At 69.5% G+C, this 112,863-nt stretch carries 104 protein-coding genes and 10 pseudogenes (2 of these 114 only partly in view); 38 read left to right on the top strand and 76 right to left on the bottom strand.

Going from position 1 to position 112,863, the window contains the following annotated elements:
• Both RGU41_RS08100 and RGU41_RS08105 read right to left on the bottom strand, forming a co-directional pair.
• Positions 1-271: the 5' portion of a cytochrome c oxidase assembly protein gene (locus RGU41_RS08100; protein ID WP_322135961.1), read on the bottom strand. It extends 167 nt beyond the left edge of the window; only the first 271 of its 438 coding nucleotides appear in the window; it begins with the start codon at positions 269-271; its stop codon lies beyond the left edge, outside the window.
• Positions 235-669: a cytochrome c oxidase assembly protein gene (locus RGU41_RS08105; RefSeq protein ID WP_322135962.1), complete on the bottom strand. Its 435-nt coding sequence runs from the start codon at positions 667-669 to the stop codon at positions 235-237. Before RGU41_RS08105 ends, RGU41_RS08100 begins: the two co-directional genes overlap by 37 nt.
• 214 nt (positions 670-883) lie before the next feature.
• Here RGU41_RS08105 and RGU41_RS08110 point away from each other — a divergent pair, with 214 nt between their 5' ends.
• The 5 genes from RGU41_RS08110 to RGU41_RS08130 all read left to right on the top strand — a co-directional run bounded on the left by RGU41_RS08110 (position 884) and on the right by RGU41_RS08130 (position 6,412).
• Positions 884-2,062 carry a LacI family DNA-binding transcriptional regulator gene (locus RGU41_RS08110; protein WP_322135963.1) on the top strand — a complete coding sequence of 393 codons (1,179 nt, stop codon included), beginning with the start codon at positions 884-886 and terminating at the stop codon, positions 2,060-2,062.
• A gap of 11 nt (positions 2,063-2,073) precedes the next feature.
• Positions 2,074-3,378, top strand: a complete 1,305-nt coding sequence (locus tag RGU41_RS08115) for an extracellular solute-binding protein (RefSeq protein ID WP_322135964.1) — start codon at positions 2,074-2,076, stop codon at positions 3,376-3,378.
• A gap of 48 nt (positions 3,379-3,426) precedes the next feature.
• Entirely contained in the window at positions 3,427-4,338 is a 912-nt protein-coding gene (locus RGU41_RS08120) for a carbohydrate ABC transporter permease (protein WP_241975471.1), read from the top strand.
• 71 nt (positions 4,339-4,409) lie between these two features.
• Complete coding sequence (locus RGU41_RS08125; RefSeq protein WP_134449008.1) at positions 4,410-5,243, top strand: carbohydrate ABC transporter permease; 834 nt, start codon at positions 4,410-4,412, stop codon at positions 5,241-5,243.
• An 86-nt stretch (positions 5,244-5,329) separates the two neighbouring features.
• Positions 5,330-6,412, top strand: coding sequence for a glycosidase (locus RGU41_RS08130; protein WP_322137319.1), 1,083 nt, complete (start codon positions 5,330-5,332; stop codon positions 6,410-6,412).
• A gap of 102 nt (positions 6,413-6,514) precedes the next feature.
• On the opposite strand, the gene RGU41_RS08135 is transcribed toward RGU41_RS08130, so the two are convergent.
• From RGU41_RS08135 to RGU41_RS08295, 32 genes and pseudogenes are all read right to left on the bottom strand, one after another.
• Entirely contained in the window at positions 6,515-6,901 is a 387-nt protein-coding gene (locus tag RGU41_RS08135) for a carbon storage regulator (RefSeq protein ID WP_322135965.1), read from the bottom strand.
• The gene (locus RGU41_RS08140) at positions 6,879-8,042 is read right to left on the bottom strand and encodes a hypothetical protein (protein ID WP_322135966.1); all 1,164 of its coding nucleotides are present in this window, start codon (positions 8,040-8,042) and stop codon (positions 6,879-6,881) included. The genes RGU41_RS08135 and RGU41_RS08140 overlap by 23 nt, the downstream gene beginning before the upstream one ends.
• Positions 8,017-10,068: a flagellar biosynthesis protein FlhA gene (locus RGU41_RS08145; RefSeq protein ID WP_322135967.1), complete on the bottom strand. Its 2,052-nt coding sequence runs from the start codon at positions 10,066-10,068 to the stop codon at positions 8,017-8,019. Before RGU41_RS08145 ends, RGU41_RS08140 begins: the two co-directional genes overlap by 26 nt.
• A pseudogene (locus RGU41_RS20800) lies at positions 10,065-11,275 on the bottom strand (flagellar biosynthesis protein FlhB). The gene RGU41_RS08145 and the pseudogene RGU41_RS20800 overlap by 4 nt, the downstream one beginning before the upstream one ends.
• Positions 11,276-12,034, bottom strand: a complete 759-nt coding sequence (locus tag RGU41_RS08160) for a flagellar biosynthetic protein FliR (protein WP_322135970.1) — start codon at positions 12,032-12,034, stop codon at positions 11,276-11,278. It lies immediately after the preceding pseudogene.
• A complete protein-coding gene (fliQ, locus tag RGU41_RS08165; protein WP_134448966.1) occupies positions 12,034-12,309 on the bottom strand; it encodes a flagellar biosynthesis protein FliQ in 276 nt (91 codons plus the stop codon). Before fliQ ends, RGU41_RS08160 begins: the two co-directional genes overlap by 1 nt.
• Positions 12,309-13,109, bottom strand: a complete 801-nt coding sequence (gene fliP / locus RGU41_RS08170) for a flagellar type III secretion system pore protein FliP (protein WP_322137320.1) — start codon at positions 13,107-13,109, stop codon at positions 12,309-12,311. The genes fliQ and fliP overlap by 1 nt, the downstream gene beginning before the upstream one ends.
• 98 nt (positions 13,110-13,207) lie before the next feature.
• The gene (gene fliO / locus RGU41_RS08175; protein WP_322135971.1) at positions 13,208-13,795 is read right to left on the bottom strand and encodes a flagellar biosynthetic protein FliO; all 588 of its coding nucleotides are present in this window, start codon (positions 13,793-13,795) and stop codon (positions 13,208-13,210) included.
• An 85-nt stretch (positions 13,796-13,880) separates the two neighbouring features.
• Positions 13,881-14,495: pseudogene (locus RGU41_RS08180) on the bottom strand (FliM/FliN family flagellar motor switch protein); the annotation flags it as partial.
• Positions 14,492-16,447 carry an OmpA family protein gene (locus tag RGU41_RS08185; RefSeq protein WP_322135972.1) on the bottom strand — a complete coding sequence of 652 codons (1,956 nt, stop codon included), beginning with the start codon at positions 16,445-16,447 and terminating at the stop codon, positions 14,492-14,494. The gene RGU41_RS08185 and the pseudogene RGU41_RS08180, both read right to left, overlap by 4 nt.
• Positions 16,444-17,256, bottom strand: a complete 813-nt coding sequence (locus RGU41_RS08190) for a motility protein A (RefSeq protein ID WP_322135973.1) — start codon at positions 17,254-17,256, stop codon at positions 16,444-16,446. The genes RGU41_RS08185 and RGU41_RS08190 overlap by 4 nt, the downstream gene beginning before the upstream one ends.
• Entirely contained in the window at positions 17,256-17,561 is a 306-nt protein-coding gene (locus tag RGU41_RS08195; protein ID WP_134448961.1) for a flagellar FlbD family protein, read from the bottom strand. The genes RGU41_RS08190 and RGU41_RS08195 overlap by 1 nt, the downstream gene beginning before the upstream one ends.
• Before the next feature lie 157 nt (positions 17,562-17,718).
• Entirely contained in the window at positions 17,719-18,909 is a 1,191-nt protein-coding gene (locus RGU41_RS08200; protein WP_134448960.1) for a flagellar hook protein FlgE, read from the bottom strand.
• 153 nt (positions 18,910-19,062) lie between these two features.
• Positions 19,063-19,470 carry a flagellar hook assembly protein FlgD gene (locus tag RGU41_RS08205; protein ID WP_322135974.1) on the bottom strand — a complete coding sequence of 136 codons (408 nt, stop codon included), beginning with the start codon at positions 19,468-19,470 and terminating at the stop codon, positions 19,063-19,065.
• 83 nt (positions 19,471-19,553) lie between these two features.
• A complete protein-coding gene (locus RGU41_RS08210) occupies positions 19,554-20,153 on the bottom strand; it encodes a flagellar hook-length control protein FliK (protein WP_322135975.1) in 600 nt (199 codons plus the stop codon).
• On the bottom strand, positions 20,150-21,631 hold the full coding sequence (locus tag RGU41_RS08215; RefSeq protein WP_322135976.1) for a hypothetical protein: 1,482 nt from the start codon (positions 21,629-21,631) through the stop codon (positions 20,150-20,152). Before RGU41_RS08215 ends, RGU41_RS08210 begins: the two co-directional genes overlap by 4 nt.
• Positions 21,631-22,347 carry a C40 family peptidase gene (locus RGU41_RS08220; RefSeq protein ID WP_134560265.1) on the bottom strand — a complete coding sequence of 239 codons (717 nt, stop codon included), beginning with the start codon at positions 22,345-22,347 and terminating at the stop codon, positions 21,631-21,633. Before RGU41_RS08220 ends, RGU41_RS08215 begins: the two co-directional genes overlap by 1 nt.
• On the bottom strand, positions 22,344-22,778 hold the full coding sequence (locus tag RGU41_RS08225) for a flagellar FliJ family protein (RefSeq protein ID WP_134448956.1): 435 nt from the start codon (positions 22,776-22,778) through the stop codon (positions 22,344-22,346). The genes RGU41_RS08220 and RGU41_RS08225 overlap by 4 nt, the downstream gene beginning before the upstream one ends.
• On the bottom strand, positions 22,778-24,103 hold the full coding sequence (locus RGU41_RS08230) for a FliI/YscN family ATPase (RefSeq protein WP_134448955.1): 1,326 nt from the start codon (positions 24,101-24,103) through the stop codon (positions 22,778-22,780). The genes RGU41_RS08225 and RGU41_RS08230 overlap by 1 nt, the downstream gene beginning before the upstream one ends.
• Before the next feature lie 88 nt (positions 24,104-24,191).
• Positions 24,192-24,836 (bottom strand): annotated as a pseudogene (locus tag RGU41_RS20805) (FliH/SctL family protein); the annotation flags it as partial.
• Positions 24,826-25,860, bottom strand: coding sequence for a flagellar motor switch protein FliG (gene fliG, locus RGU41_RS08240; RefSeq protein ID WP_322135978.1), 1,035 nt, complete (start codon positions 25,858-25,860; stop codon positions 24,826-24,828). The gene fliG and the pseudogene RGU41_RS20805, both read right to left, overlap by 11 nt.
• Positions 25,841-27,331: a flagellar basal-body MS-ring/collar protein FliF gene (gene fliF, locus RGU41_RS08245; protein WP_322135979.1), complete on the bottom strand. Its 1,491-nt coding sequence runs from the start codon at positions 27,329-27,331 to the stop codon at positions 25,841-25,843. The genes fliG and fliF overlap by 20 nt, the downstream gene beginning before the upstream one ends.
• A gap of 127 nt (positions 27,332-27,458) precedes the next feature.
• Positions 27,459-27,779 (bottom strand): flagellar hook-basal body complex protein FliE, encoded by a 321-nt coding sequence (fliE, locus tag RGU41_RS08250; RefSeq protein ID WP_134448951.1) that lies wholly within the window; start codon positions 27,777-27,779, stop codon positions 27,459-27,461.
• Complete coding sequence (locus tag RGU41_RS08255) at positions 27,779-28,171, bottom strand: flagellar basal body rod protein FlgC (RefSeq protein ID WP_134561248.1); 393 nt, start codon at positions 28,169-28,171, stop codon at positions 27,779-27,781. The genes fliE and RGU41_RS08255 overlap by 1 nt, the downstream gene beginning before the upstream one ends.
• Positions 28,171-28,512, bottom strand: coding sequence for a flagellar basal body rod protein FlgB (locus RGU41_RS08260; RefSeq protein ID WP_322135980.1), 342 nt, complete (start codon positions 28,510-28,512; stop codon positions 28,171-28,173). The genes RGU41_RS08255 and RGU41_RS08260 overlap by 1 nt, the downstream gene beginning before the upstream one ends.
• A gap of 182 nt (positions 28,513-28,694) precedes the next feature.
• Positions 28,695-30,362 (bottom strand): HNH endonuclease signature motif containing protein, encoded by a 1,668-nt coding sequence (locus tag RGU41_RS08265; protein WP_322135981.1) that lies wholly within the window; start codon positions 30,360-30,362, stop codon positions 28,695-28,697.
• A 109-nt stretch (positions 30,363-30,471) separates the two neighbouring features.
• A complete protein-coding gene (locus RGU41_RS08270; protein ID WP_322135982.1) occupies positions 30,472-30,675 on the bottom strand; it encodes a hypothetical protein in 204 nt (67 codons plus the stop codon).
• A 114-nt stretch (positions 30,676-30,789) separates the two neighbouring features.
• Positions 30,790-31,239 carry a flagellar export chaperone FliS gene (fliS, locus tag RGU41_RS08275; protein ID WP_322135983.1) on the bottom strand — a complete coding sequence of 150 codons (450 nt, stop codon included), beginning with the start codon at positions 31,237-31,239 and terminating at the stop codon, positions 30,790-30,792.
• Positions 31,236-32,627: a flagellar filament capping protein FliD gene (gene fliD, locus RGU41_RS08280; protein ID WP_322135984.1), complete on the bottom strand. Its 1,392-nt coding sequence runs from the start codon at positions 32,625-32,627 to the stop codon at positions 31,236-31,238. Before fliD ends, fliS begins: the two co-directional genes overlap by 4 nt.
• 159 nt (positions 32,628-32,786) lie before the next feature.
• The gene (locus RGU41_RS08285) at positions 32,787-33,926 is read right to left on the bottom strand and encodes a flagellin (RefSeq protein ID WP_134561251.1); all 1,140 of its coding nucleotides are present in this window, start codon (positions 33,924-33,926) and stop codon (positions 32,787-32,789) included.
• Positions 33,927-34,011: 85 nt separating this feature from the next.
• Positions 34,012-34,449: a sigma factor-like helix-turn-helix DNA-binding protein gene (locus tag RGU41_RS08290; RefSeq protein WP_322135985.1), complete on the bottom strand. Its 438-nt coding sequence runs from the start codon at positions 34,447-34,449 to the stop codon at positions 34,012-34,014.
• 323 nt (positions 34,450-34,772) lie between these two features.
• A pseudogene (locus RGU41_RS08295) lies at positions 34,773-34,952 on the bottom strand (flagellar biosynthesis protein FliA); the annotation flags it as partial.
• A 439-nt stretch (positions 34,953-35,391) separates the two neighbouring features.
• Here RGU41_RS08295 and RGU41_RS08300 point away from each other — a divergent pair.
• From RGU41_RS08300 to RGU41_RS08345, 10 genes and pseudogenes are all read left to right on the top strand, one after another.
• A complete protein-coding gene (locus RGU41_RS08300; protein WP_322135986.1) occupies positions 35,392-35,877 on the top strand; it encodes a flagellar protein FlgN in 486 nt (161 codons plus the stop codon).
• A 10-nt stretch (positions 35,878-35,887) separates the two neighbouring features.
• On the top strand, positions 35,888-37,420 hold the full coding sequence (flgK, locus tag RGU41_RS08305) for a flagellar hook-associated protein FlgK (RefSeq protein WP_322135987.1): 1,533 nt from the start codon (positions 35,888-35,890) through the stop codon (positions 37,418-37,420).
• 2 nt (positions 37,421-37,422) lie between these two features.
• Entirely contained in the window at positions 37,423-38,376 is a 954-nt protein-coding gene (flgL, locus tag RGU41_RS08310; RefSeq protein ID WP_134561253.1) for a flagellar hook-associated protein FlgL, read from the top strand.
• Positions 38,373-38,759, top strand: a complete 387-nt coding sequence (locus RGU41_RS08315) for a flagellar assembly protein FliW (RefSeq protein ID WP_134448940.1) — start codon at positions 38,373-38,375, stop codon at positions 38,757-38,759. Before flgL ends, RGU41_RS08315 begins: the two co-directional genes overlap by 4 nt.
• Positions 38,760-38,939: 180 nt before the next feature.
• A complete protein-coding gene (locus RGU41_RS08320; RefSeq protein ID WP_322135988.1) occupies positions 38,940-39,116 on the top strand; it encodes a hypothetical protein in 177 nt (58 codons plus the stop codon).
• The gene (locus tag RGU41_RS08325; protein ID WP_322135989.1) at positions 39,103-39,753 is read left to right on the top strand and encodes a cytochrome b N-terminal domain-containing protein; all 651 of its coding nucleotides are present in this window, start codon (positions 39,103-39,105) and stop codon (positions 39,751-39,753) included. The genes RGU41_RS08320 and RGU41_RS08325 overlap by 14 nt, the downstream gene beginning before the upstream one ends.
• A 28-nt stretch (positions 39,754-39,781) precedes the next feature.
• Entirely contained in the window at positions 39,782-40,747 is a 966-nt protein-coding gene (locus tag RGU41_RS08330) for a hypothetical protein (protein ID WP_322135990.1), read from the top strand.
• Between the two features lie 94 nt (positions 40,748-40,841).
• Positions 40,842-41,811 (top strand): annotated as a pseudogene (locus RGU41_RS08335) (acetylxylan esterase).
• Positions 41,812-42,718: 907 nt separating this feature from the next.
• Positions 42,719-43,264, top strand: coding sequence for a hypothetical protein (locus RGU41_RS08340; protein WP_322135991.1), 546 nt, complete (start codon positions 42,719-42,721; stop codon positions 43,262-43,264).
• 340 nt (positions 43,265-43,604) lie between these two features.
• Entirely contained in the window at positions 43,605-44,549 is a 945-nt protein-coding gene (locus RGU41_RS08345; RefSeq protein ID WP_134448935.1) for an N-acetylglucosamine kinase, read from the top strand.
• Positions 44,550-44,726: 177 nt separating this feature from the next.
• On the opposite strand, the gene sufU is transcribed toward RGU41_RS08345, so the two are convergent.
• The 6 genes and pseudogenes from sufU to RGU41_RS08375 all read right to left on the bottom strand — a co-directional run bounded on the left by sufU (position 44,727) and on the right by RGU41_RS08375 (position 49,473).
• Positions 44,727-45,284, bottom strand: a complete 558-nt coding sequence (gene sufU / locus RGU41_RS08350; RefSeq protein ID WP_322135992.1) for a Fe-S cluster assembly sulfur transfer protein SufU — start codon at positions 45,282-45,284, stop codon at positions 44,727-44,729.
• Positions 45,281-46,597 (bottom strand): SufS family cysteine desulfurase, encoded by a 1,317-nt coding sequence (locus RGU41_RS08355; RefSeq protein ID WP_134561257.1) that lies wholly within the window; start codon positions 46,595-46,597, stop codon positions 45,281-45,283. The genes sufU and RGU41_RS08355 overlap by 4 nt, the downstream gene beginning before the upstream one ends.
• Positions 46,598-46,607: 10 nt before the next feature.
• Positions 46,608-47,392: pseudogene (locus tag RGU41_RS08360) on the bottom strand (ATP-binding cassette domain-containing protein); the annotation flags it as partial.
• Positions 47,389-48,225, bottom strand: coding sequence for an ABC transporter permease (locus tag RGU41_RS08365; protein ID WP_134560237.1), 837 nt, complete (start codon positions 48,223-48,225; stop codon positions 47,389-47,391). The gene RGU41_RS08365 and the pseudogene RGU41_RS08360, both read right to left, overlap by 4 nt.
• A 7-nt stretch (positions 48,226-48,232) precedes the next feature.
• Positions 48,233-49,072, bottom strand: a complete 840-nt coding sequence (modA, locus tag RGU41_RS08370; RefSeq protein WP_322135993.1) for a molybdate ABC transporter substrate-binding protein — start codon at positions 49,070-49,072, stop codon at positions 48,233-48,235.
• Complete coding sequence (locus tag RGU41_RS08375) at positions 49,069-49,473, bottom strand: TOBE domain-containing protein (RefSeq protein WP_134536450.1); 405 nt, start codon at positions 49,471-49,473, stop codon at positions 49,069-49,071. Before RGU41_RS08375 ends, modA begins: the two co-directional genes overlap by 4 nt.
• Positions 49,474-49,552: 79 nt before the next feature.
• Between RGU41_RS08375 and RGU41_RS08380 the strand changes: the two genes are divergently transcribed.
• From RGU41_RS08380 to RGU41_RS08390, 3 genes are all read left to right on the top strand, one after another.
• Positions 49,553-50,056: a MogA/MoaB family molybdenum cofactor biosynthesis protein gene (locus RGU41_RS08380; protein WP_134560235.1), complete on the top strand. Its 504-nt coding sequence runs from the start codon at positions 49,553-49,555 to the stop codon at positions 50,054-50,056.
• A 112-nt stretch (positions 50,057-50,168) separates the two neighbouring features.
• Positions 50,169-51,038, top strand: coding sequence for an FAD binding domain-containing protein (locus RGU41_RS08385; protein ID WP_322135994.1), 870 nt, complete (start codon positions 50,169-50,171; stop codon positions 51,036-51,038).
• Positions 51,035-53,833: a molybdopterin-dependent oxidoreductase gene (locus tag RGU41_RS08390; RefSeq protein WP_322135995.1), complete on the top strand. Its 2,799-nt coding sequence runs from the start codon at positions 51,035-51,037 to the stop codon at positions 53,831-53,833. Before RGU41_RS08385 ends, RGU41_RS08390 begins: the two co-directional genes overlap by 4 nt.
• A gap of 65 nt (positions 53,834-53,898) precedes the next feature.
• Here RGU41_RS08390 and RGU41_RS08395 read toward each other — a convergent pair whose 3' ends face one another.
• The 5 genes from RGU41_RS08395 to RGU41_RS08415 all read right to left on the bottom strand — a co-directional run bounded on the left by RGU41_RS08395 (position 53,899) and on the right by RGU41_RS08415 (position 58,338).
• Positions 53,899-54,558, bottom strand: coding sequence for a class I SAM-dependent methyltransferase (locus RGU41_RS08395; protein WP_322135996.1), 660 nt, complete (start codon positions 54,556-54,558; stop codon positions 53,899-53,901).
• Between the two features lie 90 nt (positions 54,559-54,648).
• Complete coding sequence (locus RGU41_RS08400) at positions 54,649-55,500, bottom strand: ABC transporter permease (RefSeq protein WP_241975463.1); 852 nt, start codon at positions 55,498-55,500, stop codon at positions 54,649-54,651.
• A complete protein-coding gene (locus RGU41_RS08405; protein WP_322135997.1) occupies positions 55,500-56,312 on the bottom strand; it encodes an ABC transporter permease in 813 nt (270 codons plus the stop codon). Before RGU41_RS08405 ends, RGU41_RS08400 begins: the two co-directional genes overlap by 1 nt.
• The gene (locus tag RGU41_RS08410; RefSeq protein WP_134448926.1) at positions 56,312-57,133 is read right to left on the bottom strand and encodes an ABC transporter ATP-binding protein; all 822 of its coding nucleotides are present in this window, start codon (positions 57,131-57,133) and stop codon (positions 56,312-56,314) included. Before RGU41_RS08410 ends, RGU41_RS08405 begins: the two co-directional genes overlap by 1 nt.
• A gap of 104 nt (positions 57,134-57,237) precedes the next feature.
• The gene (locus RGU41_RS08415; protein WP_134448925.1) at positions 57,238-58,338 is read right to left on the bottom strand and encodes an ABC transporter substrate-binding protein; all 1,101 of its coding nucleotides are present in this window, start codon (positions 58,336-58,338) and stop codon (positions 57,238-57,240) included.
• 237 nt (positions 58,339-58,575) lie between these two features.
• On the opposite strand from RGU41_RS08415, the gene add reads away from it, so the two are divergent.
• The 4 genes from add to RGU41_RS08435 all read left to right on the top strand — a co-directional run bounded on the left by add (position 58,576) and on the right by RGU41_RS08435 (position 63,743).
• On the top strand, positions 58,576-59,604 hold the full coding sequence (gene add / locus RGU41_RS08420) for an adenosine deaminase (protein ID WP_134448924.1): 1,029 nt from the start codon (positions 58,576-58,578) through the stop codon (positions 59,602-59,604).
• 208 nt (positions 59,605-59,812) lie between these two features.
• The gene (allB, locus tag RGU41_RS08425; protein ID WP_322135998.1) at positions 59,813-61,291 is read left to right on the top strand and encodes an allantoinase AllB; all 1,479 of its coding nucleotides are present in this window, start codon (positions 59,813-59,815) and stop codon (positions 61,289-61,291) included.
• Positions 61,292-61,423: 132 nt separating this feature from the next.
• A complete protein-coding gene (gene pucL / locus RGU41_RS08430) occupies positions 61,424-62,161 on the top strand; it encodes a factor-independent urate hydroxylase (RefSeq protein ID WP_322137321.1) in 738 nt (245 codons plus the stop codon).
• Between the two features lie 115 nt (positions 62,162-62,276).
• The gene (locus RGU41_RS08435) at positions 62,277-63,743 is read left to right on the top strand and encodes an amidohydrolase family protein (RefSeq protein ID WP_322135999.1); all 1,467 of its coding nucleotides are present in this window, start codon (positions 62,277-62,279) and stop codon (positions 63,741-63,743) included.
• A 38-nt stretch (positions 63,744-63,781) separates the two neighbouring features.
• Here RGU41_RS08435 and RGU41_RS08440 read toward each other — a convergent pair whose 3' ends face one another.
• The 3 genes and pseudogenes from RGU41_RS08440 to uraD form a co-directional block, all read right to left on the bottom strand.
• Positions 63,782-64,195, bottom strand: coding sequence for a hypothetical protein (locus tag RGU41_RS08440; protein WP_134448920.1), 414 nt, complete (start codon positions 64,193-64,195; stop codon positions 63,782-63,784).
• Positions 64,196-64,353: 158 nt separating this feature from the next.
• Entirely contained in the window at positions 64,354-64,680 is a 327-nt protein-coding gene (gene uraH, locus RGU41_RS08445; RefSeq protein ID WP_322137322.1) for a hydroxyisourate hydrolase, read from the bottom strand.
• A gap of 201 nt (positions 64,681-64,881) precedes the next feature.
• Positions 64,882-65,415, bottom strand: a pseudogene (gene uraD, locus RGU41_RS08450) (2-oxo-4-hydroxy-4-carboxy-5-ureidoimidazoline decarboxylase); the annotation flags it as partial.
• Here uraD and RGU41_RS08455 point away from each other — a divergent pair.
• Positions 65,414-66,091 (top strand): nucleotidyltransferase family protein, encoded by a 678-nt coding sequence (locus tag RGU41_RS08455; RefSeq protein ID WP_241987340.1) that lies wholly within the window; start codon positions 65,414-65,416, stop codon positions 66,089-66,091. The pseudogene uraD and the gene RGU41_RS08455 sit on opposite strands and share 2 nt — an antisense overlap.
• A 14-nt stretch (positions 66,092-66,105) precedes the next feature.
• Here RGU41_RS08455 and RGU41_RS08460 read toward each other — a convergent pair whose 3' ends face one another.
• The 4 genes from RGU41_RS08460 to RGU41_RS08475 all read right to left on the bottom strand — a co-directional run bounded on the left by RGU41_RS08460 (position 66,106) and on the right by RGU41_RS08475 (position 71,436).
• The gene (locus RGU41_RS08460) at positions 66,106-67,386 is read right to left on the bottom strand and encodes an allantoate amidohydrolase (protein WP_322136000.1); all 1,281 of its coding nucleotides are present in this window, start codon (positions 67,384-67,386) and stop codon (positions 66,106-66,108) included.
• Complete coding sequence (locus tag RGU41_RS08465) at positions 67,383-68,621, bottom strand: alanine--glyoxylate aminotransferase family protein (RefSeq protein ID WP_322137323.1); 1,239 nt, start codon at positions 68,619-68,621, stop codon at positions 67,383-67,385. The genes RGU41_RS08460 and RGU41_RS08465 overlap by 4 nt, the downstream gene beginning before the upstream one ends.
• 75 nt (positions 68,622-68,696) lie before the next feature.
• Positions 68,697-70,343, bottom strand: coding sequence for an AtzH-like domain-containing protein (locus RGU41_RS08470; RefSeq protein ID WP_241975461.1), 1,647 nt, complete (start codon positions 70,341-70,343; stop codon positions 68,697-68,699).
• Positions 70,336-71,436, bottom strand: a complete 1,101-nt coding sequence (locus RGU41_RS08475; RefSeq protein ID WP_134561266.1) for an acetamidase/formamidase family protein — start codon at positions 71,434-71,436, stop codon at positions 70,336-70,338. Before RGU41_RS08475 ends, RGU41_RS08470 begins: the two co-directional genes overlap by 8 nt.
• Before the next feature lie 189 nt (positions 71,437-71,625).
• Here RGU41_RS08475 and RGU41_RS08480 point away from each other — a divergent pair, with 189 nt between their 5' ends.
• Genes RGU41_RS08480 through RGU41_RS08490 form a run of 3 tightly spaced genes read left to right on the top strand, consistent with a single transcriptional unit; the run spans position 71,626 to position 73,215 of the window.
• Positions 71,626-72,333: a YoaK family protein gene (locus tag RGU41_RS08480; RefSeq protein WP_241975460.1), complete on the top strand. Its 708-nt coding sequence runs from the start codon at positions 71,626-71,628 to the stop codon at positions 72,331-72,333.
• 49 nt (positions 72,334-72,382) lie between these two features.
• Positions 72,383-72,667, top strand: a complete 285-nt coding sequence (gene clpS, locus RGU41_RS08485) for an ATP-dependent Clp protease adapter ClpS (RefSeq protein WP_241975459.1) — start codon at positions 72,383-72,385, stop codon at positions 72,665-72,667.
• Positions 72,667-73,215, top strand: coding sequence for a DUF2017 family protein (locus RGU41_RS08490; RefSeq protein ID WP_134560217.1), 549 nt, complete (start codon positions 72,667-72,669; stop codon positions 73,213-73,215). Before clpS ends, RGU41_RS08490 begins: the two co-directional genes overlap by 1 nt.
• Here RGU41_RS08490 and RGU41_RS08495 read toward each other — a convergent pair.
• Together RGU41_RS08495 and RGU41_RS08500 are read right to left on the bottom strand one after the other, a co-directional pair.
• Entirely contained in the window at positions 73,212-74,552 is a 1,341-nt protein-coding gene (locus tag RGU41_RS08495; RefSeq protein ID WP_322136001.1) for a glycosyltransferase, read from the bottom strand. The two genes, RGU41_RS08490 and RGU41_RS08495, sit on opposite strands and share 4 nt — an antisense overlap.
• Positions 74,549-76,933: a glycosyltransferase gene (locus RGU41_RS08500; protein ID WP_322136002.1), complete on the bottom strand. Its 2,385-nt coding sequence runs from the start codon at positions 76,931-76,933 to the stop codon at positions 74,549-74,551. Before RGU41_RS08500 ends, RGU41_RS08495 begins: the two co-directional genes overlap by 4 nt.
• A gap of 224 nt (positions 76,934-77,157) precedes the next feature.
• On the opposite strand from RGU41_RS08500, the gene RGU41_RS08505 reads away from it, so the two are divergent.
• A complete protein-coding gene (locus RGU41_RS08505) occupies positions 77,158-79,473 on the top strand; it encodes an FdhF/YdeP family oxidoreductase (RefSeq protein WP_322137324.1) in 2,316 nt (771 codons plus the stop codon).
• On the opposite strand, the gene RGU41_RS08510 is transcribed toward RGU41_RS08505, so the two are convergent.
• The 5 genes and pseudogenes from RGU41_RS08510 to fdhA all read right to left on the bottom strand — a co-directional run bounded on the left by RGU41_RS08510 (position 79,470) and on the right by fdhA (position 83,777).
• A complete protein-coding gene (locus tag RGU41_RS08510) occupies positions 79,470-79,934 on the bottom strand; it encodes a MarR family winged helix-turn-helix transcriptional regulator (protein ID WP_322136003.1) in 465 nt (154 codons plus the stop codon). The two genes, RGU41_RS08505 and RGU41_RS08510, sit on opposite strands and share 4 nt — an antisense overlap.
• Positions 79,934-80,392: an SRPBCC family protein gene (locus RGU41_RS08515; protein WP_134560209.1), complete on the bottom strand. Its 459-nt coding sequence runs from the start codon at positions 80,390-80,392 to the stop codon at positions 79,934-79,936. The genes RGU41_RS08510 and RGU41_RS08515 overlap by 1 nt, the downstream gene beginning before the upstream one ends.
• A gap of 58 nt (positions 80,393-80,450) precedes the next feature.
• A complete protein-coding gene (gene fdhD / locus RGU41_RS08520; protein WP_134448911.1) occupies positions 80,451-81,398 on the bottom strand; it encodes a formate dehydrogenase accessory sulfurtransferase FdhD in 948 nt (315 codons plus the stop codon).
• Between the two features lie 9 nt (positions 81,399-81,407).
• A pseudogene (gene moaA, locus RGU41_RS08525) lies at positions 81,408-82,453 on the bottom strand (GTP 3',8-cyclase MoaA).
• A 109-nt stretch (positions 82,454-82,562) separates the two neighbouring features.
• On the bottom strand, positions 82,563-83,777 hold the full coding sequence (gene fdhA, locus RGU41_RS08535; protein WP_134448909.1) for a formaldehyde dehydrogenase, glutathione-independent: 1,215 nt from the start codon (positions 83,775-83,777) through the stop codon (positions 82,563-82,565).
• A gap of 216 nt (positions 83,778-83,993) precedes the next feature.
• Between fdhA and RGU41_RS08540 the strand changes: the two genes are divergently transcribed.
• The 7 genes from RGU41_RS08540 to RGU41_RS08570 all read left to right on the top strand — a co-directional run bounded on the left by RGU41_RS08540 (position 83,994) and on the right by RGU41_RS08570 (position 89,927).
• Positions 83,994-85,265, top strand: a complete 1,272-nt coding sequence (locus RGU41_RS08540; RefSeq protein WP_134561273.1) for a ThiF family adenylyltransferase — start codon at positions 83,994-83,996, stop codon at positions 85,263-85,265.
• A gap of 2 nt (positions 85,266-85,267) precedes the next feature.
• Positions 85,268-86,611 (top strand): gephyrin-like molybdotransferase Glp, encoded by a 1,344-nt coding sequence (gene glp, locus RGU41_RS08545; protein ID WP_322136006.1) that lies wholly within the window; start codon positions 85,268-85,270, stop codon positions 86,609-86,611.
• A gap of 14 nt (positions 86,612-86,625) precedes the next feature.
• Positions 86,626-87,171, top strand: coding sequence for a cyclic pyranopterin monophosphate synthase MoaC (moaC, locus tag RGU41_RS08550; protein WP_134448906.1), 546 nt, complete (start codon positions 86,626-86,628; stop codon positions 87,169-87,171).
• A gap of 8 nt (positions 87,172-87,179) precedes the next feature.
• Positions 87,180-87,914: a molybdenum cofactor guanylyltransferase gene (gene mobA / locus RGU41_RS08555; RefSeq protein ID WP_322136007.1), complete on the top strand. Its 735-nt coding sequence runs from the start codon at positions 87,180-87,182 to the stop codon at positions 87,912-87,914.
• Positions 87,838-88,197: a DUF6457 domain-containing protein gene (locus RGU41_RS08560; protein WP_322136008.1), complete on the top strand. Its 360-nt coding sequence runs from the start codon at positions 87,838-87,840 to the stop codon at positions 88,195-88,197. The genes mobA and RGU41_RS08560 overlap by 77 nt, the downstream gene beginning before the upstream one ends.
• Positions 88,197-88,463, top strand: a complete 267-nt coding sequence (locus RGU41_RS08565) for a MoaD/ThiS family protein (RefSeq protein WP_322136009.1) — start codon at positions 88,197-88,199, stop codon at positions 88,461-88,463. Before RGU41_RS08560 ends, RGU41_RS08565 begins: the two co-directional genes overlap by 1 nt.
• A gap of 141 nt (positions 88,464-88,604) precedes the next feature.
• Complete coding sequence (locus tag RGU41_RS08570; RefSeq protein ID WP_134448903.1) at positions 88,605-89,927, top strand: MFS transporter; 1,323 nt, start codon at positions 88,605-88,607, stop codon at positions 89,925-89,927.
• 206 nt (positions 89,928-90,133) lie between these two features.
• Here the strand turns inward: RGU41_RS08570 and narI are convergent, their stop codons facing one another.
• The 6 genes from narI to RGU41_RS08600 form a co-directional block, all read right to left on the bottom strand.
• Positions 90,134-90,907 (bottom strand): respiratory nitrate reductase subunit gamma, encoded by a 774-nt coding sequence (gene narI / locus RGU41_RS08575; RefSeq protein ID WP_134448902.1) that lies wholly within the window; start codon positions 90,905-90,907, stop codon positions 90,134-90,136.
• Positions 90,904-91,596, bottom strand: coding sequence for a nitrate reductase molybdenum cofactor assembly chaperone (gene narJ / locus RGU41_RS08580; protein ID WP_322136010.1), 693 nt, complete (start codon positions 91,594-91,596; stop codon positions 90,904-90,906). Before narJ ends, narI begins: the two co-directional genes overlap by 4 nt.
• On the bottom strand, positions 91,593-93,281 hold the full coding sequence (gene narH / locus RGU41_RS08585) for a nitrate reductase subunit beta (protein WP_134448900.1): 1,689 nt from the start codon (positions 93,279-93,281) through the stop codon (positions 91,593-91,595). The genes narJ and narH overlap by 4 nt, the downstream gene beginning before the upstream one ends.
• Positions 93,282-97,070 carry a nitrate reductase subunit alpha gene (locus tag RGU41_RS08590; RefSeq protein WP_416172937.1) on the bottom strand — a complete coding sequence of 1,263 codons (3,789 nt, stop codon included), beginning with the start codon at positions 97,068-97,070 and terminating at the stop codon, positions 93,282-93,284.
• Between the two features lie 245 nt (positions 97,071-97,315).
• Positions 97,316-97,858 carry a helix-turn-helix transcriptional regulator gene (locus tag RGU41_RS08595; RefSeq protein ID WP_322136011.1) on the bottom strand — a complete coding sequence of 181 codons (543 nt, stop codon included), beginning with the start codon at positions 97,856-97,858 and terminating at the stop codon, positions 97,316-97,318.
• A 21-nt stretch (positions 97,859-97,879) separates the two neighbouring features.
• Positions 97,880-98,629 carry a helix-turn-helix transcriptional regulator gene (locus tag RGU41_RS08600; protein WP_322136012.1) on the bottom strand — a complete coding sequence of 250 codons (750 nt, stop codon included), beginning with the start codon at positions 98,627-98,629 and terminating at the stop codon, positions 97,880-97,882.
• 73 nt (positions 98,630-98,702) lie between these two features.
• Here RGU41_RS08600 and RGU41_RS08605 point away from each other — a divergent pair, with 73 nt between their 5' ends.
• On the top strand, positions 98,703-99,866 hold the full coding sequence (locus RGU41_RS08605; RefSeq protein WP_241975458.1) for a TIGR04053 family radical SAM/SPASM domain-containing protein: 1,164 nt from the start codon (positions 98,703-98,705) through the stop codon (positions 99,864-99,866).
• Between the two features lie 87 nt (positions 99,867-99,953).
• Here the strand turns inward: RGU41_RS08605 and RGU41_RS08610 are convergent, their stop codons facing one another.
• The 5 genes from RGU41_RS08610 to RGU41_RS08630 all read right to left on the bottom strand — a co-directional run bounded on the left by RGU41_RS08610 (position 99,954) and on the right by RGU41_RS08630 (position 104,650).
• Positions 99,954-100,241: a hypothetical protein gene (locus tag RGU41_RS08610; protein WP_322136013.1), complete on the bottom strand. Its 288-nt coding sequence runs from the start codon at positions 100,239-100,241 to the stop codon at positions 99,954-99,956.
• Positions 100,234-101,064 (bottom strand): slipin family protein, encoded by an 831-nt coding sequence (locus RGU41_RS08615; protein WP_322136014.1) that lies wholly within the window; start codon positions 101,062-101,064, stop codon positions 100,234-100,236. Before RGU41_RS08615 ends, RGU41_RS08610 begins: the two co-directional genes overlap by 8 nt.
• The gene (locus RGU41_RS08620; RefSeq protein ID WP_322136015.1) at positions 101,061-101,720 is read right to left on the bottom strand and encodes a hypothetical protein; all 660 of its coding nucleotides are present in this window, start codon (positions 101,718-101,720) and stop codon (positions 101,061-101,063) included. Before RGU41_RS08620 ends, RGU41_RS08615 begins: the two co-directional genes overlap by 4 nt.
• Positions 101,720-104,146 (bottom strand): nitric-oxide reductase large subunit, encoded by a 2,427-nt coding sequence (locus RGU41_RS08625; RefSeq protein WP_134560190.1) that lies wholly within the window; start codon positions 104,144-104,146, stop codon positions 101,720-101,722. The genes RGU41_RS08620 and RGU41_RS08625 overlap by 1 nt, the downstream gene beginning before the upstream one ends.
• Positions 104,147-104,443: 297 nt before the next feature.
• Positions 104,444-104,650 (bottom strand): hypothetical protein, encoded by a 207-nt coding sequence (locus tag RGU41_RS08630; RefSeq protein ID WP_134448892.1) that lies wholly within the window; start codon positions 104,648-104,650, stop codon positions 104,444-104,446.
• A 51-nt stretch (positions 104,651-104,701) separates the two neighbouring features.
• Here RGU41_RS08630 and RGU41_RS08635 point away from each other — a divergent pair, with 51 nt between their 5' ends.
• The gene (locus tag RGU41_RS08635) at positions 104,702-106,249 is read left to right on the top strand and encodes an HNH endonuclease signature motif containing protein (protein WP_322136016.1); all 1,548 of its coding nucleotides are present in this window, start codon (positions 104,702-104,704) and stop codon (positions 106,247-106,249) included.
• A 145-nt stretch (positions 106,250-106,394) separates the two neighbouring features.
• Here the strand turns inward: RGU41_RS08635 and RGU41_RS08640 are convergent, their stop codons facing one another.
• Positions 106,395-106,835 carry a molybdenum cofactor biosynthesis protein MoaE gene (locus tag RGU41_RS08640; protein ID WP_241975370.1) on the bottom strand — a complete coding sequence of 147 codons (441 nt, stop codon included), beginning with the start codon at positions 106,833-106,835 and terminating at the stop codon, positions 106,395-106,397.
• A gap of 110 nt (positions 106,836-106,945) precedes the next feature.
• Here RGU41_RS08640 and RGU41_RS08645 point away from each other — a divergent pair, with 110 nt between their 5' ends.
• Positions 106,946-107,239: a hypothetical protein gene (locus tag RGU41_RS08645; protein ID WP_322136017.1), complete on the top strand. Its 294-nt coding sequence runs from the start codon at positions 106,946-106,948 to the stop codon at positions 107,237-107,239.
• Positions 107,218-108,453, top strand: a complete 1,236-nt coding sequence (locus RGU41_RS08650; protein WP_322136018.1) for a M17 family metallopeptidase — start codon at positions 107,218-107,220, stop codon at positions 108,451-108,453. The genes RGU41_RS08645 and RGU41_RS08650 overlap by 22 nt, the downstream gene beginning before the upstream one ends.
• Positions 108,454-108,674: 221 nt before the next feature.
• Here the strand turns inward: RGU41_RS08650 and RGU41_RS08655 are convergent.
• From RGU41_RS08655 to RGU41_RS08675, 5 genes and pseudogenes are all read right to left on the bottom strand, one after another.
• Positions 108,675-109,772, bottom strand: a pseudogene (locus RGU41_RS08655) (acetyl-CoA C-acetyltransferase); the annotation flags it as partial.
• Positions 109,769-110,445, bottom strand: a pseudogene (locus RGU41_RS08660) (3-oxoacid CoA-transferase subunit B). The pseudogenes RGU41_RS08655 and RGU41_RS08660, both read right to left, overlap by 4 nt.
• A 1-nt stretch (position 110,446) precedes the next feature.
• Positions 110,447-111,271 (bottom strand): CoA transferase subunit A, encoded by an 825-nt coding sequence (locus tag RGU41_RS08665; protein WP_322136019.1) that lies wholly within the window; start codon positions 111,269-111,271, stop codon positions 110,447-110,449.
• Between the two features lie 21 nt (positions 111,272-111,292).
• The gene (gene pcaC / locus RGU41_RS08670) at positions 111,293-112,609 is read right to left on the bottom strand and encodes a 4-carboxymuconolactone decarboxylase (protein WP_322136020.1); all 1,317 of its coding nucleotides are present in this window, start codon (positions 112,607-112,609) and stop codon (positions 111,293-111,295) included.
• A gap of 184 nt (positions 112,610-112,793) precedes the next feature.
• On the bottom strand, positions 112,794-112,863 hold the end of the coding sequence (locus tag RGU41_RS08675) for a lyase family protein (RefSeq protein WP_322136021.1). 1,256 nt of this gene lie beyond the right edge of the window; 70 of the gene's 1,326 nt are visible here — the last part of the coding sequence; its start codon lies beyond the right edge, outside the window — the gene reads right to left on this strand; the stop codon is at positions 112,794-112,796.

A 112,863-nucleotide genomic window follows, 5' to 3' on the forward strand; every position in this document is an offset into this window, starting at 1 on the left:
ACAGGTGCTGGTCCCAGAGCGGCGAGGGGAACCAGGCCGGGAACGACCCGACCAGGGCAGGGGCCCCGTCGAGCACCGTCTCGTTGAGGCGCAGCAGGATGCCGGGGATGGCATCCATCACGAGTTCGACGAAGGCGAGCATGAACTCTGCCGTGATGAAAAGGCTCGTGCGGACGAGGGCGTGGTCGGTGATCGGCAGCACCATCAGCAGTCCGACCAGCGGCACGAGCAGCGTCAGGCTCGCCTCCGCTGCGGGATTGCTCCGCAGCACGTAGGCGAGGGGGTCAGGAAGACCAGGAAGGCGGCGATCGCGAACAGCGGGGCGAAGACGGCGTTGCCGACGAGACGCACGAACCAGGACCCGAGCACGGCGTTGAACCCGAGCAGGGCCCGACCCTGGAGCGCGGCCCGCGCCAGCTCGACGGGGCGGCCGAGGCTCAGCAGCGCCGGGACCACGAAGAGCAGGAGGGCGATCCGGGTCGTGAACGCCCAGCGCAGGTCGGGGCTCCAGGCTCCGAGGAACCCGAACGACACCCACGCCCAGGACCCGAGCCCGAGCAGGAAGAAGCCGAGGGTCGGGAGAAGCGTCCAGGCGGTCCCCGTGCGGCCGGCGGCACGGATACCCAGGAGATACAGCGCGGCGGCGACAAGGATGCCCGCACCCGCCACCGGATCGAACCGGGCGGTGCCGAGGAAGTCGAGGAAGGAAGGCGTGAGCGGCCGTTCTGGCTGATGCGTGCCGGGAAGTCCGGCGCCCGTCCCATTATGCGTCTCCCCCGCAGGAATGTGCTCCGCGAGTGGTTGACGTGGGGGACTAAACCGGTATAGGTTTGCCTAAACCGGTTCAGAAGACTCGAGCAGGTGCTATCGATGAGGAGGCGCGATGAGTGAGCCCAAGGTGACCATTGCTGATGTGGCCCGCGAGGCCGGCGTCAGCAAAGGCCTCGTCTCCTTCGCCCTCAACGACCGGCCCGGTGTCTCCGCCGAGAGCCGCGTCCGTATCCTCGAGATCGCCGAACGACTCGGCTGGACCCCCTCCCTGCGAGCCAGGTCGCTGTCCACCCGGCGTTCCTTCGCGCTCGGCCTCGTGATCGCCCGCGACCCGGAGGTCCTCGGCTCCGACCCGTTCTTCCCGTCGTTCATCGCCGGCGTCGAGACCGTCCTCGCCCCGCAGGGCCTCGCCCTCGTGCTGAGCGTCGTGCCCGACGAGAAGACCGAAATGCGCACCTACCGGTCGCTCGTCTCCGACGGCCGCGTCGACGGGGTCTTCCTGAGCGACCTCCGGCACAACGACCCCCGCATCCCGCTGCTGCAGGAACTCGGCCTTCCCGCCGTCACCCTCGGCCGGCCGGACACCGAGAGCCCCTTCCCGTGCATCTCGGTCGACGACACCCCTGGCGTCGCCGAAACCGTGCGCTACCTCGTCTCCCTCGGCCACCGGCGCATCGCCCACGTCGCCGGCAGCCCGGCGCTCCTGCACGGCAGCCGCCGCCGGGCCGCCTTCGACACGGCCCTCAGGGAGGCCGGTCTCCCGGCCGGCCAGTCCATCGAGACCGACTTCTCCGTCGCAGCGGGGGCGGATGCCGCCCGCAGGCTCCTGACTCAGGACTCGCCGCCCACGGCGATCGTTTTCGCCAACGACCCGATGGCCATCGCCGGCCTCGGCGTCGCCCACGAACTCGGCCTGCGCGTACCGGACGACGTCTCGATCACGGGCTTCGACGACATCGACTTCACCCGGTACGTCTACCCGGCGCTCACCACGGTGCGCACCGCCCCGAGCGACTGGGGCCGGGCCGCCGGCCGGACCCTGCTCGACCTCATGGCGCTCGGCACGGCACCCGACGTCGATCTTCCGGCAGGCCGTCTCGTCATCCGCGGCTCCGCCGGTACCCCCTGCGGCCCTAGCTGCCGCACTGTCCCCCACTCCTCACCTCCGATCCGCCACCGAACCCTTCGCACACCGCACCGACCCCGCGTCGGCCGCGGTCCTCCCGCACGCCCTTCCCCGCGTGCCGCACCACCTGAAACACACCCGAGGCAGAGCTGCCGCGGGGACTGAATGGAGAAACCATGCACAGCACAGCACGAACCCGGCGAGTCCTCGCCGCGACCGCGGCATCGGCCGCCGTCATCCTCGCCCTCGGCGCCTGCTCATCGGGCGGCGGCGCGGCGGGAGCGGCGACCACAGCCCACGGCCCCATCACGATCTGGTACTCGAACAACGCGACCGAGATCGCCTGGGGCAAGCAGATGGTGACCGCTTGGAACGCCGACCACCCGAACGAAACCGTCACCGCGCAGGAGATCCCGGCCGGCAAGAGCAGCGAGGAAGTGATCGGCGCCGCCATCACGGCGGGAAACGCACCATGCCTCGTGTACAACACGGCCCCGGTCGCAGTTCCCCAGTTCCAGAAGCAGGGCGGCCTCGTCGACCTGAGCAGCTTCTCCGACGGTGACTCCTACATCAAGGCCCGCTCGGGCGATACCGCGAACCAGTACGAGTCGACAGACGGCAAGTTCTACCAGATGCCGTGGAAGTCCAACCCTGTGATGATCTTCTACAACAAGGACATGTTCGCCAAGGCCGGGCTCGACCCGGAGAACCCGAAGCTCGCCACCTATGACGAGTTCCTGACCGCCTCCCGCGCCCTGGTCTCCAGTGGGGCCGCGGCGAACGCGATCTACCCGTCCCCGACGAGTGAGTTCTACCAGAGCTGGTTCGACTTCTACCCGCTGTACGCCGCCGAGACCGGGGGCAAGCAGCTCGTCGAAGACGGCAAGGCCACGTTCACCGGGGACGAGGGCGCCAAGGTCGCCGACTTCTGGAAGACCATGTACACCGAGGGACTCGCGAACAAAGAGCTCTACCAGGGCGACTCGTTCGCCGACGGCAAGGCCGCGATGTCGATCGTGGGACCGTGGGCTGTTCCGGTGTACAAGGACAAGGTGAACTGGGGCGCCGTTCCGGTGCCGACGAGCGCCGGGACATCCGCTGACAAGACCTACACCTTCAGCGACGCCAAGAACGTCGGCATGTACACCGCGTGCAAGAACCAGGGCACCGCCTGGGACGTGCTGAAGTTCTCGACGAGCGAGGCGCAGGACGGCCAGCTCCTCAGCCTGACCGGCCAGATGCCGATCCGCTCCGACCTGACCACCACGTACCCGGACTACTTCGCCGCGAACCCGGCCTACGTCGCATTCGGCGACCAGGCCGCGCGCACCGTCGAGGTTCCGAACGTGTCGAACTCGGTCGAGGTGTGGCAGACGTTCCGGGACGCCTACTCCAAGTCGGTCATCTTCGGGCAGGGCGACATCGCCTCCACCCTGGGCGGCGCGGCAGACAAGATCAACACCCTGGTCTCGAGCAAGTAGCACCTCGTGACCGTCACCGAATCGCGGACCTCGTCCGCCGGGAGCCCCATCCGGGCTCCCGGCGGGCGGGCCACCCGGCGCCGCCCGTGGCTGGGCCGGAACCCGATCGGGCTCCTGCTCAGCGCCCCCTACCTCGTCTTCGTGATCGCCGTCTTCGCGTACCCGCTCGTCTTCGCGGTGTACATGGCCTTCCACGACTACTTCTTCGCCGCCCCCGGCGCCCAGGTCGACCGGCCGTTCGTGGGCCTCGACAACTTCCAGGAGGTGCTCTCCGACCCGGCCGTGATCCGCTCCTTCGGGAACGTCGGCATCTTCCTGCTGATCAACGTGCCGCTGACCGTCGTGCTCTCGCTCGTGCTCGCGACGGCACTCAACAAGGCCGTGCGCGGCCGCACCTTCCTGCGGGTCGCGTACTACGTGCCCTACGTCACCGCGAGCGTCGCGGTCGTCGGCGTCTGGCTCTTCCTCTTCAGCGGCGGCGGCCTCGTCAACCAGATCCTCGGCCCGCTCGCCCCCGACCCGTCCTGGCTGATCAGCCCGACCTGGGCGATGCCCACGATCGCCCTGTTCGTGACCTGGAAGCAGCTCGGCTTCTACATTCTGCTGTACCTCGCCGCGCTGCAGAGCGTGTCGACGGAGCTCTACGAGGCCGCTTCGACAGACGGCGCCGGTGCGATCCGCAAGTTCTTCTCCGTCACGATCCCCGGCGTGCGCCCGGCGACGGTGCTCGTGCTGCTGCTCTCCACAGTGACGGGAGCGAACCTCTTCACCGAGCCGTACCTCCTCACCGGCGGCGGCGGCCCGAACGGGGCATCGACCTCTCCCGTGCTGCTGATGTACCAGAAGGGTATCGAGCAGGGCAACCCGGACACCGCGTCCGCGATCGGAATCATCCTGGTGATCGGCGTGCTCATCATCGCCTTCATCCAGCGCAAGATCGCCGGAGGTGACGAATCATGAGCAAGCGCACATCAGACACGGGTACGGGCACAATCAGCACGCGCGCACCGGGAAGGCGCACGACCAGCGGCATGAGCCGCGGACAGAACATCCTCCGCGGCGTCGTGCTCACCATCGGAGCCGTGGCGTTCCTGTTCCCGTTCTACTACATGATCGTCGGCTCACTCCAGAAGTCGCCGGACACCTCCATCGCGGGAGCATTCCCGAACCCGGCCAACCTCACCCTCGAGAACTACGCGGACATCAACAGCCGCGTCAACCTGATGCAGACCCTGCTCAACTCCGGCATCTTCACCGGCGGTGTGATCGTCGGCACCCTCGTCTTCGGGGTCCTCGTCGGCTACGCGCTCGCCCAGCTGCAGTGGCGCGGCCGCGGAATCACCTTCGCGCTCGTTCTGCTCGTGCAGGTCGTTCCGTTCCAGCTGCTGATGATCCCGCTCTACGTGATGATCGCGAGGGACTACGGCCTTGCCGACAACTACCTCGGCATGATCCTGCCGTTCGCGATCAACTCGACGGCCGTGATCATCTTCCGGCAGTACTTCCTGCAGGTCCCCCGCGAGCTCTTCGACGCGGCCAGGATCGACGGTGCCGGCGAGGTCGTGCTGCTCTGGCGGATCGCCCTCCCGCTGGTGCGCCCCGCCCTGCTCACCGTCGTGCTGCTGACCTTCATCGGCCCGTGGAACGAATTCCTCTGGCCGTTCCTGGTCACCAAGCAGGCCTCGATGCAGCCGCTCGCTGTCGCCCTCGCCAACTACATCAGCACCGTCGCGGCCTCCGCGGCGAACCCCTTCGGAGCGGTCCTCGCCGGCGCCTGCGTGCTGGCCGGACCCGCCGTCATCCTCTTCATCCTCTTCCAACGACACTTCGTCTCGACCGACATCGGTTCAGGCGTGAAAGGCTAGTCATGCGCGAATCCACTGCAGCATCCCCCGTCCCTTCGTCCGCCCCCTCCCCGGCGAACGTGCCGCACGCCTCCGCCCCGAAACGGATGCCCGGCGCGGCATTCCCCTACCGCCTCACCCGGATGGGCGTCGTCATGACGCCGGAACCGGGCAACGACCTCGAGGCGGAGGGCGTGCTCAACCCCGGCTCCGGGCACACGCCAGACGGCACCCTGTACCTGCTTCCCCGCCTCGTCGCGACCGGGAACGTCTCCAGGGTCGGACTCGCCCGCGTGATCATCACCGACGGCGTGCCGACGGGCGTCGAGCGCGAGGGCGTCGTCCTCGAGCCCGACCAGGGCTGGGAACGCGGCGCCCACAACGCCGGCGTCGAAGACCCGCGCGTCACCTTCGTCCCGCGGCTCGGCCTGCACGTGATGACCTATGTCGCATACGGCCCGCTCGGCCCGCGCACGGCCCTCGCGGTCTCCGCCGACCTCCGCAGCTGGCGCAGGCTCGGCCCGGTGCTCTTCGCCTTCGACGAAGCACTGGACATGGACCTGAACCTGTTCCACAACAAGGACACCGTCTTCTTCCCGGAGCCCGTCACTGGTCCGAACGGCGTGGAGTCCTTCGCGGTGCTGCACCGGCCGATGTGGGACCTCGGCGAGGTCAAGCCGGGTGAAGGCATCCGGGTGCCCGCCGGGGTCACCGACACCAGGCAGAGCATCTGGATCAGCTACGTGCCGGTCGCGGATGTGCTCGCCGACGTGACGAAGCTCGCGTTCTGGAGCGGCCACCGATTCCTCGCCGGGCCGGAGTTCGCGTTCGAAGAACTCAAGATCGGCGGCGGACCCGCCCCGCTGCGGGTGCCGGAGGGCTGGCTGCTCCTGCACCACGGCGTCACGGGCGTGATCGACGGCGCGTTCTCGCAGCAGCAGAAGGTGAACTACGCGGCGGGGGCCATGATCCTCGACGCGGACGACCCGACGATCATCCTGCAGCGCACGACCGAACCGCTCCTGAAGGCCGAGACGCCCGACGAGCTCAGCGGCATCGTGCCGAACGTGGTCTTCCCGACCGCGATCGAGGAGATCGAGGGCCGGACCTACGTCTTCTACGGCATGGCCGACTCGAAGATCGGCGTCGCCCGCCTGGACCGCACCACCCTGGACCCGACTGCCGGATAGTTCCGGAACCCCCGTTCGGCACGTCCGCCCAGTTGCGGAAGGAGCACCTTCGTCGACTCGACGAAGGTGCTTTTTCCGTGACTCCGGGGCGGATGGCGCCGCCTACGCCGCCGGAATCGGCGGGTGCGGGACCGGTGGGTGCGTGGCGGACGCGGGCTCCCCGGCTGCGGGGTTACCGGCTGCAGGGTTTCCGGCTGCAGGTGCCGCGATCGGCGGGCGCAACAGGCCGAGGGCCGCCTTGAGGTGTGCCTCCGCGGCCTCGGCGTCCTCGTCGGAGAGGCTCCCGCTCCGGCTCGCGGACAGGTTCGCCTCGATGACCGCTCGGAGCACCTCGTCGCGCTGGATCTTGAGACCGCGCGGGGCGTCGACACCGATGCGGATGCTGTCGCCGCGCACATCGAGGACGGTGATGACGATGTCATCGCCGATGAGGATTTTCTCCCCGGCTTGCGCGTGAGAACCAGCATCATGCCAGCCTAGCGCGGGCATCGGGCGTGTCAGGGAGGCGGGCTGCTGGCGGTCCGAGCGTCGCGGATGCTGCCGGGGCGCCGTCGACCCAGCCGACCGGAATCCCGAGGTCGTCGACGGTTTCCGGGGAGGATGTCGTCGTCGACCCGACCACGGCGACCGCGTCGATCGGAATGATCGCCGCGACCAGCCCGACCCACTCGGCCGTGTCAGAGGGCTTCCGGCCGGCATCCACCACAACCCAGGTCTGGTCCGCGCCGACCATGAGCAGGTCACCGCCGAGGTACTCGCGGTCCCCCGGGGTCTCGCCGATGCCGAAGGCGAGGAAACACGTGCGCCCGCGGGCGACTCCCCCGGCGCGCGCCGCGAGGGCAGAGCGCCGGTCGTCGACGCGACGGGCCCCCTCCGACACCACGGAGCCGGCCACGAGCACCTCGGCGGCCCCGTCCATGGCGGCCATCATCCCGGCGACACGCAGGGTCTCCGCGGGCGCGCCGACGAGCACGACGAGGTCTCCGGGATGGGTGAAGGGTCGCGGCACGGCCGCCGTGCCCGCCCGTCCTGGCAACGGATGCCCGGCCAGGGCCGACAGGGTCGCCGGCCGTTGGCGTGTCCCCGCGTCACGCGGTGCGCCGGCACCGGTCACGGCACCGGTCACGGAACCGGACGGCTCCGGCTCGCGCAGGGGAAGCGCCCCGGACACCCGCTCAGGAACGGGCTCGGCCACCGTGAAGGTGAGTTCGTCCATCAGCTGGGCGAAGCCGGCGGACCCGGTCGAGAGCAGCGGGGTCTGGACCGAGGTTCGCGGCCTCGCGAGGGTTCCCGCATCGTCGGCCCCGTCGGCGTCCTCGAGCAGGGCGAGGATCCCGAGCCGCGCGGCGCGTCCGGGGTGGGCGTCACCGATTCCGTCACCGTCACCGCCGCCCTGATCGTCGCGCTCGAGCGGCACCATCCGCACCGGCTGGGCGTGCGCGGCCCGGCGGCGCCGCTCGGGCACCTCGACCGTGACCTCGTAGTGGCGCCGGGCGAAGAAGCCGCGGATGCCGCCGACCGTGACCCGTTCGGCCGAGACGATGCGGGCATCCGCACCGTGTTCGGCGAGGATGCGTGCCTTCAGTTCCGGAAGCGTCGGACCGTCAAGCTGAAATCGTTTCGGTTCCACGGACCACCCCCACGGTCTCGATGGCGACGTTCGCGGAGGTGACCTCGAGGTAGGACAGCACCGGGAGCCCGCCGGTCTGCGCGGAGACGAGCCGGTGGATCGCCGGGCGGAGGGCAGGGGCGCAGACGAGCACGGCGGTCAGCCCGCTCGCCTCCACGGTGGCGAGCGAGGCCTTGAGCGAGCCCAGGATCGCGTCGATCCGCGCGGGTTCGAGCATGATCTGGGTGCCCTGCTCCGAGGCGCGCATGCCCTCGAGCAGGGACTGCTCGAGGCCTGGCTCGATCATGATCACGCGGAGCAGGCCCTCGTCGAGGTACTGGGCGGCGAGAGCCGGCCCGAGGCCCTGCCTCGCGGCTTCGATCAGGCCCTCCGGGTCTGTCGATGCCTTCGCCCGGAGCGAGAGCGCCTCGTAGATCCGGGAGAGGTCGTTGATCGGGATCTGCTCCATCAGGAGGCCCTGGAGCACCCGCTGCACCTCGGCGAGCGACAGCATGCCGGGGATCAGGTCGTCGACGGCGGCCGGGTTGACCTGCTTGACGCCGTCGGTCAGCACCCGCACGTCCTCCCGGGTGAGGAGACGCGCCGCGTTCCCGGTGACGATCGAGGAGAGGTGGGTCACGAGCACGGACACCCGGTCGATCACGGTCGCTCCGGCCATCTCCGCGCTGTGGCGCATCTCGCTCGGCACCCACTTGCCGGCGAGGCCGAAGACGGGCTCGACGGTCGCGGTGCCCGGCAGGCCCTCGAGGTTGTCGCCGAGGGCGAGCACTTTGCCGGACGGTGCGAGCCCGCGGCCGGCCTCGACGCCGGCGATGCGGATGACGTAGGTCGCAGAGGGCAGTTCGACGCTGTCGCGGGTGCGGACCGGCGGAACGACGACGCCGAGGTCGATCGCGATCTTGCGGCGCAGGGCGCGCACCCGGGCGAGAAGGTCGTCCTGGGCTCCCGAGACGAGGTCGACGAGGTCCGAGGCGAGCAGGATCTCGAGGGCGTGCACCCGCATCGACTCGATCAGGTCCTCAGGGGTATCCGAGCGCACCGGCGCCCGTTCGGCCACGACGGCGGCCGCCTGCCTGGCCTGCTCGCGGGCTTCGCTCGCCTTGATCCGCTGGGAGACGAGCAGCAGGCTCGCCCCGGCGACGACGAACGGGAGGATCGGCATCCCGGGGATGAGCGCCATCAGCAGGGCCGCGCCGCCGGCGATCATGAGCGCGTTGCGGGACTGGGTGAGCTGCGCGGACGCGGTCGCCCCGATGTCGGACTCGGCGTTGGACCTGGTCACGATCATGCCGGTGGACACGGCCATCAGCAGGGCCGGGATCTGGGTGACGAGCCCGTCGCCGATGGTCAGGAGCGAGTACGTGCTCATCGCGTCGGTGATCGACATGCCGCGCTGGATCATCCCGATGCCGATGCCGCCGACGAGGTTGATGATGATGATGATGATCCCGGCGATCGCGTCACCCTTGACGAACTTCGACGCGCCGTCCATCGCGCCGTAGAAGTCGGCCTCCGCTGAGACTTCCGCCCGGCGTTCCCTGGCCTGGGGCTGATCGATCAGGCCTGCGTTGAGGTCTGCGTCGATAGCCATCTGCTTGCCGGGCATCGCGTCGAGGGTAAAGCGGGCGCCGACCTCTGCGACCCGCTCGGCGCCCTTGGTGACGACGACGAACTGGATCACGACGAGGATCAGGAAGATGACGGCGCCGATGATGATCGACCCGCCGACGGCGACCTGTCCGAACGAGGCGATCACCTGGCCCGCGTAGCCGTCGCCGAGCACCAGGCGGGTGGATGCGACGTTGAGGCCGAGCCGGAACAGCGTCGCAACGAGGAGGAGGGACGGGAAGACTGAGAAGTCGAGCGGCTTCTTGACGAACATGGTCGTGAGCAGCACCACGAGGCCGAGCAGGATGTTGACGATGATGAGCATGTCGAGGAGCACGGCGGGGACCGGGACGACGAGGAGCAGGATGATGCCGACGACGCCGATCGGGACGGCGAGCCTGGCGAGGGTGGTCTTCATCGGGAACCTCCGGTGGAGTGAGCGGCGGAGTGGGAGGCGGAGCGTGAGGATGAACCGGGAGCGGACGCCCGGGAGAACACGGGCGTCGCAGCGTGGGCGGCCGGGGTGAGAGTGTGCACGCCTGCGTCCTCGCCGTAGCCGGTCGTGTACCCGGAGCCGCGCGCCGAGCCGCGGGTCTTGAGCGCGAGCACGAACGCGAGCACCCGGGCGACGGCGTTGTAGAGCTCGACCGGGATCTCGTCGCCGAGCTTGCAGGCGCTGTGCAGGGCACGGGCGAGCGGGATGTCGCGCACGATCGGCACCCCGTCGGTCGCCGCCTGCTCGCGGATGCGGAGCGCGATGACCCCTGCCCCCGTCGCGACGACCCTCGGTGCCGACTTGCCCGGCTCGTAGCGGAGGGCGACGGCGAAGTGGGTCGGGTTGACGAGCACGACGTCGGCGGTCGAGACGGACGCGATCATCCGGTTCCGGCTCATGGCGAGCTGCCGGGAGCGGCGTTGCGACTTGATCCGAGGATCGCCTTCCGAGCTCTTGTTCTCGTCGGTGACCTCTTTTTTGGTCATCCGGGTGCGTTTCCGGTTGCGGCGCATCACCACGAAGACGTCGGCGGCGGCGAGCACGAGGCCGGAGACGACGGCCGCCTGCACGAGCGATGCTGCGCCTCCCCTGCCGCGTCGATCAGTGCGGCGACCGGGAGTCCGCCCGCGGTCATCAGGATCGGGGCGAGCCCCTGGATCACCAGGGTCAGCACGACGCCGACCGCCGCGGTCTTCAACAGTGCCTTGACACCCTGCCAGACAGCCTGGCCGCCGAAGGTGCGGCCGAGCCCGGTGACGAGATTGAACTGGTCGTACTTGCCCTCGAGTTTCTTGAGGTGCACGCCGCCCTGGGCTGCGGCACCGATGAGCACGACGGCGAACACGGTCGCGAGCATCGGGGTCAGGGTGCCGGCGAGCGAGGAGAACGCGTCGCCCATCAGCTGCTCGGCGAGTTCGGGGCTCGGATTCGCGACGATCGCGTGCAGTCCGTCGAGCTGGCTGGCGCCGGCCTGGGACCCGAGGCTGATCGTGACGGGGGCGAGGGCGGCGGCGGAGCCGATGCCGATCCACGCGGTGAGGTCCTGCGACTTGGAGAGCTGGCCCTTGGCGCGGACCTCCTTCATCCGCTTATCGGTGGCCTGCTCGGTCTTTTCGCCGGAGTCCGACATCTACTTCACCCCGAGCATGGTCGTGACGGCGGTGTCGGTGAGGGCGGACACGATGCGCGGAAGCGCGACGAAGGCGCTCGCGCCGAGGGTGAGGGTGATCAGGATCTTGAGCGGGAAGCCGAGGGCGAAGGCGTTGAGCGCGGGCGCGACCCGGGTGAGCAGGCCGAGGCCGGCATCCGCGAGGAAGAGCACGACGATGAGCGGTCCTGCGATCTGCACGGCGGAGAGCAGCAGCTGGCCGACGGCGTTCGTTGCGGCCTGGACCGGGGCGGCGAAGTCCATGCCCCCGCCGATCGGGATGGCCGTGAAGCTCCGGGTCAGGCCGCCGATGATGAGCTGGTAGCCGCCGGACGCGAAAAGGAGCGCGATGGCGGTCATCTGGTAGAGCCGGGTGAACATGGCGCCGTTGACCATCGCCTGCGGGTCGAAGCCCTGGGCGAGCTGGAATCCGCCGAATTGGTCGATCAGGTTGCCGGCCGACTGCACGGCGGAGAACACGATCAGCACGAGGAAGCCGAGCATGCCGCCGACGACGATTTCGAGCAGGAGCGCGAGGATGAAGCCGCCGGTGTCCGGGGACACGTAGCCGGGGGTGACGACGGGCGAAACGGCGAGGGCGAGCCCGAGGGAGAGCATGCCCTTGATCCGGAGCGGGAACGCGTTGTAGGAGAACGGCGGGGCGATCACGAGGAAGGCGATGAGGCGCACCCCGGCGAGCATGACGGCCTCGATCCAGGTGAAGTCGAGGGTGATGTTCATCAGCCGCCGCCGATGAGTGTCGGGATCTTGTCGAAGAGCGCGGTCGTGAAGGAGACGATCTCGGAGATCATCCAGTGCCCGCAGATGAGCAGGGCGAGGCAGACGGCGATCGCCTTGGGCACGAAGGAGAGCGTCACCTCCTGGATCTGCGTGATCGACTGCAACAGGGAGATGGCGAAACCGACGACGAGGGCGGTGATCAGGATCGGCGCGGAGAGTTTGCCCGCGACGATGATCGCCTGCATGCCGATGTCGAGGATGGCGTTGGTGTCCATCAGCCACCCCGGTAACTGGTGATGAGGGTCGTGATTATCAGTCCCCAGCCGTCGACGAGCACGAACAGCAGGATCTTGAACGGGAGCGAGATCATCAGCGGCGACAGCATCATCATGCCCATCGCCATCAGGGCGGCGGAGACGACGATGTCGATGACGAGGAACGGGATGAAGATGACGAAGCCGATGATGAAGGCTGCGCGCAGCTCGGAGATCATGAACGCCGGGATCAGGGTGAGCAGGGACACCGCGTCGCGGCTGACCGGGTTGGCCTGGTCCGCGGCCCTGGTCATCAGGGCGAGGTCTTCCTCGCGGGTGTGCGCGAGCATGAAGGTGCGCAGTGGAGCAGAGCCGATCGTGACCGCGTCGTCGAAGGAGAGCGTGCCGTTCAGGTAGGGCTGCAGTGCGTGGTTGTTGATGTCGGTGAGCACGGGCGCCATGATGAACAGCGACAGGAACAGGGCGAGGCCCGCGAGCACCTGGTTCGGCGGGATCGACGGGAGCGCGAGGGCGTTCCTGGTCATCGCGAGCACCACGAAGATCTTGGTGAAGCTCGTCATCATGAGCAGGAGCGCCGGGGCGACCGAAAGCAGGGTGATGCCGATCAGGGTCACGATCGCCGAGGACGGTGAACCGTCCGGGCCGTTGATGTCGACGCTCAGGCCGGTGCCTGCCGCGGGCGTCGGGGTACTCGGCGCCACCGGGTCGACGGGGGCGACCGGGGCGATCGTCGCGGCGTGGCCTGCGCTCGTGGTGAGCAGCACGACGGCGAGGACGATGACGAGCACGAGCGCCGCCATCACGAGGAGCCTGGTGAAGCGCACCCGGTCAGCGCGGCGGAGTGCATCGGAGCGCGGGGCACGGAGCCCGGGCAGGCCGGGGCGCAGGGCGCGGGTGTTCACCGTCCCTGCCGGAGTGCCGCGGCAGTCTGCTGCCACGTCGCCGGCGAGAGGATCGATCCGGCCAGGCGGTTCGGCCGGGAGCTCGAGCCCGGTCCGGACTCGGCGCGCAGGGCTGACTCCGCCGCGCGGGTGCCCCGGTCGTGGCGGGGACGGAAGGTGAGCGGCGCAGGGAGCGTCTCGTCATCGGCCGCAACGCTCGCGGCCGCCTTGTACGCGCCCGTTGCGGTCGTCGCGGCGATCCCCGCGGAGCGTCTCGTGTCCGTGTCCGTGTCCGTGTCCGTGTCCGTGTCCGTGTCCGTGTCCGCCGCGTGCAGCGTGGTGGCGAAGCTCTCCGCCGGGCTCAGCGCGTCGTGCAGCACGGTGACCGACTGTTCCGTGACTCCGAGCACAAACCTGCGGCCTTCCACGTCGACGACGACGACGGATGCCTTCTGGCCGAGGCCCTGCCGGCCCACGACCGACACGAGGCTGGCCTTGGGGCCACGGCGGGTGCCCTTCTGCATGCGGCGCTGCAGGACCCAGAGGAGGCCGACGACGACGGCGAGGGACAGCGCGACGCGGAGGGCGACGAGGAGGGTGTCCACCTAACTCAGGCTCTCGGCGACATCGTAGGATCTGGGTGATCCGCACGGCGTAGTCCTGGTCGACGACGACGATCTCGCCGTGGGCGATCAGGCGGCCATTCAGCAGGATGTCTGCAGGGGCTCCCGCGGAGCGGTCGAGCTCGATCACGGCGCCGGGTTCGAGGGCGAGCACGTCGCGCACGGACATCCGGGTACGGCCGATCTCGACGGTCAGGGCCATTTCGACGCTGTTGATCCGGCCGAGCTTTCCGACGACGGACCGGTTTCCGGTGCGCGGGATCCCGGAGATGGCGCCGTTCTCGCGGAGGCGGATCGCAAACCAGGCGCTCACGACGCCCTCGCTCGCGAGCTCGAAGACGCTCGTGTCGGCATCCGCGAACAGGGACGTGACGTCTTCGAGGCGGGAGGCGCCGAGTACGCCGATGCCGAGGACCGTTGCGGCGCTGTCGAGGGCGGGGCGGAGCACGTCGAGGCTCGAGAAGGCGCCATTGCCGGCTGCTGCGTCGAGGGAGTGCGGGTCGGTGAGGACGATCGCGAGGTCGGCGCTCGTGACGCCGACGAAGGAGGCGACGACGCCGGCGCCGAGCCGGCCGGCGAGGGATTCGCCGGCGCACGGGGTCGCCTCCAGGCGGGTGGGCGTTGGCAGGACCGTGAGCAGGGCCTCGACGAGATTGCGGATGGCGGTCGTGGCAGGGCTCATGGGGACAGTTCCTCGGTGTCGGTGACGATGCAGGCCAGGCGGGAGCCGTTGGATCCGACGGCGGCCCTGGCCAGGGTGTGCCCGTCGACGACGAGGTCGAGCGGGCGGTGCCTGGAGTGCGGGACAGGCAGCAGGTCACCGACGGCGAGGCCGAGGATGACGCTCGGAAGCACCCGGATCGGGCTGAGCTGCAGGGACAGGTCGACGGGCACCCAGGCGAGCTGGGCGTTCAGCTTCTCCTGTTGTTCCTCGGCGGTGATGACCGGGATCGACTCCCCGAGTTGGGGAAGCAGGGTCTCGGCGGGCAACGCGAGGGTGGCGGTCGAAGTCGTCTCGCCGACCCGCATCGAGAACGTCGCGACGATGACGAGATCGCTCGTCGCCGCGGCCTGGGCGAACTGCGAGTTGTACTGGATGCCGCCGAACGAGATCGGCAGGACGAGGAGCGTCCCGAGGGAGTAGCGCAGGTCCTCGAGGGCGTCCTCCATCAGGCGACGCACGAGGGCGAGTTCGATCTGGGTGAAGGTGCGCTCGGGAAGTGGAGGGACCTCGCTGCCACCGAGCATGTGGCTCACCCAGGACAGGGCCGCCGCGGTCGGGAACTGGATGACGGCCTTGGCCGCGAGGCTGCCTACCGGGCAGAGCACCATCGCGGTCGACGACGGCAGCGAGCTCGCGTATTCGTCGTAGCTGCGCATCAGGACGTGCTCGCAGGTGACCTGGGACATCACGCGAACCTTCGCGGTCAGCTGGGTGCCCCACTGGCGCGCGAAGGTCTCGAAGGCGAGCTCGAGGACACGCGAGTGCTCGCGCGCGAGGGTCGTCGGACGTCGGAAGTCGTACACCTCGACCGTGCGCTCGGGCGCTGCGGGCACGCCAATGCTCTTGTGTTCCTGGACCGTCACGACTGCAACTATCGGCCGGTGAATCCGACCGGTAAGCAGTCCGCAGGGAATTCGTTCGAAATCCCGGGCGGGCTGCCCGCGGGGCGACCGCGGGATGCCTGACGGTGTCCGCTGCTTAGGGGCGCCCGCCTGCCCGGCGAGGATCGAGGGGATCAGCGCGCGGACGGCATCCGGTTCGCTCGAAAGCAGGACAACGTCGACGCGGCGATTCTGGGCCATCGCGTCGAGGGTGTCCGCAGTCGTGACCGAACGGGTCGAACCGTAGCCGATCGCGGAGATCCGCTCCCCCGCGACACCGCCGACCTCGACGAACCTGCGCAGGACGCTCGTCGCCCTGGCCGAGGAGAGTTCCCAGTCGGTCGCATAATTCACGGTGACGCCGTGCCGGTCGGCGTGGCCTTCGACGGTGACCTCACGTTTGTCGCCGGCGAGGATCGGCGACATGGCGTCGACGACGGCCGTCGCCTTCGGGCTCAGGGTGGCGAGGTTGGGAGCGAAGAAGGCATCCGTTCCGACGAGCCCGATGGTCAGCCCTCGGGCGTCGATCGTGAACTGCACGATCGAGTCGATGCCCTGCGCGGTGACGGCTGCCTTCAGTGCCGCCTGCACCGAGGAGAGGTCGGCGATTTCCTGGGTCGCGATCTGGAGGTCGGTGAGGGCGGGAGTCGGTGCCGGGGTCGCTGTTGGCGATGGTGTCGCCGAGGCTGTCGCGGCCGACGTCGAGGTTGCGCCCGCCGTCCCGAGGTCCTTCGCGGCCGGGTCGCTGGCGTTGGCGTTCGCGGCCGACACGACGACCCCGGTGGCCGTGTCGATCTTGCCGACGTCGACGGCCCCGAAGCCTGTCGCGAGGGAATTCTTGAGCTGAAAGAACTTTTGCGAATCAACGGAGGACATCGCGAACAGCACGATGAACATGCACATCAGCACGGTGACCATGTCCATGTACGACGCCATCCAGCGCTCGTCGACGTGCTCGACGTGCTCCTCCTCGAGGCCGCGACCTCGACCTCGCCCGCGTCCTCCGCCGTGCCCGCCGCCGGCACTCATGCTGCCTCAGACAGCGGCTTGTCCGCCTTGTCCGCCTTGGCGGCCTTTGCGGCCTTCTTGGCCGGCGCGTTCGGCACCATGGCCCGGAGGCGTTCGCCGAGGAGCCGCGGCTGGCTGCCGGCCTGGACGGCGAGAGCGCCTTCCATCAGGAGGGTCATCCGTTCGACCTCGAGGTCGGAGAGCCGCTTGAGGCGGTTCCCGATCGGAAGCCAGATGAAGTTCGCCGAGACGAGCCCCCACAACGTCGCGACGAATGCGGCGGCGATCATCGGCCCGAGGGTCGAGGGAGTGTCGAGGTTCTCGAGGACGTGGGTGAGGGAGATGACGGTGCCGATGATGCCGACAGTCGGGGCGTAGCCGCCGAGGGTCACGAAGAACTTCGAGGCGTTCCGGCTGAGCTTCGTCGCGGTCGAAAGCTCGTCCTCGAGCAGGATCCGCAGTTCGTCTCCGTCGGTGCCGTCCGCGATGTTCTGCAGCGCCGTGCGCAGGAACGGGTCGTCGATGGCGTCGGCCTCCTGCTCGAGCGCGAGGAGACCCGCGCTGCGGGCCTTCTCGGCGAGCACGACGATCTGGTCGATCACGTCCTGGGGTGGGGTGGTCTTGCCCTTGAACGCGCTGGGAAGCGCTTTGAATGCGTTGAGGGCGTCACTGATGGTTCCGCCGGCGATGCCGACCGCGATCGTGGCACCGAAGACGAGGATCATCGGAGCAGGCAACAGGATGGAGGCGATCGAGGATCCCTCGATCGTGATCATGGCGACCATGGAGCCGAAGGCGAGGGCGATCCCGATCAGGGTTGCCGGATCCATCAGAGCCTCCGCGGGCGCTGCCCGCTGCCCGGTTCGAGCTCGTCTTCGATCGCGTGCGGTCCCGTCGGAACCTCGAGCGACCGGGCGCCGGACCGGTAGTCGCGGTCGTCGGTGAGGGAGGCGAGCGAGATCACATGGGCCCGGAATCGGGCGATCTTCTCGATGATCTCGTCGAGGGTCTCGATGACGATGAACTTCGCCCCGTCGACCATGACGAGGGTCGTGTCGGGGCTGGCGTGAATGCGTTCGATCAGGTCGGGGTTGATCGCAAATTGGCTGTCATTCAGCCGTGTCACAACGATCATGGGGCCCGTCCCTGGCTCACGACGGCCACACCGGCCGTCAGGCACCACTGTCGGTCGCTCCGCGCCGAAGGTTAGCTCGGGGTGTGGGCGGGCAGGCGGATGCCGCCGGCCGGGCCCGCGAAGGACCCGGCGCCGGTCGCGCCTGCGTCTGCCGGGACTACCGCTTGAGGTTCGTCAGCTCGGTCAGGACCTCGTCGGAGGTCGTGATGATGCGGGCGTTGGCCTGGAATCCGCGCTGGGCGACGATGAGGTTCGTGAACTCCTGGGAGAGGTCGACGTTCGACATCTCGAGGGAACCGCTCGTGAGGGTGCCCATTCCGGCGGATCCGGCGGCACCGAGGACAGCGGTGCCCGAGTTCGTGGTCGACCGGTACTCGGACGATCCGGCCTTCTCGAGGCCACCGGGGTTGGTGAAGGTCGCGAGGGCGATCCGGCCGATCGACTGCTGCTTGCCGTTGCTGAACAGCCCGGTCAGGGTGCCGTCCTTGCCGAGGGTGAACGACGTGAGCGAACCTGCGGCGTGGCCGTCGGTGCTCGCGGCAGTCAACGAACTGAGGTTGGCGGCGCCCGTGATCGTGCCCAGGTCGACGGCGACAGTGACACCGTTGACGGTGACCGGCAGGCTGTTCGCAGTCGAGGTCAGTGACCCATCCGCGAAGGTGAGCATCGTGCTGCTCGTCGAGTTGGGAGAAGTGACGGTCCACTTGGCCGGGGCCGCTGCGCTGTACGTGAAGTTGAGTGAGACCTGACTCGCGGCGCCGGTCTTGTCATAGGCCGTGAATTCCCGGCTCAGGGTTGTACCGTCAGCCGCATCCGAAGGCAGGTTTCCGGTCACTGTGGCCGTTGCCGAAGCCAATGGCGGCTGAATTGTGGTGAGTGGCAGGGTGATGGTGCCCAGCGCTCCGCCCTGGTTGACCGTGCCCTTCGCGTCGGCGTTCCAACCCTGCACGAGCGCGCCGGACGGTGACACGAGGCGGCCCTGCGCGTCGAAGTCGAAGGCGCCCGCGCGGCTGAAGAGGGTTTCGCCGGCGAGCTGGGTCACGAAGAAACCGTCGCCGGAGATCATCATGTCGGTTGCGCGACCGGTCGACTGGGTGGAGCCCTGGGCGAAGTTGGTGGAGATGCCGGCGACCTGCACGCCGAGGCCGACCTGGGCCGGGTTGGTGCCGCCGACAACGGTCTGCGGGGAGCCCGCGCCGTGGGTCAGCTGGGACAGGGTGTCCTGGAACTGCGCCGAGGAAGACTTGAACGCCGTCGTGTTGACGTTGGCGATGTTGTTCGCGGTGACATCCAGCATGGTCTGGTGCGCGCGAAGGCCGGAGATTCCGGAATACAGGGAACGAAGCATGGGATGCTGCCTTTCGAAACGGTATGGGTGGAAAGCGTGTGGTGGAGTACGGCCGGGCGGGACGCGCCGGGCGTCAGGTCGTGGTGGTCGCGACGACCGGAGTGGTCGTGGTCGCCGGGGTCGTGACCCCGGAAATCGCGTCGAGCTTGACGCTCACTCCCCGACCGTGACCTGCGGCACCGATCCGGCGTAGGACACGGCGGAGGCGACTCCCGTGACCGAGGTGCCGGCGGCATCCGTGTATGTCACGTTCTGCCCGACCAGGGAGGCGGCCGCGATGCGCATCTGGAGCGAGAAGCTCTCGTCGGAGGTCGTCGACAGGGCCGTGAGCTTCTCCATCATGGAGAGCTGCGTCGTCTGGCTGATCATCTGGTTGGAGTCCATCGGCGAACTCGGGTCCTGGTTCTTCAGCTGCGTGACGAGGAGCTTCATGAAGGCCTCGGAGTCGAGGCTCTGGCTCGGCGTGCGCGAGGTGGTCGACGCGCTGTACACGCCGGCGGTCGCGGTCGCGGCTCCCGTTGCTCCGGCTGCCGATGCGGCCACGATGGCTTCGATCGTCATGGATTCTCTCTTCTCGTGCTTCTCGTGGTTCTTGTGGTCGTGTTCTGGAACAGGTTCTGGGCGGTCATCCGTTGAGCTGTCATTCAGGCCAGCACATCGACAGAGGGGCGGTAGCCGAGGGGTTCGTCCCGGAACGGCGGTCGGACCGCCGTGCCGGACTCCCGGGCGTCGCCCGGTTGGTCGGGTGCCCGCACGGATCCGGGATCCGGACTGGTCCTGGCCTCCTGCCGGCCGGGAGCGCCGAAGGTACCGGAGCCCGCAGCGCGGGAATCGTCGGGCTGGGAGTTCCCGGACAGGTCGAGCCGCGTGTCCGTGCCGCCCTGGGCGAGGTCGCGCCGCAGCTCCGGCAGGATCGCGCGCAGGGCATCCCGCCCGAGATCGGTCGGGGCGAACAGTTCCACCCGAATCGCACTGCCGCCGATGTGCGCCCGCACGATCACGGGACCCAGATTGTCGGGGTTCACGGTGATGGTCATCGCGTGCTCGCCGTTCGCGGCGCCGATCAGGCTCGCGAGGCCGCGGCCGACCTGGCCGGCGAACGGCAGGTCGGCGAGCTGCGCCGCTCCCGGTGTCGCGGCCGAGGCGCCGGCAGCGGATGCCGCGGCGACAGTCGAACTCGCAGCGACCGTGTGCGGGGCGGCCGGGAATGCGGTGCCCACGCTTGTCGGATCGGTGGGAGTCACGGGAGTCGCGGCAGAAGCGAAAGCAGTGCTTGCGGCCGTTGCCGTTGCCGATCGGAATGCGGCGCCAGAGTCGGCGACCGCTCCCCGCGCGAGCCGCCTGCGCCGGCACTGTCTGAACCGGTATTGGCTGAACCACTGCTGTCAGAGCCGTTGCCGTTCGAGGCGTTGCTGACCGAATCGAGGCTGACCGACGCGGCGGCGCGCGAGTCGATGGGCGCCGTGGTCGGGAGGCTCGAGTTCGCGGCGCCGGGAGCGCCAGCGGTCCGGGTGGCTGCGGCGGATGCGCGGCCGGCCAGGTCTGTGAGGCCGGCGGCGGACCCTGCGGCCGCCGCTCCGGTCGGACCCGCCTGACCGTTCGTTGCGTCCGTCCCGTCGGTGGCTGCGCCGGGAGTCGGGGCCTGGACAGCAGGGGCGGTGACGCCGGCACCGCCGGTGGTCGTTCCGGTCACGGCGGCGGCCGCCTGGTTCCCGAGGGCACCGACCGGTGACGAGGAATCGACCGGAGACCCGGCGGTCGTCGCGGTTGCTGTTGTCGAATTCGACGGTGAACCAGCCGCCTGTGCTGCGCCGACCGGAGCCTGCGCTTCCGCGGTGACGGCGCCGGGCAGTGCCCGGCCGAGCGTCGCGGAACCGGCTGCCGCGGAATCAGCGGACGTCGAACCGGAAGAGACCGAGCGTGAGGAAACCGGGCCGACAGCCGAGCTGTCGCCGGGCGCCGCGCCCGAAGTCGAGGCTGCTGTCGAGCCAGCTGTCGTGCCAGAGGTAGCGGCCGAGAGGGACGCCGAATCCGCCGTGAGCAGGTCACGCATGACGGTCGCCTGCGTGTCACTCGCACCCTGCTGGGCCGCTGCCGATCCGGGACCATCGGCCGCTCCGACTGCAGACTGACCCGAAGAGACCCCGGTGCTCATCGATCCCCGGCCGGACGACGGCACGGGTTCCGCCTGGGCATCCCGCTCCGTGCGGGCGCCGCGTGCCGCCCGGGCCGAGCGCACGTCCCTGGCGATCTGCACCGACCGGACCGCGCGCGCATCCTGGGCGTCCCGTGCCGTCTCTCCGGATTTCTGTGTGGACTGCCCTGCGGAGTCCCGGGTGTCCTGCAGCGCAGACGTCCGGGCGGCGGATGTCCGGTCGACTGATGTCCGGACGGCGGCCTGCGCCGAGGACCGTGCTGCGGAAGCGTCCATGCGCTCGCGAGCGGCGGCATCCGCGGCCGAGCGCGACAGGGCCGCCTGGGCCGCCCGTGCGGTCACGGCCTGCGCGTCGACGGAGGCACTCGCGGCCTCGCGACGCTGGGTCGTCCCGGCGTCCCTGGCCGTGTCGAGCGCGGAGGCGAAGCTGCCCGCACTCGTGTTCGCTCCGGAACCCGTGCCGTTCCCGGTCCGGGTCTCCGTCGCCGAGCGTGCGAGCAGGGCCTGGGCGTTGGCCCGGGCGAGGGAGGCGTGCGCGGACACCGCGCTTCCGAAGGAGGCGGCCATCAGGAGGCGCTCTTCATCATCGAGGCGAGGGCGGCGCTGAGCAGGTCGGCGGTGCCGGACGTCGCGGCGGCCTTCGCCGCGGTGAGAGCGGTCGCCGAGGCCGTCGAAGCCGTGCTGGACGTCGCGGGGGCGTCCGGGATCACGCGGCGGATGGTGTCGATGTCGGAGTCCTTCATGTAGGCCTCGACCTCGCAGACCGTGCGGCCTTCGTACGGCGCGTGGATGACCTTGTGGTTTCCGGCGTAGATCAGGATGTGCTCTCCGCCGCCGGTCACGATCAGGTCGCCCGGCTTCGCGTCGGCGAGGGACGCGACCTCGGTGCCGATCTTCATCTGCCCGGAAACGAGGCGGGGAACGGATATGCCCATGTCGGCATAGACCTTCTGCACGAGCCCGGAGCAGTCCATGCCGCTCGAGCTCTTGCCGCCGAAGACGTAGGGAACGCCGAGGTACTTCTGCGCCGCGGTGACGATGTCGGTTCCGGTCACGCTGCCGGTCGCGACGCCCGCGCCGCTCGCCGCGGTCGTGGCCGAGCTGGCCGCCGCCGCGAGGGCGTCGGCGAAGGTCGCAGCGGTTCCGGTGCTGTCGGCCGTCGTGGTCGTCGTGGCTGTGGCAGCGGCCGCGGCCGTCGACGCCGACGCGGCGCTCAGTGCGTCGAATCGCGCGAGGGTGGCCTGGATCGTGCTGATCCGGCTCAGGGCGTCGACCATCGTCATCGGGTGCCTCCGGCCTTGCGGCGGTGCCACCCGGTCGACGCGATCTCGTCGAGCACGGTCTGCTCCGCCCGCAGGTCCTCCGCAGCGACGAACAGGCCGTGGCGGCCCTCGAGCTTTTCGAGCCCGACGGACTCGGCACGCTTCGCGGTGAAGGCGGCGTGCGCGGTCTCAGCGGTCTGCCGGTATTCCCGCCCGAGCGCATCGAGGTCGGCGAGCATGCTCTGCGCCGAGGTGCGCCCGGCCGCGATCGCGGCGAGGGATGCGGTGCCGGTCGCCTCACTGGGCAGCACGGTCAGGGCTGCGGATGCCTCGGCGCGCCTGGCCTCGTTCGAGTTCAACAGGGCGTTGGCCGCGGCCAGTTCCCCGGCGGCGGCGTCCTGCTGCAGGTGGCGCAGCCGGAGGAGTCCGGCGAGGGCGAAGTCGCGTTTCATCAGATGCCTCCGAACAGCCGGGTGAGCCGGGTGAGCTGGTCCCACGCGAGCGGGGCGGACGTCTGGTCGTCCATCCGCTGCTGCAGGAATTCGTTGATCGCGGCCTCGTTCTCCACGGCCGCGTCGACGAGCGGGTTCGTGCCCGGCTTGTACGCGCCGACGTCGAGGAGGTCCTGGGCGTTCCGCCGCGCGGCGAGCACCTTGCGGAGGTTTCCCGCGAGCCGGTTCTGTTCCGCGGTGTTGACCCGGGAGGCCACCCGGGAGATCGAGGCGAGGGCGTCGACGCTCGGGAAATGGCCGAGGACGGCGAGTTTGCGGTCGAGGACGACGTGTCCGTCGAGGATCGAGCGCGCGGCATCCGCGATGGGCTCGTTGTGGTCGTCGCCGTCGACGAGCACGGTGTAGATGCCCGTGATCGAGCCGGACTGGTCGGTGCCCGCGCGCTCGAGGAGGCGCGCCATCAGGGAGAACGTCGATGGCGGGTAGCCGCGGGTTGCCGGAGGTTCGCCGACGGAGAGACCGATCTCACGCTGGGCCATCGCGACGCGGGTGAGCGAGTCCATCATCAGCATGACGTCAGCGCCCTGGTCGCGGAAGGACTCGGCGATGCGGGTCGCGACGAAGGCGGCGCGCAGGCGCATCATGGCGGGTTCGTCCGAGGTCGACACCACGACGATCGACCGGGCGAGGCCCTCTGCACCGAGGTCGTCCTCGAGGAATTCGCGGACTTCGCGGCCTCGCTCCCCGACGAGGGCGATCACGGAGACCTTCGCGTCGGTGCCGCGCGCGATCATCGACAGGAGTGAGGACTTGCCGACCCCGGAGCCGGCGAAGAGGCCCATGCGCTGGCCGCGGCCGACGCTCGTGAGGGTGTCGAGCACGCGCACGCCGAGCTGCAGCGGCGTCGTGATCCGCGACCGCTGCATCGCGGAGGGGCTGTCGTGGTCGATCGAGACGTATTCCTCGACGACGAGGGGGCCCTTGCCGTCGATGGGGCGGCCCATCCCGTCGATGACACGGCCGAAGAGGCCGTTCCCGGTGGGCACGAGGTGCGGGGTCGCGTCGGACCGGACCGGTGCGCCGACCCGGATCCCGGTCATCCGGCCGAGCGGCATGCAGCGGATGCCGTCCTGCGTCGTCGCGACGACCTCCGCGTCGATCTCGGCGTCGTTCCCGATCGCGACAAGGTCGCCGATCGCCGAGTTGAGCCCGCGGACCTCGAGGCCCAGGCCGACGATGGACGAGACCACGCCGACCCGCTCGGGGCGGGCGACGCGGAGGGCGCGCGCGAGGGCAACGGGGCGCGGTTCCCAGGTGAGGGTCATCGGGTTCCCCGAGGAGCGCGGCGCGGGCCCGCTCGAACGCGGTGGAGATCCGGGCGTCGAGGAAACCGTCCGCGAACTCGGAAACGGCGTCGCCGCGGGCGAGCGACGGGTCGGCCTGGAACGTCACGCCGGTCGCGGCGAGGACGGCCGGGTCGATCACGTCGAGGTCTGCGGGGTGCATGCGCACCACGTTCGGCCGGGTCGGCGACGCGGGGTCGAGTGCACGGCGCAGGGCCAGCCGTGCCGCACTCGGCCCGTCACTGATTTGGTAGCCGATCACGGCCTCCGCGAGGTCGAGCGCCGTGGCGAGCAGGGTGCCTTCGGCCTCGTGCAGGACGGGCTGGGTGCGCTCGTCGAGCGCGTGGCTCGCGGCGGTCAGGAGCCCGACCGTGCGGTCGAGCTGCGCCTGGACCTGCGACACCCGGGCGGCGTGGTCGGCCTCGAGGCGTGCGACCTGCGCCGCAATGTCGCTCGCGGCGGCCCGCATGCCCGCCGTGTATCCAGCAGCATGCCCCTGGACCCGGGCGGCCTCGACCGTGCTGTCGCCGGACACTGCGCGCAGGGTCGGGAAGGAGATCGCGGAGAACGGCGGGTCGCCGGCGGTCTCGGCGGCCGCGCGGGCGACCGGGGTGGTCGCCTTTCCGGCTGCGGGCGCGGTTCCGGCGGTGGCTCCGGACGCATCCACGAGCACGGGCTCTGCGTGACGGAACGGGATCGCGGGGCTAGACAACATAAGCGTCCTCGTCCGCACGGGTCACGGTGATGCTGCCCTGGGCCTCGAGGTCGCGGATGGCACGCACGATCGTCGCACGTCCCTCCTCGACCTGGGAGACGCGGACGGGCCCGAGCGCGCGGATCTCGTCGTCGAGGATCTCCCGGTTGCGTTCGGAGAGGTTCTTGCGGATGATCTCGACGACGCCGTCGGTGGAGCCCTTCATCGCGATCGCGAGGATACCGGCGTCGATGCCGCGGAGAACCTGCTGCACGTCGCGGTCCTCGAGGCGGACGATGTCGGCGAAGGTGAGCATCCGGGCGCGCACCTGTTCGGCCAGGGCCGGGTCGCGGGCGTCGAGGGCTTCGAGGAGGGAGCGCTCGGTCGCGACATCCGCCCGGTTGATGATCTCGACGAGCGGCTGGATGCCGCCGACGACCTCGACGGAGTCCCTGGTGGCGCTGACGGCGCCGACGCGGGCCTTGAGCGAGTCGGTCACGACGCGGATCGCCTCGGGCGTCGCCGTTCCCATTCCGGCGATGCACTGGGCGACCTCGGCGGGCAGGCTGCCCTCGAGGCCGGCGATCACGGCGGAGGCGTGTTCCGGCCGAAGATGGGCGAGGACGAGGGCGATGGTCTGCGGCAGTTCGCCGTCGAGAAGGGTGAGCACCTGGAGCGGCTCGGCGGTGTCGAGGAATTCGAAGGCCTTGCCCGCCATCGACGAGGCGACCCGGCTCATGACCCCGGCGGCGCGTTCTGCGCCGAAGGATGCCTCGAGCAGGCCGACCGCGTAGGCGTGGCCTCCGCGAGGGGAGCGTGTGCCGCGCATGGTGAGGTCGTGGAATTCGAGGACCGTGGTCTCGGCGACCTCGGTGTCGACCCGGCGCAGCTGCACCATCTCGGCGGCGATGTCGGCGGCCTCGGCCTCGGTGAACTGCTTCATCACCTCGGACGCACGGTCGTGCTCCATGTTCATCAGAACGATGGCGACCTTCTGGGTTCCGGTCAGGGGGCCTGGGGATCGATCATGCGGGCTGCCGATCATCCATGAGGCCGCGGAGGTACTCTGCGGTCTTCTTCGGGTCGCGCTGGGCGAGGGCGTCGATCTCCACACGCATCCGCTCGGAAGCGGCCGGCGGGGTGAAGGCGGGAACACCGAAGGCGACGGTGGGGCTCGGGTCGATCATGATGGGCGCGATCGGGGTCGTGAGGCCGAACGGAACCGCGGCGGGGGCGAGGGCCGGACGTACCTGGAGCATCTCGTCGACCTCGATCGATTCGCGGCTCTGGCGGCGGGAGCGGCGGGCGTAGAGCAGCATGCCGAGGATCAGGGTGATCAGGATTCCGGCGGTGATGATGCCGATGCGCACGATCTCCCCCATCCGGTCCGCCGAGGTCTGGGCGTCCTGCTGGGCGAGAGCCGCTGATGCGTCTGCGGCGGCCTGGCCGTTGAAGCTCACGACCTCGACCGTGACCGCGTCGCCGCGGGTCGAGTCGATGCCGGCGGCCGAGGAGACCAGGCTGGTCACGTCGGCGACGTTGACGCTGCCGATCGTGTCCTTGTTCACCGCGACCGAGATCGTCTGGCGGTTGACGGCACCGGCCGGGATCGTGCGGGTCTCGGTGACCTTGTTGACCGCGTTGTTCTTCGTGGTGTCCGCCGAGGTGAAGGAGCCGTCGGTGCTCGTTCCCGTCGGTGTCGTCGTCGTGGTCGTGGTGCCGAGCACCCCGGCCGCTCCCGAGGCGCCGGTGCCGGTGTATGTCTCAGTCTTGACGGCCTCGTTGAGGGCGGGAGCGTTCGTCGGCGAGGTGAAGGATTCCTCCACGCGCGAGGCCGACTGCGCGCTCATGTCTGCGGCGACGACGACGGTCGCGTTGCCGGCGCCGAGCACCTTGTCGAGCATGGCCTGGACCGAACCGCGCACGCGCTGCTCGTAGTCGGTGGACTGCTCGGCGCCGGTCCCGGTGACGCCGGTGCCGACGGCCGAGAGCACGATGCCCTTGGAGTCGATCACGGCGACGTCTGTCGGCTTCATGCCGTCGATCGAGGCGCTCGTGAGGTGCACGATGGCCTGCACCTGGTCGCTCGAGAGGGTCACGCCGGTCTGGGTGGCGACGAAGACGGATGCCGTCGGGTCCTGCTTCTCGGACACGAACACGGTGTCCTTGGGGATCGCGAGGCGAACCGAGGCGGTCTTGACGCCCTGCATGGCCTGGATCGTGTTGGCGAGCTCACCCTCGAGGGCCCGCTTATAGGTCACCGACTGCTGGAACTCACTCGCGGTGACGCCCATCTTGTCGAGCAGCGAGTATCCCCCGGTGTCCGAGGTCGGCAGGCCGGCCGCGGCCGCCTTGAGTCGCTCGGCGTAGACATCCGCCTGGGGAACGAGGATCGTCGCACCGCCGTCGCTGAGCTGGTAGTCGACCTTGTCGGTCGCGAGCTGGTCGACGATGGCGCTCGCGTCGGCGCCGGCGAGCCCGGAGAACAGGGCGTGTACGCGGGCTTCGTGGCCCACATCGTGAGCGCGGCGATGCCGAGTGCGAGCACCGCGACGCCGATGATGGCAACCGTGCGCTGCGCGATGGTGAACTCACGGATGTTCTGTCCGAGTCGCTGGAAGAAGGAACTGATCTGGCGGGGCATCAGGCCTGCATCCTCATGATCTCGTTGAAGGCGTCGACGCCCTTGTTACGCACGGCGGCGACGAGTTCGAGGCTCACCTGTGCGCGGGTCGCGGCGATGGTGGCGCTCGCGATGTCGTTGAGGTTGCCGGTGACGGCGGCGACAGCCTGGGTGTTCGCGGTCGACTGCAGCTGCTGCAGGTTGTCGACGGCGCCGGCCATGGCGGTTCCGAAGCCCGAGCCGTCTGTGGCCGTGGTGGCCTGGCTGGATTGCGTGGCCTGCACGCTCTGGGTGGCCTGGCTGGCCTGGAGCGCGAGCGCCCCGATGGATGCGATGGTCATCAGGCACGGCCGATCTGAAGTGCTGCTTCGTAGGTTGTCTTGGCGCGGTCGACGACGGCCGCGTTCGCCTGGTAGCCGCGCTGGGCCATGATCAGGTCGCCCATCTGCTCGCCGAGGTCGATGTCGGGGCGGCGCACGTAGCCGGCGGCGTCGGCGAGCGGGTTGGTCGGGTCGGAGACGAGGATGCCGGTCGCCGAGCCCTGTGCGGTGCCCGCGACCTCGACGCCGTTCACGCCCGCGCCGGCCTGCGCCACGATGTAGCGGGCCTGGAAGGCATTGCCGCTCGTGGGGGTGACGGTGTTGACGTTCGCGATGTTGTCGGCGATCGCGTCGAGCCACTTGCGGTGCAGGGTGAGGCCGGAGCCGGCGATTCCGATCGCGTCGAGGCTCATCAGGCGGTCTTCATCGCGGCGCGCACGGCGCTGAACGGCATGTTCATTGCCTGGGCGGCGAACTGGTACCGGAGAACGGTGGACGTGTTCGCGAGCGTCTCGGTATCGAGGTTGACGTTGTTGCCGTTGACGTTGGTGGGTTCGAGGGAATCTGTCGTCGTCGCGGTCGTGCTGCCGCTGCCGTTCGCCACGGACTTGGCCAGGGCGGACTCGAACGCGACCTGCTTGGCGTGGTAGTTCGGCGTGTTGACGTTGGCGATATTGCTCGCGATGGTGCTCTGTCGCAGGGACAGTGCGGCCAGTGCGCTCGTGAGAGCGGTGGAGGTCACGGATTCAAGCACGGTTACCCGATTCGTCGTCAGATGTACTGAACGGCCGATCCGTGGCCTGGTGCGAGCAATCCGTGCTCGTCTCTAGCTATCGGCCCGGTTCGGGCCCGCGTTAGGTCTTCTTTCCACGAGTCAGGCGCTTGGCTCGAAAGGGGGTGCAGCGGCCGTTTCGGCCCGCCGACCGCCCGCTCCCGTCAGTCGTCGTCGCGAAGGATCTCGCTCTTGCTCGTGAGGAGGATGGGCCTCTGCTCGGGGTCGAGACCGGGTGGCGGAGTGAGCCAGTAGCGGCCCGTGTCGTCGCGTGCGATGCGCCAGTGTTCGTTGTGGAGCCGCAGGTGGTCGGCCCTGCAGAGAAGGATGCCCTGGTCGAGGTTGGTCTGTCCGGTGTCGTCTTTCCAGTGTTGGATGTGGTGGGTTTCGGTCCAGGAGGGTGGTCGGTCGCAGCCGGGCCACATGCAGCCGCCGTCGCGAATGGCGAGGGCCACCCTTTGGGAGGGGCTGAAGGTGCGTTGCTCCCGGCCGAGGTCGACGCCGCTGCCGTGGTCGTCGAAGGTGACATCGAGGAGCCCGCTGTCGCACCGGTTCCGTTCCACCGTCTCGGCCGAGACCGTCACCGCGGTCCCCTCGATGACGCCGGGCTGGAGCGCGGGTGCCGCGGTTTCGGGGTTCGCCGCAGCGTGGGCTGTGGGTGACGGGGCCTCGGCTGGCGCGGCATCGGTGGGTGTGGTTCCCGTGGGCGCGAAACCGGTGGGTGTGGTGCTCCTGGGGCGGATGGTGATCATGCGGACGGCGGGGCTGCGGCTTCCGGCGATGCGCTTGGGGTCGGCTTTGACGCCGAGTTTGGTCAGGGCGAGGAATGCGTCCGCGGTGAGCTGTTCGGTGGTGCGCGGGTCGTCCTGCACGCGCTTCGCCCACGCTGCCTGCTCCTTGTCCACAAAGCGGACCCCGCCCCGGCGGGGGCTGGTAATGGCGTCGTAGGTACTCATCAGGTATTCGCCGTCTTCCGGGGCGAACAACCCGACCATGCGCACCTGCCCGGTGTGGAGCCGCCAGAACCGCAACGACCGGTCGTCGTAGACGGCCTTCTCCCGGGCGGCAATGCCGGCCTCATCGAGCACGTCCCGCACCCGCCGGGCCCGCTTGAACAACTGGTCAGCGTTCACCGCGCGCGCCTCGGCGAGGAGCCGGGCCAGAGCAGTGGCGAGTTTCTCCGGGGTGATCGCCCGGTCCAGGTCGCCGAGCCCCTTCCGGAGCGAGTCTGCCTTCTCGACGCTCAGCCAGCCCTCGCGCAGGGCCCGGCCGATCGGCGCGTGCCAGGGCGGCACCGCGGCCGCAGGTACTGGCGGGTCGACCGGCGGCAGGCCCGGGGCCGCGCCGTCGAGGGGTGGGACGCCGTCGAGGAACGGAGTCTCGTCGAGCAACTTCTGAGCCTCGGCGGCTTCCCGGGCGGCCTTCTCAGCGGCGTCGGCCTCGGCGAGCAGCCGGCCGACCGCGAAGAGTTTGCTCACGTCACCTTTGCTCGACCCGGACAAGTTCTGCAGCAGATCTTCTGGGGTCCGGAACCCCTGCCGGGCCGCAAGGCCTTGGCCGCCGAGTTCGGGCCGGGACCGCCGGGCGAGTGTCGCGGCGAACCACGCCGCCTGGGTGTCGAGTGCCCGCCGGGCTCCCGAAATCAATGCGTGCCCTTCGAGCACCGCGTCATCGCTCAACGTGTCGACAGCGGCAGACGAGCCACCGAGCCCGGTGACGATATGAGCCATCGACCGCAACCCGCCGAGCACGCCTCTCTGCACCGGGTCGCCCTGCACCCGGTCGCCATGCGGCTGATCGAGTGAAGCGGGCGGCTGGGGAAGATCGGTCATGCCCCCACGTTACGACGGACCGCCGACATTCTTTCAGCATGGCTCAGGCTTGTGGAAACTCCCTCTGATCAGGCACCTGTTGAGGAGAAGCCTCGCTCAACGAGTCCGATCAGCCGGTGACGTCAAGATAGACGGACGCGTTGGCGCGCTGGGCGGTGAGGATGGTGCGCACGGCGGACAGGTGTGCTCCGGCGGAGCGCCGCGCATCCTCGATCTCGCGGATCAACTCGAGCTGGCCGGCGATGAGCAACCGGGCACGCTCCTCGAGCTGCACGGGAAGCTGCCCCAGGTGCTCAGGCGCGCGCCACTGCACGCCGGTCGAGAACCGCTCCCCTCGATCGCGAGCACCGCATTGCGCGTGCCGCTGCCGAGGCTGCGCTCGAGCTCGTCGAGCACGCGCAGCCACTCCTCATACGATCCCGACGGCCTAGGCATAACCGAGCTCTCCTCCGACCCGGGCAGCCATCGGCTGCGCGGGAAGCTGCTCGGCGGCTTCGTGCCAGGTCTGACGCAGCGGCTCGAGCAGTCCGATGCACTCCACCGTGCGGTTGACGTCCCGGTGCACGTTGGCACTCATGAGTGCGTTCTGCACGTACACGTAGATCGCGAACAGGCCTTCGGCGCCGTCCCAGGCCTCGACGTTGAGGGAGGACGACAGTTCGGAGACGATCGCCTGGGCGTGCAGCAGGTTCTCCGAGGCGACCTGCCAGTCCTGGTTGAGCTGCGCGGCCTGGGCGCGGTTGAGATCCAGGAGAAGACGGTCGTACAGCATCGTCAGGAGCCGCGCAGGCGTCGCGGACAGGATCGATTCGCGGTTGAACTGTGCGCGGCGGGCCTGCGCGTTGCTCCCCATCATGCTCATAATTGCCATCATCATCCAGCGCTCGTAGTAGTAGTGGTTGGGATCGCAGCGACCTGGGCCGTGAGCCAGCTCGACTGCGCTTTGAGAGCGGCGAGGGAGACCTCGAGCGCCGTGTAGGTGGCCTGCAGGGTGGAGCGTCGCGTGGCCAGGCTGACGTCCCACGCGTCGATCCGGGTGCTCATGTTCTTCACAGAGGACTGCTGCCCGGTGATCTCGCTCGTGAGCGCACCGGTGTACTTGTCCGACACTGCGGTCGCCGCAGCGGCGACCCGGGTCGCGATCTCCTGCACGGCGGCCTTGACCGTCGTCGGGTCGGCGGCGAGGGCTGTCGCGAACTTCGCCGCGTCGAACTCCATCGTGCCGGTCTTCGTGATGCTGATGCCATACTCCGACGGCGAGTGCCCGTTGATCGGGGCGGATGCCGCGGTGAGCAGCTTCTGGCTCACGTCACGAACCCCGCTGTCCCCGGTGAAAACGCCCGGCGACATGACGGCGGCACCGGAGGCGTTCGTGCTGTTCGTCACGACGGCTTGGGTGGAGATGAGGGCGAAGATCCCGTTGAGCGAGCTCACGAGGCCGGAGGCGAGCGAGCTGATCGCGGCGTCGTCGCGAGCGACCTTGATCGTCGCGGCCGTGGTCGAAACTGCGGAGACCGTGATCGCGACCCCGGGAAGTAGATCGGCGAAGGTGTTGGTCGACGAGGTGATCTTCTGCTCGGCCGTGGTGCCGGCCCAGAGCGTGAGGCTCGCGTCCTGTGCGGCAGTCGTGATGGCGGCACCGGTCTGGGTGAGCACGTTTGTGGCGGTGTTGGCCGTGACCTCTGCCTTGGTCCCCTGGTAGACCGTGAATGCGCCAGCGAGTCCCGAGCCCGTGGCGGTGAACTGGAGGCGGTACTGCGCGGCCCCGCTCGCGTCCACGCCCGACGCGACCTTAGTCGCGGTGACGCCGGCACCGGCCGCATTGACCGCAGTGACGACATCGTCAAGGGACGTGGATGCCGGGGTGATTTCGGTGCTGACGCCGTTCACGACGACGGTGAGTGCCGCGGGGCTGGCCGGCCAAACGGTCAGGGCGGCGGAGACGCCGACCTGGGTCTTGGCGAGGGCGCCGACGACAACGTCGATCTGGCCCGCACTGGCCCCGGTCGAAATGGCCGTGGTCACGCTCGTGGAACTGCTCGTAGCGGCGTAGAGGTCGGTGGCCGCCGGCTTCGAAGCCGTGGTCGCGAGGGTCGCGAGGGCTGCGACCTGGCCGTTGAGGCCCTGGAGTGCGGTGATGAGCTTTTGAGAGGTGGCGACGGATGCCTTGAGGAGCGTCTGGGGACGAGCCTCGACGGTCATCAGGGAGTTGATCAGGGTCGTGGTGTCCAGGCCGCTGATGAGCCCGTCGATCGCGTTCGTCATGCCTCCACCTCCTTAGGTGTGAAACTCTGTGCTGCTGGTCGTGCTGCGGGTGGAACGTGGAATGGCCGGCGGCGTTCGAGGGATGAGGTCCAGTTCATCTCCCGCGCGCCGCCGGCCATAGTTCACCGGTCGGTTGCCCGACTGCCTGGGCTATCCGATTTACTGGAGGAGCTTGAGCACGCCCTGGTTGCCCTGGTTCGCCTGAGCGAGCATGGCGGTACCGGCCTGCACCAGGATGCTGGAGCGGGTGTACTTGACCATTTCAGCGGCCATGTCGGTGTCGCGGATGCGGGATCCGGCAGCGGTCAGGTTCTCGGTCGAGACGGCAAGCGTCTTGACGACGCTCTCGAACCGGTTCTGAACCGCACCGAGGTCGGCACGAGCGGTCGACACCTTGGTGAGCTGAGCGTCGACAACCTTGATTGCCGCCGCAGCGCCAGCAGCGGTGCTGAAGTCCAGGCCACCCGAAGCAGCAAGTCCACCGGCACCCGCGGTCAGCCCGGCGGAAGGGTTCGCGACGGCCACCGCTCCACCGTTCAATGCCTTGACGTTGAGCTTGCCTGCGGTGTCGACGGTAGCAATCAAGCTGCCGGAGAAGGATGTGTCCTTGTTGAGTGCATCGGCCACTTCCTGCGCAGTACCACCGCCGGTCGACAGCGCCGCCGTCGCGATCGTCGAGACCGACTTGTCCGGGTTCGTGACGACGAAGGACTGCACGACGTCGTTGGTGCCGGCTGCGCCGACCGTGTAGGACGAACCAACGTTCGTCGCACCGATCGCAGTTGCGATGGTGTTGACGTTCGCACCCGTCAGGTCGACCTTGATCTGGCTGCTGGCATCGGAGTTGGCGCCGACCTGGAAGCTCAGTGCCTTGCTCGATCCGTCCAGCAGCTGGGTGCCGTTGAAGTTCGTCGAGTCACCGATACGCGTCAGTTCCTTGGTCAGCGCAGTGACCTCGGTCGTGATCGCGGTGCGGGAGTCCTTGTTGTTCGAGTCGTTACCGGCCTGGACGGCGAGGTCACGAACGCGCTGCAGAATCGACTGCACCTCGCTCAAGGAACCTTCAGCCGTCTGCACGACCGAGATGCCGTCCTGGGCGTTGCGGCTGGCGACCGTGAGGCCACCGACCTGGGACTTGAGTGCCTCGGAGACCGTGAGGCCGGCCGCGTCGTCCGATGCGCGGTTGATGCGAAGACCACTGGAAAGCTTCTCGAGCGACTTGGACATGTCGTTCTGTGTAGCGGTCAGGTTGCGGTAGGTGTTGTTCGCCGCGATGTTGGTGTTGATCTGCATACCCATGATGTATTCCTCCGTGAGTGGGTGTCGGTGCGTCTACCCATCCATGGGCTGACACTGAGATCTATCGGCCTTGGCCGATCGTGCGTTAGCCGTTGAGCGAGAAAGATTCCCGGGCCGGGTAGGCGCCGTGGCCGCCGAAGGATCCCGCAGCGGTGGCGTACTTCGCTGCGGCGATCGCGGCGGTCCGCGAGGGCACCGGCAAGCTGATCGGCTGCGTGAGGGGAAGGTCGGTCGCGACGGCGGGCATCCGCTCTTGGACAATGCCGAGCATCGCGTGATCGGCGAGCCTGGCCAGGTAGGCGCTGCGGCGGGCCGGCGCCACGCGGGACTCCGGCACGTAGTCGGCTTCATCGTCGGCGTAGTGGGTGCCGAGGCCGTCGCGCAGCAGGCGGATGGCCTCCGCGCGCTGCTGGGACACGGCCGAGTGGGTGATGCCCAGGTCTGCGGCGATGTCCTTGACCGGGCGGTCGTCGAAGTAGACCTGCTCGATGATCTCGCGCATCTTGGGCGGGAGCGCGAGCACGGCCGCGCGCAGGTAAGCGAGGCGCTCGGCGGAAAGCAGCGACTCCCCGGCAGCACGGTGCTCGCCGGGATGTACTCGGCAGTGGTGTCGTCGAGGGCGATCACGGTGCGCTCGCTGTCGGCGAGGCCTGCAGCCGCGGTCTCACGGTCGACGCCGAGTGCGGCGGCGATCTCGTCGACGCTCGCGGCACGGCCGAGGGCGGCGGCGAGGGTTTCCTGAACGGCGCGGGTTTCCTTGATGCGTCGACGGGCGGTGCGGGTGGCCCAGTCGTTGGAGCGCATCTCGTCGGCGAATGCCCCGATGATGCGACGACGGGCGAATGCGCCGAAGGGAACCCCGAGGTCGGGGTTGAAAGCATCCGCGCTCGTGACGAGCGCGAGCGCGCCCGCAGACGCGAGATCATCGCGTGAGAGGTGACGAGCCTTGGCCCAGACCTCGGAAACCAGGTATCCGACGAGGGGCAGGTTGTCGGTGACCAACCGATTGCGCTCTGTGCGATTCACGTCGCAGCCCCCTTGTGTTTCACGAACGGATGTTGAGCGAGAGACCTCTGGCAGGGCCAGGATTACTTCGCTTCGTACCGGGTGAGCACTGGGACAAATTCACTGATCGGACAGGGGTTCGGGGCCCCTTTAACACAAAGTATTTTGTCCGCGTGTCAAACATACAATCAGCCGCCCCTGAGACGGGCCGTGCGGCACCCCCACTCTGGGGGGCTACTACCCCCCAACCGGGAAACGCTTACCTGCTCGGACACGCCCTGCCACCCCCACTTTTGGGAAAGCGTTGTCCTCATTTAGGTGGACATTCCCAGCCGCCACCTGCCAGTCTGGGCACACGGATCGCTTACGTGCGGCAAAACCCTGCCGATAGTGCCATCTGAAGCCAGAGTCGACGCGGTCGTGCGTCCCTCGGCCCGACCGGAATCGTGTGGAGGAAATCGTGGGCGCCAATGAACTCTCGGCCCTCCTGTGGCGCGAGCGGGAGCTCCTCGAACTGCTCGTCTTCAAGCTCGACGAAGAACAGCTCCTCCTGACGAACGGCAAGACCCGCTGGCTCCAGCAGGGCACCCGCGAGGTCGAGCAAGTGCTCGGCCACGTGCAGGAAGCCGGTCTCGCCCGCAGCGTCGAGGTTGCCGCCATGTCCGCAGAGTGGGGAACGAACGAAGACGCCACGCTCCGCGAACTCGTCACCCACGCCCCCGTCGGTCCCTGGACCGAGATCATGACGGCGCACCTCAAGGCCCTCGGCGAGCTCGCCTCCCAGATCAAGGAACTCCGCGACGCCAACGAACACCTGCTCCGCTCGGCCGCACGCTCCAGCCAGGAGACGCTCGCCGATATCCGTGTGAACACGAACACCTACGACGCCCGCGGCACAGCGGATGCGTCCACCCCGCCCGCCCGCCTCTTCGACCAGTCGTTCTAACGGGAACCCCATGAGCACATTCGGCGGACTCAACACCGCATACACCGGCCTCGTCGCCGCCCGCCAGGGCCTCGACGTCGTCGGCCAGAACATCGCCAACGCCGGCACCGAGGGGTACACCCGCCAGCGCGTGACGACCTCGTCAGTGGATGCCGTGACGCGCGTCGATCTCTTCTCCTCCGGAGTCGGCGCCGGCCAGGGCGTCTCGGTGACCGGCATCGCCCGCCTCGGCAGCGCGAGCCTCGACGCGCAGGTGCGCGCTTCGGCCGCGGCCGCGGGCTTCTCGGCGGTGCGCGCCAACTCGTTCTCCGCGGTGGAGGCCGCCACCAACGAGCCGGGCACGAGCGGGCTGTCTGCGACCCTCTCCAAGTTCTGGGCCGGCTGGCAGGACGTCTCCAACAGCGTCGGCGACGCGGCCCCGGCCGGCGTCGTGCTGAGCCAGGCCAACGCCGTGGCCGGCCAGATCGCGTCCAACTACCAGGCCGTCGCGACCGAGTGGTCCTCCCAGCGTTCGAGCGTCACTTCGATGGTCTCCGAGGTGAATGCCGCGGCCACGCAGGTCGCCGGACTCAACTCCCAGATCCGGATGACGGTCGCGGCGGGCGGCTCCGCCAACGAACTCCTCGACAAGCGCAGCGCGCTCACCACGACCATCGCCGCCCTCACCGGCGGCGTCGTCTCCGAACAGACCGACGGCACGGTCAGCATCTTCGTCGGCGGGAACGCCCTTGTCAGCGGCGATCAGGCCCAGAGCCTGACGGCCGTCGGAGCCACCTCGATGACGGGAACCGGAGCCAATACCGGAACGGCCGGCACCGTGCAGGTCGTCTGGACCAGGGATCTCGGCAAGACCCCGCCGACGGCCGTCTCGGTCGACGGCGGCGAACTCGCCGGAGCGCTCTCGCTGCTCGGCCCGGCGACCATCGACGCGAACGGCCAGGGAACCGGATCGACCCTCGCCGACGTCGCGGCCACCTACAACGCCTTCGCGACGTCACTCGCCACGAGCGTCAACGCCGTCTTCAACCCCACGTCGACTCCCGGCGGGAATTTCTTCACAGTCTCGACCACCGGGGCAGCTGCCCTCGGCCTGAGCGTCCTGCCGAAGACGGCAACCGACCTCTCGGCGGCGCTGACCGCAGCCGGGGCCGCGGTAACCGCCGCTGCAGCCGCAACCGGATCCACCACCGTGACCTCGGCCGGCACGATCGCCGACGCCGTCTCGCAGTTGGGCGCGGGCAAGGCCACCGCCATCGACCCCGCGACGAACCTCCCCTTCACCTCACCGAGCGCGGACTGGTCCAATGTCGTGACCCGCCTCGCGGTGACCACGAAGTCCGAGCTCCAGGGCGCGTCCCTGGCCGACATCACGTCGACCGCAGCGGTCAAGGCCCAGCTGTCCAACGCATCCGTCGACCTCGACGAAGAGAACGTGAGCCTTCTGATGTTCCAGCACGCGTACCAGGGCGCCGCCCGCGTCATGACCGCCGTCGACGAGATGCTCGACGTGCTCATCAACAAGACCGGATTGGTGGGCCGCTGATAATGATCTCCCGTGTCACCACCCAGACCCAGATTCGCGCCGCACAGACCAGCCTGCAGAGCAACCTCGCGAGGCTCACCCAACTGCAGGAGCAGGCCTCCTCGCTCACGACGCTGAAGAACCCCTCAGACGACCCGGCGCGCGCCGCGGATTCGCTCGCGGTGCGCGCCCAGCAGACCGCGGTCGCCCAGTACACCCGCAACGTCGACAATGGCACCGGCTGGCTGACGACAGCGGATGCCGCGCTCTCCGCCACCACGAACATCATGAACCAGGTGCGCGACCTGACCGTGCAGGGCGGCAACGGCTCGCTCTCGCAGACCGCGAAGAGCGCCCTCGCCACGCAGCTGCAGGGGCTCAAGCAGGACCTGCTCACCCAGGCGAACACCCAGTACCTCGGTCGCAGCGTCTTCGCCGGAACCTCGGACGAGGCCGTGGCCTTCAAGACGACCGCGGCGATCCCGGCGAACGGGGCGACCCCGGCGATTCCGGCGACGGTGACCTACACGGGCACCTCTGGTTCGACCGTCGAGCGCCGCGTCGCCGCGGACTCGACCGTCCGCGTCGATTCCAACGGATCGAAGATCTACGGGCCCGACACGAATTCGGTATTCACTCTCATCGACAACATCAGCTACGCCCTCGACCCCACGACCGGAACCGCCGGGGCGACCCCGACGGCGACCGCGAGCGACTACCTCGCGACCGTCGACACCCGACTGACCACGGTCATCGCCGCGCAGTCGGACAACGGCGTACGACAGGCGCAGATCGAGAGCGCCGGCGCCGGCCTCGTCACCAAGGCCGGAACGCTCGAGGCCCAACGATCCGGGATCGAAGACGTGGACCTCGCCCAGGCCGCCCTTGATCTCAAACTCCAGGAGGTCAGCTACCAGGCTGCACTCTCCGTGACCGCGAAGGTATTGCAGCACACCCTGATGGACTTCCTCCAGTGAGCGCCTCCCTGACATTCGTCTCCCCACCGCCCGGCCTCGCGCCGCTGACCGAGTTCGATCTCACCGAGATCGCCGGAGCCGACGGCCTGTACACGTTGCAGTCCGCCGAGGACCGGCATACCCGGCTCTTCGTGCTCGACGCCTCGATCTATCTGCCGGACTACTCCCCCGTCATCACCGACGAGCACGCCAGCTCCCTCGACCTTGCCGGCGCCGATGAGGCTCTCGTGCTCGTCGTGACCAACCCGCGCGAAGGCGGGACGACCGTCAACCTGATGGCGCCGATCGTCGTGAACTCGACGACCGGCCGCTGCGCCCAGATCATCCTCGAGGGACAGGACTGGTCCCTCCGCGCCGAGCTCGGCGCCGCGTCGGCGGCCTGAGCACACAGTACGGGCGTGCGCGCTCCGTCCTCAGGTGCGCGTTCCTGAACGGAGTCTCAGGGCATTTCCGCGACCAATGATGAGCGATTCCGGCCGAACGGGAATAGCGTGAGGTCCATCGGGGCATAGCCGCTCGGATTCACCCAACGGCTGGCCGATATCCCGAGCAATGGAGCCGTAATGCATCCGCTCATCAGCTATTTTGCAGCCCAGGACAGTCCGGGCATCTATCTCGGCTTTGGTGCCTTCCAGATCCAGCTCGGCAACCTCATCGTGATCCTCGTGATGATCCTGCTGTTCGGCTGGCCCTCTTCCTGCCGTTCCCGAGCGGGAAGAAACGGCCATGAGCATCCGTGAGGAACGGAAGACCGAACCGGTCGAGGAGTACTACACCTGGACAGGGAAGGCCAGGGGCTGGCTGCTGAAGCACCTGCCCGCCGACAAGCTACTGCCGCAGGACCAACCGAGCTACGTCGCATCCTGGATCTACGTCTTCGGAATGGGCGCGATCGTCTCGCTCGTCTTCATCGTGGTCTCCGGCGTCGTGCTGAGCCTGAACGGCCCGGCCTGGTACCACGTCTCCGACTTCGGACACTTCGTGAACAGCGTGCACCTCTGGAGCGTCGAGCTCTTCTTCATGACGATGGTCGTGCATCTCTGGGGCAAGTACTGGATGGCCGCCTGGCGCGGTGGGCGCACCCTCACCTGGATCACCGGGATGGGCGCCTTCCTCGTCTCGATCGTCGCGGCGTTCACCGGATACCTGCTGCAGACCAACTTCGACTCCCAGTGGATCGCCTTCGAGGGCAAGGATGCGCTCAACGCCTCCGGCATCGGCGCGTGGTTCAACGTGGCCAACCTCGGCCAGATCTTCGGGTTCCACATCGTATTGCTTCCCCTCGCCGTCGGAGCCGTCGTCGCGCTGCACGTGATCCTGGTGCGGATGCACGGGGTCGTCCCCCGATCGACGCGGCGGAAACCGACGCCCAGCTGAGCGGCACGGACCGGACGGAGGCGACCCGATGAGCGCCTCGACGATGTCCCGTTCCGACCGGGATGGCCTCGCCCGCCGCCCGTGGCGCGGAACCGTGCGCGAGTACGACCTCTTCAAGGAACTCACGGTCGCCCTCGTCGTCGTCGGGCTCGTGATCGTCGGTCTCTCGGCGATCGTCGGCTCGCCCGACGAACCGAGCGTGACCCTCAAGTCCTGGGCCCAGGCCCAGCCCGCCGACTTCGTGGCCACCGCGACCGCCGAGCTCGGCGGCACGAGCGAGACCGCCGGTTACGGCCCGCCGTACAACACCACCGCCGACGCGACCCAGACCATCGGGGCATTCGACCTGCAGAGCTTCTCCGGCGTGCAGCTGCCGATCGATACGGCCCAGGACCTCGTGATCACCCCGCTGACGACCCTCAACGCTCCGCCGAGCGCCGCTCTCGACGCGTGGAACGCCGGGAGTGACACCGAGAAGGCCGACTGGACCGCCGCATACACGGATGCCCTCACGAACGCCCCCGATGGCGACCCGGCCCAGGTCGCCACCGGCGACTACGGCCCGGTGCCGGTCCTGACGGATGCGCTCCTCACAATGGCAAGCCAGGGCGCCCTCGACGGCGTGCTGAACGCCCAGGAGTCGTTCTACAACTCCGACTACACCCGCACGATCCTGTTCCTCGGCGACGGAGCCTACTTCGGTGACCTCGCGACCGCGGCGCATCTCACCGGCGACCAGTGGGGCATGATGAACGAGACCGGGAACACCCCCGGTCAGTCGTGGCTGTGGCTGTTCTCCTTCTGGTACCAGATCGAGCCGTTCGCCTCCGCCCCCAACGCCGACCTGCTCGTCGTGCTCCTGATGCTCGTGCTGAGTGTGCTGCTGACGCTCGTGCCCTTCATCCCTGGCCTGCGGGACATCCCGCGGTGGATTCCGATCCACCGCCTGATCTGGCGGGATTATTACAAGAAGCGGGCAGCGGGCCGGAGTTGAGCGGAGTGCGCCAACACTAGGCTGGGGACGAGATCGATCGTCGCCGAGGTGTCTGCGCGGCCGGTCGCATCCGTGCCTCACCGAAAGGCTCTCTGTGTCCCGCTACGACCTCAGCCTGCCCGAGCTCCGCGACTACCGGCCGGTCGTCGCTGAGCCGGACGACTTCGACGAATTCTGGGAGGACACCCTCGCGGACGCCCGCCGTTTTCCCGACGAACCGCACTTGACCCGGGTCGACTCCCCGCTCAGCCAGGTCGAGGTCTACGACATGACCTTCAACGGTTTCGCGGGACAGCCCGTGCGCGCCTGGTTCCTGGTGCCGGCGGGCACGACCGGCCCGCTGCCGGCCGTCGTCGAGTACAACGGCTACGGCGGAGGCCGCGGACTCCCGCACGAGAACCTCGCGTGGGTGACGGCCGGCTATGCCTACCTGTTCATGGACACGCGGGGCCAGGGCAGCGTCTGGGGCTCCGGCGGCGAGACACCCGACCCGAACGGCACCGGGCCGTCCGCCCCCGGGTTCGTGACCCGCGGGATCGAGCGGCCGCACGACTACTACTACCGCCGGGTCTTCACGGATGCCGCGCGCGCGATCGACGCCGTGCGCACGATCGACCGGGTCGACCCGACCCGCGTTGCGGTGTGCGGCGGCAGCCAGGGCGGCGGCATCGCGCTCGCGGCCGCTGGCCTCAGCGAGGGGCTCATCGGGGTCATGCCCGAGGTGCCGTTCCTCTGCCACTTCGAGCGGGCCGTCGAGATCACCGACGGGGACCCGTACCAGGAGATCGTGCGGTACCTCTCGGTGCACCGCGACCTCGTCGAGCAAACCTTCACGACTCTTTCCTACTTCGACGGCGTGAACTTCGCCAAGCGCGCGACCGCTCCCGCCCTCTTCTCCGTCGCCCTGATGGACCCGGTCTGCCCGCCGTCGACGGTCTTCGCCGCCCTCAACCACTACGCGGGCGAGGCGGACATCGAAGGTCTACCCGTTCAACCAGCACGAGGGCGGATCCGGGCACCACTGGCTGCGGCAGGCCGCCTGGCTCGAGGAGCGCATCCTCTAAGCACGCGTCTGCTTGCCCTGTGGATAACTCGAGCGGGATGTCCCCAAGTGTTCTAACGTGACCGCATGCGGATCCGCGCGAGGTACCGACTGGCGACGACGACCCTGTGCGCCGCCGTGTCCGTAGCCGGTCTGATCGCCCTGTCCGGGTGCGCGTCGTCGCCGGCGCCGTTCGCGAGCCCGTCCGCGTCTCCGACAGCGGATGCAGCCGCTTTCGCCTCAGAGGCCGACGCCCTTGAGGCCGCGCGAACCGCCTACGCCGCATATCTGGCGCTGTCGACAACGGTCGGTCACGAGGGTGGGAAGTCGCCTGAGCGTATGGCTGCTGTCCTAACCGGCGAAGCGCTCTCGGCCGAGATTAAGTCGCTTCAAGACCTGGCGGCTCGGGGTGAGCACGGAGTTGGCGAATTTCAGTTCGATTCGCTGACCCTCCAATCAGCAGACCTGCATTCAGGCAGTGTCGTTGCGTACTTGTGCCTGGACAATTCTGGGGCTGACGTTGTCGACGCGCTGGGAACAAGCACGGTCCCATCGAGAGTTGCCGAGCGCTACCCCCTCGAAATCACATTCGCTACGGACTCCCCGCAACATCATCTAATCGTCCAGAAATCGGAATCATGGCGTGGCTCGAATTTCTGCTGATACCACTCCTATCCTCCGGTCTGGCAACCGGATTGAGCTTCAGCGCGACTGACCAATCACTTTGTTCGACTTGGGAGAGTTTCAACGGCACTTGTGAGCCCCCACCACCGGTCACTGGGGTCGTGAACGGCCGGGGCGTGGACTTGTCGACGGGGTTCGACTCGGGGTCGGGACCCGGCGGCGCTGCTTCGGGAACGGCTGGCGGCACGGGTAGTGCAAGCGGGACGGGTGGCGCGGGCGCTCCGGGCTCGACCCCGACACCGACTGTGGGGCTGCCATTCGTGCGGGACGGGTTCGCCGTCAACTGCCCGCTCTGCGACCCGAATCTCGTGGTCCGCATCAGTGATCTCGTCAATTTCCCGGCGGCAGCACCCGGCCAGGGCATGGAGCCCAACGGCTGGGCGATCACCGGGCTCCCGGCGAATTTCCTGGCCCAGGCATCCGTGCATGTGCGCACGGGCCTGTTGCTCGGGTTCGCCGCCGAGGTGCGTTTCACGCCGACACGGTTCCACTGGGACCTCGGCGACGGCGCGGCCATCGCCTCCGCGACGGGTGGCGCGAGCTGGGCCGCCCTCGGCGTGCCGGAGTTCTCGAACACCGCAACCAGCCACGTCTTCAGGTCAACGGGCCGGCACACCGTGGTGCTGTCGGTCGTGTACTCGGCTGAGTACCGCGCCGGCGGTCAGCCGTGGCGTCCGGTGCAGGGCACGCTCACGATCGCGGCGCCCCCGATCGCGGTCGTCGTCAGCACGGCCTCGACGGTCCTCGTCGGCCAGGACTGCACGGCCAACCCGTCCGGCCCCGGCTGCTGACAGCGAACTACTTGCGGCGCGCGAGCCGGATGGCGATGACGATGATGGCCACAGCGATAGCCGCCATCACCACGAAGCCGCCAACCAGAATCAACACGTGCCAGACCGTCAGGTTGTTCAACATTTCTCCCCCAGAGGCCGGCTGTTGGACCGGCGATACCAGAAGGCTAGCCGACCCCGGAGTCGCGCGCACGCCCGTCTGCGAGGTCCGGCTCCGGGACTGGCCGTGCGGGGACTGCCCTCCGGGCACGGCAACACGGAATGATAGGGACTGTGCACCGACACCCTCGCTGGTCGCACCGCAGTTTCGATTCGCCCCCACGACCAAGGACGCCCCGCGATGACCGACGTATCCCGCTCCCTCACCATTGATGCCGGCCAGACCGGCATCCGCGCCCTGCTCCGCTCGGCCGACGGACGCCACGACACGTTCGACTTCGCCGGCATTCGCACCGACCGGGCGCTGATGCCCCAGCTCGCCGATGTCGTCAAGGCCGTCGCCGCGACCGAAAGCGGGCTCTCCGACGACCTTGGCATTCGTACCCTGAGCGCCGGCATCTCCGGTTTCACGCAGTCCGACGCCGACGCCGCCGAACTCCGCCACCTTACCCACGGGCTCGGCGTGCAGGACGTCTTCCTCGCCCACGACTCGGTGACCTCGTACCTGGGCGCCCTCGGCGACACCCCCGGTGCCGTGATCGCCGTCGGCACCGGCGTCGTCACTCTGGCGGTCGGCGTGGGCGCCGTCGCCCGGGTCGACGGCTGGGGGTACCTGATCGCGGATGCCGGCAGCGGCTACTGGCTCGGACGTGCCGCCCTCGACGCGGTCATGCGCGACTACGACGGGCGCGGACAAGTGACAGCCCTCCGCGATGCCGTTCAAAAGGAATTCCCGAACCTCGAAACCCTCTACCTCGAGCTGCAGGCAGACCCCGCCCGGGTGAGCCGGATCGCGGCGTGGTCGCGCTCGGTCACCGCCCTCGCGGCAACGGATGCCGTCGCCGCTGCGATCTGCGACGCTGCGTCCGCAGAGCTCGCCCTGTCGGTGCGCACGGGACTCGAACGGGTCGGCCAGTCGGTGGTCGACGCACCCGTGATCGGCGGGCTCGGCGGAGTGCTGCGCTCACCCGAGATCGCGACCCGATTCGAGCGCGATCTCCGCCTGGTCTGGCCGGCCGCGGACATCCGCTTTCCCACGGCCAACGGTCTCGATGGCGCCGCGCTCCTGCCGAACCTGGCCGCCGACAGCGCCGTCCTCAGCCTGGTCGCGCGCTCCCGCGCCTGACCCGCGCCCCTCCCGCCCCCTCCCGCCCCGTCCCGCCGCCCGCCGCTCGCACGGCGCGCCCCAGAGACTCCGCGAGAGCGCACTTTTGGCCCTTAAGACTCGGTCTTAAGGGCCAAAATCGTACTCTCGCGGGAGAGAATCAGCCGGGATACGGCGACCCGATCGTGCCGGGCGCGGCTAGGCGAGCGGGGCCGCGGGGGCAGCGGATGCCGCGGCGACCTGCATCAGGGCGGCCTCGAACGCTACCCAGGGCAGCATCGCGCACTTGACCCTGGCCGGGTACTTGGAGACCCCGGCGAAGGCCGCGGCGTCGCCGAGCACCTCTTCGTCGGGCTCGATCGTGCCGCGCGAGCGGAGCAGCTCGCGGAAGGTCGTGACGAGTGCCTCCGCATCGGGGACGGTCAGTCCCGTCATCGTGTCCGCGAGCACGGATGCCGACGCCATCGAGATCGAGCAGCCGTCACCCCGCCAGGCGAACTGTTCGATCACGGGAGCAGGGCCGGCGGCATCCGTCACCGCGGCATCCGCTGCGGCACCAGAGCCGGCGCGGACGCCGACGCGAACGGTGATCTCGTCGCCGCAGGTCGTGTTCACTTGGTGCGACTCGGCGAGCCGCAGGCCCGGCGCACCGTTGGCGTCGAACACGCCAAACGGCTCGGACGACGCGCCGTGCCGGTACTTGGCGTGGTCGAGGATGATCTGCTGGTACAGCTGCTGCAGTTCGCTCGAACTCATGGCTTCACTCCAAAGAAGGGGGCGACCTCGTGCATGGCGGCCAGGAACTGGTCGACCTCGTCGGTCGTCGTGTAGAGGTAGGTGCTGGCGCGCGTGGACGCCGTGATGCCGAGGCGGCGGTGCAGCGGCTGGGCGCAGTGGTGGCCGACCCGCACGGCGATGCCGGCCTCGTCGAGGAACTGGCCGACGTCGTGAGCATGCACCCCGGCGACGTCGAAGGCGGCGAGGCCGATGCGGTCGATGCCGGCGGCCGGGCCGAGTACCCGAACGCCGGGGATCTCGGCGAGCCCGGCCACGAGGCGCTGGCCGAGTTCGGCCTCACGGAGGGCGATCCGGTCCATGCCGGTTTCGGTCAGGTAGTCGACCGCGGCGGCGAGGGCGATCGCCTGCGAGATGCGCTGGGTGCCTGCCTCGAAGCGCTGCGGCGGCGCGAGGAACTCGGCGTGCTCCATATCGACGGTCGTGATCATCGAACCGCCGGTCAGGAACGGCGGCAGCCCGGCGAGCAGCTCCGCCTTGCCGAAGAGCGCTCCGATGCCGGTCGGGCCGAGCATCTTGTGCCCGGAGAAGACGGCGAAGTCCACGTCGAGCGCGGCAACGTCGACCGGCAGGTGCGGAACGGTCTGGCAGGCGTCGAGCAGCACGAGGGCGCCGAAGCGGTGGGCGAGCTCGACGAGCTCGGCCACGGGATTGATCGTGCCGACGACGTTGGACGCGTGGGTGAACGCGAGCAGGCGGGTGCGCGGGCCGACGATCGTTGCCGCGGCCGCGAGGTCGAGGGTGCCATCGTCGAGAACGGGGATGAAGCGCAGGGTCGCCCCGGTGCGCAGGGCGAGCTGCTGCCACGGGATCAGGTTGGCGTGGTGTTCCATCTCGGTCACGACGATCTCGTCGCCGGCCCCGATGCGGAACCGGGCGGCATCCGGGCCGCCGAGGCCGAGTGAGGCGTTGGAGATCGCGTACGCGACGAGGTTGACTCCCTCGGTCGCGTTCGAAGTCCAGACGAGTTCGTCGGGCTGCGCGCCGATGAAGGCGGCCACGGTCTCCCTGGCGCTCTCGAAGACCTCGGTCGCCGCGAACGCGAGGGTGTGAGCGCCGCGGTGCACGGCCGCGTTGCGTTGCTCGTAGTACTCCTGCTCGGCTTCCATCACGCTGATCGGGTTCTGCGAGGTGGCCCCGGAGTCCAGATAGTTGAGCGGATGCCCGTTGATGCGCTGCTCGAGGATCGGGAAGTCGTTGCGGATGCGGGCGACCTCGTCCTCGGTCAGCGCCACGGCGGCGGCACGACGGAACGATGGGGCGGAAAGCGTCATGCTCCTAGGTTAAGCCGTCTTCGCGGGATTCGGCCGTCCCAGGGGTGAGGCCGAAGGTCAGGGCGCGGGTGAATGCGGCGCGAGGGTTCGCGAAGACCTCGCGGGTGGGGCCGGCCTCGACGATCCGGCCGTCCTCGAGCACGATGACCCGGTCGGCGAGGGCGAGGGCGTCGAGCGGATCATGGGTGACCAGGATCACGGAACGTTCGGACAGCATCCGGTGCAGCAGCTGGCGTTGGGCCGGCACGGCTGCGACGTCGAGGGAGGTCATCGGCTCGTCGAGCAGCAGGAGGCGCGGCCGGGCGGCGAGGGCGCGCGCGACGGCGACCCGCTGCGCCTGGCCGCCCGAGAGGGCGCCGGGCTTGCGGTCGGCGAGGTCGGCGACGTCCGCGGCGACGAGCCATTCCTCGGCGAGCTCACGCGCCCTGGCGCGGGGGCACCTGCGCTCCGCGGGCCGAAGGCGACGTTGTCGCGCACGGACAGGTGCGGGAACAGGAGCGGCTCCTGGGCGAGGAGCACGGTGCCGCGGGAGTGCGGCGGAGTCCAGGTGCCGGCGCGGGAGACGGTGCCGGTGCGTACGCCGGGTGCAGCGGATGCCGAGGGCAGGTCGAAGAGGACGTGGCCGGCGAGGCTCGCGCGGCCGGAATCGGGCCGCAACAGGCCCGCGCTGATCTGCACGACGGTCGACTTCCCTGCCCCGTTGGAGCCGAGGAGCGCGACGGTCTCCCCCGGCTGCACGCTGAACGCGACATCGAAGTTTCGGCGTGCGAGGACCGCCTCGAACTCGAAGGTCACGAGAGCCCTCGCGGCCGGTGGGTCGCCACCATCACGACGACGGCGACCACGACGAGGACGAGCGCGAGCGCGACGGCGGCATCCGGATCCGTCTCGCGCTGCAGGTAGATCTCGAGCGGCAGCGTGCGGGTGACACCCTCGAGGCTGCCCGCGAAGGTCAGGGTCGCACCGAACTCGCCGAGCGCCCGCGCGAAGGCGAGCACGGCCCCCGAGACGAGCCCGGGCACGACGAGCGGTAGGGTCACCCGCCAGAACACGGTGTTCGGGGCGGCGCCGAGGGTCGCGGCGACGGCCTCGTATCGCGCGCCAGAGGCCCGCAGCGTCGCCTCGACGCTGAGCACGAGGAACGGGAGCGCGACGAACGCCTGCGCGAGAACGACGGCCGTCGTCGAGAACGCGATCTGGATTCCGAGCACCTCGAAGGTCTGGCCGAGCAGCCCGCGGCGGCCGAATGTCGAGAGCAAGGCGATGCCGCCGACGACGGGAGGCAGCACGAGCGGCAGCAGCACGAACGCCCGCACGAAGCGCTGGCCGCGGAACCGACTCCGGGCGAGCACGACCGCCATCGGCACCCCGAGCAGCAGGCAGAGCGCCGTGCTCGCCGTGGCCGTGCGGAGGCTGAGCAGCAGTGCCGCGATCGCGGACGGCGAGGTGACGAGCGCGCCGAAGTTCGCCCAGTCGACCCTGGCGGTCATCCCGACGATCGGCAGCACGATGAAGAGCGCGCCGACGGCAGCGACAGCGACGATCCAGCGCGGCACACCGAGCACCTCGGCATTCTCCCGCGCCGTGCCGCGCAGAGAGACCGCCGCCCCGCCGCTGGCCCGTGTCATGTGACGCTCACGGGGTGCCGAAGCCGGCGGCCGTGAGCACCTTCTGCCCGGTCGGTCCGGTCACGAAGTCCGCGAACAGGGTCCCGAGGTCGCGGTGCGGGCTCGTGGCGACGACGCCGATCGGATACGAGTTCACGGCCGAGCCGGATTCGGGAAACGGGATGCCGAGGACGCTCGTACCCGCTCCGGCGATGTCCGTGACGTAGACGAGGCCGGCATCCGCTTCACCGGAGGAGACCTTGCCGAGCACGTCGGTGACGGCGTTCTCTTCGCTGACGGGCATCAGGGTCACGCCGGTCGCCTTCTCGATCGTGGTGGTCGCGGTACCGCAGGGCACCTGGGCGGCGCAGATGACGACCTTGGTGGCGGGGTTCGCGAGGTCGGCGAAGCTCGTGACGCCGGCCGGGTTGCCCGGCGGTACGGCGATCTCGAGGGTGTTGGTCGCGAACACCGTCGGGGCGTCTGCGACGAGGCCGGCATCGGTGAGCTTGGCCATGTTCTTCGTGTCGGCAGAGGCGAAGACGTCGGCGGGGGCGCCCTCGGTGATCTGGGTGACGAGGTCGGCAGAACCGGCGAAGTTCAGCGCAACGGTCACGCCGGGGTTCGCGGCCTCGAACTCGGTCGCGAGCTCGGTGAAGGTCTTCTTCAGGGAGGCCGCAGCGAAGACGGTCAGGGTCTCCGGCGCACGGCTCGCGGCACCCGTCGACGCAGCGGATGCCGCGGCGGACGCGGACGCGGACGCGCCGGCCCCGGCCGGGCCTGCACACGCCGTCGTCAGCGCGGCGACGGCCAGGACGGCAAGCGAGGCAAGAACGTGACGTCGAGCGGGGTGACGGCGAGTGCTCACGAATGCTCCTGGGGGATTTCGACGATCACGGTCGTGGCCTTCACGACGGCGACCGCGACGGACCCGGGCACGAGGCCGAGTTCCCGCACGGCCTCTGTGCTCATCAGGGAGACGACGCGGTGCGGCCCGCACTGCAGCTCGACCTGGGACATCACCGGGTCGCTCACGACGCGCGTGACGAGTCCGACGAACCGGTTGCGGGCCGAGCTCGCCGTGCCGGACGGGTCGGTCGGCACGGCGGCGTGTTCGGTGGCGAGGCGGGCGAGGTCGACGCCGTCGACGACCATGCGGCCGGCGGCATCCGTCGTGGCCGGCAGCACCGCGTTGTCGATCCAGCGACGCACGGTGTCGTCGCTCACGCCGAGGAACCCGGCGGCCTCGCGAATCCGTATTTGCGACATAAGCAGCACTATATTCCCTCATCTACGGATTTGCTGCCCGTTCTGCTTCGATCGGCTGTCCGTGCGGCACACTGGGGACATGACGACGAACACCCCGACGGATGCGACGCCGCGCGTCGCGCAGATCATCGTCGCGTCGACCCGCGCTGCGGCCGGCATCTATCCCGACCGCACCGGGCCGGTCATCGACGCCTGGCTCGTCGACAGGGGCTGGACCGTGGACGCGCTCCACGTCGTGCCGGACGGCGACCGCGTCGGCCAGGTCCTCGGCGCCGCGATCGCCGCGCACTGCGATCTCGTGATCACGACCGGCGGCACCGGCGTGAGCCCGCACGACGAGACGCCCGAGCAGACGCTGCCGCACCTCGACCGGCTCATCCCGGGACTCGCGGAGGAGCTCCGTCGCCGGGGCGCGGCATCCACCCCGCTCGCCCTGCTCTCCCGCGGATACGTCGGCGTCGCCCGCGGTCGCACCGTGGTCGTGAACCTGCCCGGCTCGACCGGCGGCGTGCGCGACGGTCTCGCCGTGCTCGACGACGTGCTTCCTCACCTCATCGACCAGCTCCGCGGTCGCGACCACTGACGAGCGCTGCACGACCCCGACGGCGCACCCCCGGATGGGGAGGGTACCGTGGACGAAACCGACCCGGAAATGCGGTTGACTGGATACTCGGCCCGGGACGACTGGAGCAGCAATGGACCTCACTACCGTTGTGACGATCACGCCCGCCCGCGAGCGCGCCGACCTGGGATTGCTCGGCGAAACGGTCGCTCCCCTCGCGGGCGGTTCCGAGCTGTTCGCCGATCCCCGGGTTCACCTCACCGGCCTCGTCGACCTGCAGTCGTTCGGCTGGCCCGCGCTGACCGTGACCCCTGAGGGCCTCGAGATCGCCGCGACGTGCACCCTTGCCCAGCTCGCCGCGCTCCCGACCCGGCCGGGCTGGACCGCGCATCCGCTGCTCTTCGAATGCTGCACCGCTCTCTACGGTTCATTCAAGGTCTGGAACGTCGCAACCGTCGGCGGCAACCTCGCTACCGCCCTCCCCGCCGGCCCGATGACGAGCCTCGCCGCGGCCCTCGACGCCGAGGTGCTCGTCTGGCGCCGCGACGGGAGCGACGAGCGCCTTCCCGCCGCCGGCTTCGTCACCGGCGACATGACCACCGTGTTGCGCACCGGGGACGTGCTGCGCTCCATCCACATCCCGGACGCGTCGCTGCGCGCCCGCACCGCGTTCCGCAAGATCGCACTCTCCCCCATCGGCCGCTCGGGCGCCGTCGTCATCGGCCGCCTCGACCGGGACGGCCGTTTCACCCTCACCGTCACGGCCGCGACCCTCCGGCCGGTGCAGCTGCGCTACGCAACCCTGCCGACCGCGTCCGCGCTCCGTGCCGGCGTCGACGGCATCGACGCCTGGTTCACGGATGCCCACGGCGCGGCCGACTGGCGCGCCGCGGTCAGCGCCGTGCTCGCCGAGGAGATCCGCCAGCAGCTCGAGGGCCCGGAAACCGTTCCAGCTGCGATATCGGCAGAGACTCCCGCGACCGGAAGCGAGGCCCGCCCGTGAGGTTCGAGATCAACGGCCAGTGGGTCGACGCCGCGGCAGCGCCCGGGCAGTGCCTGCGCACCTTCCTGCGCGAACTCGAGCACTTCGAGGTGAAGAAGGGCTGCGACACCGGCGACTGCGGCGCCTGTTCGGTGCTCGTCGACGGCACCCCGGTGCACTCCTGCATCTACCCGGCTTTCCGCGCCGAGGGCGCCGCGATCACGACCGCCGCCGGCCTCGGCACGCCGGGTGACCTCGCGCCCGTGCAGCAGCGCTTCGTCGACCACGCCGGCTTCCAGTGCGGCTTCTGCACCCCGGGCATGGTCGTGACCGCGTCCACGCTCACCGAGCACGACCTCGAGGACCTGCCGCGCCTGCTCAAGGGCAACATCTGCCGGTGCACGGGCTACCGGGCGATCGATGACGCCGTCCGCGGGCGGCACACCCCGGCCGACGGTTCGGCCCCGTGCACCCTTCCGCCCGACGGCCTCGGTCCCGTAGTCCGCACCGGCACCCGCGCGACGCCCACGCCGGCCCGCGGCTACGTCGGCGCCTCCACGCACGCCCCGGCGAGCGAGCGGGTCGTGAGCGGACTCGAACCGTACACGCTCGACGTCGCGGTGCCCGGCCTGCTGCACGTGAGCGTGCTGCAGAGTCCGCACGCGCATGCCAGCATCCGTTCGATCGACACCGGGCGAGCCGCCGACCTGCCCGGAGTGCGTGCCGTGCTCACCCACTCCGACTCTCCCGCGACCCTGTTCTCGACGGCCCGGCACGAGGACCGCAACGACGACCCCGACGACACCCTCGTCTTCGACCGGGTGCTCCGGTTCCGCGGCCAGCGGGTCGCGGCCGTCGTCGCGGACACCGTCGCGATCGCCGAGGCCGCCTGTCGCCTGATCGACGTCGAGTACGACCTGCTCCCCGCCGTCTTCGACCCGGCCCTCGCCGCCGAGCCCGGCGCTCCCCTCGTGCACGGCGAAAAGGATGCCGCGGCGAGCCGCGTCGCCGATCCCTCCCGCAACCTCGTGGCCGAGCTGCACGGCGAGTACGGCGACCTTGAGGCCGGCCTCGGCGAGGCGACCCACCTGGTCACGGGCACCTGGCAGACCCAGCGGGTCGCCCACACCCACCTCGAGACCCACGGCACGATCGGCTGGCTCGAACACGCCGGCACCCCCGAGCAGCGGCTCGTGCTGCGGACGAGCTCCCAGGTGCCGTTTCTCGTGCAGCGCGAGATCTGCCGCGTCTTCGACCTCGACCCGGCCGCGGTCCGCGTCTTCACCGCCCGCGTCGGCGGCGGGTTCGGCGGCAAACAGGAGATCCTCACCGAGGACCTCGTCACCCTCGCGGTTCTCGCGACCGGGCGCCCGGTGCAGTACGAGTTCAGCCGCGCCGACGAGTTCCGGGTCGCACCCACCCGGCATCCGATGCGGGTCGGCGTCACTCTCGGCGCGACCGACGACGGCCGCCTCACCGCGCTCGCCCTCGACCTGCTGAGCGACACCGGCGCATATGGCAACCACGGGCCCGGCGTCATGTACCACGGCAGCTCCGAGTCGGTGAGCCTGTACTCCGTGCCCAACAAGCGGGTGGATGCCCGCAGCGTCTACACGAACAACCTCCCGTCCGGCGCCTTCCGCGGTTACGGTCTCGGCCAGGTCATCTTCGGTGTCGAATCGGCGCTCGACGACCTCGCCCGCGACCTCGGCATGAGCCCCTTCGACCTGCGCCGGCTCAACTCGGTGCGTCCGGGCGACCCGCTCGTCGTCACCCACGTCGAGGGCGAGGACCTGATCTTCGGCAGCTATGGGCTCGACCAGTGCCTCGACCTCGCCGAGGCCGCCCTCGCCCGCGGCAATGACACGCCCGTACCCGACGGACCCGAGTGGCGGGTCGGCGAGGGCATGGCGACCGCGATGATCGCGACGATCCCGCCGCGCGGACACTTCGCCCAGGCATCCGTCACTCTGGGTAGCGACGGCCGCTACGCCGTGCGCGTCGGGACCGCCGAGTTCGGCAACGGCACCACGACCGTGCACACCCAGCTCGCCGCGACCGCGCTCGGCACGAGCCCCGACCGGATCGACATCCTGCAGTCCGACACCGACACGATCGGCTACGACACCGGCGCGTTCGGCTCGGCCGGCATCGTCGTCGCCGGCAAGGCCGTGCTGGGTGCGGCGACCGCACTCGCGGCCGTGCTCCGGCAGGCGGCGACGGATGCCCACCCCGGCGCCCCCGCCGACGCCTGGCTCCTCGAGCCCGACGGCCTCCGCTGCGGCAGCACCGTCGTTTCCCTCACCGACCTCGCCGCGCGCGCGGCGGCCGGCACCGTTCTCCGCGGCACGAGCTCCGAGGAGGGCGCCGTGCGTTCGGTCGCCTTCAACGTGCAGGCCTTCCGGGTCGCCGTGAGCACCCTCACCGGCGAGGTGCGGATCCTGCAGTCGATCCAGTCCGCGGATGCCGGCGTCGTGATGAACCCGGCGCAGTGCCGCGGCCAGATCGAGGGCGGTGTGGCCCAGGCGATCGGCACGGCGCTCTACGAAGAGGTCCAGCTCGACGGCGCGGGCACCGTGACGACGAGCGTGATGCGCAACTACCACGTGCCCCTGCTCGCGGACCTGCCCGTCACCGAGGTGTACTTCGCGGAGACGAGTGACGACCTCGGCCCCTATGGCGCCAAGTCGATGAGCGAGTCGCCGTACAACCCGGTCGCTCCTGCGCTCGCGAACGCGGTCCGTGACGCGATCGGCATCCGCCCGTACGAGCTGCCGATGTCCCGTGACCGCATCTGGCGCCTGATGCACCCCTGAGAGTCACCTTTCCGGTCGAGAGCGCCCGGTGCACGGGTACCCCTCGACCGGACAGGTACCCCTCGCTACACGCGGGCGGGGGCAGGCGATGCGAGCAGCAGGTGGTACGCGTCCGGGCCGTGTCCGACACGGAGATGCCGGGTCTGCACGAGGCCCGCGGCCTCGAGGGCGGAGGTGATCTCCTCGGTGGGACGCACCCGGAAGCCGTGCTCGACCACGGGCATCCGCTGCATCGCGGCCGGGTCGAAAACGCCCACCACGAGACGGCCGCCGGGCCGGAGCACGCGCGCGAACTCGGCCGCCGCCCGGCCGAGGTCAGGCAGGAAGTAGAACGTGTTGAGGGTGATCACCCCGTCGAGGCTCGCATCCGCGAGCGGGACGTACTCCATCGACGCCTCGAACAGCGACAGCCGACCGGCGGTGAGGTCGTCGCGGAACCTCCGATGCGCGGCATCGACCATCGTTTCCGACTGGTCGACTCCGGCGACGTGCCCGTCCGGTCCGACCGTGTCGAGCAGCAGCTCGGTCCCGACACCGCCGCCGAAACCGACATCGGCGAGCCGGGCATCCGGCGTGGCCTCGAGTGCGTCCACGGCGGCGCGGATGATTCCCCGGTTGCGTCGGTTGAGCATCCGCCCCACCAGCCGCCCTCGCCACCCGCTCGGATGCCCGAGCTGGGCGGCCAGTGCTTTGAGCACCGGGGTCGGAGTCTTGAGACTGCCCATCGGCTTACGGTTCTGTGACGTCTCCATGCCAGGAACAGTAGTCCCGCGCCGATGCGCCCACTACGGCTGTCGCAACCGCCGAGCGCGAGGCTAGGCCCCGGTGCTGCTCTCCATGCCCATCCGGCGCAGCACGAGGTTCTCCACGAGCTGCGCGACGCCGTACAGCACGATCGACACAAGCGTGATCGCCACGACGGATGCCCATACCTCGTAGTTCTTCACCTGGGCGACGGCGATCACGATGCCGTGGCCGAGGCCCTGTCCGGTCGAGAGCCATTCGGCGAGGAGCGCGCCGGTGATCGCGCCGGGGATCGAGATCTTGACGGCCGCGAAGAACGACGGAAGCGAGCTCGGCAGCGCGACCTTGCGAAGCGCCGTGAAGGCGTTGCCGCCGTAGACGGCGATGACGTCGTTGATCTGCGGCGACGACGACCGCAGCCCGAACGCGATGTTCACGAGCGCGGGGAACAGCACCACGATTGCGCCCATCACGACGACAAGGCTCGGTCCGCGCCCGGTGATCAGGCTGATCACCGGCACGAGGGCGACGAGAGGCACCGATCGCAACAGCAGCGCGATCGGCATCAGCGCGCTCTCGATACCGCGGGAGAGCGTGAACGCGATCGCGAGCACGAGGGCAACGACGAGGCCGGCGACGAAGCCGAGGAAGGCATCCCCGAGGGTGACGGTGAGGTTGGTCAGGATCGTCGTGCGGTTGACGGCGGCGTTCGGAACGGTGAACAGCCAGTTCCAGACGTCGAGGGGTCCCTTGGCGATGAACGGGGACACCCCGAGAAGCAGGATCAGGCCCTGCCAGGCGACGAGGACGATGACGAGGGTGATCAGGCCGGTGAGCGCGGCGCGCCCGATGACGGCGCCGAGGCCGCGGGCGACCTTCGCTGCGCTCGGCGGGCGGGCCGCCGACATGGTCTCGAGGGCCATCAGGAGCTCCGTCCCGTCAGCCAGGGTGTCGCGAGCTTGCTGATCAGTCCGAAGAGGCTGTAGCCGAGGCCGGCGAGGAGACCGGCGACGAGCGCGAGCCCCCAGACCCTGTCGACGTTCGCCGCGGACCCGGCCGCGAGCATCGCGATGCCGAGGCCACGGTCGACGCCGCCGAGGTACTCGCCGAGGATCGCGCCGAGCAGCGCGGCGGGGGCCGCGATCTGCAGGGCGGAGAGCACGCTCGGCAGCCCGGCCATCAGCCGCACCTTGCGGAGCTGCATGAACCGTCCGCCGCCGTAGACGCTGACGAGGTCGAGACTCGCGGGGGTCGCGGCCTTGAGGCCCACGAGGGAACCGACGACGGTCGTGAAGAACACGGACATCGCCGCGAGGAAGATCGCGGTGCCGGAAAGCTCACCGCCGCGTGGGGCGCCGATCACGATGTAGGCGATCGGGCCGATCGCGACGATCGGGATGCAGTAGGTGATGACCGCGATCTGCAGCGCGACCTTCTCGATCCGGGGAACGACGAGCACGAGGCCGGCGAGCACCAGCGCGGCCGCATTGCCCCAGAGGAAGCCGACGATCGCCTCACCCACGGTGATCGACACGTGGGACAGGTAGAACGCCCACCCGTCCGAGACGAGCTGGGCGACGACGGCGCCCGGTGTCGGGATCGCCCCGCCGGGTACGGTGCCGATGCCGCGGAAAATCGTGGCGGCGCCGAGCCACCACAGGACGATGACGACGACGACGCCGATCAGCCCGGTCGCCCAGGCCGGGAGCGTGCGGAACGAGGCGAGACCGCGCATCAGTCCGTCTCCGCCACGGAGAGGGCGTCGGGGCTGAAGAGCAGTTCGGAGGCGCGGTCGTGCAGGGCGTGGAATTCGTGGGAGCGCATCATGTCCGGATGCCGCGGACGGGGCAGGTCGATGTCGATGACCTCCTTGATGCGGCCGGGTCGGGGGCTCATCACCGCGACCTGGTCCGAGAGGAAGATGGCCTCCGAGATGCCGTGCGTGACCATCATCGTGGTCGCGGGCTTCTCGGTCCAGATCCTGAGGAGTTCGATGTTGAGGCGCTGGCGGGTCATGTCGTCGAGGGCGCCGAAGGGTTCGTCGAGCAGCAGAACGGAGGGCTTCAGCACGAGCGACCGGGCGATGGACACCCGCTGCCGCATTCCGCCGGAGAGCTGCGCGGGTTTGGCGTGTTCGAAGGCCTTGAGGCCGACCAGGTTGATCAGTTCGGAGACGTAGTCCTCGTCGACGGGCATCCGTGCGACCTCGAAGGGAAGCTTGATGTTGCCGCGCACGCTGCGCCAGGGCAGCAGCGCGGCGTCCTGGAAGGCGATGCCGAGTTCGTGGCCGCTGCGCAGCTCGGCGGGCGTCTTGCCGTCGACCTTCGCGGTGCCGCTCGTGGGCTCCTCGAGGCCGGCGAGGATGCGCAGGATCGTGGACTTGCCGCAGCCGGACGGGCCGAGCAGCGACAGGAAACTGCCCTTGTCGGTGTGCAGGGTCGCGTCCTCGAGCGCGGAGACTTCCTTCCGGCCCACGGTGAAGACCTTGTGGAGCCCGGAAATGTGGAGGCCGGTGCCCAGAGCGTTGCTCTGGACACCGGCATCGGTCGTACTCACAGGGTGCGTTCCTTTACTGGGCGTCGTCGGCCGCTTTCGGGGCGGCCTCGTTTCGGTGTGCCTGCGTACTGCTGGTGGTGCTGTCGTGCTTGAAGAGGAACCGCCTACTTGGCGTAGTTGACCAGGTCGGGGTTCTCCGCGTAGACCTCGGACAGCAGGCTCATGTCGAAGAGCTTGTCGGCCGTGATGGTGACACCGGCGGCAGCGAGCGTCTTGATGCTCTCCTGCTGCAGCTTATCGCTGATGGTGAAGAGGCCGTTCTTGACGGTGTCGTCGCTGACGATGAGGTCGGTCGACTGGATCGTGGCCTGCTTCGTCTCCTTCTCGATCGTGAGGCCGAGGTCTGCCCCATACTTGTCGATCGTGAGCTTGGCGGAGGCGGCCGGGTCCTTGATGGCGGCGGCCCAGCCCTTGATCTCGGCGATCAGGAGGCCCTTGAGTTTCGCGCGGTCACCCGAGATCTCCTTGTCGGAGGCCGTGAAGGTCTCCGCTACGAACGGGAGCCCGTTGTCGGCGAGCGGCAGGTTGACCGGGCCGAGGCCCTTGAGGTCTGCGTCGATGCCCTCGTTGGTGAGGTAGGAGAACCAGCCGTCGACCTCGCCGTTGAAGAGCGGGGTCGGGTCGTACTCGACGGGGACGGTGGTCAGCGAGGTCGGGTCGATGTTGTTGACCTTGAGGAACGCGTCCCAGAGGCTCTGGTTGCTCGCCTGCACGCCGATCTTCTTGCCCTTGAGGTCGGCGAGGGTCTTGATGTTGCCCACCTTGGCGAGCGAGAGGATCGAGAACGGGTTCTTTTGGTACGTGGCGCCGATGATCTTGATCGGGGCGCCTTCGTTCGCGATGACGGTTCCGGTGGAGATCGCGTTGCCGATGCCGAGGTCGACCGTGCCGGAGATGACGCCCGCTTCAGCGGATGCCGGGCCGGCGATGAGGTCGACGGAATCGAAGCCGGCCTTGGTGAAGTCGCCGTTGGAGTCGGCGAGGAACTCACCCATGAACTCGGTGTTCTTGATCCAGGACAGCTGGATGCTCGCGGTGCCGAAGGACGCGGGCGCACCGGAAGCCGAGGCTGCCGGCGTGGAACTCGTCGCGCAGGAGGTGAGCGCGATGGTCACGGCTGCCGCAGCGGCAATTCCCTGCAGGATGCGACGGGCGGGACGCCCTGCCGGTGAACGGTGTGCTGTTAAACCTTGGGTCCGGGTCATGAAGCTGTTCCTCTCGATGATGCTCGTGGGGTGCCGTTGGGGGTGCCGTCAGGGAAAACGGCTGCTGTGTAATGCTGTGCGGCACACGTGCGGGTTCCCTGAATTTAGGCCCCGCAGATGACGCTGCGACCTCGACAGTGTTTCCGTCGTGTTGCAGCATGCTGGGTACCCGTCGCGGGAGGAAAAGTGCATCTGCCGCGTGATACGGTCACGGCGTCCGCCCGAAAAGGAGCCCCGATGCCGTCCGTTACTGAGCCTACTGCCGCGTTTGTGTCCGGATTGCCCAAAGCAGAGCTGCATGTGCACCTCGAAGGCACCCTCGAACCCGACCTCAAACTCGCCCTCGCCACGCGCAACGGTGTCGATATCGGCCAGTCGACGGTCGAGGAGGTGCGCGCGAGCTATGCCTTCGACTCCCTCGCAAGCTTCCTCGCGGTGTACTACCCCGCGATGAACGTGCTGATCACCGAGCAGGACTTCTACGACCTCGCCACCGCGTACTTCCGTCGCGCCTCCGCAGACGGGGTCCGCCACGTCGAGGCCTTCTTCGACCCGCAAGCGCACACGACGCGCGGCGTGCCCTTCGAGACCGTGATCACTGGACTGCACCGTGCTGCAGCGGATGCGGCCGGTTACGGTCTCTCCGCCGAGCTGATCCTCTGTTTCCTGCGTGACGCATCCGCCGAGAGCGCCCACGAGACCCTGCTGGCCGCCCTGCCCTACCGCGACCTGATCGTCGGCGTCGGGCTCGACTCCGACGAGCGCGGCAATCCCCCGGCGAAGTTCGCCGAGGTCTTCCGGCTCGCCCGTGAGGCCGGCCTCAGGCTCACGATGCACTGCGACATCGACCAGGTCGGCAGCATCGAGAACATCCGCCAGGTGCTCGGCGAGGTCAGGGTCGACCGGATCGACCACGGCACGAACATCCTCGAGGACCCGGCGCTCGTCGCCCTCGTCCGGGAACGCCGGATCGGCCTGACCTGCTGCCCGGTCTCGAACAGTTTCGTGACCTCGGACATGAAGGCGCGGGAGATCGTCGAGCTGCTCGGCCTCGGCGTGCTCGTCACCCTCAACTCCGACGACCCCGCGTACTTCGGGGCTTATGTCGCCGACACCTATACGGCATTCGCCCGGCAGGCCGGCATCGGCAGGGACGAGCTCGTCCAGCTGGCCCGGAACTCCTTCGAGGCGAGCTGGTTGTCCGACGCCGACCGACAGGGGTACCTCTCCGAGATCGACGCCTTCCTCGCGGCGAACCCGGCCTAGCCGGGACCGGAGGCCGGTCCGGCCCGCGAAACCGGTCCCGCAGAACCCTGCCAGGGAGGCGCGGCGGGGCCCGTATTACGGACAACCGTCCGGCGTGTGACGATCGCGTTTCAAGAGTCCCGATTGGCACCCCGCGGTCCTCACCAGGGTGTTTGCTAGACCATCTGGCCAGCGTCACGGCCTGAGATTCCAGCAGGCAGGAGGACAGATGCGCGAACGAGTCGACCGGGTGATCCGGGCGGACGCCGTGCTCACGCCTGCCGGCTTCGTGCGCGGGGCGGTGACGATCACGGGCGGGATCGTCACCGCGATCCTGCCGATCGACGAACCTGTCGAGACCCGGCCGATCGCTGACTCCGGCCTGTCCGACGGGGCGGCCACGGACATCCGCCTGCCGAGCGGGCGCGTGCTTCTGCCCGGTCTCGTCGACACCCACGTGCACGTCAACGAGCCAGGTCGGACGGACTGGGAGGGCTTCGCGAGCGCCACCCGCGCCGCCGCGGCCGGCGGGGTCACGACGGTGATCGACATGCCGCTCAACAGCATCCCGCCGACGACGACGGTCAGCGGCCTCGACCTCAAGCGTGCGGCCGCCGGCCAGCAGGCGAGCGTCAACGTCGGCTTCTGGGGCGGGGCGGTCCCCGGCAACCTCGGCACCCTGCGCGAGCTGCACTCAGCCGGTGTATTCGGGTTCAAGGCCTTCCTCTCCCCCTCCGGCGTCGAGGAGTTCCCCGCGCTCTCCTCCGCGGAACTCCTCGCGGCCGCCGCCGAGATCTCCGCATTCGGCGGCCTGCTGCTCGTGCACGCCGAAGACCCCGCCGAACTCGACGCGGCCCCGCCGGCCACCGGGCGCTCCTACGCCGGCTTCCTCGCGAGCCGCCCGCCGCAGGCCGAAGCGAGCGCGATCGACCGCGTGATCGACGCGGTCCGCCGCACGGGCGTGAGCGCGCACATCCTGCACCTTTCGGCGGGCGCCGCGCTGCCGCGGCTGCGGGCGGCACGGGCAGAGGGACTGCCGATCACGGTCGAGACCTGCCCGCACTACCTGTCCTTCGCCGCGGAACAGATCCCGGACGGAGCGACGGCCTTCAAGTGCTGCCCGCCGATCCGGGACGCCGCCAACCGCGAGCTGCTCTGGGCCGGCCTGCTCGACGGCACGATCGACCTCGTCGCCTCCGACCACTCGCCAGCGACCCGGGAGCTCAAGCTCGGCCACGGTGGCGACTTCGGCCTCGCCTGGGGCGGGATCTCCGGCCTCGAGCTGAGCCTGCCCGCGGTCTGGACGGCCGCCGGCGCGGCCGGGATCGGCCTCGACCGGGTGATCGGCTGGATGTCGACCGCGACGGCGCGCTTCGCGGGGCTCACCGGCAAGGGGATCATCCGGCCGGGGGCGGATGCCGACCTCGTCTCCTTCGCGCCGGAGGAGTCGTTCACGGTCGACGTCGGCGCCCTGCAGCACAAGAACCCGGTGAGCGCGTTCGACGGCGCGACGCTCAGGGGACGGGTGCACGGCACCTGGCTCGCCGGCGCGCTCGTGCACGACACCGGGGCGGGTAACGGGATCACGTCGCCCGCGGCATCCGCCGGCCCGGAACACCCTCCCCGGGGCGCCCTGCTCCGCCGCCCGGCGCCCACGCGCCCGGCCCCCACGCGCCCGGCCCCCACGCGCCCGGCCCCCACGCTCTGAATCCCCACCCTTCCCCACCCACCAGAAGGAGCACCACCCGATGTCGATCATCCTCGGACCCAACCGGTACGGAAAAGCGGAAAACCGGGTTGTGCGCATCTACCGCGACTCCCCCGGCACGAGATTCACGACATCAGCGTCTCGACCGCGCTCCGCGGCGACTTCGCCAGTGCGCACCTCGCGGGCGACCAGCTGAACGTGCTGCCGACCGACACCCAGAAGCAGACCGCATACTCCTTCGCGAAAGAGAAGGGGCTGCTCTCGATCGAGAACTACGGCCTCGACCTCGCCGCCCACTTCGTCGACACGGTCGAGCCCGTGCACACCGCCAGGGTCGAGATCGAGGAGTTCGCCTGGCAACGGGTTCTCATCGACGGCAGTGAGCACGACCACACCTGGGTGCGGCGCGGCCAGGAGGTGCGCACGGCGGCGATCACGGTCGAGGGCAGGGGCGCTGACCGGCGCACCTGGGTGGTCGGCGGGCTCAAGGACCTCGTGATCCTCAAGTCGACGGGCTCCGAGTTCGCCGGCTTCATGCAGGATCCGTACACGCTCCTGCAGCCGACCTCCGACCGGGTGATGGCGACCTCGCTCACGGCCGGCTGGCGTTTTTCGACGACGGATGTCGACTGGGAGGCCACCTACGACGGCATCAAGCAGGTGCTCGTCACCCAGTTCGCGACCGTGCACTCCCTGGCCCTGCAGCAGACCCTCTACGAGATGGGCCGGGCCGTGCTCGAGGCCTTTCCCGTGGTCGCCGAGGTGCGCCTGTCCGCCCCGAACAAGCACCACTTCCTCTACGACCTCTCCCCTTCGGCGTGGCCAACGACAACGAGGTGTACCACGCGGCCGACCGCCCGTACGGGCTGATCCAGGCGACCGTGCTGCACGACGACGCCGCGGACGCAGGATCCGCCTGGGACTCGTACACGGGGCTCGTCTAGGTGGTCATTTTCGTTGCGGGTCCGCCCGTACGATGGCTGTGATGAGCACCCCCGCGCCGGCGTCTGCGGCCTCCCCCGATCCGTCGGCCGTTCCCGCGCCGACCGCCCACGTCTATCGCGGTCACGTCTTCCACATCGCGGGATCCCCGGTGGTCGCCGACGCCCGGGAGCACCTCGTCTCCCTGCCCGACGGCGCCCTCGTCACCGGTGCGGACGGCAGAATCGCCTGGGTCGGGCCATTCGCCGCTCTTCCGGCCGCGTTCCGCGACCACCCGGTGACGGACAACCGCGGCGGGTTCATCCTGCCCGGCTTCGTCGACACCCACCTGCACTACCCGCAGACCTACTCGACCGACGCCTACGGCGGCGGCCAGCTGCTCGAGTGGCTCGACAACTGCGTGTTCCCCGCCGAAACCCGGCTGCGCGACCCCGAGTTCGCGGCGCGCATCGCCCGCGACTTCACCCGGCGACGGGTCGCGGCCGGCACCACGAGCGCCCTCGTCTTCGGGTCGGCGTTCCCGCACGCCCAGGATGCACTTTTCGCCGAGAGCCAGGCCGCCGGGCTCCGCCTGGTCAGCGGCCGCGGGGTGCAGACCGTCGGGTCGGGCCCTGCCGGCGCGCTCCTGACCGGCGAGGCCGAGGCCCTCGACCTGATCGGGGCCGAGATCGATCGCTGGCACGCCGTCGACACCGGCGACCCCGCGACGGCGCTGCTGCAGGTCGCGGTCGTGCCCCGGTTCAGCCTCTCGGTGACCCCGAAGACCCTCGCCGGCCTCGGCGAACTCTACGACGACGCGCGCGAGCGCGGCGTGTACTTCCACTCGCACCTCAACGAGAACAACCGGCCCGGCACCGGCGAGATCGACGCCGTGAAGGCGGTGTACGGGGTCGACACCTACCTCGACACCTACGACGGGCTGTTCCTGCCGGGGTCGAAGCGGGGCGGGTCGAGCCTGCTCGGTCGGCGCAGCATCCTCGCCCACGCCGTGCACTGCGAGGATGCCGAGCTCGCCAGGCTCGCCGAGACCGGCACCTCGGTGGCGCACTGCCCGACCTCACAGCAGTTCCTCGGTTCCGGGACGATGCCGTGGCTGCGTACGACCTCGTTCGGCGTGAACGTCGCGATCGGCTCGGACATCGGCGCCGGCGACGAGTGGCTGATCTCGCGGGTGCTCAACGACTGCTTCAAGGTACACCTGTCGGAGCCGGGCGACGCCGGTCTCTCGCTCGACCCCGCCGCGCTGCTCTTCACCGGCACCCTTGCCGGCGCCCGCGCCCTCGACATGGAGGCCAGGTTCGGCAACTTCGACGTGGGCAAGGACGCCGACTTCCTGCTCATCGAACCGGACCGCTGGGAGCCGCTTGCGACCGTCTTGAACCGTGGCATCCGGGCAGACGACGAGCGGATGGCCACGGACCAGACCCTCTTCGCCCTGCTGCTCGCGCTCCGCCAGCCCGCGATCACGGGAGTGTTCGTGCGTGGACGCCGCGTGCTCGCCCCCGAGTAGCGCGGCCCCGCCCCGCGGCACCGAGCTCCCGGCGCCGATCAGGGCTCGGGGTGCTCCTTCTCGAGGGCATTCGCGAGCGCGATCGAGAACGCGGCAATGAGCACGAGGAAACGAATGGTCGCCGTCCCGTCGTTGTGGCCGGTCGCGACCATCCCGATCACGTCGAGTCCGGACCAGGCCAGCGCCACCACTCCGACGCCTGCGAATGCCCGGCTCCCGAGTGCCCGGTCACGAGCGTCGCGGTATTCGAAGGTGCCGATCCGGTCCCTGTCCCGTGCGGTGGCCCGGCGGGCATAGCGGGCGACGCCGACCCAGAACACCGCGGCCCCGAGGAGGGCGAACGCGCCGGCCACGTTGCCCTGAAGCGCAGCGATGACGGCGCCGATAAGTATGGCGCATGCGATGAGGGTGTTGGCCGGTGAGACCGGCAGTCGTTCCCGGATCCTGGACACGAGCACCTCCTGAAACACTGGTCGGGCCGAACTTCGGCACGCATCACCGCACGTGCGAACGAGTGAGGACACCGACCCCGCCAGTCTCTCATCCGGCGGTCGTCCCGGATGACTGTGGCCGGTCAGGGGCGGGCAGACGCCTCGGTCAGCCGCTCGGGTCAGCTGCCGCGGTACGTCGAGTACGCGAAGGGGCTGAGCAACAGCGGCACGTGATAGTGCTCGGCCGGGTCGGTCAGGTCGATGGTCACCGAGACTTCCGGGTACAGGGTCGGCTGGCCGGTTCCGGCGAAGTAGCGCCCGGTGTCGAAGGTGAGGCGGTACCGACCGGCGGGGAGATCGACGGGACCGAGCATGGAGACCCGGCCGTCGGCATCCGTGCCAGCGTTCGCGAGCACGTGCCAGCCGGTCTCGAGCTTCTGCTCGAGCTCGACGGGAACCCCGGCTGCGGGCCGGCCGGACACGGCGTCGAGGACGTGGGTCGTGATGCGGCTTCGGGGAGTCGCGGTCGGGGCGGCGGTCGCGGCGGCGGAAGGGGTCGCCGGAGCGGTCGTGGTGCCGGCGGCCGCCGTCGCGGCGACGACGTCGGCGACCACGCTCGCGACGAGACCCTCGGAGTCCGGCGAGTCGGCGGCGCCGTTCCGGGCGGCCCGCTCGGCGGCGAGGCGTTCTGCGACGGTTCCGGCGAGCGTGGCCAGCCGGAGCAGGGCGATGTCGCGCAGTTCGGTGCCGACGATCTTCAACTCGGCGGCGTCGTCGAGCGCGAGGCGCCGGTGCAGTTCGGCGAGGATCTCGGTGCGCGACCGGCCGGCTGCGCGGATCAGGAAGACCCGGCCGAACCGCTCCTCGTACGCCCGGTTGCCCTCGGCGATGGCCGCGGCGAGGGTGGAGTCTGCGGCGTCGGCGGATGACTGCTCGCTGCGGGAGAACCGCGCGGCCTGCGAGTCTCCCCGCGGGGTCTCGCCGATCCGCGGGTGCGCGGACAGCGCTTCGTCGATCTCGCTGCGGCTGAGCGGTGTCGCGGCCGTGCGGGCGGCGGCGAGCAGGGCGGCTGCAGAATCGAACGGTGACTGCGACGCGACCTCGTCGACCCAGCGGGGTACGGCCAGGCAGGTCAGGAGCGCCTCGCGAAGCTCAGGTGTCGACATCCTCTTCATGGCAGTTCTCCTCGTCCTGGTCCAGCCTAGAGTGCCCGTGGCGAGAGCGCATACGATGGCGGGCATGGTGAATGCAGACGCAGCGCGCGACCGGGCGGATGCCGGGAAAGCCCCGGTCGCGGGGCTTGTGCTGGCAGCGGGGGCCGGTTCCCGGTTCGGGCAACCGAAGGCGCTCGTGCGCGGGGCCGACGGTGTGCCGTGGCTCGTACGGACCGTCCGCGTGCTCCGCGCGGCAGGTTGCTCGCCCGTCATCGTCGTGCTCGGAGCCGAGGGTGCCGCGGCCGCCGCTCTGCTTACCGAGGCGGGTCTGATCGACGCGGCGGCCCCTGCGGTTGCCTGCCCCGACCGTGCGACGGTCGTCGTTCATGCCGCCGACTGGGCCGAAGGGCTGTCGGCCTCACTGCACGCGGGGATCGACACGGTCCTCGGTCTCGCCGGAGCCGTGGGCGCCGTTGCGGTCGTTCCCGTGGACGTCCCCGACCTCGACGCCGCAACGGTCGCGCGGGTGCTCGACGCTGACGCGGGCGTGACCCCGGATAGCCTGAGGCAGGCCGTTTTCGGCGGCCGGCCGGGGCATCCGGTGCTGATCGGGCGCGCGCACTGGGAACCGCTGCGGGCGCAGCTCACCGGCGACACCGGGGCGCGGCCCTATCTGCTCGCCCACGGCGTGCTCCCTGTCGAATGCGGCGACCTCACGACGGGCGCCGACGTCGACACGCTCCCCGGCGTGCCAGAGGCATGACGGCGGCGAGGTGACTACCGGGCCGGGTAGTCTGCGGCGAGGGCTCGGACGGCGGCCTCGAGGGCGTCAACGGCGAGGGCGACGTCGGCCGAGGTGACCGACTCGTCCGGGTGGTGACTGATGCCGCCGGCACAGCGCACGAAGAGCATGCCGACGTCGGTGATCGCGGCGATCGCCATCGCGTCGTGACCGGCGATCGAGGGCAGCTCGCGCGGGGCTGGCTCGGCCGGGGCCTCCGCGCCACCCTCGGTCGAGCGGATGCCCGCCGCAATCGCCGCACGCAACCGCGGCGAGCAGGCCACGGCGGCCGCCTCGTGAACCTGGTTGCTGTCGAGATGCAGGGCGCGTGTGGCGCAGATGTCGGTGAGGGCGGCCTCGATCAGGGTCCAGCCCCTGTCGCGGTCGGCGTCGTCCGGCGCACGCAGGTCGAGGCTGAACTCGACCTTCCCTGGGATGACGTTGACGGCGTCCGGAAACACCCTCAGGTGGCCGACGGTCGCGGTGAGACCCTCGGCGCGGGCGATGCGTTCGATCGTGGTGATGCACTCCGCGGCCCCGGCGAGGGCGTCGCGGCGGCGGGGCCACGGGGTCCCGGAGTGCCCGGCAGACCCGGTGACCGTCAACAGGAAGCGACGGGCCCCTGCGATCCCGGTCACGACGCCGAGGGCGCGGTTCTCCTCCTCGAGCACGGGCCCCTGCTCGATGTGGGCCTCGAGGTAGCCGACGAGTTCCTGTGGGGCGCGGGCGGCGTCGCCGACCTTGGCGGGGTCGAGCCCGAAGGCGGCGAATGCCTCGCGGAGGCTCGTGCCGCTCGCGTCGCGCAGGTCCCACCAGGACTCGAGCCAGGTGCCGGCGACGGCCCGGCTGCCGAGCAGGGTCGTGCCGAAGCGGGTGCCCTCCTCGTCGCCGAATGCGGCGATCTCGAGGGCGAACGGCAGCGGGCGGCCGGAGGCGGCGATCCGCCCGGTGACCGTGATGGCCACGAGCACGCCGAGGATGCCGTCGTAGCGGCCCGCCGCGCGCACGGTGTCGAGGTGGGAGCCGAACATCAGGGCCGGAAGCCCGCGGGTGCGGCCGGAGAGCCGTGCGCACTGGTTGCCAGCGGCATCCTGCCAGGTCGTGAGTCCGGCAGCGGCCATCCAGCCGGCGACGCGGTAGTTGACGGCGGCGTGCTCCGCGGAGAGGTAGGTCCGCTCGATCCCGTCGGTGAGGGACGAGTGCCGGGCGAGTTCCTCGCACCGGGCGAGGATCACGGCCGCGTCGGCATCCGACACCGTCGGCACCGCCGCCGTCATGAGAGCACCGCAGCTGCGTCGGCGGCGGCCCCGGAGGCCCCGGCACCGGCACGGTCCGCGTCGGCGTACAGGTCCCAGGCCGCGCCGACTCCCCCGCCGCCCGTGACGGATGCCCCCGCGCGCCGGAGCACCTGTTCGAGCGCCGCAAGGGTGGTCAGCACGGTGTCCTTGCGGGCGTTGTAGCCCATCACGCCGATCCGCCAGACCTTGCCGTGCAGCGGACCGAAGGAGGTACCGATCTCGATGCCGAAGTCCTCGAGCAGGGAGCCGCGCACCGCGTCACCGTTGACGCCGTCCGGAATCTCGACCGCGACGACGTTGTTCATCCGGTGGGCCGGGTCGCCGAAGACGGAAAGCCCCAGCCCGTGCACTCCCGCGAGCATCGCCGAGCCGTGCAGCCCGTGCCGGGCGACGGCGTCCGCCAGCCCCTCCTCGACCAGGAGGCGCGCGCACTCCCGGGCGCCGTAGAGGGCGGTCGTCGCCTCGGTGTGGTGGTTGAGCCGACGGGGACCCCAGTAGTCGAAGAGCATCGCGAGATCGAAGTAGTTCGAGCGGATCCGGTTGGACAGCACCGCGTCCCCGGGTTCGCGGATCCCGGCCTCGATGCTCCGGCGGGATTCGATCACGTCGACGGCGCGGGCCGAGAACGTTGCCGGCGCAGAACCGGATGGCCCGGCGAGGCACTTCTGCAGGCCGGCGGTCACGGCGTCGAGGCCCCAGGCATCCGCTTCGAAGGTGTTGCCGCCGAGCGAGGCCGTCGCGTCGGTGTAGAAGAGCACGCCGTGCCTGGCGCAGATGTCGCCGAGCTCGTCGAGCGGCTGGGCGAGGGTCGTCGAGGTGTCGCCGTGCACGATCGCGAGCAGCGCCGGCCGGGTCTCGATGATCGCCTGTTCGATCGCGGCGGGCGTGAACACGGTGCCCCACGGCACCTCGCGCACGTGCACCTCGGCGCCGACGCGTTCGGCGATCTCGCGGAGGAGGTGCCCGAAGCGCCCGAAGATGGGCACGAGCACGCGGTCGCCCGGCTGGATCAGCGAGACGAGGGCGGCCTCGATCCCGGCGCGCGCGGTGCCGTCGATCACGAGGGTCTGTTCATTACCGGTGCGGAATACGTCGCGGTACAGGCCCATCGTTTCGGTCATGTAGCCCGTCATCGCCGGGTCGTACTGGCCGACGAGCTGCGCGGACATGGCGCGCAGCACCCGGGGATCCGCGTTGATCGGCCCCGGCCCCATCAGCAGGCGCTGCGGCGGGTTGATCGGAAGGCTCGGAACGGGGGTCGACTGCAGCGGATACGTCACATCATCAGCTTAGGCACGGAGCGTTTCCACGGTGTTACCCACGATCTCCGCCGTGCCGGTCCCGACATCCGGCGCGAGTCCGGCGGCCAGCCCCTGAGCGAGGCCTGCGGCATGGTCGAGCAGCGCGAGGTCGCTGTGCCGCGGCCCGAGGAGGCTGAGCCCGAGCGGCGCCCCTGCGACGGAGAGGCCGGGAAGGGACACGGCGGGGTATCCGCCGATCGCGGCGAGGCAGGTCAGTGAGAGTGTCGCGGTGCGGATCGCTTCGATCCTGGCCCCTGACGCGGTGCGGGCCGGCGCGGTCGACGAGGCGGAGGGCAGCAGCAGGATCCGGCCGTCGAGGGCCGCGTCGAGCCGTTCCCTGGCCTCGGCGAGGTCGATCCGGTGCCCGGCGGCTTCGTCCTCGTCGATGAGGGAGGCGAACGCGAAACGGGAGCGCACGTCGGGGCCGAGCGTCCCGGGGTGGGCGTCGACCCAGTCGCCGTGGGCCCGCCAGGCCTCGGCCGCCTGCACGGTGCGGAAGGTCTCGAACAGGTCGGCGAGCGGGTCGAGGGAGATGATCTCGACCGCGGACAGGTGTCCGCTCCTCTCGAGGCGGTCGACCGCGTCGACGAACGCGGCCTGGACGCCCTCGTCCGCGGCGAAGACGGTCTGGGCGCACACGGCGAACCGGGCGGGCACCGGCAGCTGCCGGTCGGTGTCGAGCGAGGCCGCTGCGGCGGTCCTGAGCACCTCCGGGCCCCTCGCGAGCCAGCCGACCGTGTCGAATGAGGGCGCGAGCGGCAGGACCCCGTCGCGGCTGACGGCGCCATGGCTCGTGCGCAGCCCCCAGAGCCCTTGGTACGAGGCCGGCACCCTGATCGACCCTGCGGTGTCGGTGGCGAGGGCGAGGTCGGCCTGGCCGAGAGCGACGGCGGCGGCCGGCCCGCTTGACGAACCGCCCGGAAGCCCGCCCGGAACGCGCGGATTCGGGGGCGTGCCCGAATGCACGTTGGCCCCGGCGATGCTGTACGCGAACTCGTCGGTCTGCGCGATGCCGATCACGCTGGCCCCTGCCCGGAGGAGTGCGGTCAGCGACGGCGCGCTCGCGGTCGCGGGTGTCGCGCTCTCGAGGTAGGCCGGGTTCCCCGCCCCGACCGCGAACCCGGCCACGTCGAAAAGGTCCTTGACCGCGACCCGAACGCCCGCGAGGGTCCCGCCGACCTCGCCGGCGACGAGCGGCGTGCCGGCCACCCGCCAGATGCTGCGGTCGATCGCGGGAGCGGACGCTGCGACCTGCGCGGTCTCGATCCGCCAGCCCGCGGCTGTCCGGCTCCACAGCTGGGTCACGAGCCCGGCCCCGCCGGCGAACGGCTCGTTCTCCGACACGATCAGGGCGTGGTCTGTCCCGATGGCGCGCACGTGCAGCGAGCGGATGCTGCGCCGCACGACACCGGGACGGCCGGCGCGGAACCCGGCGATCGCATCACTCCCGACGAGCAGGCCGGCGGCGTCGCCGCGGAGCGTGTGCGGTCCGGGCACGAAGAACCCGGCGAGGGCCCCGAGGTCATTGGCGGCGAGCGCGGCCTCGTAGTCCTCGAATGCGCTGAGCAGGCCGGCCGGCAGCTCGCCCGTGACCGAGGTCGGCACGAGGTGGGGTGCGAGGGTGCGCTCAGGCACCGAAGTCCGCCGTCCGGATACGGGCGTGCACGCCCGTGACACGGTCGACGACCTGGGAGATGTTGAAGTCGGTCGCCGCGCTCAGGTAGGCGTACGCGAGGGTCGGGTCCATGCCGTACCGCGCCCCGAGCAGGGCGATCGCGGCGCGCACACAGGCCCGCATCGCTTCGTCGAGGTCGGGGTCGAGGCCGGTCGGCACGAGGAACTCGCCCGTCTCGGCGAGCGGTCCGGTCAGTTCGCCGAAGAGTGCCGCCGCCTCGACCGCCGGAATGACGTCGAAGCGGATGCGCACCCGCAGGCTGGCCTCGAGTGCGGTCAGCGCCACCTCGCCATCGCCCTGGGCGAAGTGCGGGTCGCCGACGTAGGCGAGCGCGCCAGGGACCTGCACGGGCAGGTAGAGCGCGCTGCCGACGGTGAGCAGGCTGATGTCGAGGTTGCCGCCGTGCGCGCCCGGCGGGACGGAGTGCGGCCGGGTGTCTCCCGCGACGCCGACGCCCATGATGCCGAGGAACGGGTCGAGCGGGAAGCGCACGACCCGGTCGCCACCGGGAACGAGCGGGAGGGTGCCGAAGAGCGCCCCGGCTTCCGTCCCGAAGTCGGGATCGGTGTCGACCTCGGTGAACACGGAGACCGTCCCCGGTCCGACGGGGTACTCGCCGGGGAGCGCCCCGCGACCGTGGCGACTCGAGATGACGCCGTACGGCACCCGGGGAGTCGCCTCGAGCAGGGTCATCCGGAGCAGGTCGCCCGGCAGCGCCCCGCGCACCTCGATCGGCCCGGTCACGACGTGCGGGCCGTCCGCCTCAGCATCCCGCGGGTAGTTGCTTGCGGCGAGCGCGACGGCATCCGCCAGCACATCGCCCGCTGCGATGCCGTGGCCGCCGAAGAAGGCGAGCGGGTCCCGACCCTGGTCCTCGAGCAGTCCCTCGTGGCTGAGAGTGTCGATCGTGACGGTGTCACCGGATCCGATCGAGAACACCGCGGCATCCGCTGCGCAGGGCAGGCGTCCCCACAGCACGGTCTGGGGGGTGGCCGGAAGGTAGTGCCCGGGCGCGATGCTCCCCATGCCGGGCTGCAATACGACGTGCGACATGGGAGCGCCTTCCAGGAACACGGAAACAAGAACGTGGTTCTTCACACTATTGGTGCCTCGCGATCGAGGCTATCTCCCGTTTGCGTGCCATTCGACCAGCCGGTACGTTTCAGGTCACTGTTGACACGATCGACATGAGTTTTACCTCCAGGAAACAATTGCAGCAGTCCCCGTCCCGAAGGATCACCCGTGCTCGAGAAGCTCCGCCGCCATCCCGCGAACCTCCACCTCGGCCTCATGCTTGCGCTGACGTTCTCCACCGGCCTGGCGGATGCCGTCGGGTACCTCGGGCTCGACAAGGTGTTCACCGGCAACATGACGGGGAACGTCGTCATCCTCGGGATGGCCCTCGCCGGCGCGAGCAACCTGCCTGTGCTCGGCCCGCTGCTCGCCCTGTTCACCTTCATGCTCGGGGCCGCCGTCGGCGGGCGGGTGCTGCGGCCCGTTGCGATCGGCTGGACGACCCACGCGACGGTGCTGTTCGCGGTGCAGGGCGTGATCATGGCGGGACTGGCGATCGCCCTGTTCCTCGGGGGCGGGCATCCGCCACAGCCCTTCGACCTGGTGATCACGAGCCTCCTCGCCGCGATGATGGGACTCCAGGCCGGGGTCGCCCGGCACATCGGGGTCAAGGACGTCACGACGGTCGTCGTGACGTCGACGATCACGGGACTGGCCGCCGACTCGCGGCTCGGCGGCGGAAAGGGCCAGCCCTGGTTCCGCCGGGTGGCCGCGATCCTGCTGATCTGCGCGGGCGCCGCTGTCGGGGCCCTGCTGCTCTCGGTGCACATCGGCTGGGGCGTCGCCCTCTCTGCCGTGATCACCCTCGTCGTCGCGTCGCTCGGGCATGCGGCCGGGCGCCCGCACCATGCGCCGGAAAACAGAGCGAGTGCATGAGTTTCCGGTCTTGGTGGCGGGAATGACCCCGGCGTGTGAGGCTTAACCGGTGCCGAAGACTTCTGAAAAATCGGACCTGCGTGAAGCCGTCTCCCTCGACCGCCCCTGGGTCACCATCGTGTGGGACGACCCGGTCAACCTGATGTCCTATGTGTCCTACGTGTTCCGCAGCTACTTCGGGGTCGCCCCCGAGGAGGCCGAACGCCTGATGCTGCGGGTGCACAACTCCGGCAAGGCCATTGTCTCCACCGGGAACCGGGAGTCGATGGAGCGCCACGTCGAGGCGATGCACGGCTTCGGGCTCTGGGCGACGCTCTCGCGCGAGGACTCCTGATGCTCTTCACCCGTGACCCGGCCGGAACGGTGTCCGCGAGCTTCGAATCGGTCGAGCTCGGGCTGCTCCGGCTCGCCGCGAGCCAGCTGATCGAGCTCCTGCTCGCCGCGGAGACCCATGCCCTCGGGACCAGCGCCGATCCCGCGCTGAGACGCCTGCTGCCGGACGCCTACCCTGACGACGCCGAAGCCTCGGCAGAGTTCCGCCGTTTCACCTCCGGGGATCTCCTCGACGGCAAGCTCGCGAACGCCCGCGTCCTGCTCGCCTCACTCGGCGAGGAACCCCTCGATGAGATCGCCGACGAACCGTCTCTGCCCTTCCTGGACGACCGCTTCGAGGTTCCGCCGATGCCGATCGCCCTCGACGACGTCGGCGTGCAGTCCTGGCTGCGCACGCTCACCGACCTCCGGCTCACGCTTGCCGAGCGCCTCCAGATCTCCCCCGACGGCGAACAGCACCTCGACGCCGACGAGGCCCCGCTGCTCAGCAGCATCTACGAGTGGCTCGGCATGGTCCAGGAGTCCCTCGTCTACGCCATCGACCGCTAGGCGATCGCGACAGGGAGGGCTTCGAGCGCAGTGAGCGCCTCGTAAGCCCGACGCGGGCCCGCGCCGCCCCGCAGTGAGTCGCTGAGGGCGTCGAGACGCGCGCGGTCGCCGGCCGGAAGCCCGAGCACCGAGAGGACTGCGGCGCGGAGCTCGAGGCTCGTCGCGGTGTTGGGCGCGAGCGAGAGCCCGAATCCGCTCGTCTCGACGCCCTCGGCCCCGGCAAACTGGTCGGTGGAGAACGGCAGCACGAGCAGCGGTACTCCCGCGGTCATCGCCTCGGTCACGCTGTTGTTGCCGCCGTGGGTGACGGCGAGGTCCGCGGCGCCGAGCAGGGCGACCTGGGGCAGGAAGCCGCGCACGAGCCAGGCGTCGGGGATCCGGCCGAGCTCGACGGGGTCCGTCGACCCCGTCGCGAGGGCGACCCTGACGGAGAGGCCGCTGAGGGCATCCGCCACCCGGGCGAGCACGTCGCCGCGCACCGAGAGGAAGCTCCCGAAGCTCACGTAGACGAGGGGACGGTCGTCGCCGGCCGCGACGGCGTCGGCGAGCCACGCCTCGACCTCGGCGTCGTGGGCCTCCTCGCGCACCGCGGAACCGAGGAAGACGTGCTGCGGCAGCAGTGCCGTCCGGGCCGGTGCGTGCAGTTCGGCCGGATAGTTGAGCATCAGCACGTCGCCGGATTCGGTGAAGGCGTCGCGGCTCGGCTCGGCCGCCGGGTCGAGTTCGAGCAGGGCGGCGTTCCACTGGGCGGTGAAGGTGTCGCGCACCGCCTCGCAGGTGCTGTGAAGCCCGGCGAGGTCGTCCGGCTCCGGCGCGAAAGCATCGGGCCAGGAGGACGGGAAGCCATAGACCTCGGTGCCGACCGGAAGGGCGCTCGGGTGCCCGAGCACGACGTCGGCGTGGCGGATGCCGGCGCTCACGAGCGCGAGGCGGGCGCTGAAGGCCAGGTGGTCGACGATGATCTGGTCGGGGCGCACCTCGGCGACGATGCGCTGTACCTCCCTGGCGATCTCGACCGGGTTCCAGAGCAGGTCGTTGCTGCGTGCCTCGGCCTGGAACTGCAGAGTCGGCACGAGGCCGAGCCTCGTCGCGGCGAAGAAGCCGCGGAGGGCGTCGTCCTCACCGCTCGGCTGCTGTTCCGCCCGGATGGTGCCGGGGTTCGAACCGCGGCCGAGCTGCAGGTTCACCCGTTCGAAGCCGAACTCGGCGACGATTCCGGCCGTCGCGGGGCCGCTCGCGACGACGACCCGTTCCCCGGCGGTCTGCCAGGCCGTGCCGAGGGTCGCGAGCGGGAACAGGTGCGAGGCGTAGTCGGGGCTGATGATGAGCAGGGTCATGAGGCGCTCAGCGTCCAGTTTGACGCCAGTCCCCGGCCGTAGCCGTTCCCGGCATCCGCCCTGAGGCGCTCGTGCGCTTCTGCGACGTCGCGGTACACCCCGGAGAGGGTCGCGGCCATCGCCTGGATCGTGAACGAGCCGGAGACCATGGCCATGGCGCGCTCGGCGAATTCGGGGCCGAAGGGGCCGGCCGCGAGATCGAGGGCTTCACGCACCCCGGTGGCGAGGCCTGCCGGGTTCCCGGTGTCGACAAGGAACCCGGTCACTCCCTGCTCGACGTAGGTGGCCGGTCCCCCGCCGTTCGGGGCGACCACGGTGAGCCCCGCGGCCATCGCCTCGAGCAACGCGATGCCGAACTCCTCCTTCATGCTCGCGCAGACGTACACGCCGTTCGCCGCGGCGAGGCCGGTGCGGCCGAGGCGGGTGGCGGCGAGCCAGCGGGCGACAGTGTCGTTGGAGCGGTGCCCGGCGAGGAGCAGCCCCGCAGAGGCGGCGTCGCCGCGCGGCACGACGGCGTGGATCCTGTCGAGCTGGCCGGCTTCGTCCGGAGTGGGATCCGTGAGGTCGCCTCCGACGATCAGGAGGTTGCAGGCGGACTGGAGCGCCGGGTCGGCCGCCCAGGTTTCGACGAGGGTTGCCATGCCCTTGACCCGGTGCAGCCGGCCGACGGTGATCGCGAGCGGCAGTGCGCGGCGCTCCAGCGGGAGGGTTGCGAGGAGTTCGTCGAGCTGGCCGAGGGCGAGGGCACCCTCGACGCTCATCTGGGCGGGAACCACGGACGAGGGCGGGGCAGCCAGGTCGGGCTCGGCGTACGCTGCGGCCACGACCTCCGCGACCGGCGTGCCCTCGCTCGCCCCGGCGTCGACGAGCGAAGCCTCGATCACGCCGATGTCGATGCCCTCGGCGACGATCGAGTGGCGTTCCGGGTGCTGCGTCACGTCGATGCCGACGAGCTCGCGCAGGTCACGCTCGAGGTCTGGCCGGGGGAAGAGCACCGTGTGCGCGGCATCCGCTGCGAGGCGCTGCACGAGCCGGACGCGGAACCAGAAGTGATCGGCGGCATCGGCCGTGCCGAAGGTCGCGCGGGTGAGGGCACCGGCGGACTCGAGCGAGCGGATGAGGCTGTGCGGGTCCGGCGCGACGGTGAACACGACCGGGATGTCGAGTTCCCTGGCGACCGTCGAGGCGGCGAGGGTGCCCACGTCCGCCATCCGCAGGTGGATCGCGTCGACCGGCCCCGCGGCGCGGAGCACCCGGCGGATGCCGCGCTGGGTCGCGATCCGGCGGGACCAGGCGTCGGCGGAGGCGACGGGCTCGCCGAGGAAGGGAACCGTCGCGAAGGCGTGGCCGGACAGGGTAGACGCGACCTCGGGCAGGCAGTCGAGCGCGGAGGCGAAGCCGCCGCGGGAGAGGGTCAGCACCCGGCCGACATCACCGGCACCAGTCCCGGCACCGCTGCCGGACTGTCCCGAGACGAGCGCGTCCCCGAGCCGGACCAGCAGGGTCGCGATGCCGCCGTTGTCGCCGGAGCCGACCCGGGTCAGCGCGCCGTCGATGTCAGCGTGCAGGAAGAGCTGGGCGACGGTCGTTCCGCTGCTCCACGGTGCCCGCGGGTAGCGCGGCACGGTCAGGTCGATCACGGCGAGCCTGGCGACCTCGGCGAGGACCCCGCTGCCTGCGGCCAGTCCGGTGACGATTCGGAGGCCGGTGTCGTTGGAACCGATCCCGGTTCCGATCCCGGTTCCGATACCCGCGCCGGCGCCCGAGAGGGAGCCGGGACCGGCATCGGCGAGGCCCCGGTCGCCGATCGCGGCGATCGCGGCGGCCCGCACCTCTGTCGCCTCGGCCGGGTCGACGGCGACGCGGAACAGCATGCGTTCGGGAATGCGCCCCGAGATCTGGCCGATGGTTTCGACCAGTCTGGCCCGGGCGCCCGGCTCGGTGACGCCCAGCAGGGCGCCCTCGACGGCGAGGGCGACAGGGGCCGCAACGGCAGCGCTCCATTGCTCGAGGGTGCGCTGGGCAATCATCCCGGCGAAACCGCCGTCGATGACCATCCCGAGCAGGGGCGCGACCGCGTCGAAGCGGGGCAGGCGGGCGCCGAACGCCCAGGCCGCGTGCTCGCGGAGGAAGAGCTGCTCGTGCCCGAGGAGGGAGACGAGGACCTCGTCCGCCGTCTCGTCGAAGACCTGGGCGAGGGCGTGCACCGCGGCGATCGCGGTGACCTGGTCTGCCGGATCGACGGCGGCCTCTGCGAGCAGGCGCACGGCCCTGGTGCCGCCGTCCCGGCTCGCTGCAACGGTGAGGTCGTCTGCGGCCATGATCGTGGCGAGGATCGAGTCCGCGCTCCGGAGCGAATCCAGTGTGCTCTGCGTTCCCATGGTCGAACTCCCTGTCTGCCGGCGATGCCGCGGCTGGTGTCGGCCGGTGGGCCGAGAATGGCCCGGTGGGCCGGGACAAAAGCCCCTTGTCGATTCAACGCCACTTTCCCGGTTCGCGCGCCCTTCCGGGCTGGGAATCACCCGAGAGGACGCATCGCCGTTCTCAGACCCTGCGACGGCTGCCGTTGTGCCGGTACGCAGTCAAAAGGAGCATCATGGATGGCATGACACGTCACGCCCCGATCCAGGACATCAACGAAGACTCCCTCGTCGTGAAGAAGCCGGAGACCAGCGCGGCGGGCCTCGAAGCCGTCGTCGTAGCGCTCGAGCGCGGCGTCGCCCAGGCCGGGATCGGCCGCACCACCCGGGCCCTGCTCCGGCTCAACCAGCGCGACGGGACAGACTGCCCCGGTTGCGCCTGGCCGGAGTCGCAGGGTCACCGCAAGACGGCCGAATTCTGCGAGAACGGCGCGAAGGCCGTCGCGGAGGAGAGCACCGTGCGCCAGGTGACCCTCGCATTCTGGGCGGAGCACTCCATCGCCGAGCTCGCGACGAAGACCGAGTACTGGCTCGGCAACCAGGGCCGCATCACGCACCCCGTCGTCATCCGCCCCGGTGACACGCACTACTCGCAGATCTCCTGGAACGACGCGTTCGAGCTCATCGGCGAGCAGATCCGTGCCACGACCCCCGACCGCACCGTCTTCTACACCTCCGGCCGCACCGCGAACGAGTCCGCGTTCCTCTACCAGCTCTTCGCCCGCTCAATCGGCACCAACAATTTCCCCGACTGCTCGAACATGTGCCACGAGTCCTCCGGCTCGGCGATGAACGCGACGATCGGCATCGGCAAGGGCACCGTCTCCCTCGAGGACATCCACCACGCCGAGCTCATCCTCGTCGTCGGCCAGAACCCGGGCACCAACCACCCGCGGATGCTGTCAGCCCTGAAGGAATGCAAGGACAACGGTGGACGGGTCGTCGCGGTCAACCCCCTCCCCGAGGCCGGGCTGTTCAAGTTCAGGGACCCGCAGTCCGTCTCCGGACTGATCGGCGACGGCACCGCGCTCGCCGACGAATACCTGCAGATCAAGGTCGGCGGGGACCTCGCCCTGTTCCAGGCCCTCGGCCACCTGCTCCTCGAGGAGGAGAAGCGCGTGCCCGGCTCCGTCGTCGACCAGGCCTTCATGGACGCCAACACCCAGGGACTCGAGGAGTACCGGGCCGCGCGCGGCGAGATCGACTGGGAGGAGACCGAGAAGGCGACCGGGCTGTCCCGGCTGCAGATCGGTGTGGTCGCGAGCATGCTCGTGACCTCGAAGGCCACGATCATCTGCTGGGCGCTCGGGCTGACCCAGCAGCCGCACTCGGTCAACACTCTCAAGGAGATCATCAACCTGCTGCTGCTGCAGGGCAACTTCGGCAAGCCGGGCGCGGGCGCCTGCCCGGTGCGCGGCCACTCCAACGTGCAGGGCGACCGCACCATGGGCGTCTGGGAGAAGCCGAAGGAGGCGTTCCTCGCCGCACTCGACACGGAGTTCGGGATCGTGAGCCCGCGCACGCACGGCCTGGACTCCGTCGCGACGGTCGAGGCCTTCGAGAACGAGGACGTCGACGTGTTCGTGTCCCTCGGCGGCAACTTCGCCCTCGCCTGCTCGGACACCGCGAAGCTCGAGGCCGCGATGCAGCGGGTCGGGCTCACGGTCCACATCTCCACGAAGCCGAACCGCTCGCACGTGATGCACGGGCGCACCTCCTTGATCCTGCCGACCCTCGGCCGTACAGACACCGACGACAAGCACCCCGGCGGACGCCAGGTGCTCTCCGTCGAGGACTCGATGTCGGTCGTCCGCACGACACAGGGGCGCCTCGATCCCGTGTCGGAGCACCTGCTCGCCGAGCCCGTCATCGTCGCCAGGATGGCGAGCGCGACCCTCGGCGCCGAACACCCCGTCGACTGGAAGGCGATGAGCGAGGACTACGACCTGATCCGCGACCACATCTCCCGGGTCGTCCCCGGCTTCACCGACTTCAACCGCCGGCTGAAGACGAAGAACGGCTTCGTGCTGCCGAACCCGCCCCGCGACACCCGCAGCTTCGCGACCGACATCGGCCGCGCCCGGTTCACGGTGAGCCCGCTCGAATACCTGACTCCGCCGGCCGGGCACCTCATCCTGCAGACCATCCGCAGCCACGACCAGTACAACACGACGTTCTACGGCCTCGACGACCGGTACCGTGGCATCTCGAACGGGCGCAGGGTCATCCTGATCAACAAGGACGACGTCGTCGAGCTCGGCTTCCACGACCGCGACCTCGTCGACGTGATCAGCACCTTCCGCGGCGAGGAACGCCGCGCGGACGAGTTCCGGCTCGTGGTGTACCCGACCCCGCGCGGCTGTGCCGCCGCGTACTTCCCCGAGGCGAACGCTCTGATGCACCGCGAACTCGTCGCCCGCGAGTCGAACACCCCCGGCTACAAGGCCATGGCGGTGCGCTTCATCGCCCACGAGCAGGCCCCGGTCCCGACGGCCGGTTAGGACGCCGGGCCGAGCACCACGCGGAGCATGCCGGTGAAGACCGCCCGCTCGGCGCCGAGCGGGGTGAAGAAACGTTGGTCGACGCCTTCCACGGCCGCGTTCGCGTGGCGGGCGAGCTCGGCTCCCGCCACTGTCACCCTGAGGGACTTCGCCCGGGCATCCGTCGGGTGACCCCGCCGTTCCACGAGGTCCTTCCGTTCCAGGGTGCGCAGCACCTGCGAGGTCATCATCGGGTCCGTTCCGGCGTGGCGGGAGAGTTCCCGCTGGGTGGTCGGCCCGTCCGTGTCGAGCCACGCAAGCGAGGCGAGCAGCACGAACTGCACATGGGTTAGGCCGAACGGCCGGAGCGCCGCCCGCTGGGCCGCCTGCCAGGCGTTGGTGACCCGCCACAGCATCAGCCCCGTGCTGTCCTCCGCGGACGCGAACTCGCTGTCGAGCCCGCTCTCCTCGGCGTCCGGCATCAGTGGTCAGGGTCTTCAGGGTCAGCAGGGTCAGCAGGGTCAGCGGATGCCTCGGCGAGCGCGAACAGCCCGGCCATCGCCTCGGGGAAGTCCGCACTGATCTCCGGGCCGAGCCCCGGTCCGATCTCGTCAGCATCCTGCCCGGTGATCACGAGTTCGTGGGTGACCCGCGTGCCGCCGTCACTCGGTGTGAACACGTGCCGGAACGTCAGCACGACGTCGCCGAATGTGGTCTCGTCGGCATACCGTTCGTTCGGGGCCAGTTCGATGATGCGGGATCGGAACGTGTCCTGCCCGACCGGCGTCACGCTCAACTCCGTGCCGACGGTGAATGCACCGTCCATCTCGAAGACGTCCCCGCCCGCGGCCGCGGCGACCCCGGTGTGGATGTCCCGAAACGCCGCCCAGACCGCGGCGGGTGTGGCGCTGGTGTCTGCCGTGTACTCAGTTCTCCACATCAGATGACCTCTCGTCCGAAGCTGCCCCTCGCAGCGGGACAGTTAGTATGCGCACATACTAATTCGGCGCTGCGGAACCGGCAAGGGCCGATGGGGCAGAACTCGCAACACTCGCAGCACCCTCGGCACCCTCAGCACCCTCGGCACCGGCGAAATCTTCCGCTGCGCGACCGCCACCGCCGGTGATCCGCTCGGCGCCCGCATAGATCACCATCGAGTCGCCGCGCAGGAAGCCGACCAGGGTCATGCCCACCTCGGCGGCGAGTTCCGCCGCGAGGGAGGACGGCGCGGAGACCGCGGCCAGCATCGGGATGCCGGCCATCGCCGCCTTCTGGACGAGTTCGAAACTCGCCCGGCCGGAAACCTGGAGCACGGTTCCACGCAGCGGCAGCCGGTCCTCCTTGACCGCCCATCCGATCACCTTGTCGACGGCGTTGTGGCGCCCGACGTCCTCGCGCAGCACGAGCAGTTCCCCGGTGGCGGCGTCGAAGAGCCCGGCAGCGTGCAGGCCGCCGGTCTTCTCGAATACCCGCTGGCCGGCCCGGAGCACCTCCGGGAAAGTGACGAGGCGTTCGGCGTCGAGGAGCACAGGGTCGTCCGAGACGGTGAAGACCGACCGCGTGCGCACGGCGTCGATGTTCGCCTTGCCGCAGAGCCCGCACGCGCTCGTGGTGAGGAAGTTCCGCTCGAGGCTCGGGTCGGGAGCAGCCACGCCCGGCGCGAGGCTCACGTCGAGAACGTTGTAGGTGTTCTCTCCGTCCACGGTGGCGCCGGCGCAGTAGCGCGCCGCGAAGAAATGCTCGCCGCGGCTGATCACGCCCTCGGAGACCAGGAAGCCCGCGGCCAGGTCATAGTCGTTGCCGGGCGTGCGCATCGTGACCGCGAGCGAGGTGCCGTTCACGCGGATCTCGAGCGGCTCCTCGACGGCGAGCACGTCTTCCCGGCTGGTCCTCCGGCCGCCGACCGTGAGCCGGACGACCTTTCGTCGTGCCGTGATTCGTGTCATTGTTCCTGGTCACCCTCCGATGTACGACATCTCGATCTTCTTCTTACCGGATGCCCGCAGTTCGCTCGTCTTCGCGCTCCGCAGGTCCGAATACCGGTCGGTCCGCTCTCGCCAGACCGCGGCCATGGCGGCGGAGAGGTCGTCGTCCGTTGCGCCGCCGCGCAGGAGCGCGCGCAGGTCGTGTCCCTCCGTCGCGAACAGGCAGGTGAAGAGTTTGCCGTCCGTCGACACCCGGGCGCGGGAGCAGGTCGAGCAGAACGACTGCGTCACGCTCGAGATCACCCCGATCTCGCCGCTGCCGTCCCGGTACCGCCAGCGGCTCGAGGTCTCCCCTGTGTAGTTCGGGGCGATCTCCTCCAGCGGCAGTTCGGCGTCGATCCGGGCGATCACCTCGCGGGACGGCACGACGGCGCCCATCTCCCAGCCGTTGCTCGATCCGACGTCCATGAATTCGATGAAGCGGAGGATGACCGGCGTGCCCTGGAAATGCCGCGCCATGGCGAGGATGTCCCCGTCGTTCTGGCCGCGCTTGACGACCATGTTGACCTTGACCGGGCCGAGCCCGACGGCCGCGGCGACGTCGATGCCGTGCAGGACCTTCGCGACCGGGAAGTTCACGTCGTTCATGGCCCGGAAGGTCGCGTCGTCGAGGGAGTCGAGGGACACCGTGACCCGGCGAAGTCCCGCGTCCTTGAGGGCCTGGGCCTTGACCGCGAGCGCCGAGCCGTTGGTGGTCAGGGCGATGTCGATGGGCCGTCCGTCCGGGGTGCGGAGTACCGCAAGCTCGGCGACGAGGTCTTCGAGGCCGCGGCGCAGCAACGGCTCCCTCCGGTCAGCCGGATCTTGCCGACCCCGTGCGCGACGCTCACCCGGGCGAGCCGGGTGATCTCCTCGAAGGTGAGCAGTTCGTCGCGTTCCATGAAGGCGAAGTCGCGGCCGAAGATCTCCTTCGGCATGCAGTACACGCACCGGAAGTTGCACCGGTCCGTGACCGAGATCCGCAGGTCGTGCAGCGGCCGGCCTCGGGTGTCCGTGAGTGTCGGGTTTCCGGTCATACGCTCCACCCTAATCTTCTGTCATCACGGCCCCGCGACACGGATGCCCGACCGGGGCGGCCCCGGCCGGGCATCAGTTCGAAACGGTTGCTCTTACGTCACTGATTCACTACTTGACGTAACCGTTCGGGTTGAGCACATATTTCACGGACTTGCCGGCGTCGAACTCGGCGTAGCCGCGCGGCGCGTCCTCGAGGCTGATCGCCTGGGCGTTGACGGCCTTCGCGATCTGCACCTTGTCGTGCAGGATCGCCATCATGAGCTTGCGGTTGTACTTCATCACCGGGCACTGGCCCGTGGTGAAGGACAGCGACTTCGCCCAGCCGAGCCCCAGCCGGATCGAGAGCGACCCGACCTTCGCAGCCTCGTCGACCCCGCCCGGGTCACCGGTGACGTAGAGCCCGGGGATGCCGAGCGCGCCGCCGGCGGCGGTGATGGTCATGAGCGAGTTGAGCACCGTCGCCGGCCGCTCCTCCCCCGCCGCCTGGCCATGCCCGCGGGCCTCGAAGCCGACCGCGTCAACGGCGCAGTCGACCTCTGGCACGCCGAGGATCTGCTCGATCTGGTCCTGCGGGTCGCCCTTGCGCAGGTCGACCGTCTCGCAGCCGAAGCTGCGGGCCTGGGCCAGCCGCTCCTCGTTGAGGTCGCCGACGATGACGGCGGCCGCTCCGAGCAGGTGCGCGGACGCCGCAGCCGCAAGGCCGACGGGTCCGGCACCGGCGACGTAGACCGTCGACCCGACGCCGACGTTGGCGCTCACCGCCCCGTGGAACCCGGTGGGGAAGATGTCGGAGAGCATGGTCAGGTCCATGATCTTCGCGAGGGCCTGGTCCCGGTCCGGGAACTTCAGGAGGTTCCAGTCGGCGTACGGCACGAGAACGTACTCGGCCTGGCCGCCGACCCAGCCGCCCATGTCGACATAGCCGTAGGCGCTGCCGGGGCGGTCGGGGTTGACGTTCAGGCAGATCCCGGTCTTGCGCTCCTTGCAGTTGCGACACCGGCCGCAGGAGATATTGAACGGGACCGACACGATGTCGCCGACCTTGATGAACTCGACATCGGGCCCGGTCTCGACGACCTCGCCGGTGATCTCGTGACCGAGCACGAGGTCGGCCGGGGCTGTCGTGCGTCCACGGACCATGTGCTGGTCCGAGCCGCAGATGTTGGTGCTGACCGTGCGGAGGATGACCCCGTGCGGTACCTTCCGGCCGACGTTGGCCGGGTTGACGCCGGGCCCGTCCTTCAGCTCGAAGGTGGGGTAGTCGATGTCGATGACCTCGACGTGCCCCGGGCTCTTGTAGGCAACTGCTCTGTTCCCTGTCATTACATACCTTCCTAGGTTCTGCGTAGTGATCCTCTGTGCACGGCCGTTTCGATCGTGCGAGATTGCAGTGGTGCTAGTTGGTGCGCTGTGGGGTGGCGCTTACTCGGTGGTGCCGTCTTCGACGAAACACCCATCGGCTGGGGATATCAAGGGGGTTGCCGAGACTCTGGGCGGATGCGGATGCGCCGGCCGCCGGGAGCGCCTAGCGTAAGGGGCATGGCCCTTCCTCCCCTTGTCGAACCCGTCGCCCGGCTCACCCCGACCGAATCCGTGCGCACCGCCCGTCAACGCCGCCTGCCGCAGCTCGACGAGCTCGGCCAGCGTCGCCTGGCGAACGCGAAGGTGCTCGTGCTCGGCGCGGGCGGCCTCGGCTCCCCGGCCCTGCTCTACCTGGCGGCGGCCGGGATCGGCACGATCGGCATCGTCGACGGCGACGACGTCGAGCCGAGCAACCTGCAACGCCAGATCGTGCACGGCCAGGCGGATGTCGGCAGGTCGAAGGTCGTGAGTGCCGCGGAGTCCATCGCGGCCATCGCCCCGGCGACCATTGTCATCCAGCATGCAGAGCGGCTCGACCACGGCAATGCCCGCGCGCTCATCTCCGGGTACGACGTCGTGATCGACGGCACCGACAATTTCCCGACCCGGTTCCTCGTGAACGACGTCTCCGCCGAACTGGGGAAGCCGCTCGTCTGGGCATCCGTGCTGCGCTTCGATGCCCAGCTCTCGGTGTTCTGGGCCACCCCGCCCGAAGGGAGCGGCGTTGCGGGCGTGCAGCTGCGGGACCTGTTCCCGAATCCGCCCGCCGAGGGCGAAGTGCCGAGTTGCGCGGAGGCCGGCGTGCTCGGCGCCCTCTGCGGCCAGGTCGGTTCGCTGATGGCGACGGAGGCGATCAAGCTCGTCGCCGGCATCGGCGCACCGTTGATCGGGCGGGTGCTCGTGATCGACGCCCTCTCCGGGCGGTTCACCGAGGTACCGCTCGTAGGCGGAGACGCGGAAGGGCACGCCCGGGCCGCCAGGGAGGCCGCCGCGGCTGCCGCGACCGACTCCGGTACGGCAAACATGCAAGCCCCCGTGCCGACCTGGCCGACACTGTCGGCGGCCGAGCTCGTCTCCCGCCTGGTCGCGCGCGCGAACGGGGCGGACGACTTCATCGTCCTCGACGTGCGTGAGCCGGGTGAACACGCCGAGAGTGCGGTGCCCGGCTCCCTGCTGCTCCCCCTCGACCAGCTGCGCACCCCGGAGGGACTGGCGTCGCTGCCGCGCGACGTTCCCCTCGTGCTGCACTGCGCGCAGGGGCCGCGCGCGCTGAGCGCCGCCGCCGCGCTCGCCGCGGACGGCTTCACCGACCTGACACTGCTCGAGGGCGGGATCATCGCCTGGGACGCCGCCGTCGCCGACGGCGGAGCTCCCGGTTTCGGCCAGAAGTGGTCGACCCAGTGGTCAGGGACCTGGTCCCCCGAGTGGTCCGTCGAAGCGCGGAGCTGACCGTGGCAGTAGCAGAGGGCGCTGCGGGGAACCACGATCACGCGAGGCGCGGCGGGCACGCTGACGCGGCATCCGCCCGCCCGGTCGCCGAGCACCTCGACTGGATCCTGGGGCAGTTGCCCATTCTCGAGCCCGTCCGGGTCCCGCTCGAACACGCGCTCGGGCTCGCCCTTGCCGAGGACGTCACAAGCGCGACGGACACCCCGCCGTTCGACAACTCGGCGATGGACGGCTACGCCGTGCGGCGCGCCGACCTGCTCGCCGCGACCCCCATGAGCCCGGTCGTGCTGCCCGTCGTCGCCGACCTCGCCGCCGGTACCGCACAGAACCCGCGCATCGACGCCGGGCAGGTCGCCCGGATCATGACCGGGGCGCCGATCCCCGACGGGGCGGATGCCGTCGTGCCGATCGAGGACACCGACCGGGGCATCGACCGGGTCGGCATCCTCAGGGTGCCGGAGCCGGCAGCCCACATTCGCAGGGCCGGCAGCGACGCCGCAGCCGGCGACACCATACTGCGGGCAGGGACGACGCTCTGGCCCACCCGGATCGCCGCAGCCGCGAGCGCCGGCCGCGCTGAGTTGCTCGTGCACCCGGCGCCCCGCGTCGCGGTGATCTCGACCGGCGACGAGCTCATCGTGCCCGGCACCCCCGCGCGGCGAGGCCAGATCCCCGACTCCAACTCGTACCTGCTCGCCGCTGCAGTGGCCCAGGCCGGCGGCGTCGTGCACCGGATCGGGGCGGTCCCCGACAACGAGGAGTCCCTGCGCACCGTGCTCGACTCCCTCATCGGCACGGTCGACGCGATCATCCTCTCCGGAGGCGTCAGCGTGGGAGCGTACGACGTCGTCAAGGCGGTGCTCGCCCCGCTCGGCGTGTGGTTCGGCCCGGTGCGGATGCAGCCCGGCAAGCCGCAGGGCTTCGGCCGCCTGCCCGCAGCCGGCACCGGCAGCAACAGCACCACCGGGAAGAAAGGCTCCGCCGGAAGCGCCGCGCTCGGCCCGATCGTGTTCGCCCTGCCCGGCAACCCGGTGAGCGCGTTCGTCTCGTTCGAGGCCTTTGTACGCCCGGCGCTCCTGTTCATGGGCGGCCACGGCACCACCACCCGTCCGACGATCACGGGGACCGTCGCCCGCGGTTGGAGCTCACCGAGCGGCCGCCAGCAGTACATGCCCGTCGTCTGCGAGCGTCGTGGCCAGGAGACCCTCGTGTGGCCGGCCACCTCCGGCGGTTCCGGCTCGCACCTCGTCGCGGGACTCGGCCAGGCCGAGGGTCTCGCCATCGTTCCGGAGGAGTCCGACACCGTGGCTGAGGGCGACCTGCTCCCGGTCATGCTGGTGATATGAGTCATGCTGGTGGTATGACTTCCGCCCGAGACGAAACCGCCGCCGCCAGACCCGAAGGGCACGCTGCGCCGAATGCGCAGGCCGGGCAGCCGTTCACGCATCTCAATACCGCCGGCCAGGCCCGGATGGTCGACGTGACCGAGAAGCAGCCGACCGTGCGCAGCGCGACCGCCGCGGGTTTCGTATTCTGCGGGCCCCGCGTGGTCGCCGCGCTGCGCGACGGCACGACGCCCAAGGGCGATGTGCTCGCCGTCGCGCGCATCGCGGGCATCCAGGGCGCGAAGAAGTGCGCGGACCTGCTCCCCCTCGCCCATGTGATCGGGGTGCACGGCGCCGCTGTCGACCTCACGATCGAAGACACCGGCGTGCGGGTGGCGGCGACCATCCGCACGGCCGACCGCACCGGCGTCGAGATGGAGGCGCTCACGGCCGTGTCGATCGCTGCGCTGGCGGTCGTCGACATGGTGAAGGGACTCGACAAGTCCGTCAGCATCGGGGACATCCGCCTGATCAGCAAGACCGGCGGCAAGTCCGGCGACTGGCTGCGCCCCGCGGAGTAGGACCGCCCATGCCTGAAGCCCTCACCCCTCAGGTCGACCTGATCGTGCTTGCGGGCGGCCGCGGCAGCCGGCTCGGCGGCGCCGTCAAGGCCGCCGTCGACGTCGCGGGCCGCACACTGCTTTCCCGGGTGCTCGACGCTCGGACCCTCGCCCGTCGAGTCGTCGTCGTCGGGCCGGCGTCAGCACGGGTCGCCGCCGGCCCCGAGGCGGCCGGAGTGCTCTGGGCGCTCGAGGATCCCCCGTTCGGCGGCCCCGTCGCGGGCATCGCCGCCGGCCTCGCGGCCCTCGCGGCACCCTCACCCGCAACCTCAGCCGGCGCCCCGGCCGATGCCCCGGCCGAGTGGCTGCTCGTCCTCGCGTGCGACCTGCCCTGGGCGGCGGATGCCGCCGGCACCCTCGTCGCAGCCCTCGCCGACCAGGCCCTCGCTGACCGCGCAGGCAGGAACACCACCGGCACAGACGCCCTGGACGGCCTGCACCTGTCCGACCCGGACGGTCACCCCCAGTGGCTCGCCGGTCTCTACCGGGCGAGCACCCTCCGGGACGCCGCGGCACGCCTCGGCCCCGCAGCGAACGGCGCGAGCATGCGCGCCCTCCTGTCCGGGCTTCGGCTCGTCGGGGTCCGTGACGACTCGGGAAGCAGCCTCGACGTGGACACGTGGCAGGATGTTGAGTGGAGCACCGCGCTCCTGTCGGGACCCAGCCCGGTCAGCACCACCCCTCCGAGGAGCGACGCCCCATGAGCACCTCCACCCCCTGCCTCCCGAGGCCCTCGACGACTGGCTTGCCGTCCTCGCCGCCGGGCTCGACCTCGATCCGGCCGACGTGCCGGTCGGCACTCTCCTCGACGTCGCCCGCGACGTCGCGCACGGCGTCGCCCGCCCCGCCGCCCCGCTCAGCACGTTCCTCGTCGGTTTCGCCGCTGCCCGCAACGGCGGCACCGCAGCAGACATCGAGCAGGCCTGCGCCACCGCCACCGGGCTGGCCCTCGAGTGGGCGAAGACACACCCCACCGAGACCCGCTAGTGGCCGGCATCCGCTTCTTCGCGGCCGTGGCAGAGTCAGCGGGCACTGAGACCACGACCGTCGACGTTGCCAGCATCGGCGATCTCCGTACGCTCCTGGCCGACCGCCACGGCACCGAGTTCGCCAGGATCCTGTCGCGCTGTTCCCTGCTGGTCAACGGCATCAGGGCAGCGGATGACGCGGTGCCCCTCGCCGGGACCGACACCGTCGACGTGTTGCCCCCTTCGCCGGCGGCTGAACCGCAGATCGACGCGGACCGGGTGTGAGCGGCACGATCCGACTGACCGGGCCTGATCGGAGGGGAATGATTTTTCACGGTGTTCCGCGATTGTCGAGGTCCGCACGCACGGTCAGGGTGGTAGTTACGCGGGCCGCACGGCCCGAAACCACCTAGTCCGAGGAAGCACATGTCAGTCCCTTCCGCACTCGTCTCGTCGAAGCTCAAACCAGACCTCTCCAACTGGGATCCGGAGAATGAAGAAACCTGGGATCCCAAGCTCGCGTGGCGCACCCTGTGGATCACGACCTTCAGCCTGACGCTTGCCTTTGCGGCCTGGTACCTCGTGAGCGCGATCGCCCCACGTCTGAACGACATCGGCTATTCCCTCGCGCCCGGCCAGCTCTACTGGCTTGTGGCCATCCCCGGACTCGCCGGCGGATTGCTGCGACTCGTCTTCATGTTCCTGCCGCCGATCATGGGCACCCGGTCCCTCGTGGCCATGTCGTCCGCCCTCCTCGTCCTGCCGATGCTCGGTTGGACGCTCGCGGCCCGCGACACTGCGACCCCATACTGGGTGCTGCTCGCGCTCGCCTTCTCCGCCGGCATCGGCGGAGGGACGTTTTCCGGATTCATGGCCTCGACCAGCTACTTCTTCCCCAAGCGCCTCGCCGGCACCGCGCTCGGACTTCAGGCGGGCATCGGTAACTTCGGGATCGGCCTCATGCAGCTGCTGCTGCCGTGGGTCGTCGGCTTCGGCCTGCTCGGCACCGCGGCGCTCACCCCTCAGAGCAGCGCCAAGGGCGACCTGGTCTGGCTGCACAACGGCGGCCTCGTCCTGATCCCCTGGGCACTCCTCGCCGTCGTCCTCGCGATCGTCTATCTGCGCCGGGTCCCGGTCACGGCGAACTTCCGCCAGCAGATGGACATCTTCAGGATCAAGCACACCTGGATCATGACGGCCATCTACCTGATGAGTTTCGGTGCGTACAGCGGCCTCGCTGCACAGATGGGCCTGATCATCCTGAACGTCTACGGGCACTTTCCCGATGCCCCGAATCCGCTCGCCTTCGCCTTCATCGGCCCCGTCGTCGGCGCCCTCGTGCGCGCGGCCAGCGGTCCGTTCTGCGACAGGTGGGGCGGCGCGATCTTCACCCTGATCGGGGGTATCGGTATGACCGTCGGCACCGTGGTCACCGCGTTCTTCCTCAGCCCGAGCAGCGTGTCCGACTTCTGGGGCTTCCTCACCGGGATGCTCATCATCTTCACCTTCGCGGGATTTGCGAACGCCGGCACGTTCAAGCAGATGCCGATGATCTTCCCCAAGCGGCAGGCCGGCGGGGCGATCGCCTGGACGAGCGCCATCGCGGCATTCGGCCCGTTCATCGTAGGCATCGCGCTCACGGCGATCAGTCCCACCGCGTTCTTCGTCGGCTGCGCGGTCTTCTGCGTCTTCTGCACCTGGCTCGCGTGGCACTACTACGCACGTCCCGGCGCTCCGTACCCGAGCTGACCGGCACCACCCGGCCGCCGGCTCAGCGCACCACCTGGCACCACCGCGACGAAGGCCGCCGCTCTCTGGAGCGGGGGCCTTCGTCGCGCCCGCCCGGTCTTCCTGAGTTAACACGGGGATGAGCGAAGACCAGCGGGGACGACGAAGCGCCCGCACGATTCGGTGTCGTGCGGGCGCTTCTCTGGAGCGAAGTGAGGCGGGTCCGACTAGCGGCGAGCGTCGTCCCTATCCCTGGCGGATGCCGGCAGTACGCTCTTCTCCCAGCCGCGGCGGGCCTTGCGCGCGCCGGATCCCCGGTGAGAGTCGCGCGACCTGTAGACGATGTACGGTCTCACGATGTAGCCGATCGGGGCCGAGAACACGTGCACGAGCCTGGTGAACGGCCAGAGCAGGAACAGCAGGGTCGCGGTCAGTACGTGCAGCTGGAAGAAGAACGGCACATGAGCCATCAGCGACGGGTCCGGCTGGGCCGAGAGCAGCCCGCGCACCCACGGTGAGATGGTTCCGCGGTAGTCGTAGCCGGCACCGAGCACCTGAAACAGCACGGTGGCGGTGGTCCCGAACAGCAGGGTCGCCCCGAGGAGCAGGTACATGACCTTGTCCATCACCGTTGTGGCGAGCAGCACCCGGGTGTTCAGCCGCCGCCGGTAGATCAGGATCGCAAGCCCGGCGAGGGTGAGGACGGCCGCGATACTGCCGAGCCAGGTCGCGCCGACGTGGTAGATCTCATTGGAGACGCCGACGAATTCGAGCCATTCCTTGGGAACCAGGAGCCCGACGACGTGGCCGCCGAGAACCATCAGGATGCCGTAGTGGAACATCGGTGATCCCCAGCGAAGCAGCCGGTTCTCGTAGACCTGGCTCGACCGGGAAGTCCAGCCGAACTGGTCGTGCCGGTACCGGAAGATGTGGCCGACCACGAACACGGCCATGGCCGCGTACGGGAACGCCACCCACAGTAGAAAGTCGATCGGATTCATACCCTGAGTTCCTCACTCGCGATGCCGGACGGCGAAAATGGTTTGAGATTGCCGAGGAAGGTCATGCCGACCGTCTCCGTCGGCGGGCCCTCGTTCACGAGGTTCAGGTAGCGTTCGCGGGTTTCCTCATCGATGCTCGGGAGTGAGAGGGAGACCGCTTCGACGACGTGCGCGTACGGGCTCTCGATGGTCTCGAGTGCGGTGCGGAGCACCTCGATCCCGTCGCGGTGTGCCGCGAGCAGCTCCTGTGCGATGGGCGAATCGCTGAGCGCCGAGAATTCGAGCACCATCGGAAGGTAGTCGGGCAGTTCGTCCGCCGCGACCTCCCAGCCGGCCGCGCGATACGCCTCGACGAAGCGCACCAGCGCCATGCCCCGGCGACGGGTGTCGCCGGCGGCGTAGTACGAGAGGTACGGGCAGCACTTGCGTTTGAGGTCGAACGTGGCCGTGAAGTGCACCTCGAGCTGCTGCTGGTCCATGGTGCCGGCAGCGCCAAGGAACGCCTCGAAGGCGTGCCGAAGCGGGTCGGGCAGCAGCGTGACCGATTCGGCGACGACCGCAAACCGCGCCCGGCGTTCGATGGTCGGATAATCGAGCAGGATCGACGCCGCCATGTGCGCGATGGCACCGTCCTCCGCACTGAGCGGAATCGCCCTGACGGTGCGCGGCGGAAGCTTCGGGAGCCTCATGCGGGGCTCCCGGTGTCGGCGACGGGCGGAATGATCGGCGGGATCGGCGGGAACAGGCCCTTCGGCGCCCCCGAGCCGTTCCAATTCAACAGGTTGAGCCGGCCGGGCGTTGTCGGCTTGGTCTTCTCCCCGCCCTTGCCGATCATCTCGTTGTAGTTGTCGACCGTCGCGTTGAACGGCATTCCCGGTGTCTTGCCATAGGGCCCTGCGGCGGTCGACGTCGGGCCGCCCATGCCGGGTCCGCCGTCGGTGTCGAGCGAGCACGCGAGCTCCTCGAGCTCGCGCGCCGTCTCGACGTGCGCCTTCGGGATCACGTAACGGTCCTCGTACTTGGCGATCGCGAGGAGGCGGTACATTGCTTCGATCTCGGTGCCGGTCATGCCGACGGCCTCGGGGATGGACTCGTCGCGGTCCCGGCCGAGGTTGATGTCGCGCATGTACGAACGCATCGCGGCGAGCTTCCGCAGCGAGGATTCGACCGGGACGACATCTCCGGCCGAGAACAGCCCGGCGAGGTATTCGACGGGGATGCGCAGCTTGTCGATTGCGGCGAACAGGGTGCGGGCGTCCTCACCGTCGTTGTTCGTCGTCGAGATGACGTCGACGACCGGGGACAGCGGCGGGATGTACCAGACCATCGGCATCGTTCGATACTCGGGGTGCAGCGGCAGGGCGACCTTGTACTCGGAGATGAGCTTGTAGATCGGGCTGTTCTGCGCGGCGAGGATCCAGTCGTCCTCCATGCCCTCCGCCTTCGCCGCGGCGATGACCTCGGGGTCGAACGGGTCGAGGAACACCCCGCGCTGGGCCTCGAGCAGGTCCTGGTCGTTCTCGATCGCGGCGGCGGCGAGCACGGCGTCGGCGTCGTAGAGCATCAGGCCCAGGTAGCGCAGTCGACCGACGCAGGTCTCCGAGCAGATGGTCGGCTTGCCCTGTTCGATCAGCGGATAGCAGAGGGTGCACTTCTCCGCCTTGCCGGTCTTGTGGTTGAAGTAGACCTTCTTGTATGGGCAGGCCGAGACGCACATCCGCCAGCCGCGGCAGGCATCCTCGTCGACGAGGACGATGCCGTCCTCCTCGCGCTTGTACATCGCACCGGATGGGCACGCCGCGACGCAGGCCGGGTTCAGGCAGTGCTCACAGATCCGTGGCAGGTAGAACATGAAGGTGTTCTCGAACTCCATCTTCACGTGCTCGCTCATCGTCGCGAGGATGGGGTCCTCCGCCGCGGTCTCCTGGGAACCACCGAGGTCGTCGTCCCAGTTGCCTGACCACTTGATGTCCATGTTCTTGCCGGTCAGTAGGGATTTGGGTCGGGCGACGGGACTCTCGGTGCTGAGCGGAGCTTTGGTGAGCATGTCGTAGTCGTAGGTCCACGGCTCGTAGTAGTCGTCGATGACGGGCAGGTCGGGGTTGTTGAAGATCGTGGCGAGCCGCTTGAGCCGGCCGCCGGAGCGCAGTTTCAGGCGTCCGCGCTTGTTGCGCACCCAGCCGCCGTTCCACTTCTCCTGGTCCTCGTACCGCTTCGGGTAACCGAGGCCTGGCCGCGTCTCGACGTTGTTGAACCAGACGTATTCGACGCCGGTGCGGTTGGTCCATACCTGCTTGCAGGTCACGGAGCAGGTGTGGCAGCCGATGCACTTGTCGAGATTCATGATCATCGACATTTGGGCCATTACGCGCATTTAGTACTCAACCTCCTGGCTGCGTCGACGGATCACGGTGACCTCGTCGCGTTGGTTCCCGGTCGGGCCGAGGTAGTTGAAGGCGAAGGACAGCTGGGCGTAGCCGCCGATCAGGTGGCTGGGCTTGAGCAGGATCCGGGTCAGCGAGTTGTTGGTTCCGCCGCGCATGCCGCTCGTCTCGGCGATCGGTACGTTGATCGTGCGGTCCTTCGCGTGGTACATGTACACGGTGCCCTCCGGCATCCGGTGCGAGACGATGGCCCGTGCGACGACGACGCCGTTGCGGTTGTACGACTCGATCCATTCGTTGTCGCGCACGCCGATCTTGTCGGCGTCCTGCGGTGACATCCAGATCGTCGGCCCGCCGCGGGACAGCGAGAGCATCATCAGGTTGTCCTGGTATTCGGAGTGGATCGACCACTTCGAGTGCGGCGTCAGGTAGCGCACGGCGACCTCCGCGCGGCCCTTCGACCCCGTCGAACCGGTCGCCGCCGTGGAACCGACGATCGAGTCGTCAAACAGGCGGTGCATGTCGAGCGGCGGCCTGAAGATCGGCAGCTGCTCCCCGAGCTCGATCATCCAGTCGTGGTCGAGGTAGAAGTGTTGCCGCCCGGTCAGCGTGTGCCACGGTTTGAGGTGCTCGACGTTGATCGTGAATGCGCTGTACCTGCGACCGCCGTGCTCGCTGCCGGACCACTCCGGGGAGGTGAGGACGGGGACGGGCGCGCCCTGGACATCCGGGTATGAGAAGCGCCTGCCCTCGTTGTCGCTCGCGAGGTGGGCGAGCTTCATGCCCGTGCGCTCCTCGAGCTGCCGGAAGCCCTGGGTGCCGAGACGGCCGTTCGTGGTGCCGGAGAGGGCCAGCACCATCTCGCAGGCGTGGATCGCGGTCGTGAGGCGCGGCCGGCCGGCAGCGGGGCCGCTCTCGACGAGACCGTTCTTCCGGCCGAGGTACTCGACCTCGACATCGGGATTGAACTTGACGCCCTTCGTGACCATGCCCAGTTTCGCGGTGAGCGGGCCGAGTGCGCCGAGCTTGTCTGCGAAGCCCGGGTAGTCGCGCTCGACGACGACGAGCTTGGGCATCGTGATGCCGGGCACGAGCGGCTGGCCGTACTGCACGGTTCCGTGCGGGGTCGCCATCGCATCGGGGGTGTCGTGCGTCAGGGGCACGGCGACGATGTCCCGGCGCACGCCGAGGTGGTCGACCGAGAGCTCGGAGATCTTCTTCGCGAGGATGTGGAAGATGTCGAAGTCGGTCTTCGCCTGCCACGGCGGCGTGATCGCGGGGTTGAACGAGTGGATGAACGGATGCATGTCCGTCGTCGACAGGTCGTTCTTCTCGTACCAGGTGGCCGGCGGCAGGACCACATCGCTGAAGACGGTCGTCGAGGTCATCCGGAAGTCGCTCGTCACGAGGAGGTCGAGCTTTCCCTCCGGAGCGGACTCGTGCCACTTCATCGTCTTCGGGCGCTTCTCCGGCGGGGATTCGGGCGCGCGCACGGCACTCGTGGTGCCGAGCAGGTGCTTGAGGAAGTATTCGTTGCCTTTGCCGGAAGAGCCGAGTACGTTCGCCCGCCAGACGACCATCACGCGAGGGAAGTTCTCCGGTGCGTCGGGGTCCTCGACCGAGTACGCGAGGCTGCCGTCCTCCAGCGACTCGACCACGTACTGGGCCGGGTCGACCCCGGCGGCGACGGCGTCGTCGACGAGGTCGAGCGAATTCCGGTTGAACGTCGGGTAGCTCGGCATCCAGCCGCGCTTCGTCGATTCGACAAGGCAGTCCGCGGTGGTGCGGCCGGCAAAGGTACCGACTCCGAGCGGGCTCGAGAGGGTGTCGGCGGACAGCCCGTCGTAGCGCCACTGGTCGGTCGCGAGGTAGAAGAAGCCGGTGCCGATCATCTGGCGGGGAGGGCGCACCCAGTCGAGGCCGAAGGCGTATTGTCCGTAGCCGGTGAGCGGGCGGACCTTTTCCTGCCCGACGTAGTGGGCCCAGCCGCCGCCGTTGACGCCCTGGCAGCCGGTCATCGTCGTGAGGGCGAGGAAGGCCCGGTAGATCGTGTCGGAATGGAACCAGTGGTTCGTGCCTGCCCCCATCAGGATCATCGAGCGACCGCCCGATTCCTCGGCGTTCTGCGCGAATTCGCGGCCGATGCGTTCAGCAGCCTGCATCGGCACCGAGGTGATGGCCTCCTGCCAGGCAGGGGTGCCGGGCGAGGACGCATCGTCGTAGCCCGTTGGCCAGATGCCCGGCAGCCCGTCGCGACCGACGCCGTACTGGGCGAGGAGGAGGTCGAAGACGGTCGTCACGAGTTCGCCGGCGACGCGCCGCACGGGCACGCCGCGGCGGATGATACCGGCGCCGCCGGCCTGCTGCTCCCCCGCGTCGTCTGTCGTCGGCGACACGTCGAAGCGCGGCAGGTCGACCGAAGCGGATGCGCCGTCGTAGTCCGGCGCGTCCATGATCGAGAGCAGCGGGTCGACGCCCTCGAGGTCGAGGTTCCACTTGCCGACGTCGGTCTCGGAGAAGCGGTGTCCGATCGATCCGTTCGGGATGACGGTGCGGCCGTCCTGGTCGAGGAGGATCGGCTTGAACGCCGCGCTCGCGACCGTCGGCTCGGTGTCGGGGAGGGCATCCGCCGTCATGAACTTGCCGGGCACCCAGGCGTCGCCGCGTTTCGTGAGCGTGATCAGGTAGGCGGAGTCGCTGTAGCGCTTCATGTAGTCGACGAAACGCGGGGTCCGCCGGTCGACGAGGAACTCCTTGAGAACGACGTGGCCCATCGCGATCGCAAGGGCGCCGTCGGTGCCGGGGTGAACGGCGAGCCATTCGTCGGCGAACTTGGAGTTGTCGGCGTAGTCGGGAGAGACCGTGATGACCTTCTGTCCGCGGTACCGGGCCTCGACCATGAAGTGGGCGTCGGGGGTGCGGGTGACCGGCACGTTCGAGCCCCACATGATCAGGTAGGACGAGTTCCACCAGTCGGCGGATTCCGGGACGTCGGTCTGGTCGCCGAAAACCTGCGGGCTCGCGACGGGGAGGTCGGCGTACCAGTCGTAGAAGGACAGCATCGTGCCGCCGAGCATGGAGATGAAGCGGTTGCCGACTCCCTGCGAGACGATCGACATCGCCGGGATCGGCGAGAAACCGGCGATCCGGTCCGGCCCGTAGGTCTTGATGGTGTGCACGTGGGCGGCGGCGACGATTTCCGCGGCCTCGTCCCAGCTCGCGCGCACCAGGCCGCCCTTGCCGCGAGCGCTCTTGTAGGCCTTGGCAGACTCGGGGTTGCCGGTGACGTCGGCCCAGGCGAGCACCGGGTCGCCGAGGCGTGCCTTCGACTCACGGTAGAGGTTGAGCAGCACGCCGCGCACGTAGGGGTACCGCACCCGGGTCGGCGAGTAGGTGTACCAGCTGAATGCTGCGCCACGGGGGCAGCCGCGGGGTTCGTACTCCGGCGAGTCAGGGCCGACGGAGGGGTAGTCGGTCTGCTGGGTCTCCCAGGTGATGATGCCGTCCTTGACGTACACCTTCCACGAACAGGAGCCGGTGCAGTTCACGCCGTGGGTGGACCGCACCTCCTTGTCGTGGGTCCAGCGGTCGCGATAGAAGCTGTCGGCGTCCCTGCCGCCTTCGAGGAACAGGGAGCGCAGGTCCGGCGAGGTCTCGCCCCTGCGAAGGAAACGGCCGAGGTTCAGGATGCTGTCCGCGATCGGGCCGTCGATGCCCGGTTTGGTGCCGGGCTGGCCGGCTTTGCGCTTCGAGAAGCTCGAGTTCTTGAGAGTTTTCACGACATACCCCTTGCGGTGCCGGGCATTGCCGATTCAGCAACCACCCTCGCATCCGAGTCTCACGGGCACCCGAACGGGCTACAAGCGGAAAACGCCGTGAATAATAACCACGTCGGTCTCGGTGGGCACCCGGACGGGCCCGGCATCGGCCCCCTCGGATTCCTCACACTCAGCACCCTCGTCGGAGTGCCGGAGGTCCAGTGTGCAGGAGTCCGGCTTGTCGAGCGGATGCAGCGCGTCGGCCGTCAGCGGACCCCGGTCTGCTGCAGGATCCCCTGGAGCAGGCCGAGGTGCACGCGGCAGACCTCCGGGTGTTCCTTGACCATCTCGCTGTACGGACAATCGTGCAGCCTGACGTGACGCCCGTCCGCGTCGATCCGCCCGTCGAACCCGGTCTGGTCGAGGTGGTCGTCGAGGGCGTCCAGTTGCCGCTGCAAGGGCGAGTCGATCGCGGCGCTGACCGGCAGCATCCGCCGGACCAGGTCGCCGCGCCGTTCGGCGGCCTCGATCTTCGCGACCCGGATCGAGCCCTCCCGATGGTCGACGCCGGCAGCCGCACTGTAGAGCATCCGCGGCCGGCCCTTGACGTCGCGCTCTTCGGGTTCACAGGTGACGAATCCGTCATTGATCAGGCGTTGCAGGTGTTCGCGTGTCGTGTTGTGGTGCAGCCCGGTCGCCTCGGCGAGGTCGCCGACCGTCATCGTCCCGCGCTGTTGCAGAAAGTACAGCAGTTTGATTCTGCTGAACGACGCGAGCGTGCGGTAGCTCGACGGTGGGCTCGAAGACATGGGTCTACTATCCGCTCTTTGTCAGGAAGCCGCCATGTTGTGCCGGGTTTGAGGAGTAGCGCACATGTGCGACGCATACCCCCGGCGCACGAACGGCTCGAGGCGGATGCCGATGGTGGGCGCGTGCATCCGGTCCAGTGCACCCTGCATCAGTCCGCGGTGCACGGAGCACACGATGGCGCTGTGGTCTTTCGCGACGTCCAGGAACGGACAGTGATGCAGCTCGATCGCGGTGCGGTCCTCCGACAGGGCGGGGGCGAAACCAACGCCGTCGAGGATCTCGACCACCCGGTCGATCGCTCCAGCGGGATCAACCGGACCGGCAGCTGGCTCGTCGGCGGGCACGAACTGTTCCGACCAGCGTCGCCCGGCGTCGCCGGCCTTTTCATTGCCGGGGCGCGCGTCGGGGGCTCCTGCGGCAAGGCTGTCCGCGAGGAGGCCCGCGAGGAGTCGGTAGGAGTCCTCGGAGGTCCCGGATTCTGCCGGCCCGGCGGAACCGGGCCCGGCGGGTTCCGCCTCGGGCGGTACAGCGGCGTAGAGCAGGCGGGGACGGCCAGGTCGCGTCCGCGCCTCGACCGTCTCGGTCACGAGGCCGACCTCGAGGAGCCGTTCGAGGTGCGAGCGAACGGTGTTGGGGTGCAGGCCGACCGCCGCCGCGAGTGCGGGAACGTCCAGCGGCATCCGGTGGGTGCGCAGCACGTCGAGGACGGCGACCCGGCTCACGCCGGAGAGGGCGCGGTGGGTACGGGCATCGAGGTCGGAGGCAGGCACACCCCTAGTTTTCCCTATAAGTGTGGTAAAAACAACTGAGGTGCGCATTCGAGCTGTACCGGACCAGGATCACGTGACTGACACCGCAATGCGCGCCGTTCGACACCTGCACCACGATGCCGGCGAGCGTCCCTTCATCGTGATCTGGGAGGTGACGCGGGCCTGCCAGCTCGTCTGCACGCATTGCCGTGCGGACGCCATTCGCACCCGCAATCCCTTCGAGCTGACCACCGACCAGGGCCGGAAGCTCCTGGACGATCTCGCGTCGTTCGGCACGCCCCGCCCGCTCGTCGTCCTCACCGGCGGCGACCCCTTCGAACGCCCCGACCTCCCCGAACTCGTGGCCCACGGAACGGGCCTGGGCCTCAGCATGGCCCTCTCGCCCTCCGTCACCCCACGCCTCACCCGGGAGGTCCTTGTCGAGCTGCACGACGCCGGAGCGAAGGCGGTGTCGCTCTCCCTCGACGGGGCATCCGCGGCGACCCATGATGCCTTCCGCGGTGTCGACGGGGTCTTCGACGACACGATGGTCGCCGCACGGATGGTGCGCGACGTCGGCTGCCGGCTGCAGATCAACACGACCGTCACCCGCGACACCGTCCACGAGCTGCCCGCCATCCTGAAGACGGTCCTCGAGCTCGGCACGACGCTGTGGAGCGTGTTCTTCCTCGTCCCGACCGGGCGCGGCAAGCTTCTCAACGCGCTCACCTCCACCGAGGCCGAAGAGGTGCTGCACTGGCTGCACGATGTCTCCGAACTCGTCGCGATCAAGACGACGGAGGCGCCGCACTACCGCCGGATCGCAATCCAGCGCGCCGGTGTCGCCGATCTCGATGCGGCGTTCCCCGTCGGCCCGCTGCGCGCCCGGTTGCGGTGCGACACCGCGGAACTGCTGACCGGGGACGAGCCCAGGCGCCGCGCGCCGCGCGCCCCGATCGATGTCAACTCCGGCCGCGGCTTCGCCTTCGTCGACCACGTCGGCGCGGTCTACCCGAGCGGGTTCCTGCCCGTGTCCGTCGGTTCGGTGCGTGAGCAGTCGTTCCCCGAGATCTACCGGGAGGCGCGGCTACTCCAGGAGCTGCGCACCCCGGATTCATTCGGCGGCCGGTGCGGAGCGTGCGAGTTCCGCACGGTCTGCGGCGGCTCCCGCTCGCACGCGTACGCAGTCACCGGCGATCCTCTCGCCGAGGATCCGAGCTGCGCGTACCGGCCGGTCGCCACCGTCCCGGTTTCCTGACCCAGTCGACGGACTCTTGGGGTTTTCGGCACCTGGGCGGGTGAGGCGACCCGAACGGCAAGAACTCCGTCGAATTGGTTCGGAGCGCTATTCGAGGTGGTGGTTGCCGCGAACCCAGCGCAAGGCGCCGATGATGCCGACCGTGACGCCGATCCCACCGACGGTCATGCCGAGGAAGAGCCAGACGAACAGTGGTTCGAGGCCGGCGATAGTGTGGTCGGCGTTGACGATCGTGCCGCCGAGGAAGCCGCCGATGGGACCGAACAGCCCGACGAGCACCCCGATCAGCATCAGGCGGATGCTGACACCCCGGTCGTGAGCCGAACCGATCGTCGGCACATGCGTGCCCCGCTCCGCGTGCACTGTGTCAGCCATGGTCGGTCACATCCGTTTTCTCTCCGTGAGTCTGGCCGGGACGGCCGGGCTCGGTTGGGTCGAGCCACTGCGGTACTTTCTTCAGGAACGGCCCGATGATGTCCATCGGCAGCGGGAAGACCACGGTCGAGTTGTGGTCCGCGCCGAGCTCGAGCAGGGTCTGCAGGTAGCGCAGCTGGAGCGACGCCGGATTGCGGCTGAGGATCTCCGCGGCCTGGCCGAGCTCTTCCGAGGCCTGCAGTTCGCCGTGGGCATTGATGATCTTCGCCCGCCTCTCCCGCTCGGCTTCGGCCTCGCGCGCCATGGCGCGCTGCATGGCCTGGGGAATCTCGACGTCCTTGATCTCGACGACCTTGACCTGGACTCCCCACTGCTCTGTCTGCGCATTGATACTCCTGGCCAGATCCTCGTTCAGGTCGGCCCGATGCGCGAGCAGGGTGTCGAGGTCCGCTCGCCCGACGACGGAGCGCAGGGTCGTCTGGGCCATCTGAGAGGTCGCCACCGCGTGGTTCTCAACCGCCATCACGGACCGCAGCGGGTCGGTGACCTGGAAGAGCACGACGGCATTGACCCGCGCGGGCACGTTGTCCTTGGTGATGACGTCCTGCGGCGGAATCGTGAGGGTGACGATACGCAGGTCCACCCTGACCATCGTGTCGATGCCCGGAAAGACCATCTGCACTCCGGGTTCGCGGAGCTGCCGAAGGCGGCCGAACCGGAAGGCGACCCCCCGCTCGTACTCCTGCAGGACCGTGAACGCGACGGTCAACCAAACCACGACGATCAGGAGGATGACGCCGGCCGTCACGAGTATTCCGGTCATCGGGCTTCCTTTCCGGGGACCGTGCGCGGTCCCGTCTTGCGGATGCTGCCGTAGCCGCTCCGCCTGGCGAGTTCGTTCGCCGAGATGGCGGCCCGCTGGTCCTCGTTGTCTTCGAGTCCGAGCGCCGTGAGGTGATCGGGGAAGCGCGCGGGAGCGCGTCGGAGATGGGACCAGAGCGGCCAGCTGCCCGCTGCGATGATCGCGGACACGACTCCCAGGATGAGCAGTTCGAGGCCGGTGCGGCCCTGGAACATGACGGCGATCGGCCAGATGACCCCGAGGACCACGACGGCACAGGCGATCCCCCTGTGGAATCGCTCGGCTTCGGAGCTCGGCCAGGAATCGATGTTCCGCACGACCTCCCGGCCCGCGTGGGACGGAGTGCAGTCGTCCTTGACCGGGCACGGATTGCAGACGGTCGGGGAAGCGCGGTACCGGGTCACCCGATTCTCCGGGTCGAAGGAGATCGGCCAAAGCCACTGGTCTTCGGAACAGGTCCAGGCGTCGTGTCCCTCGTGGTACTCGAATCCCCCGGACCGCGCGCTCGTCGTCGCCGCCGCCGTGCGCCGGGCCAGGATGTCCAGGACATGCGCCACGAGCAGCAGGAAGCCGCCGTAGCCGAGAGCGAACCAGACGTCAGGATTGACCGCCTCCATCACGCGCCCCTGTCCGGCCGGTTCTCACCGTCCTGATCGGCGACGCGCCTGCGGTAGCCCGACCCGTACCCGGACTCCGGTGTCGCGCCATCGACACCCGCATCGGAAGTGCCGCCGACCGCCCCGGCGGGCTGCGCCTCCACGAAGAGGGCCTCCATCGGGACATCCTGGGTGGTTCCCTTGATGCGGTACCGCACGCCCAGCCAGGCGATCCAGACGAACGGAACGACTCCACCGAAGATGAAGACGAGGTCGCCGGGCATCCGCAGCCATTCCAGGACCGTGTTGCCGGTTCCGGTGATGAAGTTCATGCTGCGGGCCTCGAAGTAGCCATCGCTGACGGAGTGCCACAACTGCAGCACACCGAGCGGCAGGAGCGTCGCGAAGGTCATCCAGGCCAGGCCGATGTTGAGCGACCAGAACGAGATCTTGGCGAGCCGGTCCGGCCAGCGTTTGGCCGGAATCAGGTAGCGCAGGGCGAAGAGGGATAGTCCCACGCCCATCATCCCGTAGACGCCCATCATCGACGCGTGGGCATGGTTGGCGGTCAGGGCGGTGCCGATCTCGTAGTACGAGACGATCGGGAGGTTGATCAGGAATCCGAAGACGCCGGCGCCGAGGAAGTTCCAGAAGCCGACGGCCACGAGGAACATCACCGACCAGCGGTGTGGGAACGGGGCGGCGCTTCGGGATTGCTGGCGGGCCCCGAGTTGCAGGAAGCTCCACGCTTCCACAGTGAGGAACGTCAGCGGGATCACCTCGAGTGCGGAGAAGAACGCACCCAGCGCCATGTGCTCGACGGGGGTTCCCGAGAAGTACAGGTGGTGCATGGTTCCGAGGATTCCGCCCGCGGAGTACAGGATCACGTCGAGCAGGATGATCTGCATCGCGATCCGGCGGTGCACGACGCCGAGCATCACGAAGATGTAGGCGACCATGACGGTCGTGAAAAGTTCGAGGAAGTCCTCGACCCAGAGATGCACAACCCAGAAGCGCCAGAATTCGGCGACGCTCAGTGTCACTTCGCTGCCGGCGAGCATGCCGACGGCGTAGAAGGCGGGGATGGAGAGACCCGAATAGAAGAACAGCCACGGCAGGTTGAACCGGTGTTCAGACTTCAGCCGGGCCCGGATACCGCGGTAGATGATCGCGATCCAGATGAACATCCCGACGGTCAGCAGGCCCTGCCAGAACTTCGGCAGGTCGATGTACTCCCACTGCATCCCCCAGAACGGCGAGTCCTTGGCGGCGGTGACGCCGAAGATGCTGAGGGCTTCTCCCGCCAGGGAACCGGCGACGACCAGGGCGAGGGCTCCCAGGAGGATGTATGCGAGCCAGTGCTGCCGCTTCGGTTCGTGACCCGAGATATACGGCGCGAGGAAGATCCCTGCCGCGAGGAACGAGGCTGCTGTCCAGAGCAGGGAGAGTTGCACGTGCCAGGTCCTGGCGAGGTTGATCGGCAACAGCTGGGCGAGGTCGATCCCGAAGAAGCTCGTCAGATCGACCCGGTAGTGTTCGACGGCCGCGCCGAGGAACGCCTGCGCGAGGAACATCAACGCGACGACGAAGAAGAACCAGGCGGTCGCAGACTGGGCGGGGGTGACGGCGACGTCGCCGGGCTGCCTGAAGGACAGCGGCGGGGTCTCTTCTCCGTGCTGCCAGCCCATTCGCTTGCTCCAGCGCCCGTAGAGGGCGAACAGCGCGCCGAGGGCGACCATCAGCGAAATGAGCGACAGACCGCTCCACACGATGATGTCCGCGGTGGGCCCGTTGTCGACGAGCTTCTCCGCCGGCCAGTTGTTGGTGTACGAGTAGTTGTGCCCCGGCCGTTCGGCCGCGGAGCCCCACGCGGTCCAGGCGAAGAACGCCGTGAGCTCGTGGATCTCGGCCGGATCGGTGATCACGCTCGGGATCAGCCCGTTCTGGGTCGTCGGAGTGCCGAAGAAGTCCGCATAGTGTTTCTGGACAGACTCGAACGCACTGATCTGCAGGTCCGTGAACACGAGATTTCCCGTTGCCGGGTCGTACCGGTTGGTCCGCATCATCGTGACGAGTGCTCCGTGCGGGTCCTGCACGCCCGAGGCGGTGAGGGCGTCGAGGACGAAGGTCGAGGACCGGCGGAGATAGTCGGCAGTGTAGTCGGGACCGAGATAGCCGCCGTGTCCGACGATCGAGCCGTATTCCTGAAGGCCGCGTTGCACGAAGGTCTGCTGGCCGGCAGTGATCTCGGCGCCCGTGAAGACGACCGTTCCCCGTTCGTCCACGACCTGTTTGGGCTGGGGCATCGAATCGGTGTACGTCATCACGGCGAGGAATCCCATCACCGCGAAGCCGAAGATCATCACGAGGGCGACGCCCTGCAGCCAACCCTTGGACACCATCAACTCGGAACGAATTCTTCCGACCCCGGATTTCAGTTGGACCATGTCGGACCCTCTCGCTGTTGCCTTGTTCAAGGTCGTGCGGCATGCCCGCGCTCGCGACAGCCGAAGTTCCTCCCCCGAATGGGTCACGCGAGGTGGGGAAAAACTACCACGTCTTAAAACTTATTAACTTCATTTTAATGCGCACAATTCTCGTCGAAGGGAAGTGATCGGAACATAAACACCAGATCAAACGGTGAGGCCCCGGAATAGGACCGCGGCGAAACACCGCCGAAACAAATTCACCGGTGAGGTGCGACACGCCGCATGGGGCGCCTTCCCGGCGTTTTCAGACCGGATTCACGGTGTGGCGGCTAAGACCCCACGGGCACCCTTCTCCGCATCCGACATGACGTGGCTGACGAACGGATAGCGCCCGGCCTCGGGGAAGGTGAGCTCGACGAAGCCGCCCTGCGCCGCGGCGAGGTCGAGCACCTGCGCCAGGTCGGCAGGCTGCGAATATGACGGAATCTCCTCAACACGTACCTGATCAGAGCTAGTTTCCACAGACCTGAGCCATGCTCAAAGAATCTCGGTGGTCGGTCGTAACGTGGGGGCATGATCAACCTTCCCGAGTCACCCGCTTCACCCGATCAGCCGCACGGCGACCGGGGGCAGGGTGACCCGGTGCACGGTGACCCGGTGCAGGGCGGCGTGCTCGACGGGTTGCGGTCGATGGCGGATGTCGTCACCGGCCTGGGCGGTTCGTCTGCAGCTGTCGACACGCTCAGCGATGAAGCGGTGCTCGAGGGGCACATGTTGATCGCGGGAGCCCGGCGGGCCTTGGACACCCAGGCGGCGTGGTTCGCCGCAACCCTGGCCCGGCGGTCCCGGCCCGAACTCGGCGGGAAGGGCCTCGCGGCCCGGCAAGGCTTCCGGACTCCGGAAGACCTGCTGCAGAACTTGGCCGGGTCGAGCAAAGGTGACGTGAGCAAACTCTTCGCGGTCGGCCGGCTGCTCGCCGAGACCGACGCCGCCGAGAAAGCCGCCCGCGAAGCCGCCGACGCGAAGAAGCTGCTCGACGAGACTCCGCCCCTCGATGGGGCCGCTCTGGACCTGCCGCCGGTCGACCCGCCAGTACCTGCGGCCGCCGTGCCGCCCTGGCACGCACCAATCGGCCGGGCCCTGCGCGAGGGCTGGCTGAGCGTCGAGAAGGCAGACTCGCTCCGGAAAGGGCTCGGCGACCTGGACCGGGCGATCACCCCGGAGAAACTCGCCACGGCCCTGGCCCGGCTCCTCGCCGAGGCGCGCACGGTGAACGCTGACCAACTGTTCAAGCGCGCCCGGCAGGTGCGGGACGTGCTCGATGAAGCCGGCATCGCCGCCCGCGAGAAAGCCGACTACGACGACCGGTCGTTGCGGTTCTGGCGACTCCACACGGGACAGGTGCGCATGGTCGGGTTGTTCGCCCCGGAAGACGGCGAATACCTGATGAGTACCTACGACGCCATTACCAGCCCCCGCCGGGGCGGGGTCCGCTTTGTGGACAAGGAGCAGGCAGCGTGGGCGAAGCGCGTGCAGGACGACCCGCGCACCACCGAACAGCTCACCGCGGACGCATTCCTCGCCCTGACCAAACTCGGCGTCAAAGCCGACCCCAAGCGCATCGCCGGAAGCCGCAGCCCCGCCGTCCGCATGATCACCATCCGCCCCAGGAGCACCACACCCACCGGTTTCGCGCCCACGGGAACCACACCCACCGATGCCGCGCCAACCGAGGCCCCGTCACCCACAGCCCACGCTGCGGCGAACCCCGAAACCGCGTCACCCGCGCTCCAGCCCGGCGTCATCGAGGGGACTGCGGTCGCCCAACGCGCGGCCCTCGCCCTCCGCGACGGCGGCTGCATGTGGCCCGGCTGCGACCGGCCACCCTCCTGGACCGAAACCCACCACATTCAACACTGGAAAGAGGACACCGGACAGACCAACCTCGACCAGGGCATCCTGCTCTGCCGGGCCGACCACCTACGGCTCCACAACGAACACTGGCACATCACCCGCGACGACACCGGCCAGTACTGGCTCACCCCACCACCCGGACTCGACCCCGACCAGAAACCCATCCCCCTCACCAGCAAGAACGCGATCCTCCGCGACGATGACTGAATCAGCGGAGATGACGGACAGGACGGGCTCGGACGCCCGGGCGGAGTACGCGCCGGGTCCACCCCCGGAACCCGGGTTCGGGCGAAGCCCGATCGAACGCGCGCGACGGGCTTCACGCGGAAGGACGCCAGAGACGCTCGAGACGCTACAGGCCCAGGCCGACCCAGGAGTGGGTGCCGTCGACTTCGTACTGCTTCTTCCAGATCGGGACCTCGGCCTTGACCGCCTCGACGAGACGCTCGCAGACCAGGAAGGCGTCGGCGCGGTGCGCACTCGCGACGGCGGCGACGAGGGCGAGGTCACCGACCTCGAGGTGGCCGATCCGGTGGCTGACGACGAGCTCCACCGCGGGGTTCCCGGCCCGGAACCGCGCGGCGATCTCCGTGAGGATACGTCCGGCATCCGGATGGGCGCTGTAGTCGAGGCCCGTCACGGCGCCTGCGGCGTCGGGGTCGTGATCCCGCACCTGGCCCACGAAGGTGACGACGGCGCCGGCTGACCGCGAGGACACCGCGAGGACGTGCGCAGCCACATCGAGCGTCTGCTCGGTGACGAGGGATAGCGGCGGTATGCGTTCGGATTCCACAGCCCCACAGTACCCGCGCAGCATCCTCGCCGCGCGGACGCACCCGGCAGTATGCTGGCGCCGGCGGAATCCCCGCTCCGCCGAACCGACTGCCGGAACGAGGTTCACCGATGCCCCACCAGCCCCACAGACTGATCCCCGCGAGTTTCGCTCCCGGACCCTCCCTCGACCTGCGCACGCGGGTCGAGATCACGCCCGACTTCGGTCAGGGCGCCACGATCGCCGGCTACGCCGTCTCGAGTGACGGCCCCGTCCCCGCGGCGATCGGACTCGACCGTGCCGCGCTCACGGAGGCCGGGTTCACCGGTGCGGTGGGCCAGGCGCTCGTGCTCCCCAGGCATCCGCACCGACCCTCGTCGCCATCGGCGTCGGCGCGCAGGGTGTGCTCACGACCGCGACCCTGAGAGACGCCGCCGCCGCGTTCGCCAGGGCCGGCCGGCAGGGACGCCGTCTCGCGACGGACCTCCTGGACGCCGCGAGCGGGCTCGACCCGGTCGCGGCCAGCGCGGCCGTCGTCGAGGGCGCCGTGCTCGCACGCTATCGCTACCTCGAACTCAAAACGGCGACCACCCACATTCCCCTCGAAGCGCTCGACCTCGTCGGGAGCACCGCACACGCAGGCGGCGTCGCACGCGGCCTCGCCCTCGCCCGGGCGACGGCCCTCGCGCGCGACCTTGCGGCCGCCCCGCCCTCCCATCTCACGGCGACGGTCTTCGGCGACTTCGCAGAGGCTCTCGCACCGCAATTCGGGCTCGAGGTGAGCGTCTTCGACAAGGCGGAACTCATCGAGCTCGGCTGCGGCGGCCTCCTCGGCGTCAATGCCGGCAGCATCGAAGAGCCCCGGATGATCGAGGTCCGGTATCGCCCCTCCGAACAGCCGACCGGGCACCTCGCCCTCGTCGGCAAGGGCATCATGTACGACTCCGGCGGGATCGCTCTCAAGCCGGGCGATGTCACGCACCTCGCGATGAAGATGGACATGTCCGGTGCCGGCGCGATCTTCGCCGCGATGACTGCGCTCACAGAACTCGGCTGCACGAACGCCGTGACCGCCTATCTGATGTGCACAGACAACATGCCCTCCGGTTCGGCGACCGCGATGGGTGACGTCCTCACGATCCGCGGCGGCACGACCGTCGAAGTCAAGAACACCGACGCGGAGGGGCGGCTCGTGATGGCGGACGGGCTCGTCCTCGCCACCGAAGAGGGCGTTGACGCCATCGTCGACCTCGCGACCCTCACCGGGGCTGCGCTCGTCTCGCTCGGCCCGATGATGGCGGCGCTGTTCGGCAACGACCAGGACATCATCGACCAGGTGCGCGCGGCATCCGACCTCACCGACGAGACAGTCTGGCAACTTCCGCTCGACCGCCGCTACCGCAACCAGCTCGACTCGGACGTCGCGGACATGTCGAACCTCGGCGGGCCGTTCGCCGGCGCGACGACCGCTGCCCTGTTCCTCGCGGACTTCGTCGGCGACACCCCCTGGGCGCACGTCGACATGTGCGGCCCGATGCAGTCGGACTCCGACGACTCCTGGCGGACCAAGGGACCGACCGGTTTCGGAGCCCGCCTGCTCGTCGAGCTCGCGCTCGCGTTCCGGCCCCCGGCCGCCTGAGCACGGCCGCCGGCTGCGGAGCGCACGGTCGGCTCTTGCTTCGGCTTGCGCGCACCGGATGCCCGGCCCGAGCGACCGGACAGCGATCGCCTCCCATCACACCCGTTCGAAGACGGCGGCGAGGCCCTGTCCACCCCCGATGCACATGGTCTCGAGAAGGTACTGCCCCCGGTGCGGTGCAGGTGTCTGCTCGCGGTCGCCAGGATGCGTGCGCCGGTGGCACCGACGGGGTGACCCAGGGAGATGCCGGAACCGTTCACGTTGGTGCGTTCCCAGTCGGCGTCGGTGAATTTCCACTCCCGGCTGACCGCGAGCACCTGCGCGGCGAATGCCTCATTGAGCTCGATCAGGTCGATGTCCGCGAGGGTGAGGCCTGCGCGTTCGAGGGCCTTCTTCGTTGCGGGCACCGGCCCGATGCCCATCCGCGAGGGCTCGACGCCGGCCCTTGCCCACGTCACGAGGCGCACGAGCGGGGTGAGCCCGAGCTCCGCGGCGCGCTCAGGGGTCGTCACGAGGCACACGGCGGCGGCGTCGTTCTGCCCGCTCGCGTTTCCGGCGGTGACCGTCGCGTCGGCATCCGTCTTCACGAGAATGGGACGCAGCCCGGCGAGACCGGCCAGGGTCGTGTCCGGCCGCGGGGTTTCGTCGCGGGAGACGACGACGGCGCCCTTTCGCCCCGGAACCGTGACCGGAACGATTTCGGCGTCGAAGCGGCCCTCTGCAACGGCCGCCGCGGCGCGCTGCTGGGACCGCACGGCGAGCTCGTCCTGCTCGGTACGACCGATGCCGTACTCCCGGCGCAGGTTCTCCGCGGTCTCGAGCATGCCGCCGGGAACCGGGTAGTTGCGGCCGCCGGCGGTCTCCCGGCCACGGCTGAGCGCGTCGCGCAGCAGCACGCCCGGCCCGGCCGTGATTCCGAAACGGGAATCGACGGTGTAGAACGGCGCCTGGCTCATCGAGTCGACTCCGCCGGCCACGACGACGTCGCTGATGCCGGTCTGCACCTGCATCGCGGCGTCGAGCACGGCCTGCAGGCCGGAGCCGCACCGCCGGTCGAGTTGGAGCCCGCCGACGGTCACCGGCAGGCCGGCGTTGAGGGCGGCGACGCGGGCGACGGATGCCGCCTCCGCGGTCGGGTAGGCCTGCCCGAGGATCACGTCGTCGATCACACCCCCGTCGATGCCGGTACGTTCCAGCAGGGCCGCGATCACGGCGGCGGCGAGGTCGGCCGGCGCGACCGTGGCGAACATCCCGCCGAAGCGCCCGATCGGGGTGCGCACCGGTTCGCAGATGACGACCTCGCGCATCCGCTCGTTCATGCGCCGACCCCTGGCAGCAGGGTGCGGATGACGCCCGGTTCCGCGGGCACGAGCAGCCGCGCCCCGGTCGCGGCCTGCACCTCCGCGACGGTGAGACCCGGAGCGACCTCCCGCAGCACGAGCCCCTCCCCGGTGACGTCGATCACCGCGAGGTCGGTGATGATCCGGGTGACCACGTGCTTGCCGGTCAGGGAAGGGAGCACTCCGCCACGATCTTGTGCTCGCCGGCACGCGTGACATGCTCCATCACGACGATCACGGTATCGGCGCCGTGCACGAGGTCCATCGCCCCGCCCATACCTTTGATCATCTTGCCCGGCACGGCCCAGTTCGCGATGTCTCCCGTCTCCGAGACCTGCATCGCGCCGAGAACGGCCACGTCGATGACCCCGGCACGGATCATGCCGAAGCTCTGCGCGGAGTCGAAGTACGCCGCACCGGGATTGACGGTGATGGTCTCCTTGCCGGCGTTGATCAGTTTCGGGTCCTCCTCGCCCTCCCACGGGTACGCCCCGACGCCGAGCACCCCGTTCTCCGAATGCAGGATGACGTGCACCCCCTCCGGCAGGAAGTTCGGGATCAGGGTCGGCAGGCCGATCCCGAGGTTGACGTAGCTGTCGGGGGCGAGTTCCTGCGCGGCTCGGGCCGCCATCTCGTTGCGGGTCAGGGGCATGTCAGCCTTCCGTTCTGGCGGTCTGGGCGGATGCCGCGGCCGCGGCGGCGCCTCCCGGCCGTGGCCGGGTCGTGACCTTCTCGATCGGGAGGTCATGCGCATCCGCGTGGTTCAGCTGCACGATCCGTTGCACGTAGATGCCGGCGAGGTGCACGTCGTCCGGATCGATCTCGCCCGGTTCGACGAGCTCGTCGACCTCGGCGATGGTGATCCGGCCGGCCATCGCTGCCGGCGGGTTGAAGTTGCGGGCCGACTTCTCGAAGACCAGATTGCCGTGCCGGTCGCCGCGAGCGGCGCGCACCAGGGCGAAGTCGGTGACGATCGCCTCCTCGAGCACGTATTCCTGCGTCTTTCCGAGCGAGGAGAACACCCTGGTCTCCTTCGGCGGCGAGGACACCAGCACCTCCCCGTCTGGCCCGTAGCGCCAGGGCAGGCCGCCGTCGGCGACCAGGGTTCCGACGCCGCTCGCGGTGAAGAACGCCGGGATGCCGCTGCCGCCCGCGCGAAGCCGCTCGGCGAGGGTTCCCTGCGGGGTGAGCTCGACCTCGAGGTCACCGCCGAGGTAGCGCCGCGCGAAGTCCTTGTTCTCGCCGATGTATGACGCGATGACCCTGCTGATCCTGCCCTCCCTGAGCAGCTCACCGAGTCCCCAGCCGTCGACGCCGCAGTTGTTGGAGACGACCCGGAGGTCTGTCGTGCCCCGGTCGAGCAGGGCGCGGATCAGCACGATCGGCACGCCGACCAGGCCGAAGCCGCCGACGGCGAGGGAAGCGCCGTCTGGGATGTCCGCGACGGCGGCCGCCGCGGAGGTGAACGTCTTATCCATGGAGCAGTCCTTCGGTCCGGTTCAAGGAAGTGTCGGGGTCGGTGCAGAGGCGGCGGCCTCCGCGTCCAGGGCGGCGAACGTCGTGCGGGCTATCGAGAGCGCCGAGTTCGCGGCAGGCACCCCGGCGTAGATCGCGGTATGCAGCATCGCCTCGCTGATCTCGGCGCGGCTGAGCCCGTTGGTGAGCGCGGCGCGCACGTGCATCGCGAGCTCGTGCTCGTGGCCGCCGGTGATCAGGCAGGCGAGGGTGAGGAAGCTGCGGGTGCGCCGGTCGAGGCCGGGCCTGGTCCAGATTTCACCCCAGGCGTATCGGGTGATGAAGTCCTGGAAGTCGGCGGTCTCCGGGGTGATCGCGGCCGTCGCGGCATCCACGTGCGTGTCACCGAGCACGGCCCGGCGCACGGCCAGGCCCGCGGTGTACACCTCGGCCGCCGTTCGTGCGGAGGGATCCTGGGCCACGGCTAGTCCGATCGGCTGCTCCGCAGACGTTGCCGGGGGCGTCGCCGCGAGCTGTTCCCTGAGCAGGCCTGCGAGGTCCCGCGGCCGCTCGAGGGAGGGCAGGTGGGCGACTCCCGCGATCTCGGCGAACCGGGCGCCGGGAATGGCCGCGGCGAGTTCGGCGACGAGGGCACTCGGCGTGGCGAGGTCGAGTCCCCCGGCGACGCAGAGCGTCTGCACGGCGATGCCGGCGACCGCGTCGCGCTCGTCGAAGCCGGCGAGCGCCTCGCAGCAGAGCGCGTATGACTCGTCGTCGATGTCGAGCAGCCGGTTCAGCGCACCGGCACCCGCCGCGGGATCGCGCTCAAGGAACCCCGGAGCGAACCAGCGTTCGGCGCTGCCGATCACCATCGAGGGCGTTCCGCTCGCCCGGATCTGTGCGGCGCGCTCGTGCCAGCCCTCCGCTGTGCCGATCCGTGCCGCCGAACAGACGACGGTGAGGCTCAGCAGGCGCCCGGGGTGGCGGATGCCGAGCTCGAGCCCGACCGCTCCGCCGAGCGAGATCCCGGCATAGTGGAAGGACTCCGGTGCCGCGTCCGGACCGAGGGCGGCGGCCGTCGCGGAGTCGACGAGCGCGATCACCGCGTCGGCGAGTTCGGCGACCGTGAACGGTTCCCGCGCGGCCGGGCTGACCCCGTGTCCGGGCAGATCGAAGCTGAGCACCCGCAGGTCCGGATGTGCCGGGTCGCCGAGGGCGCCGAGGGCGTCGAGGGCGTCGACGACCGGGTCCCAGAGCGTCGTCGTGGTGCCGAGCGACGGTCCGAGAACGAGCAGCGACGCCCGGCCAGCCGGGCCAGCCGGGCCAGGGCGAATCGTGCCACGAAGAAGGGGCTGGGTCATCGTTCAACCTTCCGTGCTGGGTGGGCAGGCACTGCCGGTTGACGAGGCACTGCCGGTTCACGAGGCACTTCTGCCTCGACGTGTGCCCGGTATCGGGCGAGCACCCGGTCGATCGCTGACGAACCCTGGCCAAGGCCGGAGTCCGCGTCGAATGCGGCCCAGGCCCGGTCCCGCAGTGCGTCGGTCACTCCCCGGTGGCGCCCTCTGCTGCCAGCAGGCCACCCAGCGTCACCCGCAGCGGTCGCCGGGTCTCG

This window comes from Cryobacterium sp. 10C3, from assembly GCF_034314285.1.
GTDB classification, from domain to species: domain Bacteria; phylum Actinomycetota; class Actinomycetes; order Actinomycetales; family Microbacteriaceae; genus Cryobacterium; species Cryobacterium glucosi.

What these genes read in the sequence shown, in the direction of transcription:
- RGU41_RS08110 (WP_322135963.1), top strand. Translation starts at nt 884, where the DNA reads ATGAGTGAGCCCAAGGTGACCATTGCTGATGTGGCCCGCGAGGCCGGC.
- RGU41_RS08115 (WP_322135964.1), top strand. Translation starts at nt 2,074, where the DNA reads ATGCACAGCACAGCACGAACCCGGCGAGTCCTCGCCGCGACCGCGGCA.
- RGU41_RS08125 (WP_134449008.1), top strand. Translation starts at nt 4,410, where the DNA reads ATGAGCCGCGGACAGAACATCCTCCGCGGCGTCGTGCTCACCATCGGA.
- RGU41_RS08130 (WP_322137319.1), top strand. Translation starts at nt 5,330, where the DNA reads ATGCCCGGCGCGGCATTCCCCTACCGCCTCACCCGGATGGGCGTCGTC.
- RGU41_RS08135 (WP_322135965.1), bottom strand. Translation starts at nt 6,901, where the DNA reads ATGCCCGCGCTAGGCTGGCATGATGCTGGTTCTCACGCGCAAGCCGGG.
- RGU41_RS08145 (WP_322135967.1), bottom strand. Translation starts at nt 10,068, where the DNA reads ATGAAGACCACCCTCGCCAGGCTCGCCGTCCCGATCGGCGTCGTCGGC.
- RGU41_RS08160 (WP_322135970.1), bottom strand. Translation starts at nt 12,034, where the DNA reads ATGAACATCACCCTCGACTTCACCTGGATCGAGGCCGTCATGCTCGCC.
- fliQ (WP_134448966.1), bottom strand. Translation starts at nt 12,309, where the DNA reads ATGGACACCAACGCCATCCTCGACATCGGCATGCAGGCGATCATCGTC.
- fliP (WP_322137320.1), bottom strand. Translation starts at nt 13,109, where the DNA reads ATGGCGGCGCTCGTGCTCGTCATCGTCCTCGCCGTCGTGCTGCTCACC.
- RGU41_RS08185 (WP_322135972.1), bottom strand. Translation starts at nt 16,447, where the DNA reads ATGAGTGCCGGCGGCGGGCACGGCGGAGGACGCGGGCGAGGTCGAGGT.
- RGU41_RS08190 (WP_322135973.1), bottom strand. Translation starts at nt 17,256, where the DNA reads ATGGATCCGGCAACCCTGATCGGGATCGCCCTCGCCTTCGGCTCCATG.
- RGU41_RS08195 (WP_134448961.1), bottom strand. Translation starts at nt 17,561, where the DNA reads ATGATCGTTGTGACACGGCTGAATGACAGCCAATTTGCGATCAACCCC.
- RGU41_RS08200 (WP_134448960.1), bottom strand. Translation starts at nt 18,909, where the DNA reads ATGCTTCGTTCCCTGTATTCCGGAATCTCCGGCCTTCGCGCGCACCAG.
- RGU41_RS08205 (WP_322135974.1), bottom strand. Translation starts at nt 19,470, where the DNA reads ATGACGATCGAAGCCATCGTGGCCGCATCGGCAGCCGGAGCAACGGGA.
- RGU41_RS08215 (WP_322135976.1), bottom strand. Translation starts at nt 21,631, where the DNA reads ATGGCCGCCTCCTTCGGAAGCGCGGTGTCCGCGCACGCCTCCCTCGCC.
- RGU41_RS08220 (WP_134560265.1), bottom strand. Translation starts at nt 22,347, where the DNA reads ATGACGATGGTCGACGCCCTGAGCCGGATCAGCACGATCCAGGCCACC.
- RGU41_RS08225 (WP_134448956.1), bottom strand. Translation starts at nt 22,778, where the DNA reads ATGAAACGCGACTTCGCCCTCGCCGGACTCCTCCGGCTGCGCCACCTG.
- RGU41_RS08230 (WP_134448955.1), bottom strand. Translation starts at nt 24,103, where the DNA reads ATGACCCTCACCTGGGAACCGCGCCCCGTTGCCCTCGCGCGCGCCCTC.
- fliG (WP_322135978.1), bottom strand. Translation starts at nt 25,860, where the DNA reads ATGATCGGCAGCCCGCATGATCGATCCCCAGGCCCCCTGACCGGAACC.
- fliE (WP_134448951.1), bottom strand. Translation starts at nt 27,779, where the DNA reads ATGACCATCGCATCCATCGGGGCGCTCGCGCTCCAGGCCAGCCAGGCC.
- RGU41_RS08255 (WP_134561248.1), bottom strand. Translation starts at nt 28,171, where the DNA reads ATGAGCCTCGACGCGATCGGAATCGCCGGCTCCGGCCTCACCCTGCAC.
- RGU41_RS08265 (WP_322135981.1), bottom strand. Translation starts at nt 30,362, where the DNA reads ATGACCGATCTTCCCCAGCCGCCCGCTTCACTCGATCAGCCGCATGGC.
- fliS (WP_322135983.1), bottom strand. Translation starts at nt 31,239, where the DNA reads ATGATGATGGCAATTATGAGCATGATGGGGAGCAACGCGCAGGCCCGC.
- fliD (WP_322135984.1), bottom strand. Translation starts at nt 32,627, where the DNA reads ATGACGAACGCGATCGACGGGCTCATCAGCGGCCTGGACACCACGACC.
- RGU41_RS08285 (WP_134561251.1), bottom strand. Translation starts at nt 33,926, where the DNA reads ATGGGTATGCAGATCAACACCAACATCGCGGCGAACAACACCTACCGC.
- flgK (WP_322135987.1), top strand. Translation starts at nt 35,888, where the DNA reads ATGAGCACATTCGGCGGACTCAACACCGCATACACCGGCCTCGTCGCC.
- flgL (WP_134561253.1), top strand. Translation starts at nt 37,423, where the DNA reads ATGATCTCCCGTGTCACCACCCAGACCCAGATTCGCGCCGCACAGACC.
- RGU41_RS08320 (WP_322135988.1), top strand. Translation starts at nt 38,940, where the DNA reads ATGCATCCGCTCATCAGCTATTTTGCAGCCCAGGACAGTCCGGGCATC.
- RGU41_RS08325 (WP_322135989.1), top strand. Translation starts at nt 39,103, where the DNA reads ATGAGCATCCGTGAGGAACGGAAGACCGAACCGGTCGAGGAGTACTAC.
- RGU41_RS08330 (WP_322135990.1), top strand. Translation starts at nt 39,782, where the DNA reads ATGAGCGCCTCGACGATGTCCCGTTCCGACCGGGATGGCCTCGCCCGC.
- RGU41_RS08345 (WP_134448935.1), top strand. Translation starts at nt 43,605, where the DNA reads ATGACCGACGTATCCCGCTCCCTCACCATTGATGCCGGCCAGACCGGC.
- sufU (WP_322135992.1), bottom strand. Translation starts at nt 45,284, where the DNA reads ATGAGTTCGAGCGAACTGCAGCAGCTGTACCAGCAGATCATCCTCGAC.
- RGU41_RS08355 (WP_134561257.1), bottom strand. Translation starts at nt 46,597, where the DNA reads ATGACGCTTTCCGCCCCATCGTTCCGTCGTGCCGCCGCCGTGGCGCTG.
- RGU41_RS08365 (WP_134560237.1), bottom strand. Translation starts at nt 48,225, where the DNA reads ATGACACGGGCCAGCGGCGGGGCGGCGGTCTCTCTGCGCGGCACGGCG.
- RGU41_RS08375 (WP_134536450.1), bottom strand. Translation starts at nt 49,473, where the DNA reads ATGTCGCAAATACGGATTCGCGAGGCCGCCGGGTTCCTCGGCGTGAGC.
- RGU41_RS08380 (WP_134560235.1), top strand. Translation starts at nt 49,553, where the DNA reads ATGACGACGAACACCCCGACGGATGCGACGCCGCGCGTCGCGCAGATC.
- RGU41_RS08385 (WP_322135994.1), top strand. Translation starts at nt 50,169, where the DNA reads ATGGACCTCACTACCGTTGTGACGATCACGCCCGCCCGCGAGCGCGCC.
- RGU41_RS08395 (WP_322135996.1), bottom strand. Translation starts at nt 54,558, where the DNA reads ATGGGCAGTCTCAAGACTCCGACCCCGGTGCTCAAAGCACTGGCCGCC.
- RGU41_RS08400 (WP_241975463.1), bottom strand. Translation starts at nt 55,500, where the DNA reads ATGGCCCTCGAGACCATGTCGGCGGCCCGCCCGCCGAGCGCAGCGAAG.
- RGU41_RS08405 (WP_322135997.1), bottom strand. Translation starts at nt 56,312, where the DNA reads ATGCGCGGTCTCGCCTCGTTCCGCACGCTCCCGGCCTGGGCGACCGGG.
- RGU41_RS08415 (WP_134448925.1), bottom strand. Translation starts at nt 58,338, where the DNA reads ATGACCCGGACCCAAGGTTTAACAGCACACCGTTCACCGGCAGGGCGT.
- add (WP_134448924.1), top strand. Translation starts at nt 58,576, where the DNA reads ATGCCGTCCGTTACTGAGCCTACTGCCGCGTTTGTGTCCGGATTGCCC.
- allB (WP_322135998.1), top strand. Translation starts at nt 59,813, where the DNA reads ATGCGCGAACGAGTCGACCGGGTGATCCGGGCGGACGCCGTGCTCACG.
- RGU41_RS08435 (WP_322135999.1), top strand. Translation starts at nt 62,277, where the DNA reads ATGAGCACCCCCGCGCCGGCGTCTGCGGCCTCCCCCGATCCGTCGGCC.
- RGU41_RS08455 (WP_241987340.1), top strand. Translation starts at nt 65,414, where the DNA reads ATGGTGAATGCAGACGCAGCGCGCGACCGGGCGGATGCCGGGAAAGCC.
- RGU41_RS08460 (WP_322136000.1), bottom strand. Translation starts at nt 67,386, where the DNA reads ATGACGGCGGCGGTGCCGACGGTGTCGGATGCCGACGCGGCCGTGATC.
- RGU41_RS08465 (WP_322137323.1), bottom strand. Translation starts at nt 68,621, where the DNA reads ATGGGGCCGGGGCCGATCAACGCGGATCCCCGGGTGCTGCGCGCCATG.
- RGU41_RS08475 (WP_134561266.1), bottom strand. Translation starts at nt 71,436, where the DNA reads ATGTCGCACGTCGTATTGCAGCCCGGCATGGGGAGCATCGCGCCCGGG.
- RGU41_RS08490 (WP_134560217.1), top strand. Translation starts at nt 72,667, where the DNA reads ATGCTCTTCACCCGTGACCCGGCCGGAACGGTGTCCGCGAGCTTCGAA.
- RGU41_RS08495 (WP_322136001.1), bottom strand. Translation starts at nt 74,552, where the DNA reads ATGACCCTGCTCATCATCAGCCCCGACTACGCCTCGCACCTGTTCCCG.
- RGU41_RS08500 (WP_322136002.1), bottom strand. Translation starts at nt 76,933, where the DNA reads ATGGGAACGCAGAGCACACTGGATTCGCTCCGGAGCGCGGACTCGATC.
- RGU41_RS08505 (WP_322137324.1), top strand. Translation starts at nt 77,158, where the DNA reads ATGACACGTCACGCCCCGATCCAGGACATCAACGAAGACTCCCTCGTC.
- RGU41_RS08510 (WP_322136003.1), bottom strand. Translation starts at nt 79,934, where the DNA reads ATGCCGGACGCCGAGGAGAGCGGGCTCGACAGCGAGTTCGCGTCCGCG.
- RGU41_RS08515 (WP_134560209.1), bottom strand. Translation starts at nt 80,392, where the DNA reads ATGTGGAGAACTGAGTACACGGCAGACACCAGCGCCACACCCGCCGCG.
- fdhD (WP_134448911.1), bottom strand. Translation starts at nt 81,398, where the DNA reads ATGACACGAATCACGGCACGACGAAAGGTCGTCCGGCTCACGGTCGGC.
- fdhA (WP_134448909.1), bottom strand. Translation starts at nt 83,777, where the DNA reads ATGACAGGGAACAGAGCAGTTGCCTACAAGAGCCCGGGGCACGTCGAG.
- RGU41_RS08540 (WP_134561273.1), top strand. Translation starts at nt 83,994, where the DNA reads ATGGCCCTTCCTCCCCTTGTCGAACCCGTCGCCCGGCTCACCCCGACC.
- moaC (WP_134448906.1), top strand. Translation starts at nt 86,626, where the DNA reads ATGACTTCCGCCCGAGACGAAACCGCCGCCGCCAGACCCGAAGGGCAC.
- mobA (WP_322136007.1), top strand. Translation starts at nt 87,180, where the DNA reads ATGCCTGAAGCCCTCACCCCTCAGGTCGACCTGATCGTGCTTGCGGGC.
- RGU41_RS08560 (WP_322136008.1), top strand. Translation starts at nt 87,838, where the DNA reads ATGTTGAGTGGAGCACCGCGCTCCTGTCGGGACCCAGCCCGGTCAGCA.
- RGU41_RS08570 (WP_134448903.1), top strand. Translation starts at nt 88,605, where the DNA reads ATGTCAGTCCCTTCCGCACTCGTCTCGTCGAAGCTCAAACCAGACCTC.
- narI (WP_134448902.1), bottom strand. Translation starts at nt 90,907, where the DNA reads ATGAATCCGATCGACTTTCTACTGTGGGTGGCGTTCCCGTACGCGGCC.
- narJ (WP_322136010.1), bottom strand. Translation starts at nt 91,596, where the DNA reads ATGAGGCTCCCGAAGCTTCCGCCGCGCACCGTCAGGGCGATTCCGCTC.
- narH (WP_134448900.1), bottom strand. Translation starts at nt 93,281, where the DNA reads ATGCGCGTAATGGCCCAAATGTCGATGATCATGAATCTCGACAAGTGC.
- RGU41_RS08595 (WP_322136011.1), bottom strand. Translation starts at nt 97,858, where the DNA reads ATGTCTTCGAGCCCACCGTCGAGCTACCGCACGCTCGCGTCGTTCAGC.
- RGU41_RS08610 (WP_322136013.1), bottom strand. Translation starts at nt 100,241, where the DNA reads ATGGCTGACACAGTGCACGCGGAGCGGGGCACGCATGTGCCGACGATC.
- RGU41_RS08615 (WP_322136014.1), bottom strand. Translation starts at nt 101,064, where the DNA reads ATGACCGGAATACTCGTGACGGCCGGCGTCATCCTCCTGATCGTCGTG.
- RGU41_RS08620 (WP_322136015.1), bottom strand. Translation starts at nt 101,720, where the DNA reads ATGGAGGCGGTCAATCCTGACGTCTGGTTCGCTCTCGGCTACGGCGGC.
- RGU41_RS08625 (WP_134560190.1), bottom strand. Translation starts at nt 104,146, where the DNA reads ATGGTCCAACTGAAATCCGGGGTCGGAAGAATTCGTTCCGAGTTGATG.
- RGU41_RS08635 (WP_322136016.1), top strand. Translation starts at nt 104,702, where the DNA reads ATGATCAACCTTCCCGAGTCACCCGCTTCACCCGATCAGCCGCACGGC.
- RGU41_RS08645 (WP_322136017.1), top strand. Translation starts at nt 106,946, where the DNA reads ATGCCCCACCAGCCCCACAGACTGATCCCCGCGAGTTTCGCTCCCGGA.
- RGU41_RS08665 (WP_322136019.1), bottom strand. Translation starts at nt 111,271, where the DNA reads ATGGATAAGACGTTCACCTCCGCGGCGGCCGCCGTCGCGGACATCCCA.
- pcaC (WP_322136020.1), bottom strand. Translation starts at nt 112,609, where the DNA reads ATGACCCAGCCCCTTCTTCGTGGCACGATTCGCCCTGGCCCGGCTGGC.